Below are 113,142 nucleotides of genomic sequence, written 5' to 3' on the forward strand. Positions count from 1 at the left end.
AACCCCACCCCCGCCCGCGCGGGGCTTTGCGGCCCAACCCCCGGAAACTGGGGTATCAACTTGTCGCTGCCTAAGTGCCTTAAAAATCAGTGGGTTGCATTTTGTTTGATGAGAGCGGGTTCACCCGCGAACACGGGCGCAGCCCGTGCCATCCCCCCCGGTCCTATCCCGCATCAACTCAATGCCGCGGCTCCAGATCCCCCGAATACAACTCATCCTCCGAATCCTCGGCCCCCGGGATCTTGTGCTCTTCCGCCGCCCAGGCCCCCAGGTCGATCAATTTGCAGCGGTCCGAACAAAACGGCCGGAACGCACTCTTCTCGTTCCATTCCACAGGTGCGCCGCAAGTCGGGCAATCGACGGTCAATGGCTGGCTCATGGCTGGCCTCCTCGTAAAGTCAGGTAAAAATCATGCAGGCGATCGATCTGCCCATGCAACGCAGCCAGGTCGCGGTCGTTCACCACCACGTCATCGGCATGCCGCAAGCGCTCTTCGCGCGCCAGTTGCGCCTGCAATATGGCCTGCACCTGCTCGGGGCTGGTGGCGTCGCGCGCCAGGGTCCGCTGCACCTGCAGCGCCTGCGGCGCATCGATCACCAGCACCCGCTGGACCTTCTGGTACTGCCCTGACTCGATCAGCAACGGCGACACATAGACCGCATACGGCGACTCGGCCTTGGCCAGGTAGCTGAAGATCTCCTGCCCGATCAACGGGTGCAGCAACGCCTCCAGCCAACGGCGCTGCTCGGGGTCGGCGAAGATCTTCTGGCGCAGCGCGGAGCGATCCAGTTGCCCATCGTCCAGTAGCACCCCGGCACCGAAGCGCTCGACGATGCTCGCCAGCGCCGGCCGGCCAGGCTCGACCACCCAGCGCGCTGCCTGGTCGGCATCGACCAGGTGCACGCCAAGCTCGACGAAGCGCTCGGCTGCCGCGCTCTTGCCGCTGCCGATGCCGCCCGTGAGGCCAAGAATCCAGGGAGTGAAAGCTGCAGTGGTCATCAGAATCCAAGCAGTTGCAGGTAAGAGGTGTACATTTCATCACCCCAGAGCAGCGCAATCCACCCCGCGATGGCCAAATAGGGCCCGAAAGGTATCGCCGTGCCCAGTTCACGGCCACGCAAACGCAGCAGGCACAGCCCCACCAGCGCCCCGACCAGCGACGACAGCACCAAGGTCATTGGCAACACCTGCCAGCCGCCCCAGGCCCCGATCAACGCCAGCAACTTGAAGTCGCCATGGCCCATGCCTTCCTTGCCCGTCACCAGCTTGAACGCCCAGTACACCGTCCACAGGCTGAGATACCCCGCCACCGCGCCCCACACCGCATCGGCAAGCGGTACATACGTGTCGAAGGCATTGGCGATCAGCCCCAGCCATAGCATCGGCAGCACCAGCACATCCGGCAGCACCTGGTGCTCGCCATCGATCAGGCTCAAGGCCAGCAGGCACCAGGTCAGCGGCAACGCCAGCAGCCCCGCCGCGCTGGCGCCGAAATGCCAGGCCACCACCCCCGACAGCAGCGCCGAGGCAACCTCCACCAACGGATAGCGAGGGCTGATACGGGTTTGGCAACTGGCGCAGCGCCCACGCAGGGCCAGGTAGCTGAGCACGGGAATGTTCTGCCATGCCCGCACCGGTTGCCCACAGTGCGGGCAATGCGAAGCCGGCAGGCTCAGGTCGAAACGCACGTGCTCGGTAGCCGGCAGCCCAAGCACTTCCTGGGCATCGCGCTGCCATTGGCGCTGGAGCATGAGCGGCAGCCGATACACCAGCACATTCAGGAAACTGCCCACCACCAGGCCGAGCACACAGGCCAAGGCGATGAAATAGGCTGGCTGCTGCGCCAGCAAGGTCCACGCATTCATGTTCAGATCAGGCTACCCAACTGGAAGATCGGCAGGTACATCGCCACCACCAGGCCGCCGACCAACAACCCGAGGATCAGCACGATGGCTGGCTCCAGCAGGCTGGTCAACTGCTCCAGCGCCAGGCTGACCTGCTCGGCGTAATGCGCAGCGGCTCTTTCCAGCATCACGTCCAGCGTGCCACTGGATTCGCCAATACCCGTCAGCTGCACCAGCAGCGGCGGGAACAACGGCTCGCCCGCCATCGCCTGGCTCAGCCCCTGCCCATTGGCCATGCCCTGGCGCATGCGCAAAGTGGCCTGCTCGTGCAGTTCGCAGCCGCAAGCACTGGCCACTGTGCCCAGTGCATCCAGCAACGGCACCCCAGCCGCATAGGCCGTGGCCAGGCTGCGTGAGAAGCGGGCCAGCGCCGTCTGCCCGAGCAGTGGGCCGAACACCGGCAAGCGCAACGACTGGCGAGATATCCACAGGCGTGCTGGCGCATGGCGTCGATACAACAGGTTTGCGCCCGCCGCCATTCCCAGCAGTAAAATCAGCAACAGCGGCCCATGCCGCGCCAGCCCTGTGGACAAGTCGATGATCACCTGCGTGTAGGCCGGCAATTGGCTGCCGAAGCCCGCAAACAGAGATTGGAACTGCGGAATCACTTCCAGCAGCAACAACGTCGCGACCGCCAGCCCGGTCAGCAACAATAGGAGGGGGTAGGCCATCCCCTTGCGTACGCGGCGGCGCAGCAGCTGGCGTTGTTCCAGCATGTCGGCCAGCTGTTCGAGTTGCCGATCGAGCGTGCCCGACTGCTCGCCTACCCGCACCAGGTTGCAATACAGCGCATCGAACCAACGCGGCTGGCGCTGTAGCGCATCCGCCAAACCCAGCCCCGCACCCACATCCAGTTGCAATTGCGCCAGCAGTTCGGCCTGCGCTTTGCCGCAACCGCTGCGCCCCATCACCTCGAATGCCTGCAACAACGGCACGCCGGCCTTGAGCAGGGTCGCCAGCTGCCGGCTGAAGCCTGCCGGGTCGGCCTTGGCCTGGGCCTCGGGCCAACGCCAGGCCAGGCCGCCCGCCGGTCGCACCCGGTCGACGCTGATCCCCTGGCGCTGCAGCCCGGCGCGCACGTACGCCGGGCTGCGCCCAGGCGTTTTGCCGTTGATGGGCCTGCCGTTGAGGTCGGTGCCATGCCAGGCATAGAGGTGTATAGATCGAGTCATGCAGCAGTCCTTTTCAGCCCTTGCGACAAGCCTGGAAACAGCTTGCCTTCATCCGTGACAGGGCGTTTTTCCCGGTGCTCACTAGAGTAGTTCAGGCAAGCCCGACCCCGGCCGCGCAGGGGTGACAAAAGGTGTCCATTCAGGCCTACTGCGCCGCTGCCGGCTTGGGGCGAGCATTACCCCAATGCATACACGAATCGAAAAGGAACAGAGTGGATGAAAGGGCAACGCGGTATCACCCTGATCGAAGTGATGATCGTCGTGGCGATCATCGGTATTCTCGCGACCATCGCCCTGCCGATGTACACCAACCACCAGGCGCGCAGCAAAGCGGCAGCGGGCTTGCTGGAGATATCGGCGCTGAAGACCCCGATGGATTTGCGCTTGAACGAAGGCAAGGATGTGGCGGACGTGGCAGCCCTGGGCGGCCAGGCGGGCACGGCGCATTGTGCGATAACGGCCCAGGGCAAGGCGGCGGATGGCAGTGGCAGCATTGCCTGTACGCTGGTGGATGCGCCGGCGAATGTGTTGGGCCAGAGTGTGACGTTGACTCGGTCGGCCACTGGTTGGAGCTGTGCCACGACGATTGAGGAAGACCTGGCACCGAATGGGTGTGCGGCAGCGGCGGGGGCGGGGAATAAGTAAGGAGAAACAGGGGTTTGCGTAACGGCAGCGGCAATGGTACGTTGCGCTACACGCCGGTGTAGCTCAGTCGGTAGAGCAGCGCACTCGTAACGCGAAGGTCGCAGGTTCGATTCCTGTCTCCGGCACCACATCCAGCTCCACTGCATTCCGCTGAATGCTTTGTAAGCCCTCTAAACCGGCCTTCTGGCCGGTTTTTCGTTTCCACGACCCTCCGTCGGGAACCAACTAAATCCCCAATAATCGGGGGGTATTTTTGGGGTACAGCGTCTTTCCTGCATGGAGAACGTACCCCTATGCCACGCCTAGCCACTCCGCTCAGCGACCTAAAATGCCGTACGGCCAAACCGCGTGATCGGGCTTACAAACTGTTCGATGGTGGGGGCATGTACCTGTACGTCACGCCCAGTGGCTCGAAGACTTGGCGGCTGCGGTATTTCAAACCCAACGGCAAGGAAGGCACGCTGATCATCGGCAAGTACCCCATCGTTTCGTTGGCTGTCGCGAGAACCAAGCGCGATGAGGCTAAGGCCCTGTTGCTCGATAACCTTGATCCGATGGAAGAAAAGCAGAAGGCCAAGATTGCTGCCCAGCGGGCGAGCCTTCTCTTTGAAACCGTGGCCTTGGAGTGGCACGTTGAAATGTCCCGACGCTGGACCGAGGGCCATGCCAAGACGGTGCTGAGCAGGTTGCGTACCCATGTGTTCCCACTGATTGGTCAGCGGCCCATCGCTGAACTCGACACCCATGATCTCCTTGAGGTCACCCAGCGGATCAAGGATCGCGGCACCATGGATGTAGCGCTGCGTGTGCAGAACTATCTATCCACGATCATGCGGGGTGCGAAGCGGGCGCGGCAGATCACTCAGAATCCGGCGCTCGATCTGGCCGGCTCTATCCAAGCGCCGCGTACCGTGCACCGTCCTGCTCTATCGCTGAACCGCCTTCCTGAACTGCTGGATCGAATCGACAACTACACCGGTCGCGAACTGACCCGGCTCGCAGTGCTACTGACGCTGCATGTGTTCGTGCGCTCCAGCGAACTGCGCTTCGCCCGGTGGGATGAATTCGACCTGCAACGGGCGATGTGGGAGATCCCCGATACCCGTAAGCCGATTGAAGGCATCCGCTATTCCACACGCGGGACCAAGATGAGTGGGGACATTCAGATAGTGCCGCTGTCGCCTCAAGTCATCGAGATCCTTGAACAGCTGCGCAGCTTGAATCGCTTCTCTGAACTGGTGTTGCCCGGTGACCACAGGTACTGGAAACCCTTGTCGGAGAATACGGTTAACCAGGTGCTGCGAAATATGGGGTACGACACCACCAAGGACGTGTGTGGGCATGGTTTCAGGACCATGGCTTGTAGTGCCTTGCTCGAATCAGGGCTGTGGACGGACGCGGCGATTGAGCGGCAGATGAGTCATCAGGAGCGTAACCGCGTGCGCGCCGCGTACATCCACAAGGCCCAGTTTCTGGAGCAGCGTCGGTTAATCATGGCGTGGTGGAGTAACTACATCGATGCCAACAGATCGGGCCCTGTCACTCCGCATGAGTTCGCCCACCCGGTAGGCGACAACGTCACAGCCTTGCCAAATGGCCATGGCGCATTCAATCGCGGATGAGTCTGCAAGATCGGCGCTGGGTGCTCTTTTACGCGGGTCCATCCAAACAGGACTGCAAAGCCGCCCTGTTTGGATGGACCTCACTTTGAAGAGCTAAAAGCCACGACGTTGTCCGGGATTTACCACGCAATTCCACTGGTGGATAACCGTCTTCAGGTCCTAAGTAGCGGTGATTTTCGACCCTTGACCGGGTTTATCCACAGGCGTAGAACTGGCCGTGCAAGCGCTGTCGATGACAGCACCCCAGGTGTCCCGAACCTTAAAGGCCACGCCGCTCTCGCGGTGGTTCTCTCCAAGGGCGATTAGCATCCGGCAGCTCGCCCGGTCACTACCCATGTGATGGATGCTCTTACACATATAGCGCTCGTGCGCCAGATACTCCGTACCTCGCTGCCCTGCAGCCACCTATCCGCTTGGCCGAATCCTGCGCCAACCTGTGCCCGTCTCTTTCTTCTGGAAAGAGACGGGCACTTCTACCACTGCTGCAGCCCTGATCGCACATGGCTTTGCGGCTTTCCCCCTCGTGACAATCGGCGTGACAAACGCCGATGTCACCAGCAACAGCGCTGTAGATGATGGTGCCGCAGACCAAGGAATGGACTGCACCTGACTGACAGTCAGGCATGCCCCGGTCATCGCATTGCTGCGTTCACCCGGCTCAGGATCTTCAGGCGCTGGTTTAGTCAGCCAGTGCTGCCTCCACCCGCCCACCGGCAACGGTGTTAAGGAGGCCAGATCATGAGATGTCCCTGCTCCCGGACGTAAGGAGCCGCCAGTCCTGCGTAGTGGACATTCCCCACAGGTCGCAGGGGCCTTGATCCCTGATAACACTCAGCATTCTTGGCGGGATGACGTGGGGCGAGGATCGGAGATCGGAAGATGAGGTGACCGACATGGCATTGGTGGGTAGACGCGAAGGCCGCAATTTCGGCTACGGCAGGCAATTGAGTTACGCAGGACCTCAGGCGCTGAAAGACATGTTCGGCGGTGGCCACTACGGCACGGTCAAGGCGCACAGTGATCGATGGTTGGCATTCGTGAGGTGGTGCCGCTCCGAACAGGGGTCTGGCATCAATGATGCGCGGCAGATTGATCGGAAGGTGCTGGTCGGCTATGTAGCGTATCTGCGTGACCTGGTTAGCCGCGGCGAGCTCGCCGTCAGCACTGCACAAAACCGGCTGTCCAGCGTTAACAGGACCATGGCGGCGCTTCGCGGTGATCAGTGCGTGAAGTTGCCAAGTCCGAGCAAGGCGTTGGATATGCAGCGCACCGGGGTTCGACAGTCGGTGCCGCAGGGCCAAGACCACGAACAGGTTAAGCAGATCGTCGATGCACTTTGCCGCGATCATCAGCAACGGGCCGCCGCGATCGTTCTGTTGGCACGAGCCACAGGTATGCGCTTGCGTGAGGCCATCTTGGCTGACCTACCAAGGCTTAGCCGTGAGGCTGAAGCCTGCGGTAAGATCAACATCCAGGACGGTACCAAAGGGGGCCGCGCCGGCGCCTCGGCACCTCGTTGGATTGCAATGAACGACCATGTCCGAGGTGCACTTGCGTTTGCACGACAGGTTTCGCCTACGGGTAGCCGCAACCTGATTGCGGCACACGAAAGCTACGTGGATCTTCTGCAAAAAATCATCCGCCCAGCACGGGACATCCTGCATGTACAGGCTTCCATGAGCTACGGGCGGCGTACGCGTGTGAGCGTTATGAACAAATCACCCATCACCGCGGGCCTATCAACGGTGGCCAATGTTGCCAGGTAGATAGGAACCTTGATCGTGAGGCCCGAAGGCAAATCAGCTACGAGCTTGGGCACGGTCGGATGGACGTGGTCGCTGCCTACATTGGAGGACGGAGATGAGCAAGCCATTTGGTATGGAGTTGTTCTTGGTCGGTGAGATGACTGGGTCGCACGCAACGCGGCAACGCCATCTGCGGCAGGCAACGCTTATCCAAGCTGAAATTGCAAATCGCTGGAAGCGGGAGACTCCTTGGGCTTGGCAGAAAAAGCATATGGATTGGTTTCTTGAGCGTCGCCTAAGTCGACGCAGCGAGGCGACGCGGTATTACTATTTGCTGACCGTACGGCTGCTCGCTTCTCGTCTACAAAAAACATGGGTGTTCAACCTCTGAGCTTGATAGGCACGACTGACAGCAATCGACCCAAAGCGGCCCTTCACGAATGCCTGCTATCGGCCAGAAGCGGTCAGCAGCATCTACGGAAACGGGGGCGAGCCAGCTAGATAATATTGCTGTATGCTTATACAGTTTTCGTGAGATCCCTCTCATCCCTCTGGTCGACTAAACGAATAGGCTATTTGCATGGTGAGGCCTGATTTTCGTAATCTCATATTGATATCGCCGAAACGGAAATCGAACCGTGATCACACTGAAAACTGCCATCATTCACAGCTTCAAGAAACTGGCTTACACCGAGTTCGTTTCTGACGTAGTGAAGAAGAACGTCGTACTAGACACACAAAACCCTGCTCTCACGTTGCTAGTCGAAGGTATCAATGGCCTTATCGGCAAGGAAGGCAATAGCGTTGTCTATGGGCAGTTCGCCAATGATGGTCGCCAAGGGCCGTTCCCAGAACACTTTAGTACATTCGTTGATCAGCCGGACGATCAGACCCAGTTCGTCGAACTCACGCATCTCGCAATGGATCAGTTGGTAGAACAGGCGGGAAGTCGAACCTTGGCAACAGGTGGGCATGTCCTTTGCGCCCATTACACGTCCGGCACTTCCGATTTTTTTTTGGTTGCCAGCATTAAAGAGCGTGGCGGCATCCAGTTGGATGAAAACTACGTTCCGAAAGAGATTCAGGAAGTAGACCTGAAGACGGTTCAACAGGCAGCCAGGATTAACTTGGTAAGCTTCGCCGATGTCACTGCTGCTGCGGCAAAAGCACCCGAAAATGATGAAGAAGAGGTTGATTCTACCTATCTTTGCTTTATCAGCCGGGGGCGAGACAGCCAAGCCTCTGATTATTTCATCTCGGCTTTGGGGTGTGCGAAAGGAGTGGCATCTGGTAGAGCCACAAAAAATGCCATTGATTATGTCGCCCGTTTCTTTCGGGATAAGAAAGAGCTGAAGTCTTTCGCCTATAAGGCAAAAGAAGCCGTTGTGAAATACCTCCAAGATCGAATGACTCACGGAAAGCCCGCACGTTTGGATGCAATCTGCCATGCTGCGACTCAGCAAGTCCCAGCGGAGTTAGTGGATGAGATTGCAGGCCTGAAAGACTATTTGAATGATGAGAAACACAGAGTTCCGGAAGAGTTTACAGTCAACCCAAAATCTTTGAAAGAAAGGACTCGAATAAAAGGTGATGCGACGAGTTGGTCTATTCAGTTTGAAAGGGGGGCTCTAGGGCAGGAGGCAACAGCAGATGTTTACTACGATGAAGTTCGTAAGAAACTGATCTTGTCGAATCTGACCCAAGAATTAATTGATGTAATTGATAAAGAACTAAAGGCTAGGGCTGGATAAGAAATGTTTTCTAATGTCGTGGCTCTGTATCGAGCGATGGGATCACCTATCATCGAAGATGGAGTCGTTTCCTATGAAGGAAAATCGACACCTGCTATATCTTCTGCCTTGCATAATTGCAGAGATCTACAACCGGAATTTGGCAAATTTCAACATCAATCAGAGAACGACGGTTTTATCGAGATCGAGTTTAGGGTGCCCACCAATGAATTCGGTAGATTCTATGCTACGGTTAGTGAACTCGCGCGCGCCGGCTCACTGGGGAAAGGTCAGTTTCCAAAGAACATCTATGTCGTTGAGTTAGGTTGGGCTGATATCGACACTGATGAGCCAGCCCCAATTACAGAGCTAAAGCGCATTTGCAGGCTAGTTGAGTTGCTGTCGATGTTGGCCATCGGAGTAGACAAGGACAGCAGTCCCGATTCCTTCAATCTGTTTTTCGCTTTGCCTCCAGATGGTGCTAAACCACCTCGGACCTTTTTACTTCCGACCCAGGTCGACGAAAGATTACTTGGGCATGAGCTAAGGCATATGAGCTTGCTTGAGGAAATCCTCAATCGTAAAAATGAGAATAAAGCTCACCTCTCCGAGCGAAAGCTGATGATTAGAATGGCTATCGCAAGCGTAATTGAAAAGCATGAAAGCGAACCAAGCCTTTTCTTGGTTGTCGTGAAAGAATGGAATGAGGTTCTTTCGACTTATCGCGCTAATCTGCAAACCTACGTTTATGGCTTTTCATTTGAAAAGGTTCGCCGCGAGCTGGCTCAAGCGGAAATTGACTATGGAACAAAACTGAGCGGCGTCTTAGGGGATATCGCCGGCAAGATGCTTGCCCTCCCGATTTCTCTAGCGGGCTTGATTGCGCTGAGTAATAGTAAATCACATTTCGAAGCATTCGTTGTTGTGCTAGGCCTGACTGTCGTTTCTGTGGTTCTACTTGCGATCCTGCACAATCAAACGTTGCAAACTAACCGTCTACTACACAGCTTCAATGTTGTGTTCGATGACTTCAAAGACAAGATAAAAACCTACCCGCCAAAGCTTCAAAAATTGCTTAAAATTACTATCGCCCAAGTAGAAAAGCAGGGAGTTACCCTGAGAAGAACTTTTACTTTATTGAAGCTCCTATCACTTCTGCCCATGATTGGCGCAATTTTGGTAGCAGTAGTTAAGTACTGGGACCTCGTCAAAACACTTCTCATGAGTATGCTTTCGGTTATTGTAGCAGCCAATATAGATCCGACCCTTATAACACCCTAATCTGAAAATCATCCACACCAATAGCAACGTTCTAACGTTAGAAATTCTTAAGCTAGGCTCAAAGAAACGATTCTAATTGCCGCGTCAGCCAGAGCCTTAAACTTCGCCGAGCCACTTCAGTTTCTCAAAAACTGTCCACAGTGATGCGTGGAAACCCAGCACTAGCACTATGCGCTGCTGCTGATCCCGATCGGCGATCGAGCCTGCGAATTGTGCTGGGTTCTTGCAACGCACATCGATAAGTAGAGGGGGAATGCAGAGAATTCTACGTAAGCGCCTTTTGGAGGTGCTCCAAGACTGCGCCTGCGTGAGGCCGAGGTGCGAAACACGCCAATGGACGCGAGCCTGCTGAACCTCGTACAACGGAGGTGAATTCACAGGCGCACGATACGCAGTTCAGGACGCTAAAACGATTAATTCCGGTAGCGATCCTCCGCAAGTGGCCAATGGCCATTTAATTGCTATCATTTGGTGCTAGCATCAGCTTTTTTCCAGTGGACGGATGCTCCCCATGAAAGCCTTGATCGATGTCATTCCAACTGCCGAGCAGTTGGCCCTTTTCTCGCGCGTCAGCCCTGGCGTTGAGGTCATCCGAGGCGCAGCAGGAAGCGGTAAGACGACTACTGCACTTCTCAAACTACGTGCTTGCGTCGGCTTCTATCTGAGCCGTGCGCGCCGCCAAGTCAATCCTAAGCCTGTCAGAGTCCTCGTGCTCACATACAACCGCACGCTACGGGGCTACATCAGTGAGTTGGCGGAGCAACAACTGCCAGACACGGGAATCTCGCTGGAGATTTCCACGTTCAACAAGTGGGCACGGCGCTTGACAGACGCTGACAACATCCTGGATTTCGAGCAAACCGAGCGGTTGCTGCGTCAGAACCTGGCCAAGACCCGGTTGGATGTCGAATTTGGCCTGGAAGAGGCGCTGTACGTCCTGGGGCGCTTTGAGACGGATCAGTTGGACGACTACCTCTCTACTCGACGAGAAGGGCGTGGTAGCACGCCTCGTATGGAGCGTCCTGCGCGCCAGATCTTGTTGGATGAGGTCATACGTCCCTATATCGATCATAAGCGCACTCGTGGACTGGTCGACTGGAACGACCTTGCCTGCACGATTGCGTCTCACGACTACGAACAATGCGATGTGGTAGTCGTTGACGAGACCCAGGACTTCTCTGCAAACGAAATCCGGGCTCTACTGCGTCAGTGCTCCCCTGAAGCATCAGTGACGTTCGTGTTGGACAGCGCGCAGCGTATCTACACACGTAACTTCAACTGGGGTGAAGTGGGTGTGACCCTGCGCTCGGAAAAGAGCCATCGCCTGGAGACAAACTATCGAAACACCCACGAGATCGCTCGCTTTGCGAGCGCGTTGCTCGATGGAGTCGCAATGGACGACAACGGCACCATGCCAAACTTCGATACCGCCCGCGGTCATGGGCCAAAGCCGATCGTCCTGATGGGTGAGTACCTGGATCAGGTCAAGGCGGCAATCGAGTTCTTAAGCGAAATCGACCTTGAACAAAACTCTGTTGCCTTCCTGCATCCCAAAGGCTGGTTCAGAGACCTCATGCCGGCGTTGCGCCGCGCTGGTTACCCCTTTGTTAGCATTGCCGGCAACTCCGAGTGGCCGCAGGGAGAAGAGAACATCGCTCTGTGCACGATCCACTCCAGCAAGGGACTGGAGTTCGACCATGTCATCATGATCGGGCTGGACGGCTCGGTGGTGGATGTAAGCGCCCCGGATGATGAAGAAGATGATGATGAAGACGGCGGCTATGAGCCATCTGCTCGCTTGCGTCGCTTGATCGCCATGGGCATCGGGCGAGCACGCGACAGCGTCATGATTGGCTTTAAACCGTCCGACGCCCCAGATATCATGCGCTTCGTGGACGATGAGCTGTATGAGGGCAGGGACGTATGAGCATCGAGCAATTTATCGAGCAGCGTGGCATCGAATCGGTTGTGCATTTCACGACTAACAGGGGTTCGTTGGGGATCTTCGCGTGCAATGCGTTGAAGTCGAGACAGCGGCTGAACGCGGATGAACAGCTCAAGCATATTTTCCAGCCCAATGCCCGGTATCGGGACAAGGATTTGGCGTGGCTTGACTATGCCAACCTGTCGATCAGCCGCATCAACATGAACTTTTTCAATACCTGCTCGGGGAGCTGGCATCGAGAAAGAGATTTTTTTTGGTGCATTTTCGATTTCGCACCGGAAATCATGCTTCATGACAATGTGCAGTTCACCACCACGAACAACATTTATACCGGTAATCTGAGGTCTCCTGGCCTGGAGGGTCTGCAGCGAGCATTTCAGCAAACGACGCATCAGTATTCGAATCACTATGCGGAACGAACTGAAGGCTTCCCTGAAAACGAGACGACTTGCAACCAGGCGGAAATTCTTTATCCGGGAGAGGTTTCAACTCGTTATTTGCAACGCATCTACGTGCGTTGTGAAGAACATTCGGATGAGCTCGCAGGACAAATGGCTGCCACGGCCCACCGAGCGGTCGAGGTCTTTGTCAGGCCCGAGCTCTTCGAGAAAATTAGGTGAAAATACATATGTCCGAATCCAGGCTGAAACGCACGGTATCCTCAGCTCTTTGGTCGGCTTACGGCGATGCATTGGGTTTTCCGACAGAGCTCGCTTCGGAGGATTTGGTCAAAAGGCGTGTGGGCCAAACCCGATCCACCCGCACTGGCCAGTGGAAGCGTCTGGTTGGCGGAAAATTCGGTGCAGACGTCACCTTGCCCGCAGGGTCTTACTCTGACGATACTCAGCTTCGACTTTCAACCAGTCGGGCAATTTCCGGCCAAGGGTACTTCGATGTTGAGGCATTCGCAAAGATAGAAATGCCGGTCTGGCAAATCTACGCGCTCGGCGCTGGCCGAGGCAGCAAAGCAGCTGCCAGTTCTTTGGCGAACAGAAGCACTGCGTGGTTCAGCAACTTCTTCAAAGGGTATGAAAGTGGCGGTGGTAACGGTGCTGCAATGCGGATCCAGCCTCATGTATGGGCCGCCTGCAAGTTAGACGATAAACCATCCTACCTTGTCGACGTCATCCGTAATGCAATCTGCACCCATGGCCATATGCGTGGGATCGCGGGTGCAGTGGTGCATGCACTTTCTCTTGCCCATGTCATGCAATACGGTCGAATGGCTTCGGACAGTGATTGGCTTCGCTACAGTGATGACATTCGGAGCATCCCGAAGCTCATCAAGAGTGACACTGATCTGCTCACTTTCTGGGTGCCTACCTGGGAAAAAAACAGCAAGACTACACTGGAGCGCGCCGCTGATGAGGTGGCCAATGAGTGGAGTCTTTCTGTTCGCAAGGCTATGGATTGCTTCGCGCAAACCAATGAGTCGGCCACAGTTTTGTATGCAAAGATCGTAGAGGGTGATAACGGCCTCAGTAAAGAGGAGCGGGGTTCTGGGCTCAAGTCGGCACTCTTCGCTAATGTGGCTGCGTTTTTGGGCCAGCGAGCCGGATCTCAAGAGATCATGGAAGTGGTTGCCAATCTGCTGTGGAGTGATACTGACACTATCGCGAGTATGGCGGGTGCATTGATTGGTGCAGCTAAACCTGATGCCAAGTTTATTGGTGAGATTCAAGATGAGCCGTATATCCGGATGGAAGCTAATCGTCTTTTTAACATCAGTCAAGGTGATACAGAGGGCACTTTTCCATATCCGGACACCTTATACTGGCAGGCGCCTAGAGCAGCTATTGATACATTGACCGTTGCTGATGGTCAGTATGTCCTTCAGGGATTTGGCCCTGTTTTACCCGTCGGTCAGAGATTCAAGGGCCGGCAAAGGGGGGCCGCCTGGCAATGGTTCGCTTCGTCTTGGGGACAAAGTTTTCTGATTCGAATGCGTGCCGAGCTGGGCGTGAGTAGTCAGGCTGTTGATAAAGCCGTCGAGCGTGAAAAGAACATTGCTGATCTTTTCGATTACCAATCGCAAGATCTTGAGCTCGAAGCAGAGCTGTCAGTGCCAGATTCAGAGGTTGTGTATGACACCGACACTGACACTCACGTTGCGGTGCCAACCTTCGCAGTGCAAGACAGCTACATGGATACGCAGCAGACGGTTGCTGTTGATGTGTTGTATGAGGAAGACTTCATTCCCAGCAAAGGCATTACAATCGATATCGATGCGCTGTCTACAGAAGCGATCAAAAGCTTTGACCCCGAGTTGATTGGTCAACACCTGCTGTTGATCGCCGAACAACCCAATGGGGTAACGCTGGCTACTGGCTACGCCTCGATTGTGGCGAAAGCGAGAGCTACCCGTCTGCGTCACAGGCGCGGATAGCGACCTGGCCTTGCGCAAACTTCTGTGAAGATTGCCTGAGGCCCTTTCTCCTCATACGGCTGGCTACGGCTGATAGGTGTAGTGGTCTACTAACTCAGGGCACCCATTTAGGCGAGAATGCTCGCCACAGAGAGGTGTCCGATGACCAAGCAACGCCGTACCTTTGCACCTGAATTCAAGCGCGAAGCAGCCTGCCTGGTGCTTGGTCAAGGCTACAGCCATCCCGAAGCGGCCCGTTCGCTTGGCTTGGTCGAGTCGGCCTTGCGCCGATGGGTTAATCAGCTTCAGCAGGAGCGCGGCGGCGTCACGCCGACCAGCAAAGGGCAAAAGGGGACTGATTTATTTCTCAGGAAATAGCCCAGTCCCCATTTTTCACCTAAAAGGGATTGATTGAAATGGGACAGATTTATCCTGCGGCTCAGAGCAGAGTGAGAAGGCGGAATTAAATAGATTTGTCCCCTTTTGACAGAGCTAATGCCGGAATTTCCTTTCTCTGCCCGAATGCTACCTTTCAAACAGGCATGAAATCGCTAAAGAAGCGTTCGAGCTCGATTTGGCTGTCAGCACCATTCCTTAACTGCCAACGCCTTCCACGGAAATCATAGAATTAATACGTAATGGAGCTGTTATGTCACTCATTGATGAGATCAGAGAATACGTAAATCGAAGCCATGCTTACGCTTGGAGGGCCGCACACCCAATTGCGCCTGATGAGCCTGGGTTGGTTAGCGCTTTGCTTTGCAGGGAGATGTATCAGGGGCTGCGGGACGTTTTGAGTCGAAATATTCCTCCGTCTACCAAACTGATGGTAAAAGGCGTTTTCACACATCAAACTCCGAAAGTTAAGGCTGTCACGGGTGCAAAAGCAGTAGAAATCGGAGACCTATTACTTATACAGCAGCATTTCGATACGGACCCTGCAAAACCGTCGACCGGAAGAGCTTTGCTACTGCAGGCGAAGACATCTCTCAAGCCCAAAACAGGCTCATTGAATTCTGGGACGCAACGTATCCAGTTTGAGCTTTATCAAAGCTGGCCCGCCTTCACTGGAGAGACTCGTCTCGCAACCTCCCCAGCTGGTTATTCTTCATGGGACTTCACTCATCCTTCTGCAGGAAGTGAGCCCTGCACTGCTGGAGCGGAGTATGCAATCATTTATAAAAAACACGCATATAGAAGCGTATTAACTACCCCGCGTTGGAAGGGGGTACTGTCGGCTGGCCCGGATCATGCGGCTTTACTCGCGCACTCATTTTCGTCTGAATCGACATGGGTTACTGGCCCATGCTCCCTCCCGCCTGCGCATGCAAGAGGAGGCGTTCGGTGCCCTATGGATTTTGCATGCACTCTGTCCGGCCTGCTAGCTGGAACGGTAGGAAGATCATTTAGCCCTGGAGTTAAAAGTGGCGGAGACCATTGGTCAATTTTCATTAATGAAATGTTGGAGGTCGCCTCAAACCCTAGCGGGGACTATCTTTATACAAATGCAAATCAGGGAGTAATATCCGGCATGCGTGGTAGAGATCTACTGATGCAAGCAGCAGCCCCGATCCTGAGATTTGCTGTGGCAGAAGATATGGAACAATGGATCTCATTTGGACACTCGAAGCCAGGTAATTATTTTGAATTTACGAATTTACTGCTAAGCACGGTGACAGGATCTGGTCGCTACGATAATGAGCCTCCGAATGAAGAAAGCTCTAGGCAAAAATTTCAGCCCGGGCATGTACCCGTGCTTGTCATAGCAACAATTGGAGATGAACCACTGCAAGATTGGTAGATCTCCTGGTTCCCCAGATGAACGACGCGGGAGAAATTGTTTTTCTTTTGCCGACTTTATTGGAAAGTCTGATTAAGGCTAGTCAAAAGTAGCTGTCCACGAACGGCAGTTTCTGGCCCTTGGCGCCCTACGCCAAGGGCAGCTTTGGGTCCGTTTCTGCCGTTCCTTATGTACCATTTAAAGTGGGTAGGAGGAGCCTCCGCAATTCCCGATTCGATTCCACTGAAAGCCATAAATAGCTGATTTATTTATAGATACCCTATGAGGTACATCAAAAAAATCCACTAAATTCCAGCCCCACGAAAACCGGGCCCTCACGACCAAAAACCGTCCGTCTGTCTCCGGTACCATTCAAGTGACCTGATTACAATCCCCCGCAATCAGGCTTCAAGCAATACGCACCCCGCACTCCTAGAATATCGCAGCCCCCCAGCACTACTCGGTCCACATTGTGGGAGCAGCGCTTGCCGGCGATGGGCTGCGAAGCAGCCCTACTATCTCAGTACTACAGGTATTCATATCTTGCCTTACGAGCATGGTTTGTCAGTAATAGGCTTCACCGTACGGCAGATAATTCGGCTGGGATCTGATCTGATGGATCGTAGATCCGTGAACTAAAGAAAGCTGAGGCTGCAAGATTAGAGTTGCCCAGCGCTATATCAATACAGAGGGAGAAACTTAAGTTAAAAAAGATTTTCCTATTACCCTTGTGATTACGCACGCGCTGACCTTGATCTCGACCTTAGGAAAACATTTCGCACAACAGGTCTTCGCGCATTCTTGCCCAGACCGGTTCAAGCATCTGTTGAACCCACTTTACGTCACTATCAGTCCAGATCAAATTCTCACTGCAGCAAATTAGCGATCGAAGCGCCATTTCCAGCATCGTGCAGTTGGTCGAATTAGTATTATTGGACGCTATCAGTTCAACGAGGCTCTCTACCAGTGGTTCTCGACCAAGTTGAAGGTTGCCCCGGATGTAGTTATGATGCTGCTCAGGTAGGCGGTAAGCCAAATGTTGAACGCATCGCAACACGCTGATAAGTAGATCTTGCTCGAGGACAGCCGAAGTGCTAAGGCAACTGAAATGCAATTGCATGGCATGTAGGCAGCGATTCAATTCTTCGACTGTCATTGCCTCAGCAATATGCCGCATGCTGAGCCGAGCTAGTGAAATGACATAATCCTCCATGGCTAGAGCTGGAGTATTCCCTGTTAGCTTTTCAACCGGATTTGTCAACCAAGATAGATTCTGCTGGCTTTTACGTTGGTGCCAATCCCTGACGTTAGGTAGAAGTGTCAACCTCAGCCAATCATGGGTGAATTCAGCATCCCATTGTCCCCTAGGGCCCCAAGGACTGGAAAGCTCACGCAGATTATTGGGGTTCCAACAGATATTGATGTTCGGCTCATAGCGGCCGGTTGGACCACCTTCATCATAGGCATACGAAATAAGATGATACCCAGCATCCAGCGCCGGTTTAGTAGCTGGTGAGAATACTTTCAGGACACTATTGGACGCATCGAAAATATGCTGATCAGATTCACCTTTGACGTAATCATGCTCGCTAACATATTCCATTATTAGACGCCAGAGAGTACGTGGAAGGCTAATAAGTGCATGGACTGGTTGGGATGATCCACTTAGCCTCTTGAACCTAAGGCATCTCCAATCGTTTTCCAGTGTTTGGATTGCGGACAGGTAGTGAGTCCATATATGTCGCAGACACCAGTCCAGCTGTTCGAATTCAGAACTGCTCAAGCTCAGTTGAAATTTTGGGGTGGTCAGGAGAAAGCGATCCGGATTGCTCAAAGGCAATGTAAAAGGACCTTTCAACGGATCGTGAGGATGCCCCGCCCATTGCAGCCATCGCACAAGATCTTTTCCATCGATAGCCAGTGAGACGCCTTCTAAATTTGACCGAGCAAATGATAGGATGGCAGATGCATGGGGAGAATTTCGAGTGGGCAGAATGACTTCCACTCTGACACTTTCATTCTCGGCAGTGAGGTAGGAATCGGACTGTCCAATATAGTTGCGGCGGAATAGGCGTGGCTCCTCGGTTGGCATGCTAAGGGTGTAACAGAAACGGTCTCGAATCTCTTTGGAGAAAAAGCGCTCTACAAGCTCAGGACTACCTCGCAAGAGCTCTTCAATAAAGCCTCGATCCCAAACCAATGCTTGAATGTCATGTGACTCTAGCTCAGTTTTCGCGGCGTCCCATGCCATCACCAGTTTAGTATCATCCTCGATATTGACTGAGAGACACAGAATCCATATTTGAGAATCCGTTGCACGCTCGCCGTCTAGGAATGCTTTAAGCCATTTTTGAATATTCGATGGCTTAACTGCTTTCCAATGTTTTACCTCGGCGACACTATATTTACATGCATCTGTAGTTTTCCAAATTATGTCAATCCCATCTTGCTCTTGGCCAGATTTTCCGTATTGGAAGACCTGAATGCCACTTGGTAGGTACTGACGTTGGACCAGGCGAGCGCACAATTTCTGAAAGTCTTCCCAGTGCATCTGTTCCCACGGTAGCTCTCCGAGTTTGGGCTCGATGCTGTTGGTGGTTACCGGTTTTGGATCAGCCAGTAGGTTTCCGAGATCAATATCTGTGTACGCCATTCATCTGACCTGATTTTAGAATGTAATCGATTAAATTTCGAACGACCCGCTTGAGTAAATGGTTCAGGCCCCCGGATATAAATCTATCGGAACGCTTCCTGTTCTTGACCGCCATCTAGAGCGATATCGATACGTTTTTTCGCTCACGGTCAGCTAGCTCGGCTGGAGTACCCGCACAAGAGTCCTCAAAATACTCATGAGAACTGTATAAATCAACAGTGTTTTCGTTCGAGGAGTACTTGACGCTTATGCTGGTGTGATCAGGCGAGAGTCATCCAAGCAGAAATCTCAGAGCGTTGGCAGCGACAGACGCCTTGGGCTTGGCAGAAAAAGCATGTGGATTGATTTCTTGAGCATCGCCTAAATCCATGCAGCGAGGCGACGCGGTATTACTATCTGCTGACTTTGCGGCTGCTCGCCCGTCGTTTGCAAAAAGCATGGGTGTTCAATCTCTGAGCGAGGTACTGCTCTTGATAGGCACGACTGGAAGCAATCGACCCATTGCTGCCCTTCGCGACAGGCAGGTATTGGCCAAAAGCAGCCCCTCGTCATGCATCTACAATGCCGGAGCATCTGTGTCAGTCAGCTATTGATCACCGGCATCGCATCGCTCGATTAGATCACCGTGCTCCCGCCAGCATAGGATTGACTCAGTTGCTGAAAAGTTGGTGACCCAAGCTCCCACCCTATGAACCCATTACAAATGCTGGATTATTTCCGATTGGTGTCAGGTTAGCTTGCAATCGGCAACCGGGTCAATTCGACGCCGGCGATCACACGCGAAGGCGTTTTTATACACTCTGGGCCAAGAGCGGACATTCGCCTCGTATCACCGGTGTTTCACACCCAAAATCTATCCAGAGCTATTGTTCTTGTGAATACCTTCGCTAGATAGGCTATGTCCGCAAAAATGTTAATGCCGCTTGCGTCAGAGCTAGCTGCCACTGCGCCAGTCAGCTGATTGTTGTAGAATTTCGAGTGCCTTCCATTTAGAGTAAGCCTACATCAAGAACATAATGCGTGTACGGGGAGTTAAGTTAGGCAAATGAAAATCACACGACAAAAACCTTATGTTTATGGTCTCTCATATGCGATGGCTATATTGTTGTTTTCAGGGATTTATTACTTCCTGTTTAATTCTGACTTCAAGGACATACCAGGAATTCAGCTTGTTCAGTCTTTGTATTTCAGTATTATAACCATCAGCACGCTAGGCTTTGGCGATATCATTCCAAGACAAGAAAATCATGCGCTACTTTTAACTATATGCACTCAGGTGATAATTGGAATAATGCTCATCGGCTTATTTTTGAACTCGCTCTCCCATAAGATGAGCGATCTAAAAGAAGCCGAGTTATCCGCAAGGCAAGAATTGATCAACAAGGAAGTCTTGCAGAAACAGCTTTCAATTCTGAAACCAATCATTATAAATCATCTAGAAACAATAGCGGAAACTTTCAAGATAACTTCCATAGCACCCGCGGATACAATTGTAGTCCGCCCCTGCGACCTATTCAATACATCTTTTTTTGATCAAATGAGCGTGCAAAACTTTTATTCCTCGGAGACGCGATATGGTGAAGGCCGTATGCTTTGGGCCAATTTTATCGAAAGTGAACACAAAACTTTCATAGAAAAGCTCGAAAGTTACTTGGTGAAGTTTAGCGCACATCTCCCTATTGATATCATCGAAAATATAAATCACATTCAAAATCACAATTATCTTCAGGCGGCGAAGATTGCATTGAATTTACTAAATGGCCCGTACGCCGATAGTTTACCGCGTTTTTTGATGCTATCTATAGAGCATAGCTCACATAGTTTTCCCGACAAGCCGAACTCAATATCGGACTATCACGGCTCTTTGTTGAAGTTGATATCAAGGGTTGATATTAGCTTTCCGGACAACCCTATTATGATGACGCTTCACCTTACAAATGGTACTGCTCCGAGAGTTGGATCCGGTATCGGAGAGATAATTCGCTTTGGGCGGACTTAGGTGCGAGCGACTGCTTTTGGCCGATTCTGTTGAAAAAGTAGCTCCCCTGTCTGGCCTGCGGCAAAATCCGCGCATCGGCCAGCAGGGAAGCACGCAGCATGATGGGACAGTTATCGAGTGGGCAGGAACGGCTGTTTTACTCATTCAACCTTGAAGACCACATCCCCGCCAATCACCTTCTGCGTAGCATTGGTCGGTGTCTCGATCTGAGCGACTTGCGCCATTACCTCGCCGATTTTTACAGCCCGATTGGGCGTCCGTCGATTGATCCCGAACTGATGATCCGCATGCTGATCGTGGGCTATTGCTACGGCATTCGCTCAGAGCGGCGGCTGTGCGAAGAGACCCATTTGAACCTGGCGTATCGCTGGTTCTGCCGGTTGAGCCTTGAAGATGAGGTCCCCAATCACTCGACCTTTTCCAAAAATCGACACGGCCGTTTTCGGGACAGCGATCTGTTTCGCTGGCTGTTCAATGAAGTGCTGCGTCGTTGCATGGACGCAGGTCTGGTCAAGGGCGAAGGGTTTGCCGTGGACGCCAGCATCATCAAGGCGGATGCCAGCCGGCAGCGCGGCGTACCGGGCGATGAACCGGTCAACTAGAGCGATCCGGCCCTGAGCACCCGCGCCGTGCGTGAGTATCTTGAGGCGCTCGATGAAGAGGCTCTGGCCGAAACGCTACCGAAGCGCCTATCGCTGACTGATCCTCAAGCCCGATGGACCGCAGCTCTAGGTGGCCCAGCGTTCTACGCTTACTCCACGAATTATCTGATCGATACCGAGCACGGCGTGATCATGGATGTGGAACCCACACCGGCTCATCGAACCGTAAGTGTCCGGCTAACACACCTTGCGTAGTCGAACGGACGCAAGCCCGGTATCCTTTACCCCAATTACAGTTACCGACTCTGAGGGTGTATTTTGGCAATATCCATCTATTACACTGCTAGGCGAAAGGCCCCGCTCAGCTCGAGCGAGGTAACCGTTATTGAGGAGATTGTTCGTCGCTACTGTGTAGATGATCAAATCGAACGATTCCTCTCCCTCGGCTCTGGTCTTAATTGGGAGTCATTCGATTTCTCAACCAACCTGGAGCCAAGTCGTTTTCTAAAGAAGGGCCTCGTGTTTTCGGGCGCCACTAAGCTCCCTGATAACCAAGAAGACGCATCATGGGTCGGCATACAACATTGGTGTAAATGCTTATCGGACATTCGTATGGCGGTGTCTGGTTGCGAATGGAATGTTGCGGTCGAAGACCATGAAATGCAGTGGGATGCGGTACTCAACTCTTATGAGCCGACACGATAAGAAAGGGTGTTCCGTAGCGCACACCAACTCAGCGTGATTCAGGCCGGCACCCACTGATGCGGCAGCAACTGACCGATCTCACTGGCCCGTTGGGTCGGCAGCCGCGTCAGCACATCCTTGAGATAGGCATACGGATCATGCCCATTCATGCGTGCCGACTGGATCAAACTCATGATCGCCGCCGCGCGTTTGCCGCTGCGCAGCGACCCGGCAAACAACCAGTTCGATCTCCCGAGTGCCCATGGCCGTATCTGGTTCTCGACCTGGTTGTTGTCGATGGGCACAGCCCCATCGTCCAGGTAGCGCGTCAGCGCTACCCAGCGTTTCAGGCTGTAATCGAGGGCTTTAGCTGTGGCTGATCCGTTGGGCACCAAGTCGCGCTGGGCCAACATCCAGTCATGCAGTGTTTTGAGGATTGGCACCGCCATTTCCTGACGTATTCGCCAACGGTCTTCGTTGCTCATATCCCGAGCCTGGCGTTCGACCTCGTACAAACCGCTGATCGGGTGCAGGGCCTGTTCAGCCAGCTGGCTTTTATTCGCTACGTGCAGATCAAAGAACTTGCGACGGGCGTGAGCCATGCAGCCGATTTCAGTGATGCCTTGCTCAAATCCGGCCTTGTAGCCAGCGAAGTCATCGCAAACCAGCTTGCCGTTCCAGTCGCCCAGGAAGTTGCGTGCATGTTCGCCAGCACGGCTTGGGCTGAAGTCGTAAACCACCGCGTTGAGCGCCGAAAACGGCGTCGTGCTGTAGGCCCAGACATACGCCCGATGGGTTTTCTTCTCGCCTGGCGCAAGCATTTGCACCGGTGTTTCATCGGCGTGAATCACGCCCTGGTTCAGCACCGCTTCACGCAGAGCATCAACTAGCGGCTGAAGTCTCACGCCAGTTTGTCCGACCCATTGCGCCAAGGTCGAACGAGCAATTGCCAGTCCGGCGCGACCAAAGATTTTCTCCTGCCGGTAGAGCGGCAAGTGATCGGCAAACTTGGCCACCATCACGTGAGCCAGCAGGCCTGCGGTCGGGATACCTTTGTCGATAACCTGCGCCGGAACCGGCGCCTGAATCAGGGTTTCGCACTGACGGCAGGCCCATTTACCACGTACATGTTGCTCGACGGTAAACACGCCCGGCGTGTAATCCAGCTTCTCGCTGACGTCTTCGCCGATGCGTTGAAGTTGGCAGCCGCAGGCGCACTGGGTGTTCTCAGGTTCGTGACGAATCACGGTGCGTGGAAACTGCGGCGGCAAGGGCGCTCGTTTCGGGGACTGCCGTGGTTCGGCCTGTGGCGCAGCTGGGAGAAGCTGTTTCAGCTCGGCCTCGATAGCCTCAAGGTCGGTGTCGAGCAGGTCATCCAGCAAGCTGCCTTGCGTCGGGCTGATTTGCTCGCTGCGCTTGGCAAACTTGTGGCGTTTGAGCAGGGCGATTTCGAACTTGAACTGTTCGATGAGGATTTCATCGTTCTGGATCTTCTTGCTCATCGCTTCGACCTGGGACTGCAACTGCAACGCCTGTGCCGCCAAGGCACGAAGCTGTTCCGGGGTCATCTGGTCGAGGTTGGGCGAGAAAGTCATGCCGCCGATTGTGCCAGAGCAGGCGCGGGGCGACGACAAGTAGACCGGCCAAATGGCCGGCGTTTACAGCATGCTGATCACACCGCCTGCACCGACGCGCTGCCACGGCAGGCCCAGCACCAATGCCTGGAGTTGTTCGCTGTCGAGTTCGACCTCGCCGCCGTGGCGAATGCCGGGCCAGTGGAACTTGCCTTGGTTCAGTCGACGCGCTGCGAGCCAGACACCGACGCCATCGTGCACCAGCACTTTCATCCGGTTAGCCCGGCGATTGGCGAACAAATATGCGCAGTGCGGCTTCGCCGCACCGAACACCGCGATCACTCGGGCCAATGCCGTTTCGGTGCCAGCGCGCATGTCCATCGGCTCTGTGGCCAGCCAGATGGCATCGATGCGGATCATTGAGCGACAGCCCGAACAAATTGCGCACAACCCTCGGGATCCGAAGCTGGCCATTTCACCGTGATCACTTGCCCGGCCACGGGCAACTCGATGATCACTGACGCTTCGACTGGCCGTTTAGGTGGGGCTTTTAGCGGGACGAAAGCCGGTAGTGAAGTCGTTGCGGGTTGATCTCGATAGAGCGGCAGCCACTTGCGGATGACGTTAGCATTGATGCCGTGACTGATGGCGACACTGGACACCGTCGCACCAGGTTGCAGGCATTCCTGAACGACCTGGGCTTTGAATGGTTTCGGATAAGAGCTTCGTTGGCGCATGGAAATCCTGGCGATAAGGGTAATCGCGTCCGCTTAAAAATACGCGGACACCATCGCCCTTATCGCTGGGATTCTGAAGGTGTGTTCGCTGGCCGCTTACATCGAACCGCAGAAGTCGAGAGCTCCAAGACGATGATCGATCGGGTCGAAGCGCAGTTCGACATCAAGCCGGAACGCCTGATTGGCGATACCGCTTACGGTACCGCGCCGATGCTGGCCTGGATGGTGGAGGAAAAGGACATCGAGCCACATGTGCCGGTGTGGGACAAAACCGAACGCAAGAACGACAGTTTTTCGAGCAACGATTTCCACTGGAATGAAGAGGCTGAGGAATACCGCTGCCCGGCTGGCAATGCATTACGTAGCGAATGGCGAGCCTTCAAGAACAAGCGTTCGCACGTCACCAAAGCCAACACCATCATCTTCCGATCCAGGCAGACCGACTGCGTTGCCTGTCCGATGAAAGCCAAGTGTTGCCCGAACACTGCGTTCCGCAAGATCGCCCGCAGCGTCCATGAAGCCGCGCGCGATGTGGCTCGGCGCATCGCAACGACACCTGCGTACGTGCGCTCTCGCCACGAACGTAAAAAGGTCGAAATGTTGTTTGCCCACCTCAAGCGCATCCTGAAACTGGATCGCCTGCGGCTACGTGGCATGAGTGGCGCGATCAATGAATTCACGCTGGCGGCCGCGGTACAGAACCTGCGACGGCTGGCTAAATTTACATCTCAAGGGCCACCTGCCACGGGATAGGTGCGCCTGCACTCAGCAAAAAACCTCAAGTTAACCCACTAACTGAGCAGCAACGGTAAACGAAGGGCCGAGAAACCACTCAATGTGGTGAGTCGGTTCTTAGGCGATGGTCGTGCCTGAGTTCAGGTCAGCTGAAAAACCGACTTTTTCAACAGAATCGGCCGAAAGCTGTACTAGCTGAAGGGCCGCTTTGGGTCGAATGCTATAATTCGCAACCGGCCGCTAACGACCCATTGTGGACGCCGAACGGTAGCGAGTTTCGTAAGTACGACGCGTACTCTGTGGGAGCGGGTTCACCCGCGAAGCAGACGACGCGGTGGATGGCACCGGCTTTGCCGGTGTTCGCGGGCAAGCCCGCTCCCACAGGGATCGTGCACGCTTTTTAAATTTTGGGTAAGACAGTTGCTCCCACAAAGTCCGCTGCAAGGCGCAACGGCCGTAATGGGTCGGTTTCTGCCGTTCCTTATGTACCATTTAAAGTGGGCGGGAGGAGCCTCCGCAATTCCCGATTCGATTCCACTGAAAGCCATAACTAGCTGATTTTTTTATAGATACCCTATGAGGTACGCCAAAAAATCCACCAAATTCCATTCCCGCGAAAACCGGGCCCTCACGGCCAACAACCGTCCGTCTGTCTCCGCACCAGTCTTTAATCCGCGATGGTTCGCCAGCATACGTGGAGCCCAATGAAACCGCCGCCTAGGCGGTTTTTTCCGCCCACTGCATGGGCGTTAAAACGCCACATTCCGCGGCATTTATGTAGATTGGTTAGTACATCCTAGGTTTGGTTAGCAGGCGATGTACTCACGCATCGTGCCGGTTGCTTGAGGTTGGGTCTGACGATTCGCAGGCCGCTATTCTCCCTTTTACTGTTCGTCCAGCCCCGCGCCCAATCGACTTATCGCCCCGCCTTTTTTGACTTAATCTTGCAGGGGATTTGAGATAGTGCTTTTCTTTGATCTGCCTTGAGCCCAGTGTTTACGGGGATAAGAGCAAAAAAATTTGAGATAATGCATTCGCCTCCTAGAGATAATTCCGAGATGCCTCAATTTCTCACCACGATCTCCAGCTGTTGAACCCATCCTTTGACTCTCCCCTGGTCGACGTGCTGAGCGAGCTTGAGCTCCTGCGTCGTCTGAGGGTGGAGGGCGATATTCCGGCATCGATTTTCTTCCAGCTCAAGGATATCTTCCACACCCTCGAGAGCTTGGGTTCTGCGCGAATCGAGGGTAACCACACCACCCTGGCGGACTACATCGACAGCAAGGTCGAAGGCAAGGCCGATAGCACCGATCAGTTGCTGGAGGTTGCCAATATCGAAAGGGCGATGGACTACGGATATAACGTGGTCTGTCCCCTTTTCGCCTTTTCGTGCCGGCGCCTACGAACAGGGCGCAGCACAAATACCGATGTGCTACACCCTGGTCGCAGAAAAACGCTGAGGAAGCGGACGAACAAAGCCGGTTTCCCCGTCTCAGCCCACCGTAACCCCCGCATTCAGCACCAACACCACGATCAAGCCAACCACCGCGACGATGGACTGCACCACCGAAATCGTCTTGGTCGCTTCGCCCATGGTCATGCCAAAGGACTCCTTCACCATCCAGAACCCGGCATGGTTGGCATAGTTGAAGAACAGCGAACCGCAGCCGATGGACAGGGCCAGCAACGGCAGGTTCAGGCTCGGGTCAGCACCTGCAAGCGGCGCCAGCAGGCCGGCAGCGCCGACGATACCGACCGTGGCGGAGCCGGTAGACACCGACAGCAGCATCGCGATCAGCCACCCCAGGATCAACGGCGGGAAGGCCGATTGCTGGGTCAGGTGCACAATGGCATCGCCGACCTTGGCGCTGGTCAGCATCTCCTGAAAGGCCCCGCCCCCGGCGATGATCATGATGATCGAGGCGATAGGCTTGAGGCTTTTGCCCAGCGCATCGCGCAGCTGTTCAGCGTTGCCGCCACGCGCGAGTACCAGGCTAGCGCCGGCGAACAGCACGCCCAGCAGCATGGCGATCAACGGGTTGCCCAGGAAGCTGGCCAGTTCCAGCAGCGCGTTGCCCTTGGGCAGCAGCATTTCGGCGACGGCATGTACCAGCATCAGGATCGCCGGCAGCAACGCGGCCAGCATGCCGATCGCTACGCCGGGGCGGGGTTGGTCGTCGGCCTTCTCAGTCAGTGTGAACTGGTCCAGCAAGGCCTGGTCGGGCCGGGTGCTCATGCGTGACGAAATGAACAGGCCATACAGTGGGCCGCCCAGGATCATGGCCGGGATCGCGGCAAGGAAGCCATAGAGCATGGTGGGCCCGACCGAGGTCTTGAGCACGGCGATGGCGGTCAAGGGGCCAGGGTGCGGCGGGACCATGCCGTGCATGGCGGCAAGCGCGGCAATCACCGGCACACCGACATACACATACGCCGAGCCCTTGAAGCGGGCCTTGCTCTCCAGCTTTCGCGCCACGCTGAAGATCAGCGGCAGCATGATCACCAGGCCCACTTCGAAGAACATCGGGATGCCAATGACAAAGGCAACCAGCATCATCGCCCAAGGGATCATCCGGTCCGAGGTGCGCTTGAGGATGACATCCGCGACCTGCTCAGTGACGCCAGCGTCAGCCAGGATCTTGCCGAGCATCGCGCCCAGCGCGATCACCACCCCGACCGCACCCAGCGTCTTGCCGGCGCCCGTGAGCAGGTGGGAGACGATGCTGCCGGGCTCCATGCGGGTGGCAAAGCCTACGCCAATGGACACCACCAGCAAGGCCAGCAGCGGGTGCATCTTGAGGCGGGACACGATGAGCGCTACCAGCACCAGAACACTGACCAATGCGGTCAGCAACAGCTGTATATCTAAGGGTGTCATTCAGGGAATCTCGGTTGGGCTGGTGCGCTAGCGGCACTCAGGCATTGCAGGCATGACAGGGGGGCTGCGGGCAATAGCAGTTATCTGTCGCGATCAGATAGCTGACTGGATGTGCAGGCTTCGAATGTTGGAGGAATGGGGCTGGCGGATGGAGGCAGTGCGGTCATGGAGCGATTCACCTTGTTATTCGGTCATCTATATGAATCTGCCCGGAGTATTTGCGGTCCGGTGGGATGCTGTCAAGCGCATGCGGTCGCGTCACGTGGGACGTCGGGTGGCCTTTTCGCCTTGGCAGACAATACTTCTCTGTATCCGCAGGCGTGCTCCTGGTGGCGTGCGCCGCTGGGAGGTGTGAGGTGAACGAGCCCTCAATCGTAGGTGCCGGGATCTGCCGCATCAGCAAACGCCAGCGTAACGAGCGCAAGGTGGGTTCGCGGTTCGCTTACATTTGCCCACCGGCATAGCGTATGGTGTCTGTCTCTGGAACCACGAATTCAAGCCGCTTGTCCCAAGCTCCTACTATTCTTGCTGACAGATTGAACGAGCTGTCGCTTGCCAGCACAAAGTCGAATGGAGCCAGGATATGTATGTCTCTGCAGAAGCGTAACAACGTACATATCGCCGGGGATGGCTGCGCAACGTTGATCTTATCCCATGGCTTTGGCTGCGATCAGTCGATGTGGAAGTTCCTGCTACCGCATCTCGTCACCCGGATGCGCGTCATCACTTATGACCTGGTGGGCGCCGGACAATCAGATCTTGCGGCCTATGATCGGGAGAAGTACGCATCGCTGTGGGGATATGCTACAGACCTCAACGAGATCATTGATGAATATGGCCAAGGCCCGTTGCTCGTCCTCGGGCACTCGGTCAGCGCCATGATCGGCGTGCTGGCCGAGCGTCAGCGGCCGGGGCGGATTGCCGGGCTGGTCATGATCGGTGGCTCGCCTTGCTACATCGACTCCGGCACCTACAGCGGAGGCTTTTCGCGCGATGATGTTCAGGCGCTGCTCTCGGTCATTGACGAAAATTACCTTGGCTGGTCCAGCACCATGGCGCCATTGCTAATGGGGGCGTCCGGCGAGCCGGCGCTTCAGGAGGAATTGCTCAGCAGTTTCTGCCGGACCGATGGGCAAATCGCCCGGCATTTCGCCCGGGTCATTTTTTTGTCCGATCATCGACAGGACGTCGACGGCCTGCGCTTGCCGACCTTGATCCTGCAAAGCTCCGACGATCCAGTGGTGCCGATGGCAGTGGGCGAGTATCTGCAGAGTGTGCTGCTCGACAGCCGGCTGCTGGTGGTCGACAACATGGGCCATTATCCACAGCTGAGTGCCCCCAGCACATGCTCCGCGGCGATAGACGACTTCTTCATCCAGCTGGGGTTTGGCCATGAATGATCCGACGCTGCTGCTCAGCGAATCGTACTTCGAGCACGCGCCCTGCGGGTTGGTGGTCATGGAAGCGGATGGCACCCTGGTGCGCTGCAACGAAACGCTGGGCAACTGGTTGGGGTATGACACGGACCGCATGAAAGAGCGCAGCTTCGACCAGTTGTTGACCGTGGTCGGGCGCACCTTCCAGCTCACCCATTGGGGGCCGTTGTTGAACATGCAGGGCTCGGTGTCGGAGGTGAAAGTCGGCCTGCGGCATCGCGATGGCCATGTGGTTGCCATGCTGCTCAACGCCGTGCGGCGCCAAACCGCCGATGGGGTGCGCTACCACTTGGCGCTGTTCAGCACCACCGAGCGTGATCGCAACCAGCAGTTGGTGTTCCAGGCCATGCAGCGCGCCGAAGAGTTGCTGGCGCAAAAAGTCACTGCCGAGCGCGCCTTGCAGCGGGCTCAGGAAGAACTGGCCGTGGCCTATGCCGAGGCCCAGCGGCGTGCGCTGCTCGCCGAGCAGATGGTGGCTGTCGCCAGCCATGACCTGAAAAACCCCATGACGGCCATCAAGATGGCCGCCGAGTTGCTCGAGCGCGATGCCCACAGTGACCGGGCGCGTCGCCTGCTGAGCAGCATCGGCACCTCGGCCGAGCGGGCCCAGCGCATGGTCGTCGACCTGCTGGACTTCGCCTCTGTGAGGCTGGGGCAGGGCATCAATGTCCGGCGCCAGCAGGTCGACCTGCTCAAGGCGCTGGACCAGTGCGTGAACGAACTGCGGATCGCCTTTGGAAATGCCAGCATTCGCCATCTGTCACGGGGGCAGGGCGCGTTCGAGGTGGATCAGGACAGGTTACAGCAGATGATCGGCAACTTGGTCGCCAATAGCGTGGCGTATGGCGACCTGCGCTACCCGATCACACTGACCTCCGAATTCTGCGCCGAGGGGGTGATCCTGGGGGTCCACAATCATGGGCCCGCCATCGCCGACACGCTGGTGCCGAGCTTGTTCGAGCCGATGACGCGCGGCAGCGACAGGCAGGATGCATTGCGCTCGGTGGGGATGGGCTTGTTCATCGTCAAACAGATTGCCGAAGCGCACGGCGGTCGTATCACCATGACTTCCAATCCGGTTTATGGCACCAACTTCATCATTTATCTGCCGACCCTTGTCGCCTGACGCCCTCAATAGTTGCTTGTCAGCTCAGAATGGGGTTCTGGCCACGTGCCTGGAAAGCCCGCCCTCGAGTGGATCCTCGATCAGCCCGGCCGAACTCACCTGTCAGCAAGGACCCTGATAATGAATTGGAAAGCTTTGGAACAGGCGCTGTTCGACGCCGCCCGACAAACACTGCAAACCTTGCTCAATGAGGGCGGAAGCCCTTTGTATGCCGCAGCGTTCCATGCCAGCTACCGAGAGGAAGAAGCGGTGCTGTCGGTGCCCAGCTTTGCCGCGAACAGCCTGCAAGCCCTAAGCGAAGACTATCTTGACGAGGAAGACGAAAGCTTCAGTTCGGTGAAGTGGAACCCGGCAGACTGGCGCTGGGATTGGGAACTCTGTGATGGGCAGCAGCTCATGCAGCTTGATGATGAGCTGCAAGCCTACGCCAATCGGCTTGGCCCGCGCCAATGGCGAGCGGCTGAGCAGCGCTTTTTGGTCACCGTTAGCCGTGCCGCCAGGGCGCTGGGCCGACATTTCAGTCAGCATCCTGGTGTGACGCCTGGCTTCGTGGTGATTTTTCATGACTTTGCTGGCGATATCGCCTTGGCCAAGCGCAGCATGACCCGCCAGCAGTTCGAGGATAATTTCCCTGTCGAACTGGCCATTGAAAACACCCGGCGCGAAGTCGCTGCCTTGCCGCTCGCCGAGCAGGTCGCGTTCTACGTCAGCCGCTTGCATTGCCACGATGGCATCTCGGGGGAGGACGCAGAGCGCTGGCTGATCGCCAACGGCCGTCCCGCACAGGCTGCGCTTATCGAACAGCTCAACGGGCATGAAGAGCCTACCGCTGCCGCGCGCATTCTCGGGCTGGCCGGCATGGCTGATGAGCCCGTCATCCAGGCCCTGCGCCGAGAGGTGATTGGCGCCTGTGAGCAGCCGACCCGCAATTGGTGTGCAAAGGCGCTGGGTTACCTCGAGGATTTCGACTGGCTCATGCAGCAAACGCCCGACCTCGCTGTCGCGGGGATCTGCGCTAACTATGACGGTTTCCGCTGGCGGGGCGTGCAGCCTCCGGTGCTGAACTACACACCCATTGAGCGTCTGCTTGATCGGCGCCCTGAGTTTCAAGCTGCTGTTGAAGAGGCTCTTGAAGATGTCTGCGGTCAGATCGATACCACCACCGCCGATGTCAGCGAAGCCTTGCGCGGGTTGGTTTCATCCCACGTCGCTATTCGTCGTCATGCTGCGAGTGGGTTGAATAACCGTGGCCTGCTACCCGACGACGCGCTTCGAGCCATCGAGGCGCTACGCCGGGCAACACAGGATACCGATGAGCAGGTGCGGCACGTTGCGGGCCTCGGCTTGGAAGCCATGAAGCCCAGCGTGGCTCATCGCTCTTCCTGAGTGTAGGAGGCAAACTTTTTCGGCAAAAGAGAACAGGGCAAATCGGGACAGGGATATTTTCTGACGCTTGCGGATGAAGAATGAATCTGTCCCATTTTTCTGCTCCCTGAGCGTCTGGGTGCCGTCGCCTGCAAGCGCGCTTCTGCACCGGCCCACCGCCAAATTTAGGGGCTTGGTGAGCCGAGTTCTCGTCATCAGAGATCCTGGGTGACTTTCACCACGGCCTCCACCACCTGGCGAGCACCTACCTGGATACCGCTGATCGCGCTCCCAGCTTGTAAGGCTAAGCTCAAACCTTGCTCAGCGCGGCTTCGACTGCTATCAATTTCAGTGACAGCCTGCGATGCAAGCGTCTGATTACGCGCCACTACCGTGACGATTTCTTCCGTTGCAGCGCTGGTGCGTGCTGCGAGCTGTCGGACCTCATCTGCCACCACTGCAAAGCCCCGGCCCTGCTCGCCCGCACGCGCAGCCTCAATGGCTGCGTTGAGTGCTAGAAGGTTGGTCTGCGAGGCGATGCCGCCGATGGTCTGTACGATCGAGCTGATAAGAACTGACTGTTTATCCAGAGCCTCGATGGTAGTGGCCGCCGATTGCATTTGTTCGCTGACAGCCTCCATTGTTTTGACTGCCTGGTCGACCACTGAAACACCTTCGGTCGCGCTTAAGTCCGTAAGTTGTGAGACCTCTAACGCCATTTGCGCGGCCCCCTTCACTTCCTCCGCGCGCTTTACTTGATCGGTCACCACTGCGGCGAACTTGACCACTCTTACAAGTCGGCCTTCCGCATCGTTGACGGGGTTGTAGCTTGCTTCTAACCATACCTCTTCGCCATGGCTATCGAGACGTTTGAAACGGCCGCTGACATACTGCCCGGATTTTAGAGTCTTCCAGAAATCCTCATAAGCGGGACTGCAGCTAAAATCCGGATCACAGAACATCCGGTGGTTCTTGCCAACAACATCGCCCAGGCGATACCCCATAGCGTCCAGGAACTGCCTATTCGCATCAATTACTGCCCCCGTGAGATCGAACTGGATGATGGCGGTGGAACGTAGCAGGGCATCCAGCAGCGCTTGATTTTCCAAGGCCAGTTGCATCTGATCGGTCACATCTTGGCCATATCCCACGACCTCCAGTAGCTGACCCTGTTCATCGCGCAGTGGATACCACGTTAGCCGTAGCCAGGCTAGCGGTTGGCCATTTCGAAGATAGCGGTAATCATCACTTACGGGACGGCCGGCTGGAATCTCCGTCATGAATTTGAGGTAACACGGAAGCTTCGAGACATACTCTGGCACTAGTTGGGACAACGGTGCTCCAAGCAGCTCGGAAGTGTTGTAACCAAGGACCGAGGCGAAGGCAGCATTGTATTCGAGAACCTTGTAGTCAGCAGTCAGCCTGACGAAAATCTCGGCTTGAGCCATCTGCTTGAGGCGGTGCTGCGCACGCGCGAGCTCGCGTTCCAGCTCAGCAAGGCGAGTTTTCAGGGACCGATTGAACATGGGGGACCTCGTGGAGCGCTCAGGATAATGGCGGACAGTGGACGCCAGTTGCTATTACTTAGCCATCACTAGACATCATCACCTCAGGAACGTTCCTAGTCGCCGAACACCGTGCGCCAACGTTATGGGCCTCAATCCGACCATGCATAACAAAACCAGGCCGCGCGCTCAGCCGCTCATAATAGTCACGCACAGCCGGTAGATCGGGATGTGCAAACGGGGTCTCGAACCAGCGATTGACCGACAGGCCGATAGGAATGTCGGCCAATGAAAAATGCTCGCCGGCTACGTAGGCGCCGGTGGTAGCGAGTTGTCGATCAAGGATCGCCATGTTGCGCCCCCACTCAGCCAGGCTGCTATCAAGGGCGATGGAGGACTGATGGGCAGCGGACCGACGGACCAGCGCCATGAAAGCGTAGCTCCAGGAGCGGTTGAGGTCCGAGGCTTGCCAGTCGATCCACTGGTCGACCCTCGCCCTAGCCTGGGCGTCTACTGGATATAGGCCGCCGTCGCCATAGCGGTTGGCGAGGTAGCGGATGATGGTATTGGACTCCCAGAGGATGAAGTCGCCGTCCTTGATGACCGGGACCATGGCATTGGGGTTCAGGGCGAGGAATTCGGGAGTGTCGGTGGGCTGGAAACCGCTTCCCCAGTCCTCGCGCTCGAAAGCGATGCCGAGTTCGGTGCAACTCCACAGCACCTTTCGCACGTTGATTGACGAGGCTTTACCCAATATCCGGATCATGGTTTCGTCCATGCGTGGGGGATAAGAAGTTGTTCAAATGTACAAGGACTGCACAATGACACTTAAATGCTGCTTGGAAAAAGCTTTTCCGTTATGTGTTATGACGCTTGTGTTGCTTGCGTTGCCCAAGCTGATTTCAGCACACCCTCTGTCCGACAAGCTGGAAGCATTCAACAACTCCGCACCTTTCCGACCTGCCTCGGATGATCTCTCTCCGAACGACGCCCTGCTCAAATACTTCAAGGGCAAGAAATTCACCTGCCGAAATGATGTCGAGTTTTCCCCCAGGGAGGATGCCGGCGCGGCCCAAGCGTTAACCGAGCTTGTCGAGTACACCGCAGCGGGTGACCATGAAGAGGGCTTCTGGCTCGATGCCAACCATCGGCAGAAACGAGAAGAGTTGCTCGACGCTGCGCTGAAGGCTGGAAGTTGGAAGGCTGCGTATCTGGACAACGTCTGGGCCATTCGATACCCAAGCGAGGACAAACCAGCGGAGGCCGCGTCGGCTGCGCTGATCAAGCAAGCCCAAGACGGCGTTCCTATCGCTTTGTACAAGTACTCGACCTACCTTTTCGGTTGGGACGATGACTCGATGTATCGCTTGCTGAACGAGGCAATCGATCGGGGCAGTCCGCAAGCCATGGCGCTGGTAGGGGGGACCATCGTCATGCAGGCCAGCCCACTATGGCCGCTCGGCAACGATATGCTCGAATGCGCCGTGAGCCACGGCTATGCCAACGCTTACCACTCGCTCGGCGTGCTCGCAGACATGCAGGGACGGCGGTTGGATGCCTATCGCTTGTGGGAAAAGGGCGCCAACGGCGGGTGCGGGGAATGCCTAAGCCGTATGAACGAATTCGCTACTATGCGCCGAAGGTATACACCTGCGACTCTGAAGGAAGAGATGACTCCCGAGTTGCAGCAAATCAAAACGTTCTACCAAAAGAATTTTCTGTATGAGTTGAGCGAGCTGCCGGAAACCTATCTGCGAATTCCAGAACGATTGGAGTTTCATCCAACTGATGCTGAATTGCTGAGCTTGCTCAAGCGGCAGCGGATCTTGCGTGGGGAAGCTGATTGATCCCAGCTTCACCCCCTCTTTCTCCAAACGTTCAACTCCACAGCTTCGCCGCCTGAGGCACGCCGCCATAACCATAAGCGGCCATCGGTACCGACCTGCTCATCCGTGGCAAGCAGGGCGTTCGCACCACTCCGGCAGGCGAGCGGCTGCATGGAGTAGCGGTACGTTCTGCGGCCTCTTCGCGGGTAAACCCGCTCCTACAGAGGTATGCAAAAATCTGTAGGAGCGGCTTTAGCCGCGAAGAGGCCGCACCAGGCACTACTCATCTCGGCACTTCATACCCAGCTCGGCATCATCGAGCAGTGCCTTGGCCAGGGCGCTCAGGTAATGGGACGCCCACACCAGATTCGGGTTGTCTTCCATCACCCCGGCAATGGGGTCAGGCCAGACATGGCGTGATGTGGCTTAGTGGCGTGCCTGCGGATTGGCCCGCAACTGGACTTGGGCCAGGGCTGATTCGATCAGACTTCGCAGGCCTTCAAGCTCATGCAAGGTGGTCATGATCAGGAGCGTGACGGGTGACCTGGGCTGCATCAGCGCGGCCTGCTGGGCAACGGCTTCGGCGCATATTGCGTAGTCCGAGGCCATCATCAGCGTGTCTTCCAGGGAGTGTGGGGGGGGCAGGTACTATTTTCAGCATCATCCAATTCCTTCTGATGGGCTGCTACCTACCCGCTGTCAAACGGAGGGTGGCAGCTGTACGCGGGTTGACAGACCGGTGGAATTGGTAAGCCCCGGCGCACGCAAGCGTGCCCCACGCACAGCCGCCATATCGACGAGCTGTAGACCAAAACCGTTGCGGCCTGTCAAAGCCGGTCGTTGATGAGCAACGACACCCCGAGACTAGAACGCATCTCAGCACAGCCGCAATGGAAAATAGGCCGCCACAATATCTTTGGGAAGCGTCCTACAGGAAATAGCCTGAATCTGATTTTTAACGCTCAGTTCGCGGCACAATTCTGGCCGCCTGGGCCGGCTGACAGGGGGCGTGATCCAGATCGTTCAATCCCCACTCGGCCTCTTCTCAAACGCGCCCTCCAGTGCCTCCTCAACCTCGCCAACCGCACACGTGCCGCCTGATCCCAGAACCGCAGTTCGATCAGCACAATCCACCACGACCTCCAGCGCAGCAGGCCGGTGATCGCCCGGAAACTTGCGCAGCACCAGATGAACCGCCGTCTCACTGCGCCAGGTGACCTGATCCATTGACCACCGACGGTCGGCGAACGCGAACACAATCGCTCCTGTACCTGCCTCAATCAGCGACGGCACATATACCCATTGAGAATTACGTGCTTCCCAGGCCGAAACCCTGACCGCGAACCTGCCGCCTGGGGCAAGGATCGTTTCTACTTCTTCCATGCCAAACCCACCTTGACCCGAGTCGGGCCCCAGTCGGTGGGGCGCCGGAGTGATCGTTAACAGTGGAGAAATATACCCGCAAACATGCCCTGGGCGCCTTAGGCGAAAGGCGACAGATTTATTTTGTTGCTCAGAGAAAAGTGAAAAGACGCAATAAGGTTAATCTGTCCCCGTCTGCAGCAGCCCGACCGGAGAAACGCCATGACCGATGAAGAAACCGATGACCGACCGATCTACCAAGCAGCCTGCCACTGCGGCACGGTGCAGTTCAGCGTACGCCTGACCGATGGGGTGCATACAGCGCGCAGGTGCAACTGCTCGCTCTGCCGTATGCGGGGTGCTGTGGTCGTGTCGGCTAACCTCGGCGACATCGTTGTCACCGAGGGAGAAGAGGCCCTCACTCTCTACCAATTCAACACCCACGAAGCCAAGCACTACTTCTGCTCGAAGTGCGGCATCTACACCTTCCACCAGCGCCGCTCCGCGCCCGACCAGTACGGGGTCAACGTGGCCTGTATCCAGGGCATGAGCCCATTCGACTTCCCTGAGGTTGCTGTCAATGAAGGCCGGGTTCACCCGAAAGATCGCGCTGGCGGGGGCGAAAAGGTCGCAGGGTGGTTGCGGTATCAAACCAACACGTAGTGTAGTTGCCGAATGCCTGTATCAGGGAGCCTTGGCTTCGGCCCCCGGCCTGCCGTATCTTTGGGAATAGTCTGAATATGGATTTTTACGCCCAGTTCGCGACGCCGGGCCTATCGCGACCCTTCCGCCCTGCACTTGACATCTACCCGCAGATTAACTGCAATAGCCGCCGTTTCAAGGACGATGCAAGGACTCTCCAATGGCCAAGACGCCACGCTCTCCTCGGGGCGATCTGCTCCGTGCCTCGGTTTTCTTTCCGCTGGGGCTCTGCCTGTTGTACCTCACATTCTGGCTGGTTGAAGACCGGCTTGATTTCGTGACCCAGGCCCAACGTACCCAGGGCAATGTCAGCGCGCTGAACGCGGGCGGCAGTCATCCGCAAATCGACTTCACCGACGCTACTGGCAAGGCGTTCAGCTACCCCGAAAGTGGGTTGATCTTCGGCTATGCGGTAGGCGACCAGGTGGGTGTGTTGTACCGTTCCGAAGCGCCAGCGGCGACTGCGATCATCGACGACCGCGGCGCGCTGTGGGGCGCGAGCCTGCTGGTCGGCCTGTTCGCTCTTGTATTCACTTTCGGAGGCGGCTACCACTTGGCCGCGTGGGTTCGCCAGCGCCGGCTGGCGCGGTCTGTATAAGGATATCCAGATGCAAATTCCATTACCCGTCAGCGCCAGTGACTGGCGCTACAAGACCGCCACCGGAGGTGGTCTGACCGTGGTGTTCGCCGCCGCAGCCGGTGGTGCGCTGACCCTGACCGACCCCAAGGGGGTCGACCACCAGTTTCGCTACGGCTCGCTAGGTGTCGGCGTGGGCCTCGGCGCCCGCTTGCCGCGCTTCGGCAAGGTCAACCTGCATGTGCGCGGCAAGAGCATCGGAGCAGCGGGCGCGAATGAGGATTTCCCCGCAGTTGGCACGGTGCTGGTCGCCGACTCGATCGCCAGCCGTGGGTTGGTGCGCGAGGACTTCGAAGGTGCTTGTGTGTTCATTGAGGGCGGGGTGGGGCTGATTGGGGGAGCCAGCGGCTCGGCCATGCTGTTTGGCCTGGACGCAAAGCTATTGGCGATGACAGCCGCTACGCTGACGCCGGTAGGCAACCTGCTGCTGCCGCACGACAGTGCTGTTCGCCTGCTGCGCTCGGCCAAAGGCGTGATCATGGCGGTCGGACTCAACGTGGGTATACAGGCTGGTGCTGGTGCGACGATTTCTTTGGGCGGTCTGTTCTAGTGTCGAGAATCTTGTGGAGCAGGGCATCGTCGCGGCTATCATAGCCTTGCACGGCGGCCATGATCCTGGCCGCAGTGGCGCGGATGTCGATGCTGTGCTGCTCGCGGAACTGGAAGTGCGGGAGGTGGGTGTCTAGCAGGTCCATTGCTGGCTCCGAGGTGGATACGAGAAACATACCACTGCCGTTGCAGGAGCGTCGGCAAGCGTTTTAGTCTCGGCATCCCAATCCAAGGAGCACCGCTATGGACAGCACTTTCGCCAACATCACAGAGCGGCTGCACGGCCGCCGATTCGTAGTGGCCAACAATGCCCAGGGGCTCTCTGGCACGGGCACGGTATTCCATTATCGGGTCGAGGATGTTGCAGTTACCGGCACCTACCAGGGCGGCCGTATTCGCATGGGCCACCAGGTGGGCCGCGTGACAGGTTCCGATTCAATCGAACTGCTCTACCACTGCGTCACCCACGACGGCGAAATCCTCGCAGGTTGGTCTCAGGGCAGGGTGGGGGTCGATGAAGCAGGACGCACCACGTTGCATTTTGTGTGGGGATGGTTGTCTGGTGCTACGGGGGGAGGGGAGTCCAACTACGTTGAAGTTCTGGCAGAGCGAGATTAGCTGAGCTCAAGTCATGGCTTTCTTTTCGCATGTCCTTCTAGTCACCATTTTCAGTGATCGAGCTGCGAAAAAACCTACAAGTTGCGTTACGTCACCTGCCATTGCTCAGATGCTAAACAGAGCTTGCGATGGGGCAAGAACTCCACAGGAGGAATTCAGATGTTGACATTTGTTGGACGGCTGGCCACCCCAGCGCAGCCCAAACCCAAGCGGCGGGCGCACAAAGAGCCGATTGACCCGGTGACCGTTGTCACCGAGGCTGCACGTGTCGGCGACTCGCGCTTTCAGCAGTTCGTTGAGACCGGTAAGCTCCGGCGCTCTAAGTGAGGGTAAGTGCAGTCCCCCAGGATTTTCGTCACTCCTGATTTCGTAGAATTGCCCAGCTGGTTCGATCTCTACATTGATTTCTACAATTTCAAAGTGTGTGGTGAGCACCCCATCTACTGGGGAAGGGACGCCACCCTCCACCAAAGGCCTCTTGGCCACATTCAACTGACCAACTCCTGAGCCACTCGAAGACTACGAGCCCTAGCTTTGCAGCCAAGGGCAATGCATTGAGTCGCGGACCTCAAACCTTGTGCTTCGTGGCGAGTGCCCGGAACGCCCGAGCTGCTGCCGGGCAAGACGAACAAACGCTGGCCAGCACGGTCGAAACGGCACGCTCAAGATTGGATGGACCCTGATCGATGCCTCTACGTATGTTCGCCCTGTCGCTGGCGACTCTGCTGACTGCCTGTACCCAGTACCACTACATCGACCCGCAGACCCCGGAAGGCATAGCCTGCAAACGCGAACTGGATGCCAAGGTAAGTGCCTGTGAAACCTGGTTCAAAGAACAGCACGACGGTCTGAACAGCCTGCGTGAATCACAGGCGCGAAGTGCCCAGCTGTGTGAGCACTTCAATACCAACAACATGCCCAACGCCTGCCCGCCAGCGCCGAGCCCGAGCACGGAAAGCAGCCCTTGCCGCAATGGTTATGCCGAGAAGTTCAAGGCGTGTGGTGGCCGGATCGAGAAGGTCGAGAAGTAAGCGGTTGACAGCTCTGGATCAGCCTGGGCCGTGCTGTGCCTGGAAGGGCCCTTTCGCGGGTAAACCCGCTCCTACAGGAGTGCGCAGAGCCTGTAGGAGCGGGTTTACCCGCGAAGGGGCCCGTCCGGGCATCGACCCTCTCAAGGCCCTGGCCGATTGTCTAGCGCCGATAACTCCCCACCCACATCAACGCCGCCGCCGCCCGTTCCTGGTCCGCCATGCCCAGCGCTTCGCGATACAGGGCCTGGCGCACCGCGCACAATGTGGCGCGGTCGCGCTTGCGGAAATGTTCATACGCCAGCGGTAGCCGCTGTTCGACCCGCTGGAAAATCCCAGCCAGGTCGGCGTCCAGCGTGGCCGGCGCCGGCGGATCATCCGCGCGTAGCGGCAGGGTGTCCTCGAGCATGCGCACCTCGGCGGCCATATGCTCGGCCTGGGCCTGCGCCGGTACCTGGCTGCGTACATCCTTGCCGGTGAGGTATCCCCAGCAGGCCTCACCGCCCACCTGTTCCAATGCAACCAGATAGTCGAGCTCGCTTCGCCAGAGGTCCATTGCCACCGTTGCCGGGGCCTGGGCCATGGCGCGGCTGCCCAGCTCGTTCTGCCGTTGGGTATTCTTGGTGTTGAAGGCGCCGAAGCGCCGGGCCTGGCGCAACGCTTCGGCGATCTGCTGTTTCTCGGCGGCGAACTGCTCTGGCGCTTTCTGCTCCATGACGCGGTACACCAGCGAACTGCGCAGGTAGGCGTCGAACTGCTGCGGCTCGCGCAACGAGATCAGGTGCCGGTCGGCGAAATCGTCGGGGTCGGCAAGGCCTGTGATGATCTGCTCGCGGCGCAAGGTGTCGACGTCCGGGTACCACATCGACGCGGGGTCGGTCGCAAGCACCTTGTCGATGAACGCCTCGCTCATGCCGGCATCGCGCAGCGTCTGGCGGTAATTGTCCATCAGCATCTCGGGCTGCTCAGCCGAACCATACAGCGCCCCCGAGTGATAGCCCAGGCGCGCCTCGGGGCCCAGCCAGCGCTCCTTGCCGGCCTGGAACACGAGGGTGCAGGCACTCTGGCAATCGCCGTCGGTATAGGTGATCAGTTGTTTCTGCCGGATCAGCTTGGCGATGCCCTGGGCTTCGAGCAGCAGGCCGCCGACGCTGTCCAGTTGCACCCGGGTGATCTTTGGATGCGCGTCCAGTTGCTGGCGCACGGCCTCGGTGCTGCCCAGCGACAAGCCGCCGGCGATCCCCAGCTCATCTGGTGCCAGCAGAGCGACCCGGTATGGGGGAAGCAACTGCGGATCCCGCCACATCTGCCACACCGACTTGAACGCCGACAGGTTGTCGGTCTCGACCAGGCTGTACAGGGTGTAGGCGCAATCGAGCAGTAGCAACCCATGCACCACCCGCACCCACAGCATGCGCCCGCCCCGGGCCTGGTGCTGGCGCGCCGAGCGCCAGGTGCCCACGCCCTGCCACACCGCCATCGCCAGTATCAGCACCAGCATCACCGCCAGGGCTGCCAGCAGGGTGGTCGGATTCGGTGGATAGGCGCGGATCAGTGGCTCCAGCCCGAACAGCGGTAGCCACACCAGGCTCAGCAGTCCGCAGTTGACCCAGAACGAGCGGGCCAGCGACAGCTCGCCACGCCAATGGCGCATGAAATAGGAAGCACGCGGCTGTGTGGGCGGCGCATCGAGGGTACGATCCATGTGGGAACAACGTCCTTGGGTAGGGTGATGGCAATGTGCTGTGCACCCTAGCGAAGGCGCTTGAGTCCGGCAAGCCTCGCAGGCCTGCTTTTGCGGCCGAGGCGGGGAGCCGTGTGCCAAACTCCTTGCACCCTGAAAGGATCAGCAAATGCCTGGCACGGGCTACGCCCGTGTTCGCGGGTAAACCCGCTCCTACAGGGATTTCACCAGCCTGTCGGAATGGGCAAGACAGTTGGTTTTGCAGGGGCTGTGCTCATGGATTCACGTAGATGTCGATCACATGCTTGGGCAGAAACCACACCTCCATCCCCGGCCCGATGTCCTCGGTGCACAGCGGCTGGTTATCGAGCTGCCCTCGATAGAAATCCCCGACGCGCCCTTTGACGATCACCCACATGCGTTCGATGTTTTCCTCTTCCGCCTCGTCCTCGTCGACGGTAACGATGCGAAAAATCAGCTTCACCAGTTCATCGGGTTGCAGGTTGTGTCGGGCCTCGGCAGGCGGCAACCAGAAGCTGTCGGGAAACTCCTCGTGGATGGCCTCGCCATCGTCCAGTGCCCAGCCATCGTCCTCGATGTTCGCCAGTCTCGATTCCATAAAAACCTGTAGCCTCCTGTTCCGTGGCTTTATCTAGAAGAACGTGTCGGTCCACACCAGTGGGATCAACCCGACCACAGCCAGCACGGCCTGCACCGCAACGGTCACCCGTACTTCTTTCGGCGACCTGCGGATGAACCAGTAGACCGCGTTCAACGCCATCGAGATCAGGTTGGTGAGCCACAAGACGGCGAGCGCCAGGATGCCGCCTATGTCGATGGGCGAACTGGTGGGCGCTACCAATACGTACAGCGCCAGGGCCACGCCGAGTAGCACCACGGCGATCGAGAAGAAGGCCAGGCGGCGGGTAAGCCGTAAAGCGTCATCAGGCATCATGCCGAACGTTTTCCTTGAGTGATCTGTGCTTGGGACAGCGCTCAGCCTGGATTATTCTGCGCGGTCTGCATCAGGGTTTACAAGGACGTCCATGATCCCTATCGATATGCCGGTCATGCTGCTCGGCTACATGATCATTATCTTTTCCGAAGTGTTCCTCTGGCTGCTGATCGCTGGCCTGCTGGCCTTGTTGATCCCGCGCTGCCGGCGCTACATGCTGGCACGGCGCTGGCGCTACGGCCTGTTGGCGGTGTTGCTGGCGGCGGGGAGCGTGCCCAATCTGCAGATAACCCTCGACCTGTGGCTGGAACGGCGCGCGCACAATCCGCGCCTGGAGCACGATGAAGTGCTGGGCGACCTGGTGCTGCCGGCTGGCACCCGGGTCCACCTGAAGTACCTCGAACCGAGCAACGAATGGGACGGCACCCCCATACCCTATGGCCTGCAGAGCCTGGACAGCGCCGAGTTCGTTCGCACCCCCGTCAACATCATGGGCCTGCAGGTGCGCAGCCTGAAACTCCGTGGCTACGATGCGACCCTGCAGACACTTGCCGCGCACGAGGTGGAAGGCTGGCGCTGCGATGCTGGCCAGGTCGAGTTCAAGATCCATCCCAAAGAGCAGCTGAAGTTCTCCGAATGGCAGCTGTACGCCTGCACGCTGGCGGCAGGTACCGAGCTGGGTGGCATCGTCTGGCCTGGCCCGGTGCAGATATTCCGTGATCGGGAGGGTTGGAATGCCCGCTCCGAGGGGCACTCGATGACCCTGCTGGGCATGCGACTGCGCTGGCTGAGCATGACCGGCAAGCAACCCTACGGGCCGGCGAGCAGCTGGAGTGGCATGCTCGACCAGCCTTTCGTCTTCGGCCCTGTGCAGTATCCGGCCGAGGTCCACGTCGAGAGTTTCAACGGCCTGGTGCTATTCAACCTGCCGCCGGACACGCAAGCCCAGGACCTGCGCACTCACACGCCGATCGAGGGCGGCAACACGGTGGTGCACAGGCTGGCGGGCGAGGTGCTGAAGGTGCGCCCGAGCCGCAAGCTGGGCGACCCTTTTATCGACGACCTGGCAGAGCCCTGAGCGCCGTCAGGCGGCGTTCAGGTCCTCGAACGTGCGCCCGCTGCCGGCCAGCTCGACCAGCAGTGAGGAAGGGCGCCAGAACAGCGGATCGCGCTCGGCGTAGCGTTCGAGCCTGGCCAGCACGTTGGCCAGCCCCAGCTGGTCGGCATGGTACATCGGCCCGCCAAGGTGGCGTGGGAAGCCATAGCCGTTGACCAGCACCACGTCGATATCCGATGGGCGCAGCGCGATGCGGTCGTTGAGCAGGTTGGCGCCTTCGTTGATCATCGCCATCAGGTAGCGTTCGGCGATGTCTTCGTCGCTGAAGGCCACAGGCTTTATGCCGGCTGCCTGGCGCACCTGCTCGACGATGGCCGCGACCTGCGGGTTGGGCCGCGCCGGCGAGCCGGGTTCGTGCAGGTAATAGCCCCTGCCGCTCTTCTGCCCGAACCAGCCCTGCTGGCACAGCGCATCCGACACCCCCGACTGGCGCAGCCGCGGGTCGCGCAATGGCGCCCGACGCTGGCGCGTGGCCCAGGCGATGTCGCCGCCGGCCAGGTCCATCACCTGGTACGGCCCCATGGCGAAGCCGAATGCCCGCAACGCCTGGTCCACCTGGTACGGCGAAGCGCCGTCGAGCACCGCCAGGTCGGCGGCCTCGCGGTACACCGCGAGCATGCGGTTGCCGATGAAACCATCGCAGACCCCGGCGCGTACCGGTGTCTTGCGCAGCCGGGTGGCGAGGGCGAAGGCCGTGGCGGTGGTCGTGGCATCGGTCTGCTCGGCGACGATGATCTCCACCAGCTTCATGATGTTGGCTGGTGAAAAGAAATGGATGCCGATGACGCGCTGCGGGTTGATGACCACGCGCGCGATCTCGTTGACGTCCAGGTACGAAGTGTTGCTGGCGAGGATCGTGTCCTCGCGGCAGATCACGCCGAGCAGGGTGAACAGTTCCTGCTTGACGGTGAGGTCCTCGAACACGGCCTCGATCACCAGTTGCGCAGGCTTGAGGTCACTGAACTCGATGGTGTCGGTCAGGCGTGCGAGGCGTTCGTGTTTGCTGGCCTCGCTGATCCTGCCCTTGCTGACCTGCTTGTCGTAGGTGTCGCGGATTCGCTCGACGCCGCGCTGCAATGGTGTCTTCTCGCGCTCGACCAGGATCACCTCGTAGCCAGCATCCAACAGCGCCAGGCTGATACCGGTGCCCATGGTGCCAGCGCCGATCACGCCCACCCGTGTGACCGGCAGCGCCTGGGCCTGTGCCAGCTCGGGGACCTTCGCGGCCTTGCGTTCGGCCATGAAGGCATGGATCAGCCCGGCGCGCTGCGGGCTCTGGCGGCACTGCTCGAACAGGCTTTTTTCCCTGGCCAGGCCTTGCTCGAACGTCAGTTCGATGGCGGCCTGCACCGCTTCCACGGCGCGCTGGGGCGCGAACAGCCCATTGCTGCGTGCCAGCCCGTTGCGCGCCTGTTCAAGTGCCTCCCGGGCCTGGGCAGTGTCGGCAAGCCCCGGCATGTCGCAGCTGCGCCGTGGCTCGCCGCTCTGCTCGGTGAGGCGCTGGGCGACAGCCAGTGCTGCCTGCAGCACTTCGCCGGGCTCGACCAGTTGATCGACCAACTGGTTGGTAAGCGCTGCCTGGGCAGCGATCGGCTTGGCCCCGAGGATCAGCTCCAGTGCCGCCGCGCAGCCCATCAACCGGGGCGCGCGCTGGGTACCTCCAGCGCCTGGGATCAAGCCGAGGCCGACTTCCGGCAGGCCCAGTTTGGCGGTGCTGGCGGCCACCCGGTAATGGCAGGCCAGGGCCAGTTCCAGGCCGCCACCCAGGCAGGTACCATTGATCGCGGCCACCACTGGTTTGTGGCTTTGTTCGATGCGCACGCACAAGTCGGACAGGCTCGGCCGGGTAACTTGGCCAAACTCCTTGATGTCGGCACCCCCGCAAAAGTGTTGGCCTTCGCCTATGATGACAATGGCAGTGATGTGGGCGTCTTGTTGGGCTTTATCGAAAGCCAGATTCAATTCGGTTTTAACGGCCGAACTCAGTGCATTGACCGGAGGATTATCGAGTCGAATAACTTCGATGCCGATATCCCGATAAACCGTTGATGAAGTTTCAGGCGAAGTTGTGCCTGCCATCGAATGTTCCATAGCCATGGTGATTCCTGAAAGTTATCCGCGCAGTCGTCAGATCGCGCCGGGAGCCCGTGCGCCCAACCCGGTGGGTTGGCTGGCAGGCGTCGGCGCCTGTTCGTCCCCGGCCAGGTTGAGCGAGTCGGCCTGCTCGGCCACCGAGTGGTCCTTGGCATGGATGCCGGTGCGGTTGATCAGCATGATCGAGGCCACCAGCGAGACCACCGCGTACAGCGCCGAGGCCACGGCCACCCAGAAGATCCCGCCGGTGGAGTTGAGGATCCACTGCGCCAGCACTGGCGTGCCGCCACCGATCAGCAGCGAGCACAGCTGGTACGCCAGCGACAGCCCGGTGTAGCGGATGCGCGCGGGGAACGCCCGGGCCAGCATGCCGCCGACCGCGCCGTAGAACATCGCGTGGGGAATGGTCGCCAGGCACATGCCCAGCGCGGCCAGCCAGTACACCTTGGACTCGATGGCATAGAACATCACCGGCATGAACAGCAGCTCGGGAATGAGCATGATCGCCACCGCCTTGCGCATGTCGATGCGCGAGGCGAGCAGGGCGCCGAGCGGCTGGAAGATGAACTGCACGATCAGCGCCAGGACGATGATGCTGAGGAAGGTGTCCTGCGAGTAGCCCAGGGTCTTGCTGGCCCACGACAGGGCGAAGGTGGTCTTGAAGTAGGTGACGTGGATCACCGGCAGCACCAGCGCGCCCAGCAATACCAGGCGCCAGTGTTTCTGCAGCACTTCGGCGACCGGCAGCTTGACGGTCTTCTTCTGTGCGATGAGCTTCTTCATGTCGTCGGATTCTTCCAGCTTCAGCCGGATCACCATGCCGACGATCACCAACATGGCCGAGAGCAGGAACGGAATGCGCCAGCCGTAGGTGATGAACTCGGGCGTGGGCATGGCACTGAGGGCGAAGAACACCAGGGTTGCCAGCAGGTTGCCGGTCGGCGAGCCTTGCTGGGCGAACGAGGCATAGAGGATGCCCTTGCCCTTGGGCGCGTGCTCGCTGGCGATGAGAATGGCGCCGCCCCATTCGCCACCCACGGCGATGCCCTGGATGACCCGCAGCGCCACCAGGCCCACCGGGGCCCAGATACCGATGGCGTCATACGAGGGCAGCAGGCCGATGCCGGTGGTGGCGATGCCCATCATCACCAGGGTGATCACCAAGGTGGTCTTGCGGCCGATCTTGTCGCCCATGTGGCCGAAGATCAGGCCTCCGATCGGGCGGGCGATGAAGCCCGACCACAAGGTGACGAACGCCAGCAACGTGGCAACGCCCGGGTCGAGGTCGGCCGGAAAGAAGACTTTGCCAAATACCAATGCCGCGGCAAAACCATATATGTAGAAGTCATACCATTCGATGGTGGTGCCGATAAAAGAGGCAATTCCGGCGCGCCTGGCCTTGGCTGCCTGAATCTTCGGATCAGGGACAGTAGTGGTGCTCATGAACTCATCTCTTTATTGTTTTTTGGGCTGAATATATGGCTGCACGCAAAGGGGCAGGCGTTAATTCAAGAACGAGTGTCGAGCGCCGAGTGTAGGGAGCGGAGGCAGAAATAAATATTCTTTTATTATTATCGTTTCATATGGGTTTGCTTATCGTAGAGGTGGCAGCTTTCATACCCTCGGCAGGCATTCGCGCAGGGTCTTGAGGAAGGCCTGCACGGCCACCGCCGGTGCCGCCACGGGGTAGATGGCGTGGGTTTCCGACAGTGCCCCGGCCTGGTCGATCTCGGCGTAGTGGATGTTGTCCGGCCAGGCCTGGGAGAGCGTCTTGGGCACCAGCGCGACGCCCATGCCCATGCTCACCATGGTCACGATGGTCTGCCACAACCGTGCTTCGTGGCGGATGATCGGGCTGAAGCCCGCGCCCACGCAGCGGGCCACGATCAGGTCGTGGTAATGCGGCGATACCGCCCGAGGGAAGAGGATGAAGCCTTCGTCGCGCAGGTCGGCCAGGTCGATCTTCCGCCGCCCGGCTGCTGGGTGGGTGGCGGGTACGCAGCAGACGAACGGGTCGGCGATGACCAGTTCCGAGGCCACGCCAGGCGAGGTCATGCCGCCATGCACGAAGCCCAGGTCGATCTGCCCGCGCTGGATGGCGGTCACTTGCTCGGCGCTGTTCATCTCGATCAGCACCACTTCCACGCCGGGGTTGTCCTGCTGGAAGCGCTCGACTGCCCGGGGCAGGCCACGGTGCAGCATCGAGTTGACGAAGCCGATGCGCACGCGGCCGATGAAGCCGGCCGCCGAGCGCTTGGTCAGGGCTTTCATCTGCTCCACCTGCACCAGCAGGTTGCGCGCTTCGGCCAGCAGGGTTTCGCCGGCGCCGGTCAGTTTGACGAACTTGTTGGTGCGCACGAACAGCTGCGTATCGAGCTGTTCCTCGAGCTTCTTGATGTCGAAGCTCAGCGCCGGCTGCGAGATGAACAGGCGGGCGGCGGCTCGGCCGAAATGCAGCTCTTCGGCCACGGCGATGAAGTAGCGCAAGTGTTTGAGGTCCATCCGCCGGCTCCTACGATCTGTTTTATTTATCGTAGGGTCTTTTTTTTGTATTGGATAGTTATCGAAGCGATTCCTAGGATCGGGGCAACAAAAACAACCAGGACGTCCCCGATGACCGCCGCACACCCAAGCCTCTCGGCTACCGAGAGCAATATCCCCGACAGCGCAGGCATCAACTTGTTCGAGGCCGATGCCAGCCTGGGCCGCCTGCTCGAGCTGTACCTCCCGGCGGCCGAGCTGGCCCGCTGGAAGCCGACGCTGGAGCGCCTGGGCGCTCGCGCCGGTGGCGAGCTGGACCAGCTGGCGCTGTCTGCCGACAAGCACGCGCCCACCCTGCAACAGCGCACCCGCCGTGGCGAAGCGCTGCAGAGCATCCTCAAGCATCCTGACTACGTGGCGCTGGAGCGCGTGGCCTACGGCGAGCTGGGCCTGTCGCGCATGAGCCATGTCGAGGACCGCCCCTCGCCCTTGGTCAAGTACGCGCTCACCTACCTGTTCGTGCAGGCGGAGTTCGGCCTGTGCTGCCCGGTGAGCATGACCGATTCGCTGACCCGCACCCTGCGCAAGTTCGGCGATGACGCCCTGGTGCAGCGCTACCTGCCGGCACTGACCGACCCCAACTTCGAAACCCTGTTCCAGGGCGCCATGTTCATGACCGAGCAGGCGGCCGGCTCTGACGTCTCCGGTACGGTGACCGAGGCGCGCAAGCAGGACGGGGCCTGGAAGCTGTACGGCGACAAGTGGTTCTGCTCGAACGCCGACGCCGACCTGGCCATGGTCCTGGCCCGCTCCAACGATCAGCCGGGCCTCAAGGGCGTCAGCCTGTTCCTGCTGCCCAAGGTGCTCGACGACGGTTCGCGCAACGCCTACCGCATCATCCGCCTGAAGGACAAGCTCGGCACTCGCTCCATGGCCAGCGGCGAGATCGCCCTGGAAGGCGCCACCGCCTACCTGGTGGGCCAGGAGGGCCGCGGCTTCCAGCAGATGGCCGACATGATCAACATGTCGCGGCTGTCCAACGGCGTGCGTTCGGCCGGCATGATGCGCCGCGCGCTGACCGAAGCCCTGTACATCGCCCGCCATCGCCGGGCCTTTGGCAAGGCACTGATCGAGATGCCACTGATGCAGCGCCAGTTGCTGAAGATCATGCTGCCGACCGAGCAGGCCCGCTCGATGTTCATGCAGATCGCCACCTTGCTGCCCAAGGCCGACGCTGGCGAGCAAGCGGCGCAGAAGTGCGTGCGCATCCTTACGCCGCTGGTGAAGTTCCGTGCCTGCCGCGATGCCCGCAGGGTCACCGGCGATGCCATGGAGGTGCGCGGCGGCGTCGGCTACATCGAGGAATGGAGCGACGCCCGGCTGGTGCGCGATTCGCACCTGGGTTCGATCTGGGAGGGCACCAGCAACATCGTGGCGCTGGACATCGCCCGCGCCACGGTGCGTGAAGGCGCCCTGGGGCCATTGACCGAGTATCTGCAAGGCTTGCTGGCCGAAGCCGGATTGCCGGACGCGTCCAAGGCATTGTTCGAGCAGGTCCTGCACACTGCCAGCGAAGGCATGCGCAGCGTCGCCGAGCACGACCGCAGCGAAGAAGTCCGCCACAGCGGCAGCGCGCTCTATCACATCACCACGGCCATCTTCATGGCCTGGGAGGCAATGCGCCTGGGCGACTTCCGCCGCCTGGCCCTGGCCCACCTGGTGCTCCAGCACAAGCTGCTGCCCAGCGACCCGCTGCAACCGCTGCACACCCCCGAGCAGGCCCAGGTACTGGCCAAGGTCGCCTGCGAACAACCCATCGACCTCACTGCGGCGCTGTCGCTGCTGCCACGTCGCTGATCCGGGAGCGTAGAGCCATGAACGACAAGACTGGCGCCCTCAGCGGCATCAAGGTCGTCGACCTCAGCCGCGTGCTGGGCGGCCCCTACTGCACCCAGGCCCTGGCCGACCACGGCGCCGAGGTGATCAAGCTGGAACCCTTGAGCGGCGATGAAACCCGCGGCTGGGGCCCGCCCTTCGATGTCGACCTGGCGGCCTACTTCAAGGGCGTCAACCGCAACAAGCTGAGCCTGGCCGTGGACCTCTCGGTGGCCCAGGGCAAGGATGTGCTGATTCGCCTGCTGGAAGACGCCGACGTCCTGGTCGAGAACTTCAAGCCCGGCACCCTGGAGCGCTGGGGGCTGGGCTACGACACCTTGAAGACCCGCTTCCCAGGGCTGATCCATTGCTCCATCACCGGCTTTGGCGCCGATGGGCCGCTGGGTGGGCTGCCGGGCTACGACGCGGTGATCCAGGCCATGGCCGGCCTGATGAGCGTGAACGGTGACGAGCAAAGCGGCCCGACCCGCGTCGGCTTGCCGGTGGTCGACCTGGTGACCGGGCTCAACGCCCTGACCGGCGTGCTGCTGGCCCTGGCCGAACGCACCCGCAGCGGCCAAGGGCAGCATGTCGACATCTCGCTCTACGATTGCGGCATGTCGCTGTTGCACCCGCACGTGCCCAACTATCTGGCCTCGGGCAAGCTACCCAGGCTCACCGGCAATGCCCACCCGAACATCTGCCCCTACGACAGCTACCAGTCGGGGAGCGTCCCGGTGTTCCTGGCCATCGGCAACGACGGCCAGTTCCGCAAGCTCTGCGAGTTCATCGATGCCGGCACGTTGCCCGATGACCCGCGCTTCGCCAACAACGCCCAGCGCCTGCGCCACCGCGATGCACTCAAGGTGTTGCTCGAGCAGAGGCTGGCCGACCATGACGGCCTGCTGCTCGCCGAGCAACTGATGGCGCGTGGCGTGCCGTGCGGCGCCATCGCCAATGTCCAGGCCGTGGTCGATCACCCGCACACCCAGCATCGGCAGATGATCTGGCGCCAGGGCGATTACCAGGGCCTGGGTTCGCCGATCAAGCTGTCGCGCACACCGCCTGCGTTGCGCTATGCGCCACCACAGCTGGGCGAGCACACCCGCACGGTACTGGCCAGCCACGGCTTCGATGCCGAGGCGATTAGCAGCCTTGAGGCCAACGGCGTAATCCCGGCCCGATAACCCAACCCGCTTTCCGTGTCGCGGCGTCCGGGATGGGCGCCGTGCACGGCTTTTTCCAGAGAACCCACCATGCTCGATGCCTACCTCTATTCCGGGCTGCGCAGCCCGTTCGGCCGCCATGCCGGCGGCCTCGCCCCGTTGCGCCCCGACGACCTTGCCGCTGCGGTGCTGGCGCAGGTCATGGAAACCTCCGGGTTTCCACTTTCTGAGCTCGATGAAGTCATTCTCGGCTGCACCAACCAGAGCGGCGAGGACAGCCGCAACGTCGCCCGCCATGCCGCGCTGCTGGCCAAGCTGCCTTGCTCGGTGCCGGGCATCACCGTCAACCGGCTGTGCGCCAGCGGGCTGTCGGCGGTGATCGACGCGGCCCGGGCGATCACTTGCGGTGAAGGCAGCCTGTACCTGGCCGGTGGCGTTGAGAGCATGTCCAGGGCGCCGTTCGTGATGAACAAGTCGGCTACGCCGTTCAGTCGTTCGGTCGGTCTGTTCGACAGCACCATCGGCGTGCGCTTTCCCAATGGCCGGCTGATTGCCCAGTATGGCAATCACAGCATGCCGGAGACTGCCGACAACCTGGCTGCGCAGATGCAGATCAGCCGCGAGGAGGCCGACGCCTACGCGGCGGCTTCGCAGGCGCGCTACCAGGCGGCGTTGCGCGACGGCTTCTTCGCGGGCGAGATCATGCCCATTGCCGTGCCGGCAGGGCGCAAGGGCGAGCTGCTGGAGGTCGGCGCCGACGAGCATCCGCGGCCTCAGTCGGATGCGGCCGCGCTGGCGCGCTTGCCGGCGTTGTTCCCAGGCGGCGTGGTCACGGCGGGCAATGCATCGGGCATCAATGACGGCGCCGCCGCCCTGGTGATCGGCAGCCGCCAGGTTGGCGAGCAGTACGGGGTGAAGCCGCTGGCAAGAGTCCTTTCTTCCGCAAGTGTCGGCGTGGAGCCGCGGATCATGGGCATCGGCCCGCACCAGGCGATCCTCACTGCCCTGCAACGCGCCAACCTGACCCTCGACCAGGTCGATCTCATCGAAATCAACGAAGCCTTCGCCGCCCAGGTGCTGGCCTGCTTGAAAGCCCTGGGCCTGCCGTTCGATGACCCACGCGTGAACCCTCACGGCGGAGCCATCGCCATCGGCCATCCCCTGGGCGCATCCGGCGCGCGCCTGGCGCTCACCGCAGCGCGCAGCTTGCACCAGCGCAACCAATGCTACGCAGTGGTCAGCCTTTGCGTGGGTGTCGGCCAGGGCGTGGCCATGGTGCTGGAACGCTGTTGACCCTTGAGCGGGCGCACGTTCGCGCCCGCGTCGTTCGTTTGGAGAACACATGTACAACAACAATAAGACCACTGTTTTCCTCTTCACCACGCTGGCCGGCTGCAGTGGCCTGGCAGCGGCCGAAGGGTTCGTCGAGGATGGCAAGGCCACCTTGTCGATGCGCAACTTCTACATGAACCGCGATTTTCGCGATGGGGCGGGGCGCTCGAAAAGCGAGGAGTGGGCCCAGGGTTTTCTGCTCGACTATCGCTCGGGGTACACCCCCGGCACCGTCGGCTTTGGCGTCGACGTGCTGGGCAAGCTGGGCATCAAGCTCGACTCCAGCAGCGACCGCGCCGGCACTGGGCTGCTGCCGGTGCAGGAAGACGGGCAACCTGGCGACAACTACTCGCGGCTGGGCGCCACGGTGAAGCTGCGGGTGGCCAGGAGCGAGTTGAAGGTCGGCACCCTGGTGCCCAAGCTACCGACGGTACAGCCCAACTATGGGCGGCTGTTCCCGCAGATGTTCCAGGGTGGGATGCTGACCTCCAACGATTTCTCCAACACCACGCTGACCCTCGGCCGGCTCGATGAAGTCAGCCAGCGCAACGAGTCGGGCCAGGGCAGCGTCGCGCTGTACAACCGCAACAGCCGCTTCCGCACGGCGGCACCGGCCGATCATTTCTACCTCGGCGGGGTGGACTATCAGTGGAACAAGCAGTGGTCGAGCAGCTACCACTACGGCAAGCTCGACGACGTCTATGCGCAGCACTTCATCGGCGTCAAAGGGCGCACGGCCGTGGGCAGCGATGCGCTGGAGCTGGACCTGCGGCTGTCGATCAGCGACGACACCGGCAGCGCGGCGGGCGGCAAGATCGACAACCGTGCCTTGAACGGCATGCTCACCTATCGCCAGCACGCGGGTCATGCCTTTGGCCTGGGGTTGCAGAAGATGAGTGGGGATAGCGCCTTCCCGTACCTCGATGGCACCGATCCGTACCTGATCAACTTTGCCCAGTATGGGGATTTCTCGGAGCAGAACGAGAAGTCCTGGCAGCTGCGCTACGACTATGACTTTGCTGCTAGTGGGATACCGGGGTTGAGTTTCATGACGCGCTACTTTCACGGCGAGGATGCCAAGGTGCTGGGGCATGAATCGGGTCGTGAATGGGAGCGCGATACCGATATCAAGTACGTGATTCAGGGGGGACCGTTGGCAGGTGTGGGGATCACCTGGCGTAACGCGGCCTACCGGTCTTCGTTCACGCGGGACGTGGATGAAAACCGGTTTTACCTGAGTTATGAGGTGCGGTTGTTCTGACGGTCTGGTTCGACACCGTCACGGCGTTCAGTAGAAGTCGTAGTACAGAGCCCAGGCACCCGTGACGGTGTTTTTCCAGAACATCAGGCTGCCGCTGTGCACCACGTTCAGGTTGATCTTGGCATCCGATGAAATCTGCAGCACGAACTCGAAGCCTTCGTCGGGCTCCACGCCTGCCTGGCAGAACGAGGGGTAGCCACCGATCTTGTGTTCGTAGCAGTGGGTGACCAGGTCGTAGTAGCCGTTGAGCTTGCCTTGGCGTTTCAGTTCGAGCACTTCGTCCTCAAGGTCGGCCGGCACGCCACCGCCGTCCCATAGTGGCATATCCTCGGCGACCCACTCGGTCTTCAGCGGGAACGGCTTGAGGTGCGAGTGGGAGACGCTGAGGTCCTTGCGCACCAGCACATCGTCATGGCCGTATTCGCGGATCAGCCAGTTGCCGCCCATAGGCTCGAAGGGTTCGGGGAAGCGCTGGGACAGGAACACGGTGAGCACACGCGTGTCCGCCAGGGCCGGGGGGCAATAGGGCAGGCCAGGCAGGTGGAACTGCGCGTAGGGCAGCATCTGTTCGCCGGCTTCATTGCGCGGGATGTCTTCAGTGGGCTTGAACAGGAAGACCTTGCCGAGCCAGCTTTCGTCGTCCTGATGGGTAGGCCTGAAACCACCTGCCACGAGTTTCGTGGCGGGCCGGGCCAGGCGTCGCTTGATTTCCTCGATGTCCATACCGTGCTCCATATCGGCTCCTACAGGGGGGAACAGTCTGCCATCGCTGCGCACATCGATCTCGGCGTCGCAGCTGGAACCTTGGGGCTGCTGTGCAGCCCATCGCGGCACGAGGCCGCTCCTGCAATGATCGCGTTTCTCCAGACACCGTCAGGTATTGCAACCCCCTGTAGGAGCGGCCTTGCGCCGCGATGGGCTGCGTAGCAGCCCCGGTGCCTTCGGATCATTTTGCAGGCCAGAGGCCGCTTCGCGCCCCCGGGCGTCACCAACCGCCGCTGGCGCCGCCACCGCCGCTGCGGCCACCACCACCTTTGGGGCGTGATGACCCTCCCGAGCGCCTGCTGCCGCGTGTGTCGCCCACGTCGCTGCTGCCATGCACATAGGCATACAGCACCCCATAGGCCAGCAAGGCAAGGAAGGCCATCGCTCCCGAGCGGATCAACACCATGTCGAGGGCAGTGCCGCGCAATAGCTCGATGCCCACCGATACCAAGCCAATGATCACGGCACTGCAGAGCGCCCGCATGAAACCATTGAGCCCTCTGAACCGGCTGCCCAGCCAGCTGGGCAAAGCCGCCAGCAATATCAGCGACACCACCACGCTCACCAGCCCGCCAAGCCGCGGCGGTGCGCGCTCCGCCTCCGTTGCCGGAGCGCTCGCCAGCACCGGTGCCGGTGGCGCGCTGTGGCCCTCGATCAACTCGCCGATGGCATCGATGCCATGCAGCACGCCGGTGTAGTAGTCGCCCTGGCGAAAGGCCGGGGCGATGCGCTCGTCGATGATGTGCTTGGCTTGCACGTCGGTGATGCGACCTTCCAGCCCGTAGCCCACTTCGATGCGCAGTGCGTGCGACTGCTTGGCGACCACCAACAGCACACCGTCATCCTGCCCCTGGCGGCCCAGGCGCCACTTAGCGAACGCGCGTACCGCCAACTGCTCTATCGTTTCGTCTTCCAGCTCAGGCACCAGCAGTACGGCCACTTGCGCCTTGCTGCGCTGCTCCAGCCCTTGCAGGCGCTGCTCCAGGGCCTGGCGCTGGTCGGCGCCGAGGGTGCCGCTGAGGTCGGTGACCCAGCTTTGCAGTTCGGGTATCTGCACCGCGGCGCGAGCAGCGCTGGCGCACAGGCCAAGCAGTAGGGTGATCAGCATCAGGCTGATGGCGCGAGCCATCGCGCCCGTATTCACATATGCGCCCCTCATGGTTTGACGAAGTCCACGGCAGGCGGTTGCGCCAGGGCGGCCTCGTTCTGCACCGAGAAGTTGGCCTTGGGCTGGTAGCCCATCAGCTTGGCGGTGACTACGCCCGGGAACTGGCGCAGCAGCACGTTGTACTCGCGCACCGAGGTGATGTAGCGGCCACGCGCCACGGCGATGCGGTTCTCGGTGCCTTCGAGCTGCACCTGCAGGTCGCGGAAGGCGCCGCTGGCCTTGAGGTCGGGGTAGTTCTCGGCAATCACCAGCAGGTGCTGCAGCGCCGAACCGAGCTGGCGCTGCGCGCCATCGAAGCGGGCCACGGCCTCGGCATCGTCGGGCTGGGTCTGGGTGATGGGTTGTTGGGTGAGTCGGGCGCGGGCTTCGGTGACTTCGCTCATCACCGAGGCCTCGTGGGCGGCGTAGCCCTTCACGCTGTTGACCAGATTGGGCACCAGGTCGGCACGACGCTGGTACTGGTTGAGCACTTCGGCCCAGGCGGCATCGACTTGCTCGTCGGCGGCCTGCATCGCGTTGTAGCCACAGCCGCTGAGCAGCGTCAGCATGGCCAACAGCACGGCCAGCCCCTTGATTGTCCTGATCATGAACACTCCATTTCGGTTAGGGCGAGGGAGTGTAACAGATCGATTCAAAGGCCCTCCCGCTCCTTCAGGAAGTGGCAGGCGAGTTGAAGTGCTCACTATGAATGTGAAGTGTTCTCATTTATATTCATGGCCGCGCTGCTCGCCTCAGGTCCGCCATGTCCTTCGATCCTGCCAAACCCTCGCTGCTCAGCACCTTGGTTCGTCACTACGACGAATTGGTCGATCATGTTCGGCGCCGCTTCGGTGATCGCGGCTTTGCCCGCGAAGTGGTGCACGATGTCTGCGTGCAACTGCTGGAGAAGCGCGAGAAAGAGCAGGTGCGCACGCCCTTGGCGCTTTTGCGTAAAATCTCCCACGACCAGGCCGTCAGCCGTTACCGCAGCGAGCGGCGGCGGCTGTCATGGGTTGGCGAAATGCCCGAGTCGCTGGACATCATTTGCCCGGCCCCGGTGCCAGTCCACCAGTATGAGGCGGCGCGCGAGTTCGAATTGCTTGCCGAGGCCATCAGCCTCTTGCCCGAGCGTTGCCAGATGGTCTTCGTCATGCACAAGATCCACGAGTTGCCCCAGGCGGAAGTCGCCGCCCGCATGGGAATTTCCCTGAAAACCGTGGAGAAGCATTTGCGGCTGGGCCTGGCTGCCTGCCGGGCACATCTGGATCAACGACAGGCAGGCCAATGAGTAGTCATATCCCACCGCAGACACCCCCTTCGGCCGAGGACCAGGCCCTGGCCCGACACCGCGAGGCGCTGCGCGAGCGCTTTCCGATGCCGCAGCCCAAGCCGCGCAAACCCCGTAAGCCGTTGATCGTGGGTGCGCTGGTGCTGGCTATCGGCACAGCCCTGGCCTGGCTCGACCCCAGCTACCAGCGCGAGCAGTACATCAGCGCCGTAGGCGAGCGGCGGGTGGTGGAGCTGGCCGATGGCAGCCAGGTCGAGATGGACAGCGGTACGCGCCTGCAGGTGAGCTGGCATTTGCGCTCACGCCGTGTCGAGTTGCAGCAGGGGCAGGCGCTGTTCGAGGTCAGCAAGGCCGTGGTCCGGCCGTTCCGGGTGGAGGCCGCTGGCGCCCAGGTAAGTGTGCTCGGCACCCGCTTCAATGTGCTACGTGGCGACGATACGGTGGATGTGGCCTTGCTGCGTGGCAGCGTGGCGGTGCAGTCCAGCGCCGACCCGGCGCAGCGCACGCACCTGGCTCCAGGGCAGCAGGTGCGGGTGAGCCACGGCCAGTTGCAGGCCGTGGCCAAAGCGGACCTGGCGCGCATCACGGCCTGGCAGCAGCAGCGTCTGGTATTCGCCCGCACGCCGTTGGCCGAGGCTTTGGCACAGATCCAGCGCTACCGCATCGGGGCGATCAGGCTCGACAGCCAGAGCCTGGCCGACCTGCCCATCTCCGGCACCTTCAATACGCGCAATGTCGACGAGCTGCTCGACCTGTTGCCGCGCATCCTGCCGCTGAGCCTGCGCCGCGAGGCAGACGGCAGTGTGCACATCGGACCGCGGGCGTCAGGTCGCTGACGCCGTTTCAAGCCAGTGGCAAGGCACTCACTTCAAGGTCACGTCGTTGAACTTCAAGGCCTGGGTGCTGTTGTCGCGGGTCGAGATCAGCAGCTTGATAGACGGGCTGCGCTCGACTTTGCGGTCGGTTTCCTGGAACACCAGGCTCACGGTGGTCGGCACGTTGCGCAGCAGTTGAAAGTTGTTCCAGTAGGTCATCGGCTGCTGGCCCACTCGCAGTTCCTTGATCGACACCGGCGCGCCGGATTCGTCGAAGAAGCGGCTGGCGCTCTCGAAGCGGAAGTCGCGGTCCATGTCCAGGTTGGTGAGGGTGAACGTGCAGTTCGGGAAGCGGCCGATGTTCTCACACCCCACCAATTCGATACGCACGCTGTCGACCACTTCCATGCGCTTGCCCAGCAGATTGTTGCCGTCATTCTCGACCACCATCGATTGCACCTTGGCGAACTCGAAAGTCGGCTTGGCGTATTCGGTGCCGAGGATGAAGAAGGCGAACGACAGGCCGCCGATCAGCAGGGTCAGAGCGGTGCCGTGGAGCATCTTCGGCAGGTTGCGGATCTGCCAGCAGATCGACAGCGCGCCGAGCACCGTGAAGACGCTGACCAGCAGCACGATGTTGCGCCAGTTGATGAAGCCAAAACCGAATACGCTGGGGTCTGGCACCAGATAGGTGATGATCGCCCACATGCCACCCAGCACGACGCCCAGGCCGGTCATGATCTTGGCGGCCAGTGAGGTGATCTGATTGCTGCGGGGGGAAAGCTGGGGGGCTTGCGCTTGGGTCATTCGAACTCCGTTTCAGGGCAGCAGGATGCTTGATTTCAAAATGCCATTATCTCGGCGATCCTACTGTGGGTAAAGCCGCCCCGGCGGTGAGGCATCGAGGTGCACAAAATATTTTCACTGGCAGGTAGGGTTTCGTCGGATTCGAAGCGGCATTGATGACAGACACTCACGCCAAGGACCCGCTCGCCATGAAGTACCCCACTCGTATCGATCGCCCACGCCTGCCGCTTTCGCTGCTTGCCGCGAGCCTGCTGGCCGCCATGCCCGCGTTCGCCGCCGACAAGACCGCCATCGACCTGCCCGCCGGCCGCCTGGAGCAGGCGCTCAACAGCCTGGCCGAACAGACCGGGGTACAGATCATCTTCGCCAGCGACGTGGTGGGGGAGCGCACCACGCCAGCGCTGCATGGCCACTACAGCGCCGAAGAGGCGATGCATCGCCTGCTCGACTCACGTGGCCTGCAGGTCCAGATGCAAGACGCGCAGACCTTCCTGGTGGTCGCCCCTGAATCTGCCGTCCAGCCCAGGGCAGCGACGGTCCCGGCCGAACCGCTGGCGGTGGACGCCACGGTGATCAGTGGTGATGTGCTGGGCAGCGGCACAGACGAAGAGGTACGAACCTACGCCGGCAACCGCAACGTGGTCGGCAGCGAGGCGCTGCACAAGGCCAGCGTGCGGGGTGTCGACGAGGCGTTGCAGCGGGTGCCGGGGGTGAAGATCTTCGACGAGACCGGCACCGGGGCGTTGCCGCAGATTGCCGTGCGTGGCCTGTATGAAAGCCGCAGTGGCCGGCTGCAGGCGTTGTCCGACGGCATTCCGCTGGCGCTGGCGCCCTACGGTCAGACCGGCCTGTCGCTGTTTCCGGTGACCATGGCGGCGGTCGATCGCATCGACGTGGTCAAGGGCGGTGCGGCCGTGCAGTACGGGCCGAACAACGTCGGCGGAGTGGTGAACTTCATCAGCAAGCCGATCCCCCGGGAGTGGCAGACCACCTTGCAGGAGCGCGCCACGTTCTTCCCCGGCGGTCGCCAGCTGTGGGACACCTACGTCGGCACCGGTGGCTTCATCACCGACAACTTCGGCCTGCAACTGGACCTGAACACCATTGGCGGGCAGGCCGGGCGCGAGCATTCCGATACCGATATCCAGAACTACCGCCTGCGCGGGCAATGGAACATCGACGACGACCGTGACCTGAGCTTCGGCTTCCAGCACTACAAGGCCGACATGGATCTGGCCGGCGCCCTGAGCGTTGCCGACTACAAGCACGACCCCCGGCAGTCGACCCGCCCCCTGGACCGCTTCGAGGGCGACACCGACCGGGTCTGGGGCACCTATACCCAGCAGTTCGGTGCCATTGGCCCGTTCGACTCGGTGGCCTTCAGCTGGACCAACTTCGCCCACAACAGCTACCGCAACTTCGTCGTCGGCCTGCCGTTCACGCCCGATGGCGAGGCGGTCACCAAGCAGGATGGCCCGCGCGACTTCAAGGTCTGGGGTAGCGAGCCGCGCCTGAGCCTGGGCATCGACGGCGAGCAGGTCAGTCAGACCTGGCTGCTTGGCGCGCGTTACGTGAAGGAAGACATCGACTACAAGGTCAACCGTCAAAGCCTGGCCAGCGGTGCGACCACGCCGTTTCGCGACTGGCAGTTCGACGATGAGGCCAAGGCGTTCTACATCAGCAACGCCATCGGCCTGCTCGACAATCGCCTCACCATCACCCCGGGCGTGCGCTACGAAAACGCGCGCATGCAGTACGACGACGGCATCACCGGGGCCAGTAACGAGAACCGCTCGATGGAATGGCTGCCCGGTATCACCGTGGGCTTCCAGGCCAGCGATGACTGGTTCGTCTACGCCAACGCGCAGAAGTCGCTGCGCCCGCCGCAGGTGACGCAGATCGTCAAGGAGGGCCAGGTCGGCGCGGAGCTGGCCTGGAACTACGAGACCGGTGTGCGCTATACGCCGTGGGATGGCTTGCGCGTCGACCTGGGCGTGTACCGCATCGACTTCGATGACCAGATCGTCTACGACGCCACCAGCGACCGCTTCGTCAACCTCGGCAGCACGCGCCACCAGGGGATCGAGACTGAGGTGTTCTGGACCCCGGCGGCCATGCCCAACCTCGACCTGCATGCCAGCTACGCCTACCTCGATGCCAAGCAGCGCAACGGCGAATTCAAGGACAACGAGGTGCCCTATGCCTCGCGCAACCAGTTCAGTGTCGATGGTCGCTATCGCTTTGCCGAAAACTGGACCTACAGCCTTGATGGCCTCTACGTGAGCAGCGCCTATACCGATGCCGCCAACTCCGGCGACGAGAACGCCACTGCCTCGGTCGGCAAGCTGCCGGCCTACTGGCTGTGGAATACCGCCATCGAGCGGCGCTTCAAGGTGCGTGATGGCGTGCTGACGGCGTCGGCTGGCATCAGCAACCTGTTCAACCGCGAGTACTATTTCCGCGGCATCGATACCAGCCCATGGGGCCGCCAGCCGGCGCCGCAGCGTTCGCTGACGCTGGGGGTCAACTACCAGTTCTGACAGATGCTCAGGGCAGGGGAGGGTTAGCCTTCCTTGCCCAGCACGTAGCGGTCGAACTGCTCGATGTGTTCGTCGAGGTTGTCCTCGAGCATCAGCCGGTATTGCTCGCAGAAGTACTTCATCAGCTCGGCCTTGGCCTCGGCCATCGCCTCTGCCGACTTGAAGCTGCGGGCGCTCATCCAGGCGTTGAAGCGGGCGGCGGCGAAGGTCGTCGAGGCGCTGACCCGGCCGAGGTCCTCGAGCTTCTCGATCTGTTCGTTGGCCAGCTGGATGTGCGCGTCGGCGCGGTCGTAGAAGGCCTGGTCGGTGGGTTGGGTCATGGGGGTACCTGTCTGCCAGAAGGTGTGCTGTGTGATCCAGGAAGTGGACCGTCAAACTCCACCTGCGGTCAATAGCTGTACTAGGCTGCACTCCATCCACTTCCGAGGTTCTCGATGCTGGTCGCCATCTCTGTCTTCATCGTCACCCTCATTCTGGTCATTTGGCAGCCCAAGGGCCTCGGCGTAGGCTGGAGCGCGACCTTCGGCGCGGTGCTCGCCCTGCTGGTCGGTGCCGTGTCGCTGCATGATATCCCGGCCGTCTGGGCGATCATCTGGAACGCTACCGCGACCTTCATCGCCATCATCATCGTCAGCCTGTTGCTCGACGAGGCCGGCTTCTTCGAATGGGCTGCCCTGCACGTGGCGCGCTGGGCGCGGGGCGACGGGCGGCGTTTGTTCGCGTTCATCGTGCTGTTGGGCGCCGCGGTGTCGGCGCTGTTCGCCAACGATGGCGCGGCCCTGATCCTCACGCCCATCGTCATGTCGATACTGTTGGCACTGGGTTTTTCACCCGCTGCGACATTGGCCTTCGTCATGGCAGCCGGTTTCATCGCCGACACCGCCAGCCTGCCGCTGCTGGTATCGAACCTGGTGAACATCGTGTCGGCCGACTACTTCGGGCTTGGTTTCGCTGAATACGCGGGGGTGATGGTGCCGGTGAACCTGGTGGCGGTGGCGGCGACGCTGCTGGTGCTGTTCCTGTACTACCGCCGGGATATCCCGGCGCGCTACGCGCTCGATGCGCTCAAGCTTCCGGCCATGGCCATTCGCGACCGCGCCACCTTCCGCGTCGGTTGGGTGGTGCTGCTGGGGTTGCTGGCCGGCGTGTTCGTCCTCGAACCGCTGGGCGTGCCGATCAGCGTGGTGGCGGCGGTGTGTGCGGTCGTACTGCTGTTGGTGGCCGGCCGTGGCCATGTGATCTCGACCCGCCGGGTGATGCGCGAGGCGCCGTGGCAGATCGTGGTGTTTTCGCTGGGCATGTACCTGGTGGTGTATGGCTTGCGCAACGCCGGCTTGACCGATGCGCTGGCGGGCGTGCTCGACCACTTGGCCAGTCAGGGCGTGTGGGCGGCGTCGCTGGGCACCGGGCTGATCGCTGCGCTGTTGTCGTCGCTGATGAACAACCTGCCGAGCGTGCTGATCGGCGCGCTGTCGATCCACGCCAGCAGCGCCGAAGGCGTGGTGCGCGAGGCGATGATCTACGCCAACGTCATCGGCTGCGACCTGGGGCCGAAGATCACGCCTATCGGCAGCCTGGCGACGTTGCTGTGGCTGCATGTGCTGGCGCGCAAGGGGGTGCGAATCACCTGGGGGTATTACTGCAAGGTGGGGGTGGTGCTGACGGTGCCGGTGCTGGTGATCACGTTGGCGGCGTTGGCGGTGCGGTTGGGGGGGTGACGGCCATCATGCGAGCGGCCGAGACGTGAGCTGAAACGAGGCGGCCCCGCAGAGCGGGGCCGTTACATAACCTAGTCTCATCACCGCTTCGTGACACACGGGAGTGGAGGTTCCTAGGGCTGCGGATCTAGGTTATCAGGCTCGAGGCGGACGTCAAGCTCAACTGTTCGTAGCACTTGGTCACGATGCGCTACCGGCGTGCGTGTCGTGCAAGGTGTACCATCGTTGCGGCTGGTGAAAATCGACGTTTTGCAGGGAGCTACAGGCGAATGGTGTGGGATACATTAGCGGCGAAACTTTCCACTCCACGAATGAGTCGCTACCTGGAAGGGAGTCACGGCAATCAGAAACACGCAGCGCAAGCCTATGTGCATAACATGCGAATCGCAGAATCCCTGGTATCGATTTTTCATGTGCTTGAAGTAGGGTTGCGCAACGCAGTGCAGCGTGAAATGGTACGTGAATACCAGCGTGAGGATTGGTATGAGGTATTCAGGTGCAGTCAGAACACTGATCTGTTGGCGAGCTACGAGAAGGTGGCGCAGGCCCGCGTAGCGCTCTCCAAGCGAGGCCTGCCTCCAAGCGTCGATGCCATCACGGCTGAATTGAGCTTCGGCTTCTGGACGGCGCTGTTTAACCGCAGAGCGTTTCTGGACATCTCCAAACCTCTGATGAAGGTGTTCCACCACTGCCCGAAGAATTGTAAAAATGCCCACACAATTCGTAGTCGGTTGAACAAAGCGAGGGATTTGCGCAATCGATGTTTTCACCATGAGCCACTCTTATGGCAACCGCTTTATGAATTGCATCGGGATATCACTGAAGTCGTTCAATGGATCGACCCTGCGCTATGTCACTGGATCAAGTGCCACGACCGACTGCCCTCGACCTTGAGGGATTGGACTGGTTGGAAAGATGCGCTGAAGCAAGCCACCTGAATCGCGTATAGCGCGTTTCGATGTGGGCATCGCTACCGCCCCACCTGTCTCGTGCCTTGCACCAGGGCGGGCAACCATGACCTGACGTCGCATCGCCCCGGCCTCGACTCCCCAAAGGTTCTATCCCATCCACACCCAGTCGACTCCGCGCAACGCGTCCAGGCAGGTGTCTCATGATTGATCAGGAGCGCCTTACAACCATTCAGCAATACGCCTGGACCCTGGAGTTGCTGAGCGAGGCACTCGTCCAGCATGACGAGATGCTGGAGTGCGAACACAACCCGCAGCTGAGTTTTCGCACTACGGCAGGAATCCACCAGGCACTGAAGATCATCAGCCGACTGGCGGGCGAGCAGTGCGGGAAATTGGCCCAGTTGAGCGACACCTGAAGCATCCATAGCGAAACGGCCCTTTCGCGCCGAAACGCCGCGAAAGGGCCCGCCCAGCCATTCACCGCAGGTTGATTTCCTCCTCCCCATCCGGCAGATTGACCCCCATGAGCGCCCACGTCGTGCATCACGCCAATTCGATTATCACCCCCGTCAGCTAGAGGGTGGGACGGCGCGTACGCCAAACCCCGCCTCGGTCGCGGGGTTTTTTGTGCCCGCTGGCCGAGAGACGTCCACGCATCGTCGGACGCACGACCCATTCAACAAGGAACGAACGGTGACATTCATCAGTGATTGGAAGCACTGGCTCAAGGCCAAGCAGACCCGGCAACCTCCTGGGCAGACCAACGCCGCAACGAGGCCCTGGAGTTGATCGCCAGTGCCGAGCAGAACGGCACCTGGGCCGAGCTGTGCCGCAATTCCAACGGCTTCGTGCGCGAGGTCGCGGTCAGGCGGCTGTGCGACTCGCCGTCGCCCGAGGCGCTGCAAGAATTGGTCGAGCGGCTCAACGACTGGGTCCCGCAGGTGCGCGACGTGGCAGCGACGGGTGTGCAGGCCTACCTGACCACGGTACATGTCGAGGCGCTGCTGTTCGCCCTCGATGCCTTCATCGCCCTGGAGGCGCGTCAGCGCGCAGACCATGGCGCCACGCTGGCACAGGTGCGGGCGGTACTGCAGAGCGCTGACGTACGAGAGGCCGTGCACGCCTGCTTCATCGCCCGCCATGGCAGGACGGCGCGATTCCTGTTTGCCGTGCTGCTGGGCGCAGACGCGTCTCCCGAGCAACTCTTGCGCGATGCGTTGGCCCACCGTGACCTGACGGTCCGCGTGGCAGCGGTCGGCGCCTGTGCCCAGTTGCCTCCAGACCAGGCCTGTGCACTGCTGGAGCAGGCGTTACGGCAATCGGCGGCCAGGGTTCGATTGGGTGCCCTGCAGACGTTGCTGCCGTTGGCGCAAGACCCGCTCCCGGCGCTGCGCCAGGCGCTGCTGGATGCCTCGCCTGCACTGCGCAGCCTGGCGCGCTGGCACGCGCCGCGTCATGGCCTGGAGGCCAGCGCAGTGCTGGCCGAACAACTGCAGCAGGCGATGCCGACCAGCAAACGACACTGGCTCGCGGTGCTGGGGCTGGCTGCGGAGCTCGATGTCGAACTACCCGAAGCCTGGTGGAAGGTGGCCCTGCACTGCGGTTATTCGTCCGTGCGCCTGGCTGCAGTGTCCCTCCCTGGAGAGCGGCCGCTGGCTGACTTGCTGGAGGCCCTGGAAGACCCTTCCGACAAAGTCTTCGCGGCCTTGATTGCCAGGTTGGACAAACTGCCCTGGGCGATCACTGGCGCGCGAGTCGGCACGACGCTGGATGCACGATGGCAGCGGATGCCTGCGCCACGAGCCCGCCGACTGCTGGCATTGCTGCCCGGCTGGCAGCAGCTGGCGTATCTGCTCGAACGGCTGGAGAGCGAACCTGTCCTGGCTGCGTATTGGCTAGAGGAAATAGCCCTGTGGTGCCAGTGCCAGTACCGGATCATCGATCCAGTAACCTCAAAGGCAGAGCGGGCGGCATCGATGGCGCGGCTCGAAGTTCTGGCGGCGAGCGGCCTGATTGATCAGGCCGAGGTTGATCGCTTGGTTTGAAATAGCCGTCTGTCCGCGATCATTCGCTACTGTGCACCACCACCAGCAACTGCGCCTGCTCCTCTGACACCATGCGAATCCGGGGGGACTTCTGCGCATTGAAATGCAGCGCATCACCTCCCTCCATCGACCAGATGATCGCCACTGGGGTACCTGGAAGGGAATCATCTGTGGAATCGCCGCCCGGCCTTCGGTAATAATGCGAGTGATTACCATTAGTGCGACAAGGGAAGACCGGCAATGCCCGCCCCACATCCCATCGAACATCTCTACGTCGAGCACCACGGCTGGCTGCAAGGCTGGCTGCGCCATCGCCTGAACAATGCCGCCGATGCAGCGGACCTGGCCCACGACACCTTCGTCCGCGTATTGCAGCGGCGCCAGTCGCCATCGCTGCTGGAGCCGCGGGCATACCTGCGGACCATCGCCCGGGGCCTGGTCATCGACCTGTGGCGCCATCGCGATATCGAACAGGCCTGGTTGGAGACCGTTGCCCAGTTGCCCGAGGGTGAGGCACCTTCGCCGGAGGTCACGGCGCTGGCCATCGAGGCGCTGGTGGCCATCGATCGAATGCTCGATGCCTTGCCGGCGCGCATGCGCAGCATCTTCCTGATGGCGCAGCTCGAAGGTGTGCCGTGCCCCGGCATCGCCGAGCGCATGGGGGTGTCGTTGTCGACGGTCGAGCGTGACCTGGCCAAGGCGCTGCGGCATTGCTACCAATTGATGTTCGAGTCCGCGCCGTGAACCCACCTGGCCTCGACGCCCTGCCCGGCGAAACGGTCGACCAGGCGATCCAGTGGTCGATCCGCATGACCTACAACCAGCCGGACCCGCCCACGCGATTGGCCTTCGAGGCGTGGCTGGCCAGCGACGAAGCGCATCGCCAGGCCTGGGCCCGCTTGCAGAGCCTGAGCGGCCGCTTTGCCGGCATGCCTGGCGGCCTGGCGCGCCAGGCCCTGGAGAGGCTGCCGGAGGCGCGTTTGCAACGCCGGCAGATGCTCAATCTGCTGGCGCTGTTCGCCACTGTCGGCACGCTGGCCTGGAGCACCCAGGACAGTGCGCCCTGGCAACGCCTGGTCGCCGACTACAGCACCCGCGTCGGCGAACACCAGCGCTGGACGCTGGCCGATGGCAGCCTGCTGGAACTCAACACAGATAGCGCGGTACGCCTGCGCTTCGATGCTGCCGCGCGGGTGGTCGAGTTGCTGCGTGGCGAGTTGTACCTGGTCAGCGGTGAGGATGCGGGCAGCCCCCGGCACCGGCCGTTGCGGGTGCGCACCGAGCTTGGCCAGTTCGAAGCGCTCGGCACTCGCTTCAGCGTGCGACAAAGCGCCCAGGCTTGCCGGCTGGGGGTGAGTGAAGGCGCGGTGCGGCTGCAACCTGTGCGCGGGGAGGGCGCGGTCGCCCAGGCCGGGGAGACCTGGGCGATGTTCGCCGACGGGGTGCAGCGCCTGCCGGGCAAGGCGGAAGACGCAGCGGCCTGGCGCGACGGCTTGCTGGTGGCGCGCGACATGCCGCTGGGGGAGGTGCTCGGGGAGCTGGGGCGCTACCGCAATGGTTACCTGGGGTGTGAGCCGCAGATTGCCCAGCGGCGGATCAGCGGCAACTTCAACCTCGACGACACCGACGCGACGTTGGCCTTCATTGCCCAGGCCCATGGGCTGCGGCTGCATGCTGTGACTCGCTACTGGGTGCGCATGGGGGCGTGAGCCCTGGGGCTGCTTTGCAGCCCATCGCGGGGCAAGCCCGCTCCTACAGGTACAGCGCCGTTTACAGAACCTGCTCGGTACCTGTAGGAGCGGGCTTGCCCCGCGATGGGCCGCAAAGCGGCCCCAACCCTGCGCCGAAAAATCTTCACCGATCCGTGAAGGGATTCCCGTTCTCGCCCGGCATACCCATCAGAACAACTCAATTGCCAACGAGATCCCACGTGACCCCACTGTCCCCACTTCGCACCGCCATCCGCCATGCCATGCTCTGCGCCAGCCTCGGGCTGGGGGCCGCGCCTTGCCTCGCCCTGGCCGCCACGCCTGGTCACAGCCAGGCCAGCTACGACCTGGCGTTGCCCGCTGGCTCGCTCGACGCCGCCCTCACCGCGCTGAGCCGCGCCACCGGGCTGAACATCGCCTTCTCACCTGCCGACCTGTCCGGCAAATACACCTCGGGCCTGCAAGGCCGCTTCAGCAGTGAGCAGGCCTTGCAGCACCTGCTCGCCGGCAGCGGCCTGTACGCGCAGCCCCAGGATACCGGTGGCTACCGGCTGGTGCCGATCCAGGGCCAGGTCGACACCCGCGCTGTGGCCCTGGACCCGACCAACGTAGTCGGCAGCGGCCTAGGCGCCAGCACCGAAGGCACCGGCTCGTACACCACCGGCAGCACCAGCATCGGCGGCAAGACTCAGCGCACCCTGCGCGAAACCCCGCAATCGGTGTCGGTCATGAGCCAACAACGCATGGCCGACCAGAACCTCACCAGCCTGACCCAGGTGCTCGACCAGACCACCGGCATCACCGTGGTCGGCGGCAACGACTCGAAGAACGAAATCTACTCGCGCGGCTTCGTCATCCGCAGCATCCAGGTCGATGGCGGCGCACCGATGCTGCGCAACGAAGCCTACGACACTCTGCCGGACATGACTGCCTATGACCACGTCGAAGTGCTGCGCGGCTCGGACGGCCTGTTCGGCGGCACCGGCGATCCGGGCGGCAGCATCAACCTGGTGCGCAAACGCGCATTGCCCTACAACCAGCTCAAGGTCAGCCAGTCGGCGGGCAGCTGGGACAACTACCGCACGGAAATCGACCTGACCGGGCCGCTGGCCTTCGACGGTGCGCTGCGTGGCCGGGTGGCGATGTCCTACGAGGACAAACAATACTTCTACGACAACGCCGACAGTGAAAAACACGTGGTTTTCGGCACCCTGGAGGCCGACCTCACCCCCGACACCCTGCTCACCGTGGGCGCTACCTATGAGTGGCGCGACATGGACGGCTACTGGGATCGCGGCTTGGTGCGCTACAAGGACGGCACGCCGCTGGGCACCTCGCGCAGTACCTCGTTGGCCGCCGAGTGGTCGGCCAACAACTACGAACGCAGCGACTATTTCGCCAAGGTCGAGCACGCTTTCAGTGACAACTGGAAGGCCAATGCCAGCTATACAAGAACCAAATTCGACTCCTCCCAGGACATCGGCGAGGTCAAGTCGTCGATCACCCCTGGGGTGGCCGATGGCGGGATCTTCTCGCGCTTCATCCGTGACTACAGCATCACCCAGGACCTGTTCGATACCAACGTTTCCGGCAAGTTCGAGGCTTTCGGCCTGCAGCACGAGCTGCTGCTGGGCGCCGACTATTCCCAGGTCAGCCGCGACTACGCCGACCATTCCGACCTGACCACGCCGAGCGACATCAACGTGCCGTTCGACCCCTCGACCGATGACGCGGGGTCGATGCCCAAACCGGCCAAGCCGGGTATCTATTACTACAACCCCGACTGGAACCAGCGTAAGACCGGCGCCTACGCGACCTTCAAGGCGCAACTGGCCGATCCTCTGCACCTGACTCTGGGCGCTCGCTACTCCGACTATCGCGACAACGTGCGTACCGTGGTGCCGAGCTTCAACGCTGATAGCCGGGTCAAGGAGAGCAATCGCGGCATCATCACACCGTTCGGCTCGCTGGTACTGGACCTCGATGAACAGTGGTCGCTCTACACCAGCTACGCCGAGATCTACCAGCCGCAGACCGCCTACCAGAGCTTCAGCGGTGCACCGCTCGACCCGATCGAGGGTGAAACCTACGAGTTCGGCACCAAGGGCGAGCTGTTTGGCGGGCGACTCAATGTGTCCTCGGCGATCTACTACACCAAGCGCCTGAACGAAGCCGTGAGCGTCGGTAACGGCTTCTACGAAGCCTCCGGCGAGGCCATCAGCAAGGGGCTGGACAGCGAGATTTCCGGCGAGCTGGCGCCGGGCTGGCAGGCCATGGTCGGCTACACCCTCAACTTCAACAAGCAGCGCTCGGGCAACACCACCAGCAACAACGGCAAGCCAACCAGCTCGCAGACGCCCAAGCACCTGTTCAAGTTCTTCACCACCTATCAGCTGCCGGGCGACTTCGAGCGCTGGAAGGTTGGCCTGGGCGCCACCATCCAGAGCGATAGCTACAAGAGCGGCACCGTGCAGCAACGCCTGCCCGATGGTGGCTTGAGCACGGCCGAATCCTACGCTTTCGAGCAGTCAGGCTACGCGGTGTGGAACGCGCTGGTGGAGTACAAGATCGACCAGCACTGGACCGCGCAGCTCAACGGCAACAACCTGTTCGACAAGACCTACTACCAGACCGTCAACTCCACCGATGGCGGCAACTGGTACGGGGCTCCGCGCAACTACATGCTGACCTTGCGCGGCACGTTCTAGTCGCGCACCACCACCGGTACCACGCGCACGAAGATCAGCTCGCAGACCAGCTCGACCAGGGTTTGCGTGATGACCGCCGCAGCGGCGAGCGTGCGCAGGTCTTCTGGCAGGGCCAGGGCCAGTGGCAGCACCACCAGCGAGTTGCGCGTCGCCGCGCTGAAGGTCACCGACCGCGCCTCGGCCACCGGCAGGCGCAGCAGGCGCGCCGACAGCAGGCCGAGCAACGGCGCGAGCAACATGAAGCACAGGTAGACCGGAATGACCGGCAGCAAGCGCTCGAAGTCGCGCATCACCACGGCGATCTGCGAGCCGATCACCACCACCAGTACCCACGCCATAGCAGGCACCGGCATCCAGGCCCAGGCGTCGTTCCATGCCGCCACCCAGCGATGCCGGCGGGCACTGGCGCTGGTCAGCACGGCCAGCAGCAGTGGCACCGCGATCAACAGCACGAAGGCTTCCACGAACGGCGTGACCGACAGCGCCACGGCGCCGCCTTCACCGAGGATCCAGGCCAGGTACACCGGCAGCAGCACCAGTTGCAGCAGCAACAGCACCGGCGTGGCGGCGAGGGTGAGGCGCGAGTCGCCCTTGCCGATGTGGGTGAACACCACCACGTAGTCGATGCACGGGGTCAGCAGCACCAGCAGGGCGCCGATCAGGATCGCCGGGTGCTCCACCAGGCCACGGGTCAGCGCCCAGACCAACAGCGGCACCAGCACGAAATTGGCCAGCAGCAGCGCGGCCATGAACCGCCGGTTGGCCACGCCCTGGCGCAGGTCGAGGAACGGGATCTGCAGGAACATCGCGTACATCAGTATGGCAATGGCTGGGGTTACCAGTGCCTGCAAGTGGCTGGCGGCACTGGGGGCCAGCAGGCCGAAGGCGGCGGCAGCGATGACGGCGGCGAAGTAGAGCGGGACCTGCCGGGTTTCGAGTTGGTCGCGGGTCAAGGGGACGTCCTGTGCGTGGGAGGGTGCAGGCACACAGGATAATGAGTCGGGCGGATCACGGCCTAGAAAAACTGCAGTGCCCCACTCACTGCTCCGTTTCAGCCACGGCCTCACTGCGCCGCTTGTTCCCAGCACCCGATGCTGCAGCCTGGGCGTGCTCTGCTCGCCGCGATTGCCGCCCAGCGGTTGAGGGTAGCTGTGCTTGGGGGGACGCAGGCTGCGCCGCACCGAACCACGCCGGCCACGAACTCTGGTGGCGGCTTTCGGCGCTGATGCAGGGGATCAGCCGCTGCGTCAGCACTGCAGTCTGGCCTACCGCCACGGCTGTGCGGTACTTGACGCTGTGGATGCACTCGCGGTCGCCGAACTCGCAGCGGTTCAGCGCGGTGCCACCGCAGGGGCCGTTGGCCAGTCCCTTCGGGCAGGTCTCCGGGCAGATGTACAAGGTGTCTTCCAGGCGACAACGGCCACAGGTGTCGCAGCCCACCAGCGGGCGCTTGGCGCTGCGTTCCAGGCGGTGCAGCACGCGGGCGCCACGGGGAGTGCTCCACAGGGGTTGCCGGACTGCCCAGCCAAAGGTCTTGCTCAGCCAGTTGCCTCGGCTGAACAACAGCGAATGGGCGCCATGTAGCAGGTGGTAACGGGCCTTTTCCTTGAACGACGCGTTGGCGCGGCTTTCGCCCAGCCGCCAGTCGGCTTCGGGCGGGTGGAACGTCACCGCCGGCAGGCCGGGCACCTGCCAGGCCGCAGCCCATTCGGGTGCCCATTGCTCGAGCGTGTGCAGGCGGCCTAGCCAGTGCTCCAGGCGTGCTTCCAGGGCCAGCAATTGCTCGACGGCATGAATGCCCGACAGGTGCACCCCGGCGTATCCCATCAACTTGACCCCGATGATCTGCAACGCCAGGCGCTCGACGCTACGGGCCTGGGCATGGGCCTTGGACACGGCCGCCTCGGCTTCGAGCATCGCCAGCATCGAGGGCGTCACCGTCACCCCGGCCACATGGTCGAGCATCGAGGCGCGGCCGTGGGTCAGGCTCATCAGGCAGGCCAGCAGCGGCTTGGGGTTCGGCTGGCGCTGCATCCACAACAGGGCTTCATGATGCTTGCGGGCATCGAAGCCCAGTTGCAGGGTGAGGAAGTCGGCGCCGGCGGCGAGTTTCTTCTCGGCCTTGAAATACTGCGCGCCGCCTTCTTCCTCTCGGTACTTGAACGGGTTGAGCGCCGCCCCCAGCAAAAAACGCGGGCAGGCCTGGCGGGCGATTTGCAACGCCGCGACCGATTCCAGGTAACGCACCGGGCGTTCGCCGGGTTGGTGCCCGGGCAAGCGGTCGCCCGTGAGAATGAGCAGTTGTTCCTGCCCGAGCGCCTGCATGCGCTGCAGTTGCGCCCGCAGATGATGTCCCTCGCGGTCCTTGCCGGAGAAGTGCGGCAGGGCGGGCACCGGCGTGGCGAAGCTGTCCAGGGCATCCAGCGGGGAGAGGTCCAGGGCGCTGGTCACGCGGTCGCCGATGGCCACGGTCAGGGGCCAGCCGCACAGCTGGGTTCGCGCCATGATCGCCTGCATGGCGGCGAAGCGCTCGGCAGAGGGCTTGGGCACGAACTCCATCACGCAGACGAAGGTGCGGTCTTGCAGCGCGGTTTTCAGCAGGCTCATGGCGCCGTATCACCGGGTAGGGACAGGATGCCAGTGTGCGCGCAAGTGAGGTTCAAGGGATTGTCCGGGGGCGCAAGGTGGTGCTCTGAACGAGACATCGGCAATGAAGGCTGCGATGGTTGTCATGAGTGAAACTTGATTTCATCTTAAATGAAATGAGTTTGTCTCAACATAACATCAGGCCGAAAATTGCCCTCATCATTTTCAAGATTTTTGAGGGGCGAGACATGGCACTGGCACACCACCTGGGCTTCCCGCATGACGGCTACGACCGCGAGCTGAACAAGGCCCAGGAAGCCTTCTGCAAGGGCGAGCTCGACGAAGCCGGCCTGCGGGCCATCGGTCGCGATCGGCGTGCCAGCCATTGGCAGTTGCAAATGGTCCCCGAATTCACCGAAGACCAGGACTTCGCCCTGAGCTGGGAGCAGTTGTTCGAGGAAGTGGAGGAGGCCAAGGCCCTCGGCCATGCGCTCAAACCAGTGGTGATCGGGCCGCTGACCTACCTGTGGCTGGGCAAGGCCAAGGGCGGCGACTTCGACAAGCTGGATCTGGTCGATCGCCTGTTACCGCTGTACGACCAGGTTTTCAACCGCCTGGCCGCGCAGGGCGTGGAATGGGTACAGATCGACGAGCCGATCCTGGTACTGGACCTGCCGCAAGAATGGAAAAACGCCTACGAGCGGGTCTACAACATCCTCCAGCGAGCTCCGCTGAAGAAACTGATCGCCACCTACTTCGGTAGCCTCGAGGAAAATCTGGGGTTGGCGGCCAACCTGCCGGTCGATGGCCTGCACATCGACCAGGTGCGTGCGCCGGAGCAGTACCTGACCATTCTCGACCGCTTGCCGGCCTACAAGATACTTTCCCTGGGGCTGGGCAACGGCCCTCATATCTCGGCCGGTGCCCAGGAGAAGGCGCTGCAGCATGTGGCCGAACGCCTGGGCGAACGGCTGTGGGTGGCGGCGGCCTGACGGCTACGGCGATGCCCCTTTCGCGGGCAAGCCCGCTCCCACAGAAGGGGACTGCCCCCAACAAGTTGAACACCAATCCAACCCTTTTGGGGGCACTGCCCCTGTGGGAGCGGGCTTGCCCGCGAAGAAGACAACGCGGTCAATCAGCCGATCAACGTTCGATCGCCAGCGCCACGCCCTGGCCCCCGCCAATGCACAGCGTGGCCAGGCCCTTCTTGGCATCGCGCTTGATCATCTCGTGCAGCAGGGTCACCAGCACCCGGCAGCCCGAGGCGCCGATCGGGTGGCCCAGGGCAATCGCACCGCCGTTGACGTTGACCCGCGCGGCATCCCACTGCAGCGCCTTACCCACCGCCAGCGCCTGCGCGGCAAAGGCTTCGTTGGCTTCGATCAGGTCCAGGTCGGCCAGGGCCCAACCGGCCTTGTCCAGGCAGCGCTGGGTTGCCGACACCGGGCCGATACCCATGATCGCCGGGTCCACGCCAGCGCTGGCATAGGCCGCGATCCGCGCCAGCACCGGCAGGCCCAGGGCCTTGGCCTTGGCCGCGCTCATCATCAGCACCGCTGCGGCGCCATCGTTGAGGCTCGAGGCGTTGCCAGCGGTCACGCTGCCGTCCTTCTTGAACGCCGCACGCAGCTTGGCCAGCGACTCGGTGGTGGTGTCGGGGCGCGGTTGCTCGTCGCGCGCGAAGACCTTGGGCTCGCCCTTCTTCTGCGGCAGCTCGATCGGGGTGATCTCGTCGCTGAAGCGCCCGGCTTCGATGGCCGCCACCGCCTTGCGCTGGGACTCTGCGGCAAATGCATCCTGCTGTTCGCGGGTCAGGCCGTACTGCTCCACCAGGTTCTCGGCGGTGATGCCCATGTGGTAGTCGTTGAAGGCGTCCCACAGGCCATCGGTGATCATGCTGTCGATCAACTGGCCATGGCCCATGCGCTGGCCGGTACGGGCCGAGGGCATCACGTAGGGGGCCAGGCTCATGTTCTCCTGGCCGCCGGCGATCACCACCTCGGCATCGCCACAGCGAATCGCCTGGGCCGCCAGGTGCAGGGCCTTGAGGCCCGAGCCGCAGACTTTGTTCAAAGTCAGCGCCGGTACGCTGTAGGGCAGGCCAGCCTTGATCGCGGCCTGGCGCGCGGGGTTTTGCCCGGCACCGGCGGTGAGCACCTGGCCCAGGATCACTTCATCGACCTGCGCCGGGTCCAGTTGGGTCTGCTGCAGCAGCTGCTTGATCACCGCAGCGCCCAGGTCGACGGCGGGCACGTTGGCCAAGGCTCCCTGGAAGCTGCCGATGGCGGTACGGGTGGCGGCGACGATGACCACGTCGTTCATGTTGTTGTTCTCCGTGCAGGGTGGTGCGCCGCGAAGGCGCGGTGTGTCGCCAGCATCGGCGGCTTTGGCTGATTTGTTAAGTTTGTTTTTCTGAGCGATTGATCTGAAAAGCCAATCAATCGACAGTTTTTGAATCCATTCCGCCAGCCCCGTAATATGTGTCGGATAACCTGCGGGGGTAGTCTCACCCTCTGAATCAATCGGAATCGCCGCTGGCGGCGCTTCCCCGGCATAAACCTGACGAGGTACAGACATTGGCCATCATTCATCCTAAGGTCCGCGGTTTCATCTGCACCACGACCCATCCGAAGGGCTGCGAGCTCAACGTCCGTGACCAGATCGAAGCCACCCGCAAGCTGGGCGTGCGCGAGGATGGCCCGAAGAAGGTCCTGGTCATCGGTGCTTCCAGCGGCTACGGCCTGGCAGCGCGTATCACCGCCGCCTTCGGCTTCAAGGCCGACACCCTGGGCGTGTTCTTCGAAAAGCCAGGTACCGAGACCAAGGCCGGCACCGCTGGCTGGTACAACGCTGCTGCCTTCGACAAGTTCGCCAAGGCCGAAGGCCTGTACAGCAAGTCGATCAACGGTGACGCTTTCTCCGACGAAGCTCGCGCCAAGGTCATCGAGCTGATCAAGAACGAAATGGGCGGCAAGGTCGACCTGGTGATCTACTCGCTGGCCTCGCCGGTGCGCAAGCTGCCACAGACCGGCGAACTGGTGCGCTCGGCGCTCAAGCCGATCGGCCAGCCATACAAGTCGACCGCCATCGACACCAACAAGGACACCATCATCGAGGCCAGCATCGAGCCGGCCACCGAGCAGGAAATCGCCGACACCGTCACCGTCATGGGTGGCCAGGACTGGCAGCTGTGGATCGACGCCCTGGCCGGCGCCGATGTGCTGGCCGAAGGCGCCCGCACCGTGGCCTTCAGCTACATCGGCACCGAGATCACCTGGCCGATCTACTGGCACGGTGCCCTGGGCCAGGCCAAGCAGGACCTGGACGAAACCGCGCTGCGCCTGGATCAGAAGCTGGCCGGCGAAGTGAAGGGCGGTGCCAACGTGGCGGTGCTCAAGTCGGTAGTCACCCAGGCCAGCTCGGCCATTCCGGTGATGCCGCTGTACCTGTCGATGGTCTTCAAGATCATGCAGGAAAAAGGCGTGCACGAAGGCACCCAGGACCAGCTGGACCGCATGTTCCGCGAGCGCATGTACCGCGCCGACGGCCAGCCTGCCCAGGTCGACGAGAAGCAGCGTCTGCGCCTGGACGACTGGGAACTGCGCGACGACGTGCAGGACGCCTGCAAGGCCATGTGGCCACAAGTGACCACCGAGAACCTGTTCGAGCTGACCGACTACGCCGGTTACAAGAAGCAGTTCCTCAACCTGTTCGGCTTCGAGCGCGCTGACGTCGACTACGACGAAGACGTGGCGACCGACGTACGGTTCGACTGCGTCGAGCTGTAAGCAAGCCTTTGACCGGGCACCTGTTTTGCGCAGGTGTCCGGTTCCCGCCAAGGCTTGTTAATATTCTGAAACAATTCTGCTGCTGGCCATCTGCTATGGCCGCCATCTATACAGCATCCAGGGGCTGGGCATTCTCGCCGTGGCCGAGGAGGCGTCGATGCGCGCATTGCAAAACCTACAAGAACGAATCAAGCGTAAAGGCCTCAAGCGTACCTTCAAGACGCTGTTCGAACGTTATGTGTTCTTCCATTGGGAACTGCTGTGGATGGAGCGCGACCTGGTTTCCCCGGTGCCGCCCTGCAGGCTCAAGGAGCACCCGCCGGTCAGCCTGGTGACCATTACCACCGCCAATGCCGATGCCTTCGCCCGTCACTTCGGCGACCGCGTCGAAACCATGCGCGAACTGGCAGCCGCCGGCCATACCGGGCACATGTACCTGGACGAGCAAGGCGATGCCGTGGCCTTCATCTGGGCCAGCGTGGTCGATTATCACGACAAGCACTACTACGGCTGCACCTTCCCGGTGAAGCCCGGCGAATTCTTCGAGTTCGGTGGCGAGATGATCCGCCGCTATTTCGGCAGCGAGCTTTCGGTCACCGCCCAGGTCGAGCTGTGGAACACCATGCGCGAAAAGGGCTGCCACAAGGTGGTGGACGTGGTCGAGACGCACAACGTGCCGGCCATGAAGCTGCACCTGCGCATGGGTTATCACGAGCAGGGGCGAGTGATGCACGTGTATGGCCTGTTCGGGCGCGTCAAGCTGTTCCGCGAAACACGCTACGACGGCTCGCGCCTGGAGGTGCTGCGCAAACCGGGTGTGGCGCGGGCGTTGCCGAGCGCATGAAGTGACCCCTCGTGGGTTTTGATGCTAGCGTGGGCGCACAACGACCGAGAGCGCGCCATGAGCAGCCTGACCCAACCCGCCACGCCTTTTCGCCAACCCGCCGCCGATGGTTACAGCCTCGGCGGTTTCTGCTGGCGGCATGCCGAGCCCAACCCCCAGCGGCCGCTGGTGATCATCAATGCCGCGACCTCGGTGCGTTGCCGCTACTACTCGCGCTTCGCCGACTTCCTGTTCGCCCAGGGCTGCGACGTAGTCACCTATGACTACCGCGGGATCGGCGAGTCGCGCCCGGCGTCCCTGCGCGGTTTCCAGGCCTCCTGGAGCGACTGGGGCCGGCTGGACTTCGAAGCCATGCTGGCACATGCCGCGCAGCACTTTCCCGGCCAGCCGGTGGATGTGGTCGGGCACAGCTTCGGCGGTTGCGCGGTGGGCCTGGCGCCCTCGGCGGGGCAACTGCGGCGGGTGGTGATGGTGGGGGCGCAGTTCGCCTACTGGCGCGACTACGCCGCCGACCAACGCTGGCGACTGCTGGGCAAGTGGCATGTACTGATGCCGCTGCTCACCGGCGTGTTCGGGTACTTCCCAGGCAAACGCCTGGGCTGGTTGGAAGACACCCCGGCGGGTGTGGTGCGCGATTGGACCACGCGGACCCCGCGCTATGAACAGCGGCCGAGCGGGCGACTGCTGGCAACGATGCCGTTCGCCCAGGTGCGCGCCGCGACCCTGGCCATCAGCCTGACCGACGACCCGTTCGGCACGGTGGTCGCCACCGAGCGCCTGCTGAACTACCTGGCACACGCCGAGCGCGTCCACCTGCGCCTGGCGCCTGTGGATATCTCAGTGAACGAGATAGGTCATTTCGCGTTTTTCCATGATCGCTTTCGCCACACCTTGTGGCCGATTGCGCTGGATTGGTTGCAGCGCGGCGGGCTGCGGGCGGGAGGGCCGGGGCAGGTCATCGCTTGAGCGATGCCCGTGCCCGGCCCCGGGCGCATCAGGCGTTGCGCGACAGCGGCTGGGCGGCGAAGGTGACGCCGGCCAGACCGTGCTTGATCAGCGCACGGATGTTGGCGTGATCGCTGCCCTCTGGGGTGGCCTGCACGCTGCGGTAGTGCTCGCCGAAGGCCAACAGGGCCTCCTGGTCGCTCAGGCCTTCCAGCAGGGCCAGGCCGAGGGTTTTGCACGAGCCTTCGTTCTGCCCGGCGGCGTTCTCCACGCCACCGTTGTTGAAGGCCTGGGGCTGGTAGCTGTAGTTGGCAGCAATGAAAGCCAAGGTGTCGGCGAAGGCATGTTCGCCACCGGCCAGGCTGGTGCGCAGGGTATTCAGATCAGTCACGAGGTTTTCCTTGTTCGAACGCCGCTTGTTGTTCGGCGCTGGCTTCTTTCTGGTATTGGGCTTTCCACTCGGCGTAGGGCATGCCGTATACCGCTTCACGGGCGTCATCCAGGGTCAGCTCGACCTGGCGCTCGTCGGCGGCGGCCTTGTACCACTTGGACAGGCAATTGCGGCAGAAGCCGGAGAGGTTCATCAGGTCGATGTTCTGCACGTCGGTGCGCTTTTGCAGGTGGTCGACCAGGCGCCGGAACGCGGCGGCTTCGAGTTCGAGCTGTTGCTGGGGAGTCATGATGTTCTCTCAGGTCATGCGGTTCTTCAGGTGGCGGCCACCGTTGATGACCACCTGGCTGCCGGTGCTGTACTGGCTGGCGAGCAGGTACTTGACCGTCTCGATCAACGGGCCGGCGCCGGGTTCGAATTCCAGCAGGGCCTTCTTCAGGGTTTGCTGGCGGTAGGCTTCGTCGCCGCCTTCCTTGAGGATCAGCAGGCCGGGCAGGATACCGTTGACACGCACGGCAGGCGCGTACTTTTCGGCGAAGGACAATACCATGTTCTGCAACGCCGCCTTGGTCGCGGCGTAGCCGATGTGGCTCTTGCTGCCGCGGGACGAGGTCTCGTCGCAGATGTGGATGATGTCGGCCTTGCCCACCTTGGCCAGCAGTTCGCCCAGCGCCAGGTTGAGGTGGTAGGGCGCCTCGACATGCAGGCGGAACATGGTGTCGAGGTTGTCCAGGCCATCGTCGAGCCACAACGAGGCGTTGTGGATGACTGCCCGCAAGCCATCGTAGTGGCTGTACAGGTGATCGATCAGCGCCTGGCGGTCGCTGGCCCGGCACAAGTCGGCCTGGAACTGCACGATGTTCGGGTGCGCGGGTTGCGCTTGCACGGTGCGGCTGGCACTGACCACGGTATGGCCAGCCTGCGCCAGCTCTAGCGCCAGGGCCAGGCCGACACGCTGGCTGGCACCGGTGATGAGGATTGGACTGTTCATGTCGGGACGGTCAACTTGTCTGTCGTTTCATCGATGGCCCAGCATACCCGAACTGTTTCCCCGTTGTTATGGCACCGGGGCAATGGGGAGCTGTTTCCCTGTTGCGTCGAAACATGTCGTAGACTATTTGGCACATTCATGGAGATGGTGCAGGCAATGAACAATCAGGTACCGGCCTTGCTCGAAACAGCCGGGCTGATCCATCAGGACCTGTTCCCGATCCGTGAAGTGGCGCGGCTGACCGGCGTCAACCCGGTCACCCTGCGCGCCTGGGAGCGCCGCTACGGCCTCATCCAGCCCACCCGCACGCAGAGCGGCCACCGCTTGTATTCGCAAGCCGACATCGACGACATCCGCCGTATCGTGGGGTGGCTCGAGCGCGGTGTGGCGGTCAGCAAGGTGGCCGGCATCCTGGCGCAGGGCCAGGCGCGTGAGGGTGCGTGCACGGTCAACAGCGACCGCCAGGCCCAGGTGCGCGCGGCGCTGCAGCGCTTCGACCGAGGCCAGCTGGATCGTCTGTTCGACCAGGTGTTCGCCAGCCATACCCTGGACCAGGTGTTCGCCGATGTGTTCATGCCGGTGTGGCACGACCTGGCAGCGGGGCATCGCGCCTTCGGTCGGGCCAGTGAATGGCTGTTTCTCGATCAGTTCCTGCGCGAGCGGGTGCTGGCCAGGCTGCAGGTCGCGCGCATCGCCGCCAGGCGGCAGATACTGCTGGCGCCGCTGTCGGCCCAGTGCCATGAACTGGAACTGTTGGTGGCCAGCCTGTTACTGACTGCAGACAACCTTTCGGTCATGCCGTTGGCACTGGGCCAGCCCTTGGATGAGCTGACCTTGCTGAGCGAGCGGATCCGGCCCGATGCCCTGGTGCTGTATGCCAACCAGGCGCCCAGTGCAGAGCTTTGCAGGCGCATGGAGCGTTTGGCGCAGGGGTTGCAGTGCCCGCTGTTACTGGCCGGGCATGCGGCGGACGTGGCACAGGAAAGCCTGGCCGCAAGCCCGGTGGTGTGCCTGGGAAGTGAGGGGGCGGTGATGCGTCGACGCCTGGAACGGTACCTGGCGGGTCAGCTCGATACCTGATCGTGCAGTTCCGGGTGCGCCTCGCGGTGGGCCTGGAGGATGTACTCGCGCAGTCGCTCGATTTCATCGCTCGGGGTACGGCCAAGGTCATAGGCGGCAAGGTCGGCGCCGATACGCCGGCGCAGCACGCCGTGCAGGCTGATCGGGGCGATCCCGGCGGGGGAGAACTGCAGGACGAAACGAGCAGGGGCCTTGGCTGGGCCGCGGACCTCGACCAGAGCTCCCTTGAAGGAAATATCCCGTACCCAGAGACCCACGGCCTGGCCCCGGGTGTTGCGCAGCGCGCAGGGCGTCTCCATCGACAACCGCCAGGGGCGTCGCGAGGGCCCATCCTCGTAGATTTCCGGCGAGCCGACCTGCAGATGCAAGGCATGGAATTCGTCTTCGACCAGTTGCAGTGGGAAGCTGATCTGCTGGTTGTTGAATTGGGCCTGCAGGGTGACCTGTTCGTTGGCGACCAGGCGGGTGAGCAGCGTCTGGATGCGATGATCGCCATTGACCAGCAGGCTCGACATGGTATCGGCCAGGTTCAATTGCGGCATCTGTTGCATGTTTTGGATGAAGTCCAGCTCGTCCTGGGTCAGGAGCGCGTCTGCTTGCATGGTCGAACTCTGCGGTGGCGATTTCTTCATGGGCATTGACCGCGTTCGATGGGCTTGGTTCAGGCGCGTTCGTCGGAATGCGAAGTGGACCGCAATTCGGCCAGCGCTCGCTCGAGTTCGACCTGGCGGCTGACGTCCTTCTGGATACCGATGAAGTACGTGCGCTGCTCGCTGGCATGCCTGACCGGGGTGATCGACAGCTCGTTCCAGAAGGCGCTGCCGTCCTTGCGGTAGTTGCGCAGCACTTCGCGGCATGGCCGGCCTTCGGCCAGGGCCTTGCGAATCCGCGCGCGGCCAAGCTGGTCGCGGTCGTCGGCCTGCAGGAAGCGGCAATCCTGGTACAGGATTTCATCCCGGCTGTAGCCAGTGAGGCGCTCGAACGCGGCATTCGCGTAGATCAGGATGGTGTCGTCACCTTCCTGCTCGGCGACCACGATGCCGTCAATCGAGGCATCGACCATGGATTGCAGAAGTTGCGCGTTGATCATTCACCGGCCACTGGATAAAGAGAGGACTTTGGTAGAAGCGTTCTGTCAGCAGTGTTGGATGCTAGTATCCTACGTTTTCAGTCAGTTTCGGAATCCTCTCCCTGATGAAAGTCGTCATTATTTCCGGCTCGGTCTATGGCACCGCCGAAGAAGTCGCCCGCCATGCACAAGGCCTGCTCAAGGCCGCAGGTTTCGATGCCTGGCACGCTGCCCGGGCGACCCAGCAGGACATCGAAGGCTTCGCCCCCGAGGCGTTCCTGGCGGTGACCTCGACCACCGGCATGGGCGAACTGCCGGACAACCTCATGCCGCTGTACAGCAGCCTGCGCGACAGCCTGCCTGCGGCCTGGCGCGGCCTGCCAGGCGCGGTGATCGCCCTGGGCGACTCGAGCTATGGCGATACCTACTGCGGCGGTGGCGAGCAGATGAGTGAACTGTTCGCCGAGCTGGGGCTGCGCGAAGTCCAGCCCATGTTGCGCCTGGACGCCAGCGAGACCGTCACCCCCGAGGCCGATGCCGAGCCCTGGTTGGCCGATTTCGCCCAGGCGCTGCGCGGTTGAGCGGTCACTGACGGGGTTGGTGCACGGTTCGCCCCACCACGGGTGGCCATGGCGCTCTGACCGTTCGAGCCACTGACTCGCTCAGTCATCAAGCTGGCTGGAAACGCAAGTTTCTCCGCACCGGCTGCTGGTTAGACTCTGCCTCGACATAGTGCACAAGAAAGTGCCGAGGTGAATTGCAATGACCGCAGCCTTGCCGTATCCCGTCAACCCACTCCAACCGGGGCCACTGTGATGGCTTTGGCCGAGATCCCACTGTGCGTGTGGCGAACCCGGGGCCAGAGCTTCTCGTTCCGAGGGCAGCACATTCGCTTCTGGACGGCAGGGCAGGGCGAGCCCCTGCTTCTGCTGCACGGTTTTCCCACTGCCAGTTGGGACTGGCATTACCTGTGGGCACCACTGGCCCAGCGTTTTCGCCTGATCGCCTGCGACATGCTTGGCTTCGGCGATTCGGCCAAGCCGCTCAACCACGACTATAGCCTGATGGAGCAGGCCGACCTGCAGCAGGCCTTGCTCGGTCACCTGAACATCGAGCAACCGGTGCATCTGCTGGCCCACGACTATGGCGGTAGCGTGGCCCAGGAGTTGCTGGCCCGGCATCACGAGCAGCGTGCCGACATCGCCAGCTGCGTGTTTCTCAACAGTGGCCTGTTCCCGGAAAGCTGCCAGGTGCTGCTGGTGCAAAAACTGCTGTTGAGCCCCCTGGGCTGGCTGGTCGGGCGCTCGTTCGGGCGTGACGACCTGGTGCGCAATGTCACCCAGATCTACGGCCCGTGCACCCATCCCAGCGAAAGCGCGCTGGACGATTGCTGGAGCTTGATCACCTCGAATCGGGGCCAGCGCATCCTGCACAAGCTGGTGGGCTACCTGCCGGAGCGGCGGGTGCACCGTGAGCGCTGGGTGGGGGCGCTGCAGGGCGATGGGGTGCCGTTGCGCATGATCAACGGCGTGGTCGACCCGGTGTCGGGGGCGCGCATGGTCGAGCGCTATCGGCAACTGGTACCGGCTGCCGACACCGTACAGTTGCAGGGCATTGGCCATTACCCGCATACCGAGGCGCCGGTGCAGGTGCTGCGCCATTACCTGGCCTTTCGTGAACAGCAACTGAGCATGAGCGCGCCGTTGCTGGCCTGGTCTTGAGCAAATGTCAGGCAAAAAAAAAGGCCGCTGCAAATGCAGCGGCCAATCGAGACGTTAGATCAAGGAGCTTCAAAATCAACGTCGGTGAACCTCGCTGGCATGAAAGGCGGGGGGGAGTGCCCTTCGTGCCGGCCAGTGAGTTAAGAATAAGCGCCTGATCCCGTGGGAAAAATAGTCGCTTATGACATTCACCTTTACGTTTCGGGTAAAAGTGCCGACGCCGCTCAAGCCGTCGGCGAATAGCCCATGCGCCAGCTGGCTTCCCGCGCAGCGGCCAGCAGCCGTTGCGCCGCCGGGCCTTGCTCGTCGGCATGGAAGATCGACGTCGGCCCGACCACCGTCATCACCGCAGCGATCTCGCCCATGGCGTTGAACACGGGTGCCGACAAGGCATCGACCCCCGGCATCAACAAGCCGTGCACGTGGTGCAGGCCGCGCTCGCGGATGCCGGCCAGCAGCGCTTGGTAATGCTCCGCGCTTTGCCCTAGCGCCATCAGTTCACGGTCGCGCAGCTCCACGGTTTCGCGGGCCGGCAGGTAGCTGGCGAATACCAGCCCGGTGCTCGAACTGAGCAATGGCAGCACCGACCCGATCTGCGTCACCACCGTGACGGCGCGTACCGCTGGCTCGATGGTGACCACGGTCGCGCCCTGGTTGCCCCATACCGCCAGGAAGCAACTTTCGTTGAGGGCATCGCGCAGCTGCGACAGCGGCAGCGCGGCCACCTTCAGCACATCGATGCTGCCCAGCGCCGCCAGGCCCACGCGCAAGGCCTCGCGCCCCAGCGCATAGTGATTGGTGGCGGCGTCCTGCTCGGCGAATCCACTGGCGATCAGTGCTTGAAGGTAGCGGTGGACCTTGCTCGCCGGCATCTGCACGTGCTCGGCCAGGCGCGACAACGAGGTAGACGGGGAGAGCTCGGCAAGGGCCTTGAGGATATCCGTGCCGACTTCCGCCGAGCGGACTTTCTGCTTGCCGTTGTCGGCGGGGGAGCTGGCTTTGGCCATGGCGATGAGGGTTTCCGCAATCTTCGGGTCGCGCCTTTATAGCTTGACGTCCGGTCGCTAGCAAATTACGTTATTCGTAATTCGATTACGATAAAAATAATTGCAGCGTCCGGAGGCAGCGATGAACCGCGACACCGACCTTCAGTACCTGAGCGGCTTTGGCAACGAATTCGCCAGCGAAGCACTGCCGGGAGCGCTCCCGGTGGGTCAGAACTCCCCGCAACAGGCGCCCTATGGGTTGTATGCCGAATTGTTGTCCGGCACCGCCTTCACCATGGCACGCAGCGAGTTGCGCCGTACCTGGCTGTACCGTATCCGCCCCTCGGCGCTGCACCCGCGCTTCGAGCGCCTGACCCGCCAGCCGGTCAGTGGTCCTTTGGGGGCCGCCACGCCCAACCGCCTGCGCTGGAACCCTCAGCCGATCCCGAGCGAGGCCACCGACTTCATCGAAGGTTGGCTGCCGATGGTGGCCAACGCACCCGCCGACAAGCCGGCTGGCGTCAGCATCTACATCTACCGCGCCAATCGCTCGATGGAGCGGGTGTTCTTCGATGCCGATGGCGAGCTGCTGCTGGTGCCCGAGCAGGGGCGGCTGCGCATCGCCACCGAACTGGGCGTGCTTGAGGTGCAACCGCAGGAAATCGCGGTGATTCCGCGTGGCATGAAGTTCCGCGTCGAGCTGCCCGACGGCCAGGCCCGCGGCTACATCGCCGAAAACCATGGCGCGCCATTGCGCCTGCCCGACCTGGGCCCGATCGGCAGCAACGGCCTGGCCAACCCGCGCGATTTCCTGACCCCGGTGGCGCATTACGAAGAGGCCAGCGGGCCGGTGCAGTTGGTGCAGAAGTTTCTCGGCGAGCACTGGGGCTGCGAGCTTGCCCACTCGCCGCTGGACGTGGTGGCCTGGCATGGCAGCAACGTGCCCTACAAGTACGACCTGCGCCGTTTCAACACCCTGGGCACCGTCAGCTTCGACCACCCCGACCCTTCGATCTTCACCGTTCTGACCTCGCCGACCAGCGTGCATGGCCTGGCCAACATGGACTTCGTGATCTTCCCACCGCGCTGGATGGTGGCCGAGAACACCTTCCGTCCACCGTGGTTCCACCGCAACCTGATGAACGAATTCATGGGCCTGATCCACGGCGCCTACGATGCCAAGGCCGAAGGGTTCCTGCCTGGCGGGGCGTCGCTGCATGGCGTGATGAGCGCCCACGGCCCTGATGCCGACACCTGCCACAAGGCCATCCACGCCGAGCTGGCGCCGCACAAGATCGACGACACCATGGCCTTCATGTTCGAGACCAGCCAAGTGCTGCGCCCGAGCGGCGAGGCGCTCGCCTGCCCGCAATTGCAGGCCGACTACGATAGTTGCTGGGCCACGTTGCCGAGCACCTTCAACCCGAACCGGAGATAACCCATGAACCACACCGCCAATGCCCGCAGCTGGGTCGAGCACGCCAACGGGCACAGCGACTTCCCGCTGCAGAACCTGCCGCTGGGTATCTTCAGTCGCCCAGGGGAGGCGCCGCGTTGTGGCGTGGCCATCGGCGATGCCATCCTCGACCTCGAGGCCGTGCTTGCCGCCGGTCTGTTCGAAGGCCCGGCCAGGAGCGCCGTCGAAGCGACCCGCGGCGGCGCCCTGAATGCCTTCTTCGCGCTGGGGCGTGAGGCCCGCGTCGCCCTGCGTGAACGCCTGCAGGTGCTGCTCGGCGAGCACAGCGAGCACCAGGACGCGCTGGCCCCGGCGCTGCATCGGGCCAGCGACTGCCAGATGCACCTGCCGGCCAAGGTCGGCGACTACACCGACTTCTACGTCGGTATCCAGCACGCCACCAATGTCGGCAAGCTGTTCCGCCCCGACAACCCGCTGCTGCCCAACTACAAATACGTGCCCATCGGTTACCACGGTCGCGCCTCGACCTTGCGCCCGTCCGGCACAGACGTGCGCCGACCCAAGGGCCAGACCTTGCCCGCCGGGCACTCGGTGCCGACGTTCGGCCCCTGCGCACGCCTGGACTACGAGCTGGAGCTGGGCATCTGGATCGGCCAGGGCAACGCCATGGGCCAGGCCATCGACATCGCTGCTGCCGACCAGCACCTGGCCGGGCTGTGCCTGCTCAACGACTGGTCGGCGCGGGATATCCAGGCCTGGGAATACCAGCCGCTGGGCCCGTTCCTGTCGAAGAGCTTCATCACCACGTTGTCGCCCTGGGTGGTCACCGCCGAGGCCTTGGCACCGTTCCGTTGCGCGCAGCCGGCCCGACCGCAGGGCGACCCGCAGCCATTGGAGTACCTGCTCGATGCCAAGGACCAGGCCCAAGGCGCGTTCGATATCGAACTGGAGGTGCTGCTGCTGACCCAGCGCATGCGCGAACAGGGCTTGCCCGCCCACCGCCTGGCCCTGAGCAATACCCTGAACATGTACTGGACCGTGGCCCAACTGATCGCCCACCACAGCGTCAATGGCTGCCAGCTGCAGCCTGGCGACCTGTTCGGCTCGGGTACCCTGTCGGGCCCGGACGCCGGCTCGTATGGCAGCCTGCTGGAGGTCACCGAGGGTGGCAAGCACCCGGTGGAACTGGCCAGCGGCGAAGTGCGCAAGTTCCTCGAGGACGGCGACGAAGTCATCCTGCGCGCACGCTGCAAGCGTGACGGTGTGGCCAGCATCGGCTTCGGCGAGTGCCGTGGCACGGTGGTGGCGGCCAACTGAGGAGGGCCTGGTTATGGAGCTGTATGGCTACTACCGGTCCACCTCCTCGTACCGGGTGCGCATCGCCCTGGCGCTCAAGGGCCTGGATTATCAGGCGCTGCCGGTCAACCTGCTCAAGGGGGAACAGCGCGGTAGCGATTACCTGGCGCTCAACCCCCAGGGCAGGGTGCCCGCGCTGCGCACCGACCAGGGGGACCTGCTGCTGCAGTCGCCGGCGATCATCGAGTACCTCGAAGAGCTGCAGCCGCAGCCCGCCTTGCTGCCGGCCGACCCGGTCGGGCGGGCGCGGGCGAGGGCGGTGGCGGCGATCATCGGCTGTGATATCCACCCGCTGCACAATGTCAGTGTGCTCAACCGGCTGCGCGCGGCAGGGCAGGACGAGGCGCAGGTCAACGCCTGGATCGGCCACTGGATCGGCCAGGGGCTGGCGGCGGTGGAGCAGTTGATCGGTGACCAGGGCTTCTGTCTTGGCGCCGAGCCGGGCTTGGCCGACCTGTACCTGATACCGCAGGTATACGCGGCCGAGCGCTTCAACATCGACCTCGGCGGCTATCCAAGGATTCGCCGGGTGGTGGCGCTGGCGGCGGAGCATCCGGCGTTCATCGTGGCGCACCCGTCACGGCAGGTGGACACCCCGGTTCAGTGAATCGAGCGGTTGACCGCAGGGAGCTGGCCGATGCGGTCGGCCAGCTTCAGGCGTTGCACTGGATCGTCGGTGAGCAACAGCGCATGCTCCAGGTCGAAGCGTTCGGCTTGGGGGCATTCCAGGTGCTGGTAGAGCGAGGCGCGTGCCAGATAATCGGCCACTTGCACCGGGCCGAGTTGCATCACCCGTTCGGCATCGACCAGCGCCGCCAGGTGATTGCCCTCGCTGGTGTGCAGTTGGCGCAGGTTGCGTGACAGGCGCTGGAGCATCTGCAACGGGGTGATGGCGCGCAGGTGCTCGGCGCTCAGCGTTACTTGCGGGCCGAACTGGCGGGCGAGTAATTCGCGGCAGTCGGCGGGGTACAGGCGTCGGCCACCGCAAGGGTCGAGCAGATGATCGGCACCGGGTACGCGCAGCAGGAAGTGGCCGGGAAAACCTACGCCCTCCAACGGAATCGACAAGCGCTGAGCCAGTTCCAGAGCCAGGATGGCCAAGCTCAGGGGCTGGCCACGACGGCGTTGCAGGACTTTGTCCATCAACGCCACCTGCGGGCGCAACGGATGGTATTCGTCCTGTTGGAAGCCGTGCGCGTTCAGCTGGCGCAATAGCGGCTGGGCGAGTTCGGCCAGGGGCAGGATGGGCAGGCGGGCACTGACATCGCGTTGCAGGTCGCGAAGCGTGGCCAGGCCCGTGGCGGGCTCCACGCTACGGTCGTGCTCGACGGCGATCCACAAGGCAGCTTCCAGCAGGGCGACAGGCTCGCGCTCCAGGCAGGCCAGGCAGGCTTGACGTGGGTTCATGAATTTCTCCGCACACGTCTAGATATTTAGCCCTGGCAGCGGTATTCGTCCAGTGGTCCGCTGGCCACGTATGCTGTAGGACGATGCCTATACTGGTGAGAGCACCTCTAGGGGGAGCCCATTGATGTTCGCGCTGATGCAAAGCACCCGTACCCAGTCCCTGCACCTGTTCATCGACCCGAGCACAGGTCTGAAGGCCGTGGTGGCTATCCACAGCGAACACCTGGGGCCGGCGATGGGCGGCTGCCGCTACCTGCCTTACGCCGATGACGAAAGCGCCATGGCCGATGCCATTCGCCTGGCCCAGGGCATGAGCTTCAAGGCGGCGTTGGCTGGCTTGGCGCTGGGCGGCGGCAAGGCGGTGATCATGCGCAACCCGCATGTGGAGAACCGTGCCGCACTGTTCGAAGCCTTCGGGCGCTTCGTCGATACCCTGCAAGGCCGTTTCATCACTGCGGTCGACAGTGGCACCTCGACCCTGGACATGGACTGTATCGCCCAGTCCACGCCGCATGTCACCAGCACCACGGCCTCGGGCGACCCCTCGCCGCACGCGGCCATGGGTGTTTTCGCCGGGATTCGCGCCACGTCGATGGCGCGTCTGGGCAGCGATAACCTGGAAGGGCTGAGGGTGGCGGTGCAGGGCCTGGGCAATGTTGGCTATGCCCTCGCCGAGCAACTGCACGCGGCGGGTGCCGAGTTGTTGGTGAGCGACCTGGACCCAGGCCGTGTACGCCTGGCGGTGGAGCAGTTCGATGCGCGGCCGGTACCCAACGAAGCGTTGCTGAGCACGCCGTGCGATATCTTCGCCCCCTGTGGCGTGGGCCCGGTGCTCACCGGGCAGAGCGTGATGCAGCTACGCTGCGCGGCGGTGGCGGGAGCGGCGAACAACCAACTGACCACGTTACAGGTGGCGGACCAGCTCGAAGCCCGAGGGATTCTGTATGCGCCTGACTATGTGATCAATGCCGGTGGGTTGATCTACGTGGCGCTGCGCCACCGAGGCGAAGAGCTGGGCACCATCACCGCGCACCTGGCGCGGATTCCTTCGCGGCTGACCGAGGTGTTCGCCCATGCCCAGGCGGAGAAGCGTTCGCCGGCCCGGGTGGCGCAGATGTTGGCGGAGCGGTTGTTGTATGGGTGACCGGGAACGGTGTCGCCTGTACTGGCCTGTTCACCGGCAAATACACCGTTGGCTTTATTCCGCCGCCGCCCCATCGAGCAATTCGGCCAGCGCGTCCGGCTGGCTCTTGAACGCACGCGCAAACACATCGCGGTTCTTGGCCATGTAGATACCCGCTTCCTCGACCTGCTGCTCGGTCAGCGAAGGTACTGCCTTGTGCAGCACTTCGGCCAGGCGCTCGGCCAGTTCGAGCATCTTGTCATGACGATCTGCTTCGGCCTTATCCATGAACAAGCGCTCCGGGTCGCGGCTGCTGCGGTACACCACTTCGACGGCCATTCATCACCTCTATGCCTTTTTGCTGGTTGGTACGACAAATACTGTATGCGTATACAGTAATGGCATTTGCCACCTTTGCGCAACCACAAAAGCGTAGCCCAGCGGTGCCTTGCGGCAATCGGTCGCCTTCCAAGTCAGGGGCCTGGCCCTTTAACTGCATGGCAAAAGCGTCACAGCCGTGGCGCACACTCCTTCATGTCGTATCGGGGAATCGGACATCGTGAACATCAAATGGGCTGAAAAGCTGCGCAAGGGCCTGCATGGCTCGGCGGACTCGCTGGGCAATCTGTGCGTGGAGGCGTTCCACTACCTGGCATTGTTCGGCATCGGCGCGATCACCGCCTACGCGGCGGTGGAGACCTTCCTGGACATGCTGGGCAAGGGTGGGATCAGTGTCGATGACATCCTGCTGCTGTTCATCTACCTGGAGCTGGGTGCGATGGTGGGCATCTACTTCAAGACCAACCACATGCCGATCCGCTTCCTGCTGTATGTGGCGATCACCGCGCTGACGCGCCTGCTGATCGGCGACGTATCGCACCACAAGGCGCCGGACGAAGGCCTGCTCTATCTGTGCGGGGGTATCCTGCTGCTGGCGTTCTCGATCCTGGTGGTGCGCTATGCCTCGTACCGCTACCCCTCGACCAAGGTGCTGGACGCCAACGGCAAGGAAATCGACGAAGGCAAGTGACCTCAGTTGGCCATGCCCAGCGCCGAGAACGGCTGCGCTTCCTGGCGGCTGTCGCGGGTCAGGGCGGCCAGTACCTGCAAGGGGTTCTGGCCAAGCTCGATGGCCAGGCCCAGGCGGATGCTGTCGATCACCCGTTGCAGGCGCACCGGGTCGTTGCGCTGGGCCTGGCTGATCAGGCGCTTGGCAACCACGCCAGCGTCGTCGGAGAGGGTCAGCATGATGCTCCCGTCCAGGCGTTCGATGCTCAGGTTCACACGGTATTCCGGGGCGAAGGCGTCGCTGATCTGGTCGAATGGATTGTGCATGGTCGAAATCTGCAAATGAATGACTGCAGGAATTGACTGGGCAATCGACAGGTTGGTTCAGCCCCGTTGATCGCTGCAAACGAAAACGCCCGGCACAAGGCCGGGCGTCGTGGGGCTGGCGGTCAGGCCTCCGGGTCGCTGATCTCCAGGGCGCCGCGCTTGCTGCGCAGCTTGCCGTAGAAGTGTTCCAGGGCGTTGTTCAGCTTGCTGGCGGCGCCGTCGACGGCCTGGTCCAGCGAGCCTGCGGTATGGGTGACGGAAATCGGCTGGTGGCCTTTGGGGCGAGCTTCGATCTGGCAGCGTTTGTCATGCGGGCCGGGCTTGGCGCCGTTCTCGTCGCGCAAATGCACCTCAAGGCGGGTGAGGCTGTCGTCATAGCGCTCGAGTGTGCTTTCCAGCGTTGCGCGGACCCACTCGTTGAGCCGGATGTTGCCTTCGATATGGTTGCTGCTGTTGACCTGGATTTGCATGATTCAATCCTTATTCAGCTTGCTCGCATGGAGGCGCGCCTAGGCCCTTGAAGGCCCTGATGTTTCTGCGCCTCTTGACTCTAAGGTCAGGCAACGGCGAAGCGAATTCAAGCCCCTTGTGAAAATAAATTTCCTGTTGCAAATAGGCCATTGCAGACCTTTGATGCCTATGGGCTTTGCTTGTGAGAATTCAAATCATTATTATTAGGGCCCGATTTTTCGCGAACCCCGCCATGAAAAGCAAAGCCGGCCCTTCACTGAGCTACCGCCTGGGCGTCACCTCACGCAGCCTGGCCGCTTTGCTCGGCGGCTACCTGCTGGCGTCCATGGCCAGTATCGCCATCACGTTGCTGGCACCGATGACCCGGGTGGACGCGACCATGACCGGCATGATGCTGTCGTTCGTGTTCTACCTGCTAGCCTTCATCTGGTGCTTCGCCTGCCGCAGTGCCTGGCGCGCCTGGCTTGGCGTGCTGCTGCCGAGCCTGCTGCTGGCGTTGGTCAACGGGTTCGCCTACTGGATGAAGACACCATGAAGGAAGGCTTCCGTCAGGCCATGGCCTGGTTGCATACCTGGACCGGCTTGATCTTCGGCTGGCTGTTGTTCGCCATCTTCCTGACCGGCACGCTGTCGTATTTCAAGGATGAGGTGAATCACTGGACCCACCCGGAAATCCGCCGCCATGCGCTCGACCCGCAGGCCAGCCTGGGCCTGGCCCAAGGCTACCTCGAACGCAACGCGGGGCACTCCGAGAGCTGGATGATCCAGTTGCCCAACGAGCGTGAAGCCGCGATCAGCGTGGGCTGGCGCGACCCCAACGGTGGCCGCCGTGGGTTCGTCCAGAAGTCGCTCGACGCTGCCACCGGCGAGCCCGTCGAGGCGCGCGAAAGCCGTGGCGGCGAATTCTTCTACCGCTTCCATTTCCAGCTGGAGATGCCGCACCCGTGGGGCCGCTGGCTGTCGACCTTCTGCGCCTTCATCATGCTGCTCGGCCTGGTCACCGGCATCATCACCCACAAGAAGATCTTCAAGGAGTTCTTCACCTTCCGCCCAGGCAAGGGCCAGCGTTCCTGGCTGGATGGCCACAATGCCATCGGCGTGCTGGTGCTGCCGTTCCACCTGATGATCAGCTACAGCAGCCTGGTGCTGTTCATGTACATGGTCATGCCGGCCAGCATCATGGCCAGCTACGACGGCAACCCCAACGGTTACTTCGCCGAGTTGTTCGGCCGCGACGAAGCGCCCAAGCTGGCCAACGTCGCCACGCCGCTGGTCCCGCTGGGCGGTCTGTATGCCCAGGTCCAGGCGCAGGCGCCAGGGGCGCGCATGGGTTACATCCAGGTGCAGAACCCGGGGGATCGCAATGCCCGGGTCACTTTCACCCAGTCCGCCGCCGACCACGTGCCCTATCGGCGCAGCGCCAACTGGACGTTCGACGGCGCCAGCGGTTCGATGCTCGGCCAGGGCGTGCCGGAAAGCGCGACGATGCTCACCGGCTTCAGCTTCGCTGGCCTGCACATGGGCAGCTACGCGGGGCCTTGGTTGCGCTGGCTGTACTTTGCCTTCGGCCTGGCCGGCACTGCGGTGATCGGCACCGGCCTGGTGATGTGGCTGGGCAAGCGCCAGCTCAAGCATGCCAAGAGCGAGCGCCTGCCGGGCGAGCTGCGCCTGGTCGAGGTGCTCAACATCGCGAGCATGAGCGGGCTGCTGCTGGGCGTCGCCGCGTTCTTCTGGGCCAACCGGCTGCTGCCGAGCGGGTTGGCGGGGCGTGCCGACTGGGAGGTCAACCTGTTCTTCCTGGCCTGGGCGTTGTCGTTGCTGCATGCCGCCCTGCGCCCGGGCCGCCGCGCCTGGGGCGAGCAACTGGCGCTCGGGGCGCTGGCCTTTGCCGCGCTGCCCGTGCTCAACGGGCTGGTCACCGGGCAGGGTCTGAACCACTCGCTGCCGGCAGGCGACTGGGCCATGGCCGGTTTCGACCTGACCGCATTGGCTGCCGGGGCGTTCCTCGCCTGGGCCGCCAGCAAGATGCTGCGCGCGCCCACGGTGTCTGCCAAACGCCCGCCGCGCGCAGCCCGTGTGGCCGCTGAAACGGTCGAGGTGAAATGATGCTGAGCGTCGCCTTGATCGGCTATGCGGGTTTCGCTGCCCTGTGCCTGGCCATGGAAAAACACGCCGCCGAACTGCTCGGGCGCAAGCCGGGTCATGCCGTTCTGCGCGGGTTGCGCATTGGAGGCTGGGTGTTGTTGGTGCTGGCGCTGGTACTGTCGGTGCAGGTGCGTGGCTGGGCCCACGGCCTGGTGGAGTGGATCGCGGTGTTGATGGCCGGCGTCGCCCTCTGGGTGTTCGGCCTGCCGTATCAGCCTCGGTTACTGCTGGGCCTGGCCGCTGCCAGCCTGGTGCTGGGGCCGGTGCTGGCGGTAGTGGGCGTATAGCGAGTGAGCGAGCCGGGCCACATCGCCGAGCCTGACGCCGACAACGCCAGCGGGCGCGCACGTTTTCTCCAGGTATTCCTGGCCCAGCGAGCGCGCATGGAGGCTCTGGTCAGCCGCCGGGTCGGTTGCCGGGCCACCGCCTCGGACTTGGTCCAGGAGTTGTTCCTGCGCTTCTGGCGGCGCCCCGAGGTCAAGGTCGAGGCGCTGGAGACCTACTTGTTGCGCTGTGCGGGCAACCTGGCCATCGACCACCTGCGCAGCGAAGGCAGCCGCGAGCGCCTGGCCGAAGCGAGCTTGAGCATGGCGGATGGCGAAGCGCCCGGGGCGCCGGAGCACGCCCTGGAGGTCGACCATGACCTGCAATGCATCGAGGCGGCGCTGCTTGCCCTGCCTGAACGCACCCGGCAGATCTTTCTGCTCAACCGCGTGCATGGCTGCAAGTATGGTGAGATCGCCAAGGCCATGCAGCTGTCCCAGAGCGCGGTAGAAAAGCATATGATGCGCGCCCTCGAAGCGTGCAAGGCGAGTGTCGCCGAGCCCGCCATGCCAGTACGCGGGCCAGGGAGCGCCAGACGATGAACCGCCAGCATGCCACTCACACCGACCCGTCCCAGGCAGCCCTGCACTGGCTGAGCCGGATCAACGAGCAGCCCGAGCAGGTGCACAGTGCGGCGTTCAAGCGCTGGTTGCTGGCCGACCCGGCGCACCGGCAGGCCTATGCCGAGGCCCAGGCACTGTGGCAGCGCAGCGCCGCGCCAGCGGCGCGCCTGGCCGAGCAGGAGCACGACAGCCTGCGCCCGTACCTCGAGGCCATGGCCCGGGCGCCGGCCAGGCGCACCTGGCGCCGGCACGCCGGGGCGCTGGCGGCCGCTGCCTGCCTGGTGCTGGCCGTGGGCACAGGTGCGGGTTGGCACCCGGGGTTCTGGTGGCAAGACCTGCAAGCCGACTACAGCAGCAGCGATGCTCCGCGCCAACTCACCCTGGCCGATGCCTCGCAGGTGACCCTGGATGCCGGCAGCGCCATCGCCGTCGACTTCGAGCATGGCCAGCGCCGAGTGCGCTTGCTGCGCGGTGCCGCCTTCTTCCAGGTGACCCATACCGGCGCGCCGTTCGTGGTGGCGGCGGGCGAGGGCGAGGTGCGGGTGCTCGGTACCCAGTTCGAAGTGCGCGAGCAGGGCGCAGGCACCCAGGTCACGGTCCGCAGCGGACGGGTAGGGGTGACGCCAGCCAAGGGGCAGGTCATGCGTGAGCTCGTGGCGGATCAGCAGGTGGCTTACACACAGGGCTCGGCGGGAGACATCCAGCCCGTCGACAGCGCCAGCCGACTGGCCTGGCGCCAGGGCTGGCTCAATTACTATCAAGTGCCCCTGGCCCAGGTGATCGAGGACCTGCAGCGCTACTACCCTGGGCGGATCATGCTGCTCGACGGCGAATTGGGGCAGCGCAGGGTCAGTGGCAGCTTCCCGACTGCCGAGCCGCTGCAGGCGCTCGATTCATTGGGCCAGGTGTTGGGGTTCTCGCGGCATACGGTGCTGGGGCGCTTCACCGTTGTGCGGTAGGGGGTGGGATTTGGATTGGGGGCATCGGGTGTTCGCCGGTGATGATGGGGCGCCGATGAGATCGCGCGGGCGGCGCTCGATATTCGCACCGCCGCAAATCCCGTGGCACACGCCCCGTCAAACCAAACCCAAATAACCCTGAACATCCAACTTTTTTCCATAACCCGGTGAGGTAACCGCACGCGGCATCCGTGTAGTAGGTGAAAGTGCGATTCATTCGCAGCTATAACCCTCTCACAGGTCAGCGTCCATGAAGTTCACCCCGCGTTGCGTCCCCCTCTGGCTCGGTCTTTCCGCGTTTCCGGCGTTGCTCGCCGCCCCTCTGGCCAGTGCCTCCGAACAGCTGGCGCTGTATGCCTTCGCTCAGCCAAGCCAGCCCCTGGCCCAGGCCCTCAACGCCTTCAGCCAGGCCAGCGGGCAGAGCGTGGTCTACACCCTGGAGCTACCGGCCGTACAAGCCCCTGCCCTGAACGGCAACTTCAGCGCCGAGCAAGCGTTGCAGCAACTGTTGGGCACCTCTGGCCTGACCTGGCGCCGCGTCGACGCCCGCACCCTGACTCTGGAGCCGCTGGACACCTCCGGCGCGCTCACCCTGCAGGCCACCACCGTCACCTCGCAGTTGGACAGCTACAGCTACCAGCCCCCGGCGACGGCCTCGATCATGCGTGGTCAGGCGCGCAGCCAGGAAGTGCCGCAAGCGATCAACGTGGTCCCGGCCCAGGTCATCCGCGACCAGGCCCCGCGCAACCTCGACGATGCCCTGGCCAACGTCAGCGGCATCACCCAGGGCAACAACTTCGGCGGTACCTCCGACACGGTCATGAAGCGCGGCTTCGGCGACAACCGCGACGGTTCGATCATGCGCGACGGCATGCCCCTGGTTCAGGGCCGCAGCTTCAACGCCAGTACCGAGCGGGTCGAAGTGCTCAAAGGCCCGGCCTCGCTGCTGTATGGCATCCAGGACCCGGGCGGGGTGATCAACGTGGTCAGCAAGCGCCCGCAACTGCAGCAGTACAACGCCTTGACCGTACGCGGTTCCACCTATGGCAGTGGCAAGAATGGCAGCGGTGGAGGTTTCGACAGCACGGGCGCGCTGGGTGACAGCCCTTTCGCCTACCGCCTGATCGTCGATCACGAGGATGAAGATTACTGGCGCAACTACGGCGTGCACCGCGAATCGCTGGTGGCGCCGTCACTGGCTTGGCTGGGCGAAGATACTCAAGTGGTATTGGCCTACGAGCACCGCGAATTCCTCTATCCGTTCGACCGCGGTACGGCGTTCGGCAGCAACGGCCACCCTCTGGACATTCCGGCGACCCGGCGCCTGGACGAACCGTTCAACGACATGGAAGGGCGCTCCGACCTGTACCGTCTCGAAGTCGACCATCAACTGGCCGACGACTGGAAGCTGCACTTCGGCTACAGCTTCAACCGCGAGACCTACGATGCCAGCCAGGTGCGCGTCACCGGCGTGAACGAGGCCAACGGCACGTTGACCCGCAGCATCGACGGCACGCACAACGCCATGAGCCGCGACCAGTTCGCGACCCTGAGCCTCAACGGCAGTGTCGAGCTGGGTGGCCTGCAGAATGACCTGCTGTTCGGCATCGACCATGAAGACCGCAAGATCTTTCGCGGTGACCTGATCCGCCAGACGGCACAATCGACCTTCAGCTACCTGAACCCGGTCTACGGCCAGGAGGTGGAGGGCAGCACGGTGCGGGCCAGCGACAGCGACCAGACTGACAAGCTGCGCACCGATGCAGTGTTCGTCCAGGACGCGCTGCACCTGGATGACCACTGGATCCTGGTGGCCGGTGCGCGCTTCCAGCAATACGACCAGTACGCCGGCCGTGGCCGCCCGTTCAAGGCCAACACCGACACCAGTGGCCAGGCCTGGGTGCCGCATGCCGGGATCGTCTACCAGGTCGATGATCAGCTGTCGTTCTATGGCAGCTACAGCGAGTCGTTCAAGCCCAACTCCAGCATCGCCCCGCTGACCGGCGGCGTGGTGCTGGACTCGTCGGTGGCGCCGGAGGAGGGCAAGTCGTGGGAGTTGGGTGCCAAGCTCGACATGCCAGGCAGCCTCTCCGGCACCCTGGCGCTGTTCGATATCACCAAGCGCAACGTGCTGGTCGCCAACTTTGACAGTGGTACTGGCGAGACGGTCTACAGCAATGCGGGAGAAGTCAGCTCGCGGGGTGTCGAACTCGACCTGACCGGCCAGCTGACCGACCGCTGGAGCCTGATCGGCAGCTATGCCTTCACCGATGCCAAGGTCACCAAGGACCCGGACCTCAAGGGCAACCGCCTGCAGAACGTGGCCCGCCACAGTGGTTCGCTGTCGGCGGTGTACGACTTCGGCAGCCTGTTCGGCGGCGACCGCCTGCGCGTAGGCGCCGGGGCGCGCTACGTCGGCGAGCGGGCGGGCAACTCGACCAACACCTTCGACCTGCCCAGCTACACCGTGGCCGATGCCTTCGCCAGCTACGAGACCAAGCTCGACGAGCACAATGTGCGCTTGCAGCTGAACGTGAAGAACCTGTTCGACAAGGTGTACTACAGCTCGGCGGTGAACCAGTATTTCGTGGCCATCGGTGATGCGCGGCAGGTGAGCCTGTCGAGTACGTTCGAGTTCTGAAGAGGCCCCGAGCTACCCCGCAAACGCCAGCCGATACGCCCCAGGCGAAGCCCCCAGCGCCTGCCGGAAGCGGTTGCTGAAATGACTGGCACTGGCAAACCCGCACGCCAGTGCCACCTGCCCCAGCGGCAGGTCGCCCAGGCGCAGCAACTGGCAAGCCCGATGCAGCCGCCGCGCCAGCAGGTACTGGTGCGGCGGCAGGCCGAAGCTTGTGCGGAACATCCGGGCGAAGTGGTACTCCGACAGGTTGCCGCGCAGCGCCAGTTCGCCAAGGGTGATCGGTTGGTCCAGGTGCGCCTCGATGTGGTCCACCAGTTGCCGGCGCAGGTTTGGCGCCAGTCCGCCTTTCAGGCGCAGGCCGTGGCGCAGGCCGACCTGGCTCAGCACGGCATGGTCGACGATTTCGTGGGCCAGGCTACTGGCCAGCAGGCGCTCGGCGGGTTCGTCCCAGGCCATCGCCACCAGTTGCCGAAAGCGCACGGACTGCCTTGGGTCGTCGAGGAAGGTCGCTTCGCGCAATTGCAACTCCCGCGGCTCGCGGTCGAGCAAGCGTACGCAGCCCAGGCCGAACTGCGCCTCGCTGATGTACAGGTGAGCCAGGCGGATCGGGCCGTTGACCACCCAGTTCGACTCGTGGCCCGCCGGCATGATGCACAGTTTGTCTGGCGCCCCCTTGTCGGCCGGGCGCTGGCGGCGGAAGGTGCCGGTGCCGTCGGCGATGTAGCACGACAGCGTGTGGTGGCTCGGCGCCTGGTAGTCGCGGGCATCGTCGCGGTTGCTCCACAAGGCCGCGGCCAGGCCATCGCCCAGGTGCGCGCTCAGCTCCAGCCGGGCGTTGGGCGAGGCATGCATGGCGTTGAACACTTGCAGCTGGGTCAATGGGGTCATGGTGAGTCCTCTGGGGTTCATCGTACTGCGCCGCAATGCCGGTGGCATCAGCCTGGGCAGGAAAAGCGCAAGTTTGTGCAAGCAGGGAATCGCCAATCGGCAGAACACTGTTGATCCCTGTGTGGGCTTGACCCGCCAAGCGCCGGGCACCGTTCTCGAAAGGCCCAAGGAAACGCCGCCATGAACCTCTCTTTGTACCTGCTCACCGTTATGATCTGGGGCACCACCTGGATCGCCCTGAAACTGCAACTGGGGGTGGTCGCCATCCCGGTGTCGATCGCCTATCGTTTCGCCTTGGCCGGCCTGGTGCTGTTCGCCATTCTCCTGCTGACCCGCCGCCTGCAACCGATGGACCGGCGCGGTCACCTGATCTGCCTGGCCCAGGGCCTGTGCCTGTTCTGCGTCAACTTCATGTGCTTTCTCACTGCCAGCCAATGGATCGCCAGCGGCTTGATCGCGGTGGTGTTCTCCACGGCGACGCTGTGGAATGCGCTCAATGCCCGGGTGTTCTTCGGCCAGAAGATCGCCAGCAATGTGCTCGGCGGCGGTGCAATGGGCCTGCTCGGGCTCGGCCTGCTGTTCTGGCCGGAGTTGTCGCACCACGCCGCCAGCCGCGAGACCCTGTACGGCCTGGCCTTGGCGCTGTTCGGCACGCTGTGCTTCTCGGCTGGCAACCTGTTGTCGAGCCTGCAGCAGAAGGCCGGGCTCAAGCCCATGACCACCAATGCCTGGGGCATGCTCTATGGCGCTGGCATGCTGGTGCTGTACTGCCTGTTCAGTGGCATCCCGTTCACCATGGACTGGAGCGCCCGCTACCTGGGGTCGCTGGCGTACCTGGTGATCCCCGGCTCGGTGATCGGCTTCACTGCCTACCTGACCCTGGTCGGGCGCATGGGGCCTGAGCGCGCGGCCTACTGCACGGTGCTGTTCCCGCTGGTGGCGTTGAACGTGTCGGCCTACGCCGAGGGCTACCAGTGGACGCCACCGGCGCTGCTGGGGCTGTTGGCGGTGATGGCCGGTAACGTGCTGGTGTTTCGCAAGCCAAAGCCGCCAGCGACGGTGCTCGGCACGCAGAGATGAGCCGCGTGCGCAACTGGTAGAACTGCCAGGTGCGCGCTAGAGCGGGGCGGGGGAAACTGGCCAGCATTCACGCTGCTTGGAACTGAACGGATGCAAAGCCGACAACTGTGCAGCTATGCCCTGGTCGGCGTGCTCAATACCGCTAGCCACTGGCTGGTGTTCCTGCTGCTGCACCTTGGGGCTGGTACCAGCCAGGCGTTCAGCAACCTCGCCGGATTCCTGGTGGCGGCGAGCTTGTCTTATTTCAGCAATGCCGCGTTCACCTTCGCGGTACCGCCATCGGGTGCCCGTTACCTGTTGTTCCTGATGGGCATGGGCAACCTCAGCTTGCTGTCGGGAGCCTTGGCCGACAGGCTCCAACTGAGGCCGGGGCTGACCCTGGTGGGCTTCTCCGGGGTCAGCCTGGTTGTCGGTTACTGGTATTCGCGTGCGGTGGTGTTCAGGCGAACGAAGCCATGAGCCGGTCATCACGAGGAGCATTTTATTCGGGCAAGCGTTGGAATTCGCGATCATGGAAGTGAGAGTGCCCTGGCTGGAGCGATGGAACAGAACATTATCCGCGCGCGAGGTATGGCAGCTGTGCCTGCTGGCCTTGGGATTGCACGTGTTGCCGCTGATCCTGGCCGACTACCCGTATCTTGATGACGTCTGGCGCTCCCAACTGTCAGGTATCTGGCAGGATCCGAACGACTCCTGGGCTGGCCAAGGGCGGGTGCTGATCGAGTGGTTCTATGCCGTAATCGGCTTCAGCGCGGGGGCGCTCAACCTGTTCCCCTGGCCTGTGCTGGTGGCCGCCGTCATGACCGCAGGGGCAATGGCAGGCTTGGTGCGACACTACTTCGACGCCCCACGGGTCACGTGCTTGTTCGTGGTGTGGCCACTTTGGTTCAACCCGTTCTTTTTGCAGAACCTGTCCTACCAATACGATGCACCGGTGATGGCGCTGGCGCTGGCGGCGTGCATGGCGGCCATCACCCTGCGGGGCGGACGTCGTTATACCTTCGTCGGCAGCAGTGTCTTGGTGGCGATTGCAATTGGCCTATACCAGGTGAGCATCAATGTCTTTGCCGGGCTGTGTTGTATCGAGATCGTCCGCCTGGTGCTTGCCCAGGAGCGGCTGGCAGTGGTCTGCCGGGAGGTGTCGATCCGGCTTGGGCAAGTGCTGTGCGGCTGCTTGCTGTATGTCTTGACGGCTTATCAACTGATGACCGTAGCCCGCGATACGCTGCTGCCCATTGACGCCCAGTGGCCGGGAGAAATGGTTCGGCGAGGAAAAGCGGTCGTGGAGCATGTCGGGTTGTTGATCACGCCAGAAACCTGCTGGTTTTTCCTTGGCCTGATCGTCCTCGCACTGCTGGCGCTGGTCGCTGCCAGCAAGCAGGTTCTGTGCTGCCGCGACAGGCCTGGGGCCGAACGCTTGGCACTGGTGGTGCTACTGCTGTTGTCAGTTGGCGCGGTCTTGTTGCTGATTCCCGGCATGACGCTGCTGTTTCTCACGTACAACGACGGGGCCAGGTTGCTGCTCGGTGCGGGGCCTGCGTGGGTACTGCTGGCATTGCTGGCGCGGCATTGGCTGGTCGACAAGCAGCCCATTCTGGCTTGGCTGCTGGCGATACCCGTGTTGTTCATGCTGACGTTTTCGTTTGCCTATGGTCGGGTGCTGGTGGCGAAGAAGGAGTTCGAGCAACTGATCACTTTTTCCATCGCCCAGGCGATCAGCTCGACACCGACCTTGTACGAGGCTCGCCGATTCCACATCGTGCCCAGTTCATCGAGTGCCCACTGGCTGCCCGCCGCTGAGGGCGCGTTCCGTTCCATGCCGGCCCTGGACTATGTATTGAACAACCATGCTCTGGTGCTTGCCGAGATGATGCCTCGGGTCGGCATGCCCGCCTTCGGTGGGCGCTCGCCCATGGAACGCCGGGAAATCCTGGCGCGCAGCCCGACGCCGATCCTCGATAACAAATTCTTCGCCATCCATCGGTGTGGCGACATTGCCTATGTGCTCATGAAGCAGCCCTTCGAAGACCCGAGGTTCATCAAGTGAGCTCGGCTATTGGCGACCTGGATTCGCGTGCGGTGGGCGTTGAAAAGGAGGGAACCATGAGACTGACCCTGATCGTGCCGGTGTTCAACGAGGAGGAAGCGATAGAACGATTCTACCGTGCCGTTCGGGCCGAGCCGTCGCTGCAGGAAATGACCGTGGAGATCCTGTTCATCAACGACGGCAGCGTGGATGCCACCGAAGCGCTGTGTGCCGACCTCGCACGTGCTGATGAATGGGTGTCGGTGGTCAACTTTTCGCGCAACTTTGGCAAGGAGTCGGCGCTGTTCGCTGGGCTGGAATATGCCGATGGTGATGTGGTGGTGCCGATGGATGTTGACTTGCAGGACCCCATCGAGCTGGTTGCGACGTTGATCGAGCGCTGGCGCAGCGGCGCCGAGGTGGTCCTGGCCAAGCGCCGCAGTCGAGAATCGGACAGCTCGTTGAAGCGTTGGACCGCCCGGCTGTACTACCGCCTGCACAACTGGATCGCCTCGACCTCGATCGAGGAAAACGTCGGCGACTTTCGCCTGCTCGACCGCAAGGTGGTGGTGGCGATCCGGCAACTGCCAGAGCAGCAGTTGTTCATGAAGGGGGTGTTGTCCTGGGTCGGTTTCCGTACCGAGATCGTCGAGTACGACCGGCCGCGTCGCGTGGCCGGTTGCAGCAAGTTCGGCTTCTGGCGCCTGTGGAACCTGGCGCTGGATGGCATCACCTCATTCAGCACTCTGCCGCTGCGGTTGTGGAGCTATGTCGGCGCGGTGGTGTCGCTGTGTGCCCTGGTGGCTGCGGTATATCGGATCGTCGACCAACTCTTGCATGGCAGCGATGCACCGGGCTACCCATCGTTGATCGTCACCATGCTGTTCCTGGGGGGGATCCAGTTGATCGGCATCGGCATCCTTGGCGAGTACATCGGGCGCATCTACCAGGAAACCAAGCACCGGCCACGCTACGTGGTACGTGAGGTGCTCGGCCGCAGGGCCGCGCGGCGGCGGCCCTCGGCGGGGCAGTGAAGGGTGTGTGTCAGCGGGTTTTCCACACCTGCGGGTTGACCAGATCGCGTGGGCGCTCGCCAAGCAGCGCTGCACGCAGGTTTTCCATCGCCCGGTTGGCCATGGCCTCGCGGGTCTCGGCAGTGGCCGAGCCGATGTGCGGCAGGGTCAGGGCGTTGGGCAGTTGGAACAGCAGCGACTCGCTCAGCGGCTCCTTCTCGTACACATCCAGGCCGGCGCCACGGATGGTGCCTTGTTGCAGGGCCTCGACCAGCGCCGCTTCGTCGACCACCGGGCCGCGAGCGATGTTGATCAGGAAGGCGCTCGGCTTCATCAGCTTGAGTTCGCGGGCACCGATCAGCTTGCGCGTGGCGTCCGACAGCGGTACCACGATGCAGACGAAGTCGGACTCGGCCAGCAGTTGCTCCAGGCTGCGGTACTGAGCCCCCAGTTCCTGCTCCAGCGCGCTCTTGCGGCTGTTGCCGGCGTACAGGATCTGCATGTTGAAGCCGAAGCGGCCACGGCGGGCCACGGCGGCGCCGATGTTGCCCAGGCCGACGATGCCCAGTGTCTTGCCATGCACGTCGCTGCCGAAGTGCGGTGGGGCGATGGTCGCCTGCCAGTTGCCGGCCTTGGTCCAGGCATCCAGCTCGGCGGTGCGGCGGGCGCAGCCCATGATCAGCGAGAAGCCCAGGTCGGCAGTGCTTTCAGTGAGCACGTCCGGGGTGTTGGTGAGGGCGATGCCGCGCTCGTTGAAGTAGTCCAGGTCGTAGTTGTCGTAGCCGACCGACACGCTCGACACCACCTCCAGCTTGCCTGCGCCTTCGAGCTGGGCGCGGCCCAGCTTGCGGCCTACGCCGATCAGGCCGTGGGCCTCGGGCAGGGCTTCGTTGAACTGGGCGTTGATGTCGCCGAGCTTGGGGTTCGGCAGGATCACGTTGAAGTCTTGCTGCAGGCGCTCGGCCATGGCCGGGGTGATACGGCTGAAGGCCAGGACGGTCTTTTTCATCGGGCTACTTCTCTGCAAGGCGGTGGTGGGGGGGCGGCCTTTTCGCGGGTAAACCCGCTCCTACACGAGCAGCGCAGATCCTGTAGGAGCGGGTTTACCCGCGAAAAGGCCGCTATTGGTTAGCAACCTACCATTGCCCACACCCGTCGTGCAGCAGCTTTTTCAGTTGGCGATGAACAATTCATGGGTCTTCAGGTCGGCCTCGTGCGCCGCCAGGATCTCCGGCAGCGAGTTGCGCAGGTACTCGACCCAGGTCTTGATCTTCGCGTCCAGGTACTGACGCGAGGGGTAGATCGCGTACAGGTTCAGCTCCTGCAGCCGGTAGTCGGGCAGTACCCGTACCAGGCTGCCGTCGCGCAGGCCGTCGATCACCGAGTAGATCGGCAGCACGCCCATGCCCATGCCGCAGCGGATCGCGGTCTTCATCGCATCGGCCGAGTTTACCTGGAACGGCGAGGTGGTGATGTTGACCAGTTCCTGGCCTTCCGGACCATCGAACAGCCATTTCTCCAGCGGGATCACCGGGCTGACCATGCGCAGGCAGGCGTGCTTGAGCAGGTCCGCCGGCTTGTGCGCGAAGCCATGCTTGGCCACGTACTCGGGCGAGGCGCAGACGATGCTGTAGGTGATGCCCAAGCGCTGCGAGACGAACCCAGAGTCCGGCAGCTCGGTGGCCAGCACGATGGACACGTCGTAACCCTCGTCGAGCAGGTCCGGCACGCGGTTGGCCATGGTCAGGTCGAAGGTCACGTCGGGGTGCGATTCGCGGTAGCGGGCGATGGCATCGACCACGAAGTGCTGGCCCACGCCGGTCATCGAATGCACTTTCAACTGCCCGGCAGGGCGGGCGTGGGCGTCGCTGGCCTCGGCTTCGGCTTCCTCGACGTAGGTAAGGATCTGTTCGCACCGCATCAGGTAGCGCTTGCCCGCTTCGGTCAGGGCGATGCGGCGGGTGGTGCGGTTGAGCAGCCGGGTTTGCAGATGGGCTTCCAGATTGGAGACCGCCCGCGACACGTTCGCGGTGGTCGTATCCAGTTGCGCGGCGGCAGCGGTGAAGCTGCCGAGCTGGGCGACGCAACTGAAAGCACGCATGTTTTGCAGGGTGTCCATGGGTCACTCTCGATGTTGAGGGCGAAATTGTGTCACGAAGTAACGGCGAAGTTATGAAATTCTGCCTTCGACCAAAGGCGGATTATCGCTGTTTCGGTAACAAAGATTCGCAGGAATATACGCTTATCGCCAGTGCGGCGGCCCCCTAGAATTGCTCGGCCCCCTCCACCTCTTCCTCGGGAAATCGCAGCTGTGCCGCGTCGCATCATCAGAACGCTCCAAGCGTTCAGTGCCTGTGCCCTTAGCCTCACCTTGAGCGGCTGTATCGGAACCTGGGGCATCGCCCCGCAAAGCAAGACGCTGCAAGCCAATACGCTGACCACCGACGCGGCCATTCGCGAAGCCGCGACCGATGCCCACTGGCCGGCCCAGCAGTGGTGGCAGGCTTATGGCGATGCGCAACTGAACCGCTGGGTGGACCTGGCCGTGGCCGGCAGCCCGAGCCTGGCGATGGCCACCGCGCGAGTGCGTGAGGCCAAGGCCATGGCCGGGGTGGTCGAGTCGGCCGAGAAGCTGCAGGCCAACGGCGAGGCCACGCTCAAGCGGCACAACTGGCCTGAAGACCAATTCTATGGTCCCGGCGACCTGTCGGGTGCCAATACCTGGGACAACAACGCCGCCATCGGCTTCAGCTATGCCCTCGACCTCTGGGGCCGCGAGCGCAATGCCAGCGAACAGGCCGTGGACCAGGCGCACATGAGCGTGGCCGAGGCCCGCCAGGCGCAGCTGGAGTTGCAGAACAACGTGGTCCGCGCCTACATCCAGCTGAGCCTGCATTTTGCCCAGCGCGACATCGTCAAGGCCGAGCTTGCGCAGCAGGAGCAGATCCTGGCCCTGGCCAAGCGCCGCCTCGACGCCGGCATCGGCACCCATTTCGAAGTCAGCCAGGCCGAGGCGCCGCTGCCCGAGACCCACCGCCAGATCGACAGCCTCGATGAGGAAATCGCTCTGACCCGCAACCAGCTGGCGGCCCTGGCCGGCAAGGGCCCGGGGGAGGGCGCGCAGTTGCAGCGCCCCAGCCTGGCCCTGGCGGCGCCGCTGAAACTGCCGTCGACGCTGCCCGCCGAGTTGGTCGGCCAACGCCCTGATGTGGTTGCCAGTCGCTGGCAAGTGGCGGCCCAGGCCCGTGGCATCGATGTCGCCCACGCCGGCTTCTTCCCCAACGTCGACCTGGTCGGCAGCCTGGGCTTCATGGCCACCGGTGGCGGCCCGCTGGAATTCCTCACCGGGCGCAAGTTCAACTACAACGTCGGCCCGGCCATCAGCTTGCCGATCTTCGACGGTGGCCGCCTGCGCTCGCAGCTCGGCGTGGCCTCGGCTGGCTATGACGTGGCCGTGGCGCGCTACAACCAGACCGTGATCGGTGCGCTGAAGAACATCTCCGACCAGTTGATTCGCCGTGAGTCGATGAACGCGCAGTCGCACTTCGCCGCCGAGTCGGTGGCCGCCGCACAGAAGACCTACGACATCGCCATGGTTGCCTTCCAGCGTGGGCTCACCGACTACCTCAATGTGCTCAATGCGCAGACCTTGCTGTTCCGCCAGCAGCAGACCCAGCAGCAGGTGCAGGCCGCACGCCTGATCGCCCATGCCGAGCTGGTCACGGCACTGGGCGGTGGCCTGCAGGCCGGCAACGATGTGCCGGACGAGCAGCGCCAGGCGGCGCCGAAGACGCCGGCCACCCTGGCCATTTTCGACAAGAAGCCGGACAACGCCGAATGAGCACTTCCAGTTTGCCCGTGCGCTGGCTGCAGAGCCTGGAATGGCGCCGGGGCTTCTTCGCCTGGGCGCGCACCGATGGGGTGACCTGGGTCTACATCTTCAAGGTGCTGGCCGCGGCCTTCATCACCCTGTGGCTGGCCATGCGCCTGGAGTTGCCGCAGCCGCGCACGGCGATGATCACGGTGTTCATCGTCATGCAGCCGCAGAGCGGGCATGTGTTCGCCAAGAGTTTCTACCGGGTGCTCGGCACCTTGGCCGGCTCGGCGATGATGGTGGCGCTGATCGCCATCTTCCCGCAGAACACCGAGCTGTTCCTGCCCAGCCTGGCGCTGTGGGTGGGCCTGTGTTCGGCCGGCGCCATGCGCTATCGCACCTTCCGCGCCTACGGTTTCGTGCTGGCCGGCTACACCGCGGCGATGATCGGCCTGCCCGTGCTGGAGCACCCCGACCAGGCGTTCATGGCGGCAGTCTGGCGGGTGCTGGAAATCGCCCTGGGCATCCTCGTGTCGACCTTCGTCAGTGCCGCGATACTGCCGCAGTCGGCCAGCGCAGCCATGCGCAACGCCCTGTACCAACGCTTTGGCGTGTTCGCCGGGGTGGTGGTGGAAGCCTTGCGCGGCGACAGCCAGCGCGACCGCTTCGAGACCAGCAACGTGCGCTTCGTCGCCGAGGCCGTCGGGCTGGAGAGCCTGCGCAACGTCACGGCCTTCGAAGACCCGCACATGCGCCGGCGCTCTGGTCGCCTGGTGCGCATGAACAGCGAGTTCATGGCCATCACCACGCGTTTCAATGCCTTGCACCGTTTGCTCGAGCGCCTGCGTGCACGCGGCCCGCTGCAGATCGTCAGTGCCATCGAGCCGGGCCTGGATACCCTGGTCGAGCTGCTGCAGCCCTACGTCGGCCGCGCCCTGACCGATGCCGACGCGTTGCGCCTGACCCTGGAGCTGGCCGCCTACAAGGAAGGCCTGCAAGCCCAGGTGCGTGGCCTGCGCGCCGAGTACCTGGCCACCGACCCCAGCGAGTCCGACCAGCTCGACTTCCATACCGCCTTCGAGCTGCTGTACCGCTTCGTCGACGAGATGTACAGCTACGCCGAGACCCACGCCTCGCTGGCCGCGCACCGCCACGAGCGCGAGCAGTGGGACGAACCCTACGTGGCGCAGACCAGCTGGCTGGTATCGCTGGCCGCTGGCGTGCGGGCCTCGGCGGTGCTGTTGCTGCTGGGCAGCTACTGGCTGCTCAGCGACTGGCCCAGTGGCGCCATGATGACCCTGATCGCCACGGTTACCGTGGGCCTGTCGGCGGCCTCGCCGAACCCCAAGCGCATGTCATTCCAGATGGCCTGCGGCACGGCGTTCGGTGCCTTCATCGGCTTTTTCGAAACCTTCTTCGTGTTCCCCTGGATCGACGGCTTCCCGTTACTGTGCATGGTCCTGGCGCCGGTGTTCGTGCTCGGTGCGTTTCTTTCTTCACGGCCGGCCTACGCCGGCTACGGCATCGGCCTGCTGGTGTTCTTCGCCATCGGCTCGGTGCCCAACAACCTCACCGTCTACGACCCGTACACCTTCATCAACGACTACATCGGCATGGTCATCGGCATGTTCGTCTGCGCTGCGGCCGGGGCGATCATCCTGCCGCCCAACAGCCGCTGGCTGTGGAGCCGCCTGGAACAGGAGCTGCGTGCGCAGGTGCTGTTCGCCATCGGCGGGCGCCTGCGCGGGCTCGGCTCGGCCTTCGAAAGCCGCACCCGCGACCTGCTGCACCAGGCCTATGGCCTGGCCGCCGGCAAGCCCAAGGTGCAGAGCGAGCTGATGGGCTGGATGTTCACCGTGCTGGAGATCGGCCACGCCATCATCGAGCTGCGCAAGGAGCAGGCGCGCGCGCCGATCCACCCGGCGTATGCCGAATCGCAGCCGTGGCGCCAGGCCATCCGCGTCATGGGCCGGGCGCTGACCCGGTTGTTCCTGCAGCCCAGTGCCAGCAACCACGAGCGCGCGCTGGTGGCGGTGGACCATGCCATCAGCCGCGTGCAAGCCACCGACGAGCCCTTCGCCCGGCACTTCGACACCTCGGTACTGCGCCGGGTGCAGAGCTACCTGCACTTCATTCGCTCCTCCCTGCTCGACCCACAATCGCCGCTGGCCCCGGCGAAAGGATTGCACGATGCTTCATGAAACCATGCCCCGTGAAATCGCCTTCCATGGCGTGTACATGCCCACCATGACCCTGATGTTCCTGTTCGCCCTGGGCCTGTCCTGGGGCCTGGACCGGTTCATCGCCAGCCATGACGGCTATCGCTTTTTCTGGCACCCGGCGCTGCTGCGCCTGTCGTTGTTCGTCTGTTTGTTCGGCGCCTTGGCGCTGTCGCTCTACTGGTGAGAAACCTTCGATGAAAAAGTTCTTCAGCCTGATCGCTACCCTGTTGGTGCTGGTCGCTGCCGTGGCGATCGGTCGCCAGTTATGGGTGCACTACATGACCACGCCGTGGACCCGCGACGGCCGCGTGCGCGCCGACATCATCAACGTGGCCGCCGATGTGCCGGGGTATGTGGTGGACGTGCCGGTCAAGGACAACCAGCGGGTGAAGAAGGGCGACCTGCTGATCCAGATCGACCCCGAGCACTACCAACTGGCAGTGAACCAGGCCAAGGCCCTGGTCGCCTCGCGCAAGGCCACCTGGGACATGCGCAAGGTCAACGCCAAGCGCCGTGCCGACCTGGACAACCTGGTGATTTCCAAGGAAAACCGCGACGATGCCAGCAACATCGCCAACTCCGCCCTGGCCGACTACCAGCAGGCCCAGGCCGAGCTGGCCGCTGCCGAGCTGAACCTTGCGCGCACCCATATCGTCGCCACGGTCGATGGCTACGTGACCAACCTGAACATCCACAAGGGTGATTACGCCCGTACCGGTGAAGCGGTGATGGCGGTGGTCGACGAGAACTCGTTCTGGGTCTATGGCTTCTTCGAGGAAACCAAGCTGCCGCACGTGAAGGTGGGTGACCAGGCCGAGCTGCAGATGATGAGCGGCGAACGCATCAAGGGCCATGTGGAAAGCATCGCCCGCGGCATCTACGACCGCGACAACCCACAGAGCCGCGAGCTGATCGCCGATGTGAATCCGACGTTCAACTGGGTGCGGCTGGCGCAACGGGTGCCGGTGCGCATTCACATCGATGAGGTGCCGGACGGCTTTCTGCTGGCGGCAGGGACTACCTGTACGGTGGTGGTGAAGCCGGGCCAGGAGTGAAGGCTTTGGCGGCGGCCTGAAGTCGCGAAAATGAAATGGCCCAGGCAAGCGAGGCCATTTCATTCATCAAGCGCGGACCTCTTGGTACTGATGAAAGGTCACGCCGCCCCCACCAACACAGGCACCTGCACCCGGTCGATCACCTTGGCGCTGATCGACGGGTCGAGCAACCGCCCCAGGCGCGACAGGTGGCGGTGGCCCATGATGATCAATTCGCAGCCGAGTTCCTGGGCCTTGTCGACGATGGCATCGGCCGGTTGCCCGGCGACCATGCAACCTTGGCTGGTGAAACCGGCCGCTTGCAGGGCCTTCACGGCGTCGGCCACGGCAGCATCGCCCAGGCGCTGTTCCTCGCAGGCGGCGGGGTATTCCTCCAGTTCTTCGGCGGTGTAGGGTGCGGGCTTGTCGTGAACGGCGAAGGTCGAGTCGATGGCCAGCAGCACGTGCAGTTCGTGGGTATCTGGGCGGCAATAGCGGCGGGCGAGGGCGAGCAAGGCGCTGGCGGCGGGGGAGGCGTCGATGGCGATGAGGACTGGGCTGGGCATGTGGGATCCTTGCTTGGAAGCTGGCTGATGGGCTGTCTGTACGGGCCTCTTCGCGGGTAAACCCGCTCCTACAGGTCTCCCGCCATCGTCGAAAAAGGTGAAGCACCTGTAGGAGCGGGTTTACCCGCGAAAGGGCCGGGCCTGCCAAATGCCTTATTTATGGCCGAACATCGCCATCGAATAAATGCCCCCACACGCACGAGCCCATTGCGTCTGGCGCAATCCTCCAGCTGTTACCATGACCTTTCCCACAACCGTCACGGAAAACGGCCATGCAACTCCCGGACATGAACCTGCTCGTCGCCCTCGATGCCCTGCTCGACGAAGGCAGCGTGGTCGGCGCGGCGCAGCGCATGAACCTGAGCCCCGCCGCGATGAGCCGTACCCTGGGGCGGATCCGTGATGCCCTGGGTGATCCGATCCTGGTCCGCGCTGGCCGTGGCCTGGTGCCCACCCCCCGGGCGCTGGCCCTGCGCGAGCAGGTGGCGGCCCTGGTCGAACAGGCTGGCGAGGTATTCCGCGGAGCCGACGAAGTCGACCTGCCGAAGCTGGAACGAGCCTTCAACATCCGTACCAACGACCTGTTCATCGCCCTGTATGGGGCACCGCTGCTGCGCCGCATGCACGAACAGGCGCCGCGCACGGTGCTGCGCTTCGTGCCGGAAAGCCCCGGTGGCGATGACGACAGCGTGCTGCGCGAAGGGCGCACCGACCTGGTCATCAGCTCCACCGTCGACCTGGGCCCGGAAATCAAGGTGCAGAGCCTGTTCCAGACCTGGTACGTGGGCCTGGCGCGGCGCGACCACCCGCTCTTCGACCAGCCGATCACCCCGGAGAGCTTTGCTCGTTATCCACAAATCAGCGTGTCGCGCCGGGGCCGGGCGAATGGGCCGATCGATGTGGAACTGGCCAACTTCAAGGTGCAACGGCGAGTGGCGCTGATCACCCCGAGCTTTCACTCGGCGCTGTTCTCGCTGCCGGATTCGGACCTGTTGCTGCCGATGCCGGCCAATATCCTCAACAGCGTGCACAAGCTCGGGTTGCCCCTGCGTTCGTTCGAGATCCCGGTACCGCTGGAGCGGGTCAACGTGCTGCAGGCCTGGCACCCGCGGTTTCACAATGATCCGGCGCACCGCTGGTTGCGCCAGACATTGAAGGCGGTGTGCAGTGTTGATCCGTGAGTGGTGCGCTAGATGGGCTGGCCTGCTTCGCGGGTAAACCCGCTCCTACAGGTGCAACACAGTTTTTGAAATCCCAGGGTCCCTGTAGGAGCGGGTTTACCCGCGAAGCAGGCGACGCGGTTTCGGATGGATTGCACCAAACGCAACTTAAACCTGCTGATAAGTCAGTTTTCGTAAGCATTAGACCTTCATAGACTTGTCCAGCCTTAAAACTGTTGCTGGAGATGTCTGTTCATGAGTTCGCTGTCCGCCCCCTCTGCCGTGATCGCCGCCGCCCCTGCGCCGGCCGCGCCCGCGCAGAAGGCCTTTGGCGTGCGGATAGTGGTCGGGTTGCTCGGCGTCTTGCTGGCCGTGCTGTGCGCTGGCCTCAATGAAGCGGTGACCAAGATCTCCCTGGCCGACATCCGCGGTGCCATGGGCATCGGCGCCGACGAAGGTGCCTGGCTGCTGGCGGTGTACAGCGCCGCCTCGGTGTCGGCGATGGCCTTCGCGCCCTGGCTGGCCACTACCTTTTCCCTGCGTCGTTTCACCTTGGCCGCGATCGGCCTGTTCG

At 61.7% G+C, this 113,142-nt stretch carries 99 protein-coding genes, 1 tRNA gene and 13 pseudogenes (1 of these 113 only partly in view); 69 read left to right on the forward strand and 44 right to left on the reverse strand.

The features are described from left to right. Positions 1-178 precede the first annotated feature (178 nt). From yacG to IAE37_RS06505, 4 genes are read right to left on the reverse strand one after another with little or no spacing between them, the layout of a single operon-like run. Positions 179-379, reverse strand: coding sequence for a DNA gyrase inhibitor YacG (gene yacG / locus IAE37_RS06490; protein ID WP_201171164.1), 201 nt, complete (start codon positions 377-379; stop codon positions 179-181). Then, the gene (coaE, locus tag IAE37_RS06495) at positions 376-999 is read right to left on the reverse strand and encodes a dephospho-CoA kinase (RefSeq protein ID WP_201171166.1); all 624 of its coding nucleotides are present in this window, start codon (positions 997-999) and stop codon (positions 376-378) included. The genes yacG and coaE overlap by 4 nt, the downstream gene beginning before the upstream one ends. Then, a complete protein-coding gene (locus IAE37_RS06500) occupies positions 999-1,865 on the reverse strand; it encodes a prepilin peptidase (RefSeq protein ID WP_201171168.1) in 867 nt (288 codons plus the stop codon). The genes coaE and IAE37_RS06500 overlap by 1 nt, the downstream gene beginning before the upstream one ends. 2 nt (positions 1,866-1,867) lie before the next feature. Continuing rightward, a complete protein-coding gene (locus tag IAE37_RS06505) occupies positions 1,868-3,076 on the reverse strand; it encodes a type II secretion system F family protein (RefSeq protein ID WP_201171170.1) in 1,209 nt (402 codons plus the stop codon). 216 nt (positions 3,077-3,292) lie between these two features. Here IAE37_RS06505 and IAE37_RS06510 point away from each other — a divergent pair, with 216 nt between their 5' ends. The 12 genes and pseudogenes from IAE37_RS06510 to IAE37_RS06565 all read left to right on the forward strand — a co-directional run bounded on the left by IAE37_RS06510 (position 3,293) and on the right by IAE37_RS06565 (position 16,210). Next, entirely contained in the window at positions 3,293-3,721 is a 429-nt protein-coding gene (locus tag IAE37_RS06510; RefSeq protein ID WP_201171172.1) for a pilin, read from the forward strand. 52 nt (positions 3,722-3,773) lie between these two features. Next, a tRNA-Thr gene (locus tag IAE37_RS06515) sits at positions 3,774-3,849 on the forward strand. Positions 3,850-4,014: 165 nt separating this feature from the next. After that, on the forward strand, positions 4,015-5,343 hold the full coding sequence (locus IAE37_RS06520) for a tyrosine-type recombinase/integrase (RefSeq protein WP_201171174.1): 1,329 nt from the start codon (positions 4,015-4,017) through the stop codon (positions 5,341-5,343). 893 nt (positions 5,344-6,236) lie between these two features. Next, a pseudogene (locus IAE37_RS06525) lies at positions 6,237-7,207 on the forward strand (integrase domain-containing protein). Further along, positions 7,204-7,479 (forward strand): hypothetical protein, encoded by a 276-nt coding sequence (locus tag IAE37_RS06530; protein WP_201171176.1) that lies wholly within the window; start codon positions 7,204-7,206, stop codon positions 7,477-7,479. The pseudogene IAE37_RS06525 and the gene IAE37_RS06530 overlap by 4 nt, the downstream one beginning before the upstream one ends. 247 nt (positions 7,480-7,726) lie before the next feature. Next, positions 7,727-8,839, forward strand: coding sequence for a nucleoid-associated protein (locus IAE37_RS06535; RefSeq protein ID WP_201171179.1), 1,113 nt, complete (start codon positions 7,727-7,729; stop codon positions 8,837-8,839). 3 nt (positions 8,840-8,842) lie between these two features. Further along, positions 8,843-10,099: a hypothetical protein gene (locus tag IAE37_RS06540; RefSeq protein WP_201171182.1), complete on the forward strand. Its 1,257-nt coding sequence runs from the start codon at positions 8,843-8,845 to the stop codon at positions 10,097-10,099. 511 nt (positions 10,100-10,610) lie between these two features. Then, complete coding sequence (locus IAE37_RS06545; protein WP_201171186.1) at positions 10,611-12,026, forward strand: AAA family ATPase; 1,416 nt, start codon at positions 10,611-10,613, stop codon at positions 12,024-12,026. Continuing rightward, positions 12,023-12,664: a DarT ssDNA thymidine ADP-ribosyltransferase family protein gene (locus tag IAE37_RS06550; RefSeq protein WP_027615775.1), complete on the forward strand. Its 642-nt coding sequence runs from the start codon at positions 12,023-12,025 to the stop codon at positions 12,662-12,664. Before IAE37_RS06545 ends, IAE37_RS06550 begins: the two co-directional genes overlap by 4 nt. An 8-nt stretch (positions 12,665-12,672) precedes the next feature. Further along, positions 12,673-14,430 (forward strand): ADP-ribosylglycohydrolase family protein, encoded by a 1,758-nt coding sequence (locus IAE37_RS06555; protein ID WP_201171189.1) that lies wholly within the window; start codon positions 12,673-12,675, stop codon positions 14,428-14,430. A 141-nt stretch (positions 14,431-14,571) separates the two neighbouring features. Then, positions 14,572-14,751: pseudogene (locus IAE37_RS06560) on the forward strand (transposase); the annotation flags it as partial. A 307-nt stretch (positions 14,752-15,058) separates the two neighbouring features. Next, positions 15,059-16,210: a hypothetical protein gene (locus tag IAE37_RS06565; RefSeq protein ID WP_201171192.1), complete on the forward strand. Its 1,152-nt coding sequence runs from the start codon at positions 15,059-15,061 to the stop codon at positions 16,208-16,210. 742 nt (positions 16,211-16,952) lie between these two features. Here IAE37_RS06565 and IAE37_RS06570 read toward each other — a convergent pair. Next, positions 16,953-18,842 (reverse strand): hypothetical protein, encoded by a 1,890-nt coding sequence (locus tag IAE37_RS06570; protein ID WP_236409824.1) that lies wholly within the window; start codon positions 18,840-18,842, stop codon positions 16,953-16,955. A gap of 261 nt (positions 18,843-19,103) precedes the next feature. Between IAE37_RS06570 and IAE37_RS29150 the strand changes: the two are divergent. The 3 genes and pseudogenes from IAE37_RS29150 to IAE37_RS06580 all read left to right on the forward strand — a co-directional run. Next, a pseudogene (locus IAE37_RS29150) lies at positions 19,104-19,298 on the forward strand (hypothetical protein); the annotation flags it as partial. A 589-nt stretch (positions 19,299-19,887) separates the two neighbouring features. Further along, positions 19,888-20,841: a potassium channel family protein gene (locus tag IAE37_RS06575; RefSeq protein WP_201171195.1), complete on the forward strand. Its 954-nt coding sequence runs from the start codon at positions 19,888-19,890 to the stop codon at positions 20,839-20,841. 98 nt (positions 20,842-20,939) lie between these two features. Continuing rightward, positions 20,940-21,727 (forward strand): annotated as a pseudogene (locus IAE37_RS06580) (transposase); the annotation flags it as partial. A 459-nt stretch (positions 21,728-22,186) separates the two neighbouring features. Here the strand turns inward: IAE37_RS06580 and tnpC are convergent. From tnpC to tnpA, 3 genes are all read right to left on the reverse strand, one after another. After that, a complete protein-coding gene (gene tnpC / locus IAE37_RS06585; protein WP_201171204.1) occupies positions 22,187-23,722 on the reverse strand; it encodes an IS66 family transposase in 1,536 nt (511 codons plus the stop codon). Positions 23,723-23,785: 63 nt separating this feature from the next. After that, positions 23,786-24,121, reverse strand: a complete 336-nt coding sequence (gene tnpB / locus IAE37_RS28755) for an IS66 family insertion sequence element accessory protein TnpB (protein ID WP_023126455.1) — start codon at positions 24,119-24,121, stop codon at positions 23,786-23,788. Beyond that, positions 24,118-24,438 (reverse strand): IS66-like element accessory protein TnpA, encoded by a 321-nt coding sequence (tnpA, locus tag IAE37_RS06595; RefSeq protein WP_201171206.1) that lies wholly within the window; start codon positions 24,436-24,438, stop codon positions 24,118-24,120. Before tnpA ends, tnpB begins: the two co-directional genes overlap by 4 nt. Before the next feature lie 99 nt (positions 24,439-24,537). On the opposite strand from tnpA, the pseudogene IAE37_RS06600 reads away from it, so the two are divergent. Together IAE37_RS06600 and IAE37_RS06605 are read left to right on the forward strand one after the other, a co-directional pair. After that, positions 24,538-25,191, forward strand: a pseudogene (locus IAE37_RS06600) (transposase); the annotation flags it as partial. 1,048 nt (positions 25,192-26,239) lie between these two features. Further along, positions 26,240-26,531: pseudogene (locus tag IAE37_RS06605) on the forward strand (Fic/DOC family N-terminal domain-containing protein); the annotation flags it as partial. Between the two features lie 134 nt (positions 26,532-26,665). Here the strand turns inward: IAE37_RS06605 and IAE37_RS06610 are convergent. Beyond that, positions 26,666-28,051, reverse strand: a complete 1,386-nt coding sequence (locus IAE37_RS06610) for a GntP family permease (protein ID WP_201171207.1) — start codon at positions 28,049-28,051, stop codon at positions 26,666-26,668. Positions 28,052-28,638: 587 nt separating this feature from the next. Here IAE37_RS06610 and IAE37_RS06615 point away from each other — a divergent pair. The 3 genes from IAE37_RS06615 (at position 28,639) to IAE37_RS06625 (ending at position 31,999) form a co-directional block, all read left to right on the forward strand. After that, positions 28,639-29,451, forward strand: a complete 813-nt coding sequence (locus IAE37_RS06615) for an alpha/beta fold hydrolase (RefSeq protein ID WP_201171208.1) — start codon at positions 28,639-28,641, stop codon at positions 29,449-29,451. Further along, positions 29,444-30,613 carry a PAS domain-containing sensor histidine kinase gene (locus IAE37_RS06620; protein ID WP_201171209.1) on the forward strand — a complete coding sequence of 390 codons (1,170 nt, stop codon included), beginning with the start codon at positions 29,444-29,446 and terminating at the stop codon, positions 30,611-30,613. The genes IAE37_RS06615 and IAE37_RS06620 overlap by 8 nt, the downstream gene beginning before the upstream one ends. A 120-nt stretch (positions 30,614-30,733) precedes the next feature. Beyond that, the gene (locus tag IAE37_RS06625; protein WP_201171210.1) at positions 30,734-31,999 is read left to right on the forward strand and encodes a DUF4303 domain-containing protein; all 1,266 of its coding nucleotides are present in this window, start codon (positions 30,734-30,736) and stop codon (positions 31,997-31,999) included. A 194-nt stretch (positions 32,000-32,193) separates the two neighbouring features. On the opposite strand, the gene IAE37_RS29155 is transcribed toward IAE37_RS06625, so the two are convergent. The 3 genes and pseudogenes from IAE37_RS29155 to IAE37_RS06635 all read right to left on the reverse strand — a co-directional run. Next, positions 32,194-32,697 (reverse strand): methyl-accepting chemotaxis protein, encoded by a 504-nt coding sequence (locus IAE37_RS29155; protein ID WP_442967778.1) that lies wholly within the window; start codon positions 32,695-32,697, stop codon positions 32,194-32,196. A gap of 30 nt (positions 32,698-32,727) precedes the next feature. Further along, a pseudogene (locus IAE37_RS29160) lies at positions 32,728-33,504 on the reverse strand (PAS domain-containing protein); the annotation flags it as partial. Between the two features lie 136 nt (positions 33,505-33,640). Then, positions 33,641-34,249, reverse strand: a pseudogene (locus IAE37_RS06635) (glutathione S-transferase family protein); the annotation flags it as partial. Between the two features lie 55 nt (positions 34,250-34,304). On the opposite strand from IAE37_RS06635, the gene IAE37_RS06640 reads away from it, so the two are divergent. Beyond that, complete coding sequence (locus IAE37_RS06640; RefSeq protein WP_201171213.1) at positions 34,305-35,330, forward strand: hypothetical protein; 1,026 nt, start codon at positions 34,305-34,307, stop codon at positions 35,328-35,330. Between the two features lie 258 nt (positions 35,331-35,588). Here the strand turns inward: IAE37_RS06640 and IAE37_RS06645 are convergent. The 3 genes and pseudogenes from IAE37_RS06645 to IAE37_RS06655 form a co-directional block, all read right to left on the reverse strand. Then, positions 35,589-35,705 (reverse strand): annotated as a pseudogene (locus IAE37_RS06645) (DUF3077 domain-containing protein); the annotation flags it as partial. Between the two features lie 30 nt (positions 35,706-35,735). After that, a pseudogene (locus tag IAE37_RS06650) lies at positions 35,736-35,970 on the reverse strand (hypothetical protein). A gap of 362 nt (positions 35,971-36,332) precedes the next feature. Further along, entirely contained in the window at positions 36,333-36,692 is a 360-nt protein-coding gene (locus tag IAE37_RS06655) for a hypothetical protein (protein ID WP_201171218.1), read from the reverse strand. 201 nt (positions 36,693-36,893) lie between these two features. Here IAE37_RS06655 and IAE37_RS06660 point away from each other — a divergent pair, with 201 nt between their 5' ends. The 5 genes from IAE37_RS06660 (at position 36,894) to IAE37_RS06680 (ending at position 40,208) form a co-directional block, all read left to right on the forward strand. After that, complete coding sequence (locus tag IAE37_RS06660) at positions 36,894-37,334, forward strand: GFA family protein (RefSeq protein WP_201171221.1); 441 nt, start codon at positions 36,894-36,896, stop codon at positions 37,332-37,334. A 199-nt stretch (positions 37,335-37,533) separates the two neighbouring features. Continuing rightward, the gene (locus tag IAE37_RS06665) at positions 37,534-37,971 is read left to right on the forward strand and encodes a DUF3592 domain-containing protein (protein ID WP_201171225.1); all 438 of its coding nucleotides are present in this window, start codon (positions 37,534-37,536) and stop codon (positions 37,969-37,971) included. 10 nt (positions 37,972-37,981) lie between these two features. After that, positions 37,982-38,560: a hypothetical protein gene (locus IAE37_RS06670; RefSeq protein WP_236409825.1), complete on the forward strand. Its 579-nt coding sequence runs from the start codon at positions 37,982-37,984 to the stop codon at positions 38,558-38,560. A gap of 242 nt (positions 38,561-38,802) precedes the next feature. Then, positions 38,803-39,177 carry a hypothetical protein gene (locus IAE37_RS06675; RefSeq protein ID WP_201171227.1) on the forward strand — a complete coding sequence of 125 codons (375 nt, stop codon included), beginning with the start codon at positions 38,803-38,805 and terminating at the stop codon, positions 39,175-39,177. A 686-nt stretch (positions 39,178-39,863) separates the two neighbouring features. Next, positions 39,864-40,208: a hypothetical protein gene (locus IAE37_RS06680; RefSeq protein ID WP_201171230.1), complete on the forward strand. Its 345-nt coding sequence runs from the start codon at positions 39,864-39,866 to the stop codon at positions 40,206-40,208. Between the two features lie 160 nt (positions 40,209-40,368). Here IAE37_RS06680 and IAE37_RS06685 read toward each other — a convergent pair whose 3' ends face one another. The 3 genes from IAE37_RS06685 to IAE37_RS06695 all read right to left on the reverse strand — a co-directional run bounded on the left by IAE37_RS06685 (position 40,369) and on the right by IAE37_RS06695 (position 42,844). Continuing rightward, positions 40,369-41,910: a hypothetical protein gene (locus IAE37_RS06685; RefSeq protein ID WP_201171233.1), complete on the reverse strand. Its 1,542-nt coding sequence runs from the start codon at positions 41,908-41,910 to the stop codon at positions 40,369-40,371. Between the two features lie 253 nt (positions 41,911-42,163). Next, positions 42,164-42,508, reverse strand: coding sequence for a hypothetical protein (locus IAE37_RS06690; protein ID WP_201171236.1), 345 nt, complete (start codon positions 42,506-42,508; stop codon positions 42,164-42,166). A gap of 33 nt (positions 42,509-42,541) precedes the next feature. After that, positions 42,542-42,844, reverse strand: coding sequence for a hypothetical protein (locus IAE37_RS06695; RefSeq protein WP_201171239.1), 303 nt, complete (start codon positions 42,842-42,844; stop codon positions 42,542-42,544). A 91-nt stretch (positions 42,845-42,935) separates the two neighbouring features. On the opposite strand from IAE37_RS06695, the gene IAE37_RS06700 reads away from it, so the two are divergent. Further along, positions 42,936-43,922 (forward strand): hypothetical protein, encoded by a 987-nt coding sequence (locus tag IAE37_RS06700; RefSeq protein WP_201171242.1) that lies wholly within the window; start codon positions 42,936-42,938, stop codon positions 43,920-43,922. Positions 43,923-43,928: 6 nt separating this feature from the next. On the opposite strand, the gene IAE37_RS06705 is transcribed toward IAE37_RS06700, so the two are convergent. The 3 genes from IAE37_RS06705 to IAE37_RS06715 all read right to left on the reverse strand — a co-directional run bounded on the left by IAE37_RS06705 (position 43,929) and on the right by IAE37_RS06715 (position 48,557). After that, positions 43,929-46,058, reverse strand: coding sequence for a 3-hydroxyacyl-CoA dehydrogenase NAD-binding domain-containing protein (locus IAE37_RS06705; RefSeq protein ID WP_328822703.1), 2,130 nt, complete (start codon positions 46,056-46,058; stop codon positions 43,929-43,931). 30 nt (positions 46,059-46,088) lie between these two features. Continuing rightward, the gene (locus tag IAE37_RS06710; protein ID WP_201171260.1) at positions 46,089-47,498 is read right to left on the reverse strand and encodes an MFS transporter; all 1,410 of its coding nucleotides are present in this window, start codon (positions 47,496-47,498) and stop codon (positions 46,089-46,091) included. 171 nt (positions 47,499-47,669) lie between these two features. Next, on the reverse strand, positions 47,670-48,557 hold the full coding sequence (locus IAE37_RS06715) for a LysR family transcriptional regulator (RefSeq protein WP_201171263.1): 888 nt from the start codon (positions 48,555-48,557) through the stop codon (positions 47,670-47,672). Positions 48,558-48,668: 111 nt separating this feature from the next. Here IAE37_RS06715 and IAE37_RS06720 point away from each other — a divergent pair, with 111 nt between their 5' ends. The 4 genes from IAE37_RS06720 to IAE37_RS06735 all read left to right on the forward strand — a co-directional run bounded on the left by IAE37_RS06720 (position 48,669) and on the right by IAE37_RS06735 (position 54,170). Next, positions 48,669-50,393: an acyl-CoA dehydrogenase family protein gene (locus tag IAE37_RS06720; RefSeq protein WP_201171268.1), complete on the forward strand. Its 1,725-nt coding sequence runs from the start codon at positions 48,669-48,671 to the stop codon at positions 50,391-50,393. 17 nt (positions 50,394-50,410) lie between these two features. Continuing rightward, positions 50,411-51,598: a CaiB/BaiF CoA transferase family protein gene (locus IAE37_RS06725; RefSeq protein WP_201171271.1), complete on the forward strand. Its 1,188-nt coding sequence runs from the start codon at positions 50,411-50,413 to the stop codon at positions 51,596-51,598. Positions 51,599-51,667: 69 nt separating this feature from the next. Beyond that, the gene (locus IAE37_RS06730; protein WP_201171274.1) at positions 51,668-52,870 is read left to right on the forward strand and encodes a 3-oxoadipyl-CoA thiolase; all 1,203 of its coding nucleotides are present in this window, start codon (positions 51,668-51,670) and stop codon (positions 52,868-52,870) included. A 49-nt stretch (positions 52,871-52,919) separates the two neighbouring features. Continuing rightward, a complete protein-coding gene (locus IAE37_RS06735) occupies positions 52,920-54,170 on the forward strand; it encodes an OprD family porin (RefSeq protein ID WP_201171277.1) in 1,251 nt (416 codons plus the stop codon). A 27-nt stretch (positions 54,171-54,197) separates the two neighbouring features. On the opposite strand, the gene IAE37_RS06740 is transcribed toward IAE37_RS06735, so the two are convergent. The 3 genes from IAE37_RS06740 to IAE37_RS06750 form a co-directional block, all read right to left on the reverse strand. Continuing rightward, positions 54,198-54,893: a DUF1963 domain-containing protein gene (locus IAE37_RS06740; protein ID WP_201171607.1), complete on the reverse strand. Its 696-nt coding sequence runs from the start codon at positions 54,891-54,893 to the stop codon at positions 54,198-54,200. Between the two features lie 262 nt (positions 54,894-55,155). Next, positions 55,156-56,064, reverse strand: coding sequence for a TPM domain-containing protein (locus tag IAE37_RS06745; protein WP_201171283.1), 909 nt, complete (start codon positions 56,062-56,064; stop codon positions 55,156-55,158). Between the two features lie 26 nt (positions 56,065-56,090). Beyond that, on the reverse strand, positions 56,091-56,690 hold the full coding sequence (locus tag IAE37_RS06750) for a LemA family protein (RefSeq protein ID WP_201171284.1): 600 nt from the start codon (positions 56,688-56,690) through the stop codon (positions 56,091-56,093). Positions 56,691-56,845: 155 nt separating this feature from the next. Here IAE37_RS06750 and IAE37_RS06755 point away from each other — a divergent pair, with 155 nt between their 5' ends. Then, entirely contained in the window at positions 56,846-57,370 is a 525-nt protein-coding gene (locus tag IAE37_RS06755; protein WP_201171285.1) for an RNA polymerase sigma factor, read from the forward strand. Further along, positions 57,367-58,206 (forward strand): FecR family protein, encoded by an 840-nt coding sequence (locus tag IAE37_RS06760; protein ID WP_201171288.1) that lies wholly within the window; start codon positions 57,367-57,369, stop codon positions 58,204-58,206. The genes IAE37_RS06755 and IAE37_RS06760 overlap by 4 nt, the downstream gene beginning before the upstream one ends. Positions 58,207-58,233: 27 nt before the next feature. Here IAE37_RS06760 and IAE37_RS06765 read toward each other — a convergent pair whose 3' ends face one another. Further along, positions 58,234-58,992, reverse strand: coding sequence for a hypothetical protein (locus IAE37_RS06765; protein WP_201171291.1), 759 nt, complete (start codon positions 58,990-58,992; stop codon positions 58,234-58,236). 188 nt (positions 58,993-59,180) lie between these two features. Here IAE37_RS06765 and IAE37_RS06770 point away from each other — a divergent pair, with 188 nt between their 5' ends. After that, positions 59,181-61,532, forward strand: coding sequence for a TonB-dependent siderophore receptor (locus tag IAE37_RS06770; protein WP_236409826.1), 2,352 nt, complete (start codon positions 59,181-59,183; stop codon positions 61,530-61,532). Positions 61,533-61,555: 23 nt separating this feature from the next. Here IAE37_RS06770 and IAE37_RS06775 read toward each other — a convergent pair whose 3' ends face one another. Further along, positions 61,556-61,852: a DUF3144 domain-containing protein gene (locus IAE37_RS06775; protein WP_201171294.1), complete on the reverse strand. Its 297-nt coding sequence runs from the start codon at positions 61,850-61,852 to the stop codon at positions 61,556-61,558. 114 nt (positions 61,853-61,966) lie between these two features. On the opposite strand from IAE37_RS06775, the gene IAE37_RS06780 reads away from it, so the two are divergent. The 4 genes from IAE37_RS06780 (at position 61,967) to IAE37_RS06795 (ending at position 66,206) form a co-directional block, all read left to right on the forward strand. Beyond that, positions 61,967-63,250, forward strand: a complete 1,284-nt coding sequence (locus IAE37_RS06780; RefSeq protein ID WP_201171297.1) for an arsenic transporter — start codon at positions 61,967-61,969, stop codon at positions 63,248-63,250. 311 nt (positions 63,251-63,561) lie between these two features. Beyond that, positions 63,562-64,188 carry a hypothetical protein gene (locus IAE37_RS06785; protein WP_236409827.1) on the forward strand — a complete coding sequence of 209 codons (627 nt, stop codon included), beginning with the start codon at positions 63,562-63,564 and terminating at the stop codon, positions 64,186-64,188. Between the two features lie 173 nt (positions 64,189-64,361). Beyond that, positions 64,362-64,577 (forward strand): hypothetical protein, encoded by a 216-nt coding sequence (locus IAE37_RS06790; protein WP_201171318.1) that lies wholly within the window; start codon positions 64,362-64,364, stop codon positions 64,575-64,577. Between the two features lie 294 nt (positions 64,578-64,871). Further along, positions 64,872-66,206, forward strand: coding sequence for a PBS lyase (locus IAE37_RS06795; protein WP_201171320.1), 1,335 nt, complete (start codon positions 64,872-64,874; stop codon positions 66,204-66,206). 19 nt (positions 66,207-66,225) lie between these two features. Here the strand turns inward: IAE37_RS06795 and IAE37_RS06800 are convergent. Further along, positions 66,226-66,324: pseudogene (locus tag IAE37_RS06800) on the reverse strand (DNA-binding protein); the annotation flags it as partial. A 122-nt stretch (positions 66,325-66,446) separates the two neighbouring features. Here IAE37_RS06800 and IAE37_RS06805 point away from each other — a divergent pair. The 3 genes from IAE37_RS06805 to IAE37_RS06815 all read left to right on the forward strand — a co-directional run bounded on the left by IAE37_RS06805 (position 66,447) and on the right by IAE37_RS06815 (position 70,623). Next, positions 66,447-66,950, forward strand: a complete 504-nt coding sequence (locus IAE37_RS06805; protein WP_201171321.1) for a sigma-70 family RNA polymerase sigma factor — start codon at positions 66,447-66,449, stop codon at positions 66,948-66,950. Continuing rightward, entirely contained in the window at positions 66,947-67,915 is a 969-nt protein-coding gene (locus tag IAE37_RS06810; protein ID WP_328822704.1) for a FecR family protein, read from the forward strand. The genes IAE37_RS06805 and IAE37_RS06810 overlap by 4 nt, the downstream gene beginning before the upstream one ends. A 221-nt stretch (positions 67,916-68,136) precedes the next feature. Then, the gene (locus IAE37_RS06815; protein WP_201171322.1) at positions 68,137-70,623 is read left to right on the forward strand and encodes a TonB-dependent siderophore receptor; all 2,487 of its coding nucleotides are present in this window, start codon (positions 68,137-68,139) and stop codon (positions 70,621-70,623) included. Here IAE37_RS06815 and IAE37_RS06820 read toward each other — a convergent pair. Next, a complete protein-coding gene (locus IAE37_RS06820) occupies positions 70,620-71,576 on the reverse strand; it encodes an arsenic resistance protein (protein WP_201171323.1) in 957 nt (318 codons plus the stop codon). The two genes, IAE37_RS06815 and IAE37_RS06820, sit on opposite strands and share 4 nt — an antisense overlap. Positions 71,577-71,778: 202 nt before the next feature. Continuing rightward, positions 71,779-73,230 (reverse strand): annotated as a pseudogene (locus IAE37_RS06825) (methylenetetrahydrofolate reductase C-terminal domain-containing protein); the annotation flags it as partial. Between the two features lie 227 nt (positions 73,231-73,457). On the opposite strand from IAE37_RS06825, the pseudogene IAE37_RS06830 reads away from it, so the two are divergent. Further along, a pseudogene (locus tag IAE37_RS06830) lies at positions 73,458-74,192 on the forward strand (hypothetical protein); the annotation flags it as partial. A gap of 160 nt (positions 74,193-74,352) precedes the next feature. Here the strand turns inward: IAE37_RS06830 and IAE37_RS06835 are convergent. Then, positions 74,353-75,531 (reverse strand): acetyl-CoA C-acetyltransferase, encoded by a 1,179-nt coding sequence (locus IAE37_RS06835; protein ID WP_201171326.1) that lies wholly within the window; start codon positions 75,529-75,531, stop codon positions 74,353-74,355. A 254-nt stretch (positions 75,532-75,785) separates the two neighbouring features. Here IAE37_RS06835 and fabV point away from each other — a divergent pair, with 254 nt between their 5' ends. From fabV to IAE37_RS06850, 3 genes are all read left to right on the forward strand, one after another. Continuing rightward, a complete protein-coding gene (gene fabV, locus IAE37_RS06840; protein ID WP_201171328.1) occupies positions 75,786-76,997 on the forward strand; it encodes an enoyl-ACP reductase FabV in 1,212 nt (403 codons plus the stop codon). 157 nt (positions 76,998-77,154) lie between these two features. After that, positions 77,155-77,841, forward strand: a complete 687-nt coding sequence (locus IAE37_RS06845; protein ID WP_201171330.1) for an N-acetyltransferase — start codon at positions 77,155-77,157, stop codon at positions 77,839-77,841. A 57-nt stretch (positions 77,842-77,898) separates the two neighbouring features. Next, the gene (locus IAE37_RS06850; protein WP_201171332.1) at positions 77,899-78,807 is read left to right on the forward strand and encodes an alpha/beta hydrolase family protein; all 909 of its coding nucleotides are present in this window, start codon (positions 77,899-77,901) and stop codon (positions 78,805-78,807) included. A 28-nt stretch (positions 78,808-78,835) separates the two neighbouring features. On the opposite strand, the gene IAE37_RS06855 is transcribed toward IAE37_RS06850, so the two are convergent. From IAE37_RS06855 to folM, 3 genes are read right to left on the reverse strand one after another with little or no spacing between them, the layout of a single operon-like run. Beyond that, complete coding sequence (locus IAE37_RS06855; RefSeq protein ID WP_201171334.1) at positions 78,836-79,177, reverse strand: HopJ type III effector protein; 342 nt, start codon at positions 79,175-79,177, stop codon at positions 78,836-78,838. Beyond that, positions 79,170-79,466, reverse strand: coding sequence for a DUF1244 domain-containing protein (locus IAE37_RS06860; RefSeq protein WP_201171335.1), 297 nt, complete (start codon positions 79,464-79,466; stop codon positions 79,170-79,172). Before IAE37_RS06860 ends, IAE37_RS06855 begins: the two co-directional genes overlap by 8 nt. 9 nt (positions 79,467-79,475) lie before the next feature. Continuing rightward, positions 79,476-80,168 (reverse strand): dihydromonapterin reductase, encoded by a 693-nt coding sequence (gene folM, locus IAE37_RS06865; RefSeq protein WP_201171336.1) that lies wholly within the window; start codon positions 80,166-80,168, stop codon positions 79,476-79,478. 156 nt (positions 80,169-80,324) lie between these two features. Here folM and IAE37_RS06870 point away from each other — a divergent pair, with 156 nt between their 5' ends. Further along, the gene (locus IAE37_RS06870; RefSeq protein ID WP_201171339.1) at positions 80,325-81,248 is read left to right on the forward strand and encodes a MerR family transcriptional regulator; all 924 of its coding nucleotides are present in this window, start codon (positions 80,325-80,327) and stop codon (positions 81,246-81,248) included. Here IAE37_RS06870 and IAE37_RS06875 read toward each other — a convergent pair. Beyond that, positions 81,233-81,850: a hypothetical protein gene (locus IAE37_RS06875; RefSeq protein ID WP_201171610.1), complete on the reverse strand. Its 618-nt coding sequence runs from the start codon at positions 81,848-81,850 to the stop codon at positions 81,233-81,235. The two genes, IAE37_RS06870 and IAE37_RS06875, sit on opposite strands and share 16 nt — an antisense overlap. Before the next feature lie 59 nt (positions 81,851-81,909). Beyond that, the gene (locus tag IAE37_RS06880) at positions 81,910-82,338 is read right to left on the reverse strand and encodes a PAS domain S-box protein (RefSeq protein WP_201171342.1); all 429 of its coding nucleotides are present in this window, start codon (positions 82,336-82,338) and stop codon (positions 81,910-81,912) included. A 104-nt stretch (positions 82,339-82,442) separates the two neighbouring features. Here IAE37_RS06880 and IAE37_RS06885 point away from each other — a divergent pair, with 104 nt between their 5' ends. Together IAE37_RS06885 and IAE37_RS06890 are read left to right on the forward strand one after the other, a co-directional pair. Continuing rightward, complete coding sequence (locus tag IAE37_RS06885) at positions 82,443-82,898, forward strand: flavodoxin (protein WP_201171344.1); 456 nt, start codon at positions 82,443-82,445, stop codon at positions 82,896-82,898. A gap of 234 nt (positions 82,899-83,132) precedes the next feature. Next, the gene (locus IAE37_RS06890) at positions 83,133-84,038 is read left to right on the forward strand and encodes an alpha/beta fold hydrolase (protein WP_201171346.1); all 906 of its coding nucleotides are present in this window, start codon (positions 83,133-83,135) and stop codon (positions 84,036-84,038) included. 224 nt (positions 84,039-84,262) lie between these two features. On the opposite strand, the gene IAE37_RS06895 is transcribed toward IAE37_RS06890, so the two are convergent. Further along, positions 84,263-85,045, reverse strand: coding sequence for an IclR family transcriptional regulator (locus IAE37_RS06895; RefSeq protein WP_201171347.1), 783 nt, complete (start codon positions 85,043-85,045; stop codon positions 84,263-84,265). A gap of 121 nt (positions 85,046-85,166) precedes the next feature. Between IAE37_RS06895 and hmgA the strand changes: the two genes are divergently transcribed. The 3 genes from hmgA to maiA are packed head-to-tail and all read left to right on the forward strand — an operon-like array spanning position 85,167 to position 88,404. Further along, positions 85,167-86,462 (forward strand): homogentisate 1,2-dioxygenase, encoded by a 1,296-nt coding sequence (gene hmgA / locus IAE37_RS06900; RefSeq protein WP_201171348.1) that lies wholly within the window; start codon positions 85,167-85,169, stop codon positions 86,460-86,462. Positions 86,463-86,465: 3 nt separating this feature from the next. Next, entirely contained in the window at positions 86,466-87,758 is a 1,293-nt protein-coding gene (gene fahA, locus IAE37_RS06905; RefSeq protein WP_201171349.1) for a fumarylacetoacetase, read from the forward strand. 13 nt (positions 87,759-87,771) lie between these two features. Continuing rightward, a complete protein-coding gene (gene maiA, locus IAE37_RS06910) occupies positions 87,772-88,404 on the forward strand; it encodes a maleylacetoacetate isomerase (protein ID WP_201171350.1) in 633 nt (210 codons plus the stop codon). Here maiA and IAE37_RS06915 read toward each other — a convergent pair. After that, positions 88,398-89,204, reverse strand: a complete 807-nt coding sequence (locus tag IAE37_RS06915) for a SirB1 family protein (protein ID WP_201171352.1) — start codon at positions 89,202-89,204, stop codon at positions 88,398-88,400. The two genes, maiA and IAE37_RS06915, sit on opposite strands and share 7 nt — an antisense overlap. A gap of 124 nt (positions 89,205-89,328) precedes the next feature. Here IAE37_RS06915 and IAE37_RS06920 point away from each other — a divergent pair, with 124 nt between their 5' ends. Next, positions 89,329-90,348: a Glu/Leu/Phe/Val dehydrogenase family protein gene (locus IAE37_RS06920; RefSeq protein ID WP_201171354.1), complete on the forward strand. Its 1,020-nt coding sequence runs from the start codon at positions 89,329-89,331 to the stop codon at positions 90,346-90,348. 54 nt (positions 90,349-90,402) lie between these two features. Here IAE37_RS06920 and IAE37_RS06925 read toward each other — a convergent pair whose 3' ends face one another. After that, positions 90,403-90,666, reverse strand: a complete 264-nt coding sequence (locus IAE37_RS06925) for a YebG family protein (RefSeq protein ID WP_201171360.1) — start codon at positions 90,664-90,666, stop codon at positions 90,403-90,405. Positions 90,667-90,886: 220 nt separating this feature from the next. Between IAE37_RS06925 and IAE37_RS06930 the strand changes: the two genes are divergently transcribed. Beyond that, complete coding sequence (locus tag IAE37_RS06930; RefSeq protein ID WP_201171362.1) at positions 90,887-91,357, forward strand: phosphate-starvation-inducible protein PsiE; 471 nt, start codon at positions 90,887-90,889, stop codon at positions 91,355-91,357. A 2-nt stretch (positions 91,358-91,359) separates the two neighbouring features. Here the strand turns inward: IAE37_RS06930 and IAE37_RS06935 are convergent, their stop codons facing one another. Together IAE37_RS06935 and IAE37_RS06940 are read right to left on the reverse strand one after the other, a co-directional pair. Beyond that, a complete protein-coding gene (locus IAE37_RS06935; protein ID WP_201171364.1) occupies positions 91,360-91,662 on the reverse strand; it encodes a DUF3509 domain-containing protein in 303 nt (100 codons plus the stop codon). Positions 91,663-91,784: 122 nt separating this feature from the next. Beyond that, positions 91,785-92,132 (reverse strand): HPF/RaiA family ribosome-associated protein, encoded by a 348-nt coding sequence (locus IAE37_RS06940; RefSeq protein ID WP_201171366.1) that lies wholly within the window; start codon positions 92,130-92,132, stop codon positions 91,785-91,787. A gap of 233 nt (positions 92,133-92,365) precedes the next feature. Here IAE37_RS06940 and IAE37_RS06945 point away from each other — a divergent pair, with 233 nt between their 5' ends. The 6 genes from IAE37_RS06945 (at position 92,366) to IAE37_RS06970 (ending at position 98,765) form a co-directional block, all read left to right on the forward strand. Next, positions 92,366-92,668: a DUF3649 domain-containing protein gene (locus tag IAE37_RS06945; protein ID WP_201171368.1), complete on the forward strand. Its 303-nt coding sequence runs from the start codon at positions 92,366-92,368 to the stop codon at positions 92,666-92,668. Further along, positions 92,665-94,239, forward strand: coding sequence for a PepSY-associated TM helix domain-containing protein (locus IAE37_RS06950; protein WP_201171370.1), 1,575 nt, complete (start codon positions 92,665-92,667; stop codon positions 94,237-94,239). The genes IAE37_RS06945 and IAE37_RS06950 overlap by 4 nt, the downstream gene beginning before the upstream one ends. Next, positions 94,239-94,565, forward strand: coding sequence for a DUF3325 domain-containing protein (locus tag IAE37_RS06955; protein WP_201171611.1), 327 nt, complete (start codon positions 94,239-94,241; stop codon positions 94,563-94,565). The genes IAE37_RS06950 and IAE37_RS06955 overlap by 1 nt, the downstream gene beginning before the upstream one ends. Before the next feature lie 3 nt (positions 94,566-94,568). Then, positions 94,569-95,144 carry an RNA polymerase sigma factor gene (locus tag IAE37_RS06960; protein WP_201171372.1) on the forward strand — a complete coding sequence of 192 codons (576 nt, stop codon included), beginning with the start codon at positions 94,569-94,571 and terminating at the stop codon, positions 95,142-95,144. Next, entirely contained in the window at positions 95,141-96,124 is a 984-nt protein-coding gene (locus tag IAE37_RS06965; RefSeq protein ID WP_201171373.1) for a FecR family protein, read from the forward strand. Before IAE37_RS06960 ends, IAE37_RS06965 begins: the two co-directional genes overlap by 4 nt. Before the next feature lie 250 nt (positions 96,125-96,374). Further along, positions 96,375-98,765, forward strand: a complete 2,391-nt coding sequence (locus IAE37_RS06970) for a TonB-dependent siderophore receptor (RefSeq protein ID WP_201171374.1) — start codon at positions 96,375-96,377, stop codon at positions 98,763-98,765. 12 nt (positions 98,766-98,777) lie between these two features. Here the strand turns inward: IAE37_RS06970 and IAE37_RS06975 are convergent, their stop codons facing one another. Then, positions 98,778-99,653, reverse strand: a complete 876-nt coding sequence (locus tag IAE37_RS06975) for a helix-turn-helix domain-containing protein (protein WP_201171376.1) — start codon at positions 99,651-99,653, stop codon at positions 98,778-98,780. A gap of 180 nt (positions 99,654-99,833) precedes the next feature. On the opposite strand from IAE37_RS06975, the gene IAE37_RS06980 reads away from it, so the two are divergent. From IAE37_RS06980 to IAE37_RS06995, 4 genes are all read left to right on the forward strand, one after another. Further along, positions 99,834-100,733 (forward strand): DMT family transporter, encoded by a 900-nt coding sequence (locus IAE37_RS06980; RefSeq protein WP_201171378.1) that lies wholly within the window; start codon positions 99,834-99,836, stop codon positions 100,731-100,733. Between the two features lie 90 nt (positions 100,734-100,823). After that, the gene (locus IAE37_RS06985) at positions 100,824-101,192 is read left to right on the forward strand and encodes a GtrA family protein (RefSeq protein WP_201171380.1); all 369 of its coding nucleotides are present in this window, start codon (positions 100,824-100,826) and stop codon (positions 101,190-101,192) included. A gap of 52 nt (positions 101,193-101,244) precedes the next feature. Continuing rightward, positions 101,245-102,780 (forward strand): glucosyltransferase domain-containing protein, encoded by a 1,536-nt coding sequence (locus IAE37_RS06990; protein ID WP_201171382.1) that lies wholly within the window; start codon positions 101,245-101,247, stop codon positions 102,778-102,780. 56 nt (positions 102,781-102,836) lie between these two features. Beyond that, positions 102,837-103,793: a glycosyltransferase family 2 protein gene (locus IAE37_RS06995; RefSeq protein WP_201171383.1), complete on the forward strand. Its 957-nt coding sequence runs from the start codon at positions 102,837-102,839 to the stop codon at positions 103,791-103,793. Positions 103,794-103,803: 10 nt separating this feature from the next. Here the strand turns inward: IAE37_RS06995 and IAE37_RS07000 are convergent, their stop codons facing one another. Together IAE37_RS07000 and IAE37_RS07005 are read right to left on the reverse strand one after the other, a co-directional pair. After that, positions 103,804-104,781: a 2-hydroxyacid dehydrogenase gene (locus tag IAE37_RS07000; protein WP_201171385.1), complete on the reverse strand. Its 978-nt coding sequence runs from the start codon at positions 104,779-104,781 to the stop codon at positions 103,804-103,806. A gap of 162 nt (positions 104,782-104,943) precedes the next feature. Continuing rightward, a complete protein-coding gene (locus IAE37_RS07005; RefSeq protein WP_201171386.1) occupies positions 104,944-105,891 on the reverse strand; it encodes a LysR family transcriptional regulator in 948 nt (315 codons plus the stop codon). A gap of 192 nt (positions 105,892-106,083) precedes the next feature. On the opposite strand from IAE37_RS07005, the gene IAE37_RS07010 reads away from it, so the two are divergent. Genes IAE37_RS07010 through IAE37_RS07025 form a run of 4 tightly spaced genes read left to right on the forward strand, consistent with a single transcriptional unit; the run spans position 106,084 to position 110,863 of the window. Continuing rightward, on the forward strand, positions 106,084-107,613 hold the full coding sequence (locus IAE37_RS07010; RefSeq protein ID WP_201171388.1) for an efflux transporter outer membrane subunit: 1,530 nt from the start codon (positions 106,084-106,086) through the stop codon (positions 107,611-107,613). Continuing rightward, positions 107,610-109,787: an FUSC family protein gene (locus tag IAE37_RS07015; protein WP_201171390.1), complete on the forward strand. Its 2,178-nt coding sequence runs from the start codon at positions 107,610-107,612 to the stop codon at positions 109,785-109,787. The genes IAE37_RS07010 and IAE37_RS07015 overlap by 4 nt, the downstream gene beginning before the upstream one ends. A 4-nt stretch (positions 109,788-109,791) precedes the next feature. Continuing rightward, positions 109,792-109,992: a DUF1656 domain-containing protein gene (locus tag IAE37_RS07020; protein ID WP_201171612.1), complete on the forward strand. Its 201-nt coding sequence runs from the start codon at positions 109,792-109,794 to the stop codon at positions 109,990-109,992. Between the two features lie 10 nt (positions 109,993-110,002). Further along, positions 110,003-110,863 carry an efflux RND transporter periplasmic adaptor subunit gene (locus IAE37_RS07025; protein WP_201171398.1) on the forward strand — a complete coding sequence of 287 codons (861 nt, stop codon included), beginning with the start codon at positions 110,003-110,005 and terminating at the stop codon, positions 110,861-110,863. A 98-nt stretch (positions 110,864-110,961) separates the two neighbouring features. Here IAE37_RS07025 and IAE37_RS07030 read toward each other — a convergent pair whose 3' ends face one another. After that, on the reverse strand, positions 110,962-111,408 hold the full coding sequence (locus tag IAE37_RS07030; RefSeq protein ID WP_201171402.1) for a universal stress protein: 447 nt from the start codon (positions 111,406-111,408) through the stop codon (positions 110,962-110,964). A gap of 272 nt (positions 111,409-111,680) precedes the next feature. Here IAE37_RS07030 and IAE37_RS07035 point away from each other — a divergent pair, with 272 nt between their 5' ends. Both IAE37_RS07035 and IAE37_RS07040 read left to right on the forward strand, forming a co-directional pair. Then, positions 111,681-112,589: a LysR family transcriptional regulator gene (locus IAE37_RS07035; RefSeq protein ID WP_201171412.1), complete on the forward strand. Its 909-nt coding sequence runs from the start codon at positions 111,681-111,683 to the stop codon at positions 112,587-112,589. Between the two features lie 234 nt (positions 112,590-112,823). After that, positions 112,824-113,142 carry the start of an MFS transporter gene (locus tag IAE37_RS07040; RefSeq protein ID WP_201171417.1) on the forward strand. It continues 1,223 nt past the right edge of the window, so only the first 319 of its 1,542 coding nucleotides appear in the window; the start codon lies at positions 112,824-112,826; its stop codon lies beyond the right edge, outside the window.

It is taken from the genome of Pseudomonas sp. S31 (assembly GCF_016648105.1).
In the GTDB taxonomy this organism is placed as follows: Bacteria; Pseudomonadota; Gammaproteobacteria; order Pseudomonadales; family Pseudomonadaceae; genus Aquipseudomonas.

Excerpts from the sequence above, each read along its gene's own strand:
- IAE37_RS06715 (WP_201171263.1), bottom strand. The coding sequence starts at position 48,557 with ATGGACCTCAAACACTTGCGCTACTTCATCGCCGTGGCCGAAGAGCTG.
- IAE37_RS06760 (WP_201171288.1), top strand. The coding sequence starts at position 57,367 with ATGAGTAGTCATATCCCACCGCAGACACCCCCTTCGGCCGAGGACCAG.
- IAE37_RS06920 (WP_201171354.1), top strand. The coding sequence starts at position 89,329 with ATGTTCGCGCTGATGCAAAGCACCCGTACCCAGTCCCTGCACCTGTTC.
- IAE37_RS06530 (WP_201171176.1), top strand. The coding sequence starts at position 7,204 with ATGAGCAAGCCATTTGGTATGGAGTTGTTCTTGGTCGGTGAGATGACT.
- IAE37_RS06990 (WP_201171382.1), top strand. The coding sequence starts at position 101,245 with ATGGAAGTGAGAGTGCCCTGGCTGGAGCGATGGAACAGAACATTATCC.
- IAE37_RS06950 (WP_201171370.1), top strand. The coding sequence starts at position 92,665 with ATGAAGGAAGGCTTCCGTCAGGCCATGGCCTGGTTGCATACCTGGACC.
- IAE37_RS06970 (WP_201171374.1), top strand. The coding sequence starts at position 96,375 with ATGAAGTTCACCCCGCGTTGCGTCCCCCTCTGGCTCGGTCTTTCCGCG.
- fahA (WP_201171349.1), top strand. The coding sequence starts at position 86,466 with ATGAACCACACCGCCAATGCCCGCAGCTGGGTCGAGCACGCCAACGGG.
- tnpA (WP_201171206.1), bottom strand. The coding sequence starts at position 24,438 with ATGCGCCAACGAAGCTCTTATCCGAAACCATTCAAAGCCCAGGTCGTT.
- IAE37_RS06955 (WP_201171611.1), top strand. The coding sequence starts at position 94,239 with ATGCTGAGCGTCGCCTTGATCGGCTATGCGGGTTTCGCTGCCCTGTGC.
- IAE37_RS06520 (WP_201171174.1), top strand. The coding sequence starts at position 4,015 with ATGCCACGCCTAGCCACTCCGCTCAGCGACCTAAAATGCCGTACGGCC.
- IAE37_RS06850 (WP_201171332.1), top strand. The coding sequence starts at position 77,899 with ATGAGCAGCCTGACCCAACCCGCCACGCCTTTTCGCCAACCCGCCGCC.
- IAE37_RS29155 (WP_442967778.1), bottom strand. The coding sequence starts at position 32,697 with ATGGCGTTAGAGGTCTCACAACTTACGGACTTAAGCGCGACCGAAGGT.
- IAE37_RS06755 (WP_201171285.1), top strand. The coding sequence starts at position 56,846 with ATGTCCTTCGATCCTGCCAAACCCTCGCTGCTCAGCACCTTGGTTCGT.
- IAE37_RS06895 (WP_201171347.1), bottom strand. The coding sequence starts at position 85,045 with ATGGCCAAAGCCAGCTCCCCCGCCGACAACGGCAAGCAGAAAGTCCGC.
- IAE37_RS06700 (WP_201171242.1), top strand. The coding sequence starts at position 42,936 with ATGATCCCTATCGATATGCCGGTCATGCTGCTCGGCTACATGATCATT.
- IAE37_RS06875 (WP_201171610.1), bottom strand. The coding sequence starts at position 81,850 with ATGCAAGCAGACGCGCTCCTGACCCAGGACGAGCTGGACTTCATCCAA.
- IAE37_RS06665 (WP_201171225.1), top strand. The coding sequence starts at position 37,534 with ATGGCCAAGACGCCACGCTCTCCTCGGGGCGATCTGCTCCGTGCCTCG.
- IAE37_RS06725 (WP_201171271.1), top strand. The coding sequence starts at position 50,411 with ATGAACGACAAGACTGGCGCCCTCAGCGGCATCAAGGTCGTCGACCTC.
- IAE37_RS06680 (WP_201171230.1), top strand. The coding sequence starts at position 39,864 with ATGCCTCTACGTATGTTCGCCCTGTCGCTGGCGACTCTGCTGACTGCC.
- IAE37_RS07035 (WP_201171412.1), top strand. The coding sequence starts at position 111,681 with ATGCAACTCCCGGACATGAACCTGCTCGTCGCCCTCGATGCCCTGCTC.
- IAE37_RS06785 (WP_236409827.1), top strand. The coding sequence starts at position 63,562 with ATGAGTCGCTACCTGGAAGGGAGTCACGGCAATCAGAAACACGCAGCG.
- IAE37_RS06745 (WP_201171283.1), bottom strand. The coding sequence starts at position 56,064 with ATGGCTCGCGCCATCAGCCTGATGCTGATCACCCTACTGCTTGGCCTG.
- IAE37_RS06735 (WP_201171277.1), top strand. The coding sequence starts at position 52,920 with ATGTACAACAACAATAAGACCACTGTTTTCCTCTTCACCACGCTGGCC.
- IAE37_RS06690 (WP_201171236.1), bottom strand. The coding sequence starts at position 42,508 with ATGGAATCGAGACTGGCGAACATCGAGGACGATGGCTGGGCACTGGAC.
- IAE37_RS06975 (WP_201171376.1), bottom strand. The coding sequence starts at position 99,653 with ATGACCCCATTGACCCAGCTGCAAGTGTTCAACGCCATGCATGCCTCG.
- IAE37_RS06770 (WP_236409826.1), top strand. The coding sequence starts at position 59,181 with ATGAAGTACCCCACTCGTATCGATCGCCCACGCCTGCCGCTTTCGCTG.
- IAE37_RS06740 (WP_201171607.1), bottom strand. The coding sequence starts at position 54,893 with ATGGACATCGAGGAAATCAAGCGACGCCTGGCCCGGCCCGCCACGAAA.
- IAE37_RS06500 (WP_201171168.1), bottom strand. The coding sequence starts at position 1,865 with ATGAATGCGTGGACCTTGCTGGCGCAGCAGCCAGCCTATTTCATCGCC.
- IAE37_RS07000 (WP_201171385.1), bottom strand. The coding sequence starts at position 104,781 with ATGAAAAAGACCGTCCTGGCCTTCAGCCGTATCACCCCGGCCATGGCC.
- IAE37_RS06940 (WP_201171366.1), bottom strand. The coding sequence starts at position 92,132 with ATGCAAATCCAGGTCAACAGCAGCAACCATATCGAAGGCAACATCCGG.
- IAE37_RS07020 (WP_201171612.1), top strand. The coding sequence starts at position 109,792 with ATGCCCCGTGAAATCGCCTTCCATGGCGTGTACATGCCCACCATGACC.
- IAE37_RS06615 (WP_201171208.1), top strand. The coding sequence starts at position 28,639 with ATGTCTCTGCAGAAGCGTAACAACGTACATATCGCCGGGGATGGCTGC.
- IAE37_RS06720 (WP_201171268.1), top strand. The coding sequence starts at position 48,669 with ATGACCGCCGCACACCCAAGCCTCTCGGCTACCGAGAGCAATATCCCC.
- IAE37_RS06925 (WP_201171360.1), bottom strand. The coding sequence starts at position 90,666 with ATGGCCGTCGAAGTGGTGTACCGCAGCAGCCGCGACCCGGAGCGCTTG.
- IAE37_RS06660 (WP_201171221.1), top strand. The coding sequence starts at position 36,894 with ATGACCGATGAAGAAACCGATGACCGACCGATCTACCAAGCAGCCTGC.
- IAE37_RS06880 (WP_201171342.1), bottom strand. The coding sequence starts at position 82,338 with ATGATCAACGCGCAACTTCTGCAATCCATGGTCGATGCCTCGATTGAC.
- IAE37_RS06550 (WP_027615775.1), top strand. The coding sequence starts at position 12,023 with ATGAGCATCGAGCAATTTATCGAGCAGCGTGGCATCGAATCGGTTGTG.
- IAE37_RS06545 (WP_201171186.1), top strand. The coding sequence starts at position 10,611 with ATGAAAGCCTTGATCGATGTCATTCCAACTGCCGAGCAGTTGGCCCTT.
- IAE37_RS06775 (WP_201171294.1), bottom strand. The coding sequence starts at position 61,852 with ATGACCCAACCCACCGACCAGGCCTTCTACGACCGCGCCGACGCGCAC.
- IAE37_RS06765 (WP_201171291.1), bottom strand. The coding sequence starts at position 58,992 with ATGACCCAAGCGCAAGCCCCCCAGCTTTCCCCCCGCAGCAATCAGATC.
- IAE37_RS06685 (WP_201171233.1), bottom strand. The coding sequence starts at position 41,910 with ATGGATCGTACCCTCGATGCGCCGCCCACACAGCCGCGTGCTTCCTAT.
- IAE37_RS07015 (WP_201171390.1), top strand. The coding sequence starts at position 107,610 with ATGAGCACTTCCAGTTTGCCCGTGCGCTGGCTGCAGAGCCTGGAATGG.
- IAE37_RS06705 (WP_328822703.1), bottom strand. The coding sequence starts at position 46,058 with ATGGCTATGGAACATTCGATGGCAGGCACAACTTCGCCTGAAACTTCA.
- IAE37_RS06965 (WP_201171373.1), top strand. The coding sequence starts at position 95,141 with ATGAACCGCCAGCATGCCACTCACACCGACCCGTCCCAGGCAGCCCTG.
- IAE37_RS06870 (WP_201171339.1), top strand. The coding sequence starts at position 80,325 with ATGAACAATCAGGTACCGGCCTTGCTCGAAACAGCCGGGCTGATCCAT.
- IAE37_RS06780 (WP_201171297.1), top strand. The coding sequence starts at position 61,967 with ATGCTGGTCGCCATCTCTGTCTTCATCGTCACCCTCATTCTGGTCATT.
- tnpB (WP_023126455.1), bottom strand. The coding sequence starts at position 24,121 with ATGATCCGCATCGATGCCATCTGGCTGGCCACAGAGCCGATGGACATG.
- IAE37_RS06710 (WP_201171260.1), bottom strand. The coding sequence starts at position 47,498 with ATGAGCACCACTACTGTCCCTGATCCGAAGATTCAGGCAGCCAAGGCC.
- IAE37_RS06805 (WP_201171321.1), top strand. The coding sequence starts at position 66,447 with ATGCCCGCCCCACATCCCATCGAACATCTCTACGTCGAGCACCACGGC.
- IAE37_RS06835 (WP_201171326.1), bottom strand. The coding sequence starts at position 75,531 with ATGAACGACGTGGTCATCGTCGCCGCCACCCGTACCGCCATCGGCAGC.
- tnpC (WP_201171204.1), bottom strand. The coding sequence starts at position 23,722 with ATGACTTTCTCGCCCAACCTCGACCAGATGACCCCGGAACAGCTTCGT.
- IAE37_RS06790 (WP_201171318.1), top strand. The coding sequence starts at position 64,362 with ATGATTGATCAGGAGCGCCTTACAACCATTCAGCAATACGCCTGGACC.
- IAE37_RS06695 (WP_201171239.1), bottom strand. The coding sequence starts at position 42,844 with ATGATGCCTGATGACGCTTTACGGCTTACCCGCCGCCTGGCCTTCTTC.
- IAE37_RS06625 (WP_201171210.1), top strand. The coding sequence starts at position 30,734 with ATGAATTGGAAAGCTTTGGAACAGGCGCTGTTCGACGCCGCCCGACAA.
- IAE37_RS06885 (WP_201171344.1), top strand. The coding sequence starts at position 82,443 with ATGAAAGTCGTCATTATTTCCGGCTCGGTCTATGGCACCGCCGAAGAA.
- IAE37_RS06995 (WP_201171383.1), top strand. The coding sequence starts at position 102,837 with ATGAGACTGACCCTGATCGTGCCGGTGTTCAACGAGGAGGAAGCGATA.
- IAE37_RS06555 (WP_201171189.1), top strand. The coding sequence starts at position 12,673 with ATGTCCGAATCCAGGCTGAAACGCACGGTATCCTCAGCTCTTTGGTCG.
- IAE37_RS06670 (WP_236409825.1), top strand. The coding sequence starts at position 37,982 with ATGCAAATTCCATTACCCGTCAGCGCCAGTGACTGGCGCTACAAGACC.
- IAE37_RS06570 (WP_236409824.1), bottom strand. The coding sequence starts at position 18,842 with ATGGCGTACACAGATATTGATCTCGGAAACCTACTGGCTGATCCAAAA.
- maiA (WP_201171350.1), top strand. The coding sequence starts at position 87,772 with ATGGAGCTGTATGGCTACTACCGGTCCACCTCCTCGTACCGGGTGCGC.
- IAE37_RS06505 (WP_201171170.1), bottom strand. The coding sequence starts at position 3,076 with ATGACTCGATCTATACACCTCTATGCCTGGCATGGCACCGACCTCAAC.
- IAE37_RS06655 (WP_201171218.1), bottom strand. The coding sequence starts at position 36,692 with ATGGAAGAAGTAGAAACGATCCTTGCCCCAGGCGGCAGGTTCGCGGTC.
- IAE37_RS06620 (WP_201171209.1), top strand. The coding sequence starts at position 29,444 with ATGAATGATCCGACGCTGCTGCTCAGCGAATCGTACTTCGAGCACGCG.
- folM (WP_201171336.1), bottom strand. The coding sequence starts at position 80,168 with ATGAACAGTCCAATCCTCATCACCGGTGCCAGCCAGCGTGTCGGCCTG.
- IAE37_RS06640 (WP_201171213.1), top strand. The coding sequence starts at position 34,305 with ATGACACTTAAATGCTGCTTGGAAAAAGCTTTTCCGTTATGTGTTATG.
- hmgA (WP_201171348.1), top strand. The coding sequence starts at position 85,167 with ATGAACCGCGACACCGACCTTCAGTACCTGAGCGGCTTTGGCAACGAA.
- IAE37_RS06980 (WP_201171378.1), top strand. The coding sequence starts at position 99,834 with ATGAACCTCTCTTTGTACCTGCTCACCGTTATGATCTGGGGCACCACC.
- IAE37_RS06675 (WP_201171227.1), top strand. The coding sequence starts at position 38,803 with ATGGACAGCACTTTCGCCAACATCACAGAGCGGCTGCACGGCCGCCGA.
- IAE37_RS06935 (WP_201171364.1), bottom strand. The coding sequence starts at position 91,662 with ATGCACAATCCATTCGACCAGATCAGCGACGCCTTCGCCCCGGAATAC.
- IAE37_RS06750 (WP_201171284.1), bottom strand. The coding sequence starts at position 56,690 with ATGATCAGGACAATCAAGGGGCTGGCCGTGCTGTTGGCCATGCTGACG.
- IAE37_RS07005 (WP_201171386.1), bottom strand. The coding sequence starts at position 105,891 with ATGGACACCCTGCAAAACATGCGTGCTTTCAGTTGCGTCGCCCAGCTC.
- IAE37_RS06915 (WP_201171352.1), bottom strand. The coding sequence starts at position 89,204 with ATGAACCCACGTCAAGCCTGCCTGGCCTGCCTGGAGCGCGAGCCTGTC.
- IAE37_RS06730 (WP_201171274.1), top strand. The coding sequence starts at position 51,668 with ATGCTCGATGCCTACCTCTATTCCGGGCTGCGCAGCCCGTTCGGCCGC.
- IAE37_RS06945 (WP_201171368.1), top strand. The coding sequence starts at position 92,366 with ATGAAAAGCAAAGCCGGCCCTTCACTGAGCTACCGCCTGGGCGTCACC.
- IAE37_RS06985 (WP_201171380.1), top strand. The coding sequence starts at position 100,824 with ATGCAAAGCCGACAACTGTGCAGCTATGCCCTGGTCGGCGTGCTCAAT.
- IAE37_RS07025 (WP_201171398.1), top strand. The coding sequence starts at position 110,003 with ATGAAAAAGTTCTTCAGCCTGATCGCTACCCTGTTGGTGCTGGTCGCT.
- IAE37_RS06575 (WP_201171195.1), top strand. The coding sequence starts at position 19,888 with ATGAAAATCACACGACAAAAACCTTATGTTTATGGTCTCTCATATGCG.
- IAE37_RS06565 (WP_201171192.1), top strand. The coding sequence starts at position 15,059 with ATGTCACTCATTGATGAGATCAGAGAATACGTAAATCGAAGCCATGCT.
- IAE37_RS06890 (WP_201171346.1), top strand. The coding sequence starts at position 83,133 with ATGGCTTTGGCCGAGATCCCACTGTGCGTGTGGCGAACCCGGGGCCAG.
- IAE37_RS06860 (WP_201171335.1), bottom strand. The coding sequence starts at position 79,466 with ATGACTCCCCAGCAACAGCTCGAACTCGAAGCCGCCGCGTTCCGGCGC.
- IAE37_RS06510 (WP_201171172.1), top strand. The coding sequence starts at position 3,293 with ATGAAAGGGCAACGCGGTATCACCCTGATCGAAGTGATGATCGTCGTG.
- coaE (WP_201171166.1), bottom strand. The coding sequence starts at position 999 with ATGACCACTGCAGCTTTCACTCCCTGGATTCTTGGCCTCACGGGCGGC.
- IAE37_RS06540 (WP_201171182.1), top strand. The coding sequence starts at position 8,843 with ATGTTTTCTAATGTCGTGGCTCTGTATCGAGCGATGGGATCACCTATC.
- yacG (WP_201171164.1), bottom strand. The coding sequence starts at position 379 with ATGAGCCAGCCATTGACCGTCGATTGCCCGACTTGCGGCGCACCTGTG.
- IAE37_RS07030 (WP_201171402.1), bottom strand. The coding sequence starts at position 111,408 with ATGCCCAGCCCAGTCCTCATCGCCATCGACGCCTCCCCCGCCGCCAGC.
- IAE37_RS06610 (WP_201171207.1), bottom strand. The coding sequence starts at position 28,051 with ATGACACCCTTAGATATACAGCTGTTGCTGACCGCATTGGTCAGTGTT.
- IAE37_RS06845 (WP_201171330.1), top strand. The coding sequence starts at position 77,155 with ATGCGCGCATTGCAAAACCTACAAGAACGAATCAAGCGTAAAGGCCTC.